At 43.8% G+C, this 115,343-nt stretch carries 82 protein-coding genes and 1 tRNA gene (2 of these 83 running past the window's edge); 66 read left to right on the top strand and 17 right to left on the bottom strand.

The window, feature by feature from the left end; all coding sequences use genetic code 11:
- The 11 genes from ACSBL2_RS08395 to ACSBL2_RS08445 form a co-directional block, all read left to right on the top strand.
- Positions 1-82, top strand: partial view of a redoxin domain-containing protein gene (locus ACSBL2_RS08395; RefSeq protein ID WP_442591238.1) — the final stretch only. Its footprint begins 1,004 nt before the window's first position; only the last 82 of its 1,086 coding nucleotides appear in the window; the start codon falls outside the window, past its left edge; the stop codon is at positions 80-82.
- A gap of 25 nt (positions 83-107) precedes the next feature.
- On the top strand, positions 108-1,400 hold the full coding sequence (locus ACSBL2_RS08400; protein ID WP_442591239.1) for a redoxin domain-containing protein: 1,293 nt from the start codon (positions 108-110) through the stop codon (positions 1,398-1,400).
- Positions 1,400-1,849 carry a protein-disulfide reductase DsbD domain-containing protein gene (locus ACSBL2_RS08405; protein WP_442591240.1) on the top strand — a complete coding sequence of 150 codons (450 nt, stop codon included), beginning with the start codon at positions 1,400-1,402 and terminating at the stop codon, positions 1,847-1,849. The genes ACSBL2_RS08400 and ACSBL2_RS08405 overlap by 1 nt, the downstream gene beginning before the upstream one ends.
- Positions 1,846-2,955, top strand: a complete 1,110-nt coding sequence (locus ACSBL2_RS08410; protein ID WP_442591241.1) for a redoxin domain-containing protein — start codon at positions 1,846-1,848, stop codon at positions 2,953-2,955. The genes ACSBL2_RS08405 and ACSBL2_RS08410 overlap by 4 nt, the downstream gene beginning before the upstream one ends.
- Before the next feature lie 11 nt (positions 2,956-2,966).
- Positions 2,967-4,628 (top strand): trypsin-like peptidase domain-containing protein, encoded by a 1,662-nt coding sequence (locus ACSBL2_RS08415; protein WP_442591242.1) that lies wholly within the window; start codon positions 2,967-2,969, stop codon positions 4,626-4,628.
- 38 nt (positions 4,629-4,666) lie between these two features.
- Positions 4,667-6,085, top strand: coding sequence for a redoxin family protein (locus ACSBL2_RS08420; protein WP_442591243.1), 1,419 nt, complete (start codon positions 4,667-4,669; stop codon positions 6,083-6,085).
- A gap of 205 nt (positions 6,086-6,290) precedes the next feature.
- Positions 6,291-6,887 (top strand): RNA polymerase sigma factor, encoded by a 597-nt coding sequence (locus ACSBL2_RS08425; protein WP_442591244.1) that lies wholly within the window; start codon positions 6,291-6,293, stop codon positions 6,885-6,887.
- A 73-nt stretch (positions 6,888-6,960) separates the two neighbouring features.
- Complete coding sequence (locus tag ACSBL2_RS08430) at positions 6,961-7,923, top strand: FecR family protein (protein WP_442591245.1); 963 nt, start codon at positions 6,961-6,963, stop codon at positions 7,921-7,923.
- Between the two features lie 162 nt (positions 7,924-8,085).
- Positions 8,086-11,607 carry a SusC/RagA family TonB-linked outer membrane protein gene (locus ACSBL2_RS08435; protein ID WP_442591246.1) on the top strand — a complete coding sequence of 1,174 codons (3,522 nt, stop codon included), beginning with the start codon at positions 8,086-8,088 and terminating at the stop codon, positions 11,605-11,607.
- A 27-nt stretch (positions 11,608-11,634) separates the two neighbouring features.
- Complete coding sequence (locus ACSBL2_RS08440) at positions 11,635-13,416, top strand: RagB/SusD family nutrient uptake outer membrane protein (protein WP_442591247.1); 1,782 nt, start codon at positions 11,635-11,637, stop codon at positions 13,414-13,416.
- Positions 13,417-13,439: 23 nt separating this feature from the next.
- Entirely contained in the window at positions 13,440-14,282 is an 843-nt protein-coding gene (locus ACSBL2_RS08445) for an endonuclease/exonuclease/phosphatase family protein (RefSeq protein ID WP_442591248.1), read from the top strand.
- A gap of 82 nt (positions 14,283-14,364) precedes the next feature.
- Here ACSBL2_RS08445 and ACSBL2_RS08450 read toward each other — a convergent pair whose 3' ends face one another.
- The 3 genes from ACSBL2_RS08450 to ACSBL2_RS08460 all read right to left on the bottom strand — a co-directional run bounded on the left by ACSBL2_RS08450 (position 14,365) and on the right by ACSBL2_RS08460 (position 16,410).
- Complete coding sequence (locus tag ACSBL2_RS08450; protein ID WP_442591249.1) at positions 14,365-15,327, bottom strand: helix-turn-helix transcriptional regulator; 963 nt, start codon at positions 15,325-15,327, stop codon at positions 14,365-14,367.
- Positions 15,328-15,349: 22 nt separating this feature from the next.
- A complete protein-coding gene (locus ACSBL2_RS08455; protein WP_442591250.1) occupies positions 15,350-15,928 on the bottom strand; it encodes a YdeI/OmpD-associated family protein in 579 nt (192 codons plus the stop codon).
- An 89-nt stretch (positions 15,929-16,017) separates the two neighbouring features.
- On the bottom strand, positions 16,018-16,410 hold the full coding sequence (locus tag ACSBL2_RS08460; protein WP_442591251.1) for a RidA family protein: 393 nt from the start codon (positions 16,408-16,410) through the stop codon (positions 16,018-16,020).
- Positions 16,411-16,757: 347 nt separating this feature from the next.
- Between ACSBL2_RS08460 and ACSBL2_RS08465 the strand changes: the two genes are divergently transcribed.
- Together ACSBL2_RS08465 and ACSBL2_RS08470 are read left to right on the top strand one after the other, a co-directional pair.
- Positions 16,758-18,026 (top strand): AAA family ATPase, encoded by a 1,269-nt coding sequence (locus ACSBL2_RS08465; protein WP_442591252.1) that lies wholly within the window; start codon positions 16,758-16,760, stop codon positions 18,024-18,026.
- Complete coding sequence (locus tag ACSBL2_RS08470) at positions 18,019-18,726, top strand: RloB family protein (protein ID WP_442591253.1); 708 nt, start codon at positions 18,019-18,021, stop codon at positions 18,724-18,726. Before ACSBL2_RS08465 ends, ACSBL2_RS08470 begins: the two co-directional genes overlap by 8 nt.
- Positions 18,727-19,011: 285 nt before the next feature.
- Here ACSBL2_RS08470 and ACSBL2_RS08475 read toward each other — a convergent pair whose 3' ends face one another.
- Together ACSBL2_RS08475 and ACSBL2_RS08480 are read right to left on the bottom strand one after the other, a co-directional pair.
- Positions 19,012-20,136: an ATP-binding protein gene (locus ACSBL2_RS08475; protein WP_442591254.1), complete on the bottom strand. Its 1,125-nt coding sequence runs from the start codon at positions 20,134-20,136 to the stop codon at positions 19,012-19,014.
- Positions 20,111-20,926, bottom strand: coding sequence for an alpha/beta fold hydrolase (locus ACSBL2_RS08480; RefSeq protein ID WP_442591255.1), 816 nt, complete (start codon positions 20,924-20,926; stop codon positions 20,111-20,113). The genes ACSBL2_RS08475 and ACSBL2_RS08480 overlap by 26 nt, the downstream gene beginning before the upstream one ends.
- Positions 20,927-21,396: 470 nt before the next feature.
- On the opposite strand from ACSBL2_RS08480, the gene ACSBL2_RS08485 reads away from it, so the two are divergent.
- The gene (locus tag ACSBL2_RS08485) at positions 21,397-22,185 is read left to right on the top strand and encodes a hypothetical protein (protein ID WP_442591256.1); all 789 of its coding nucleotides are present in this window, start codon (positions 21,397-21,399) and stop codon (positions 22,183-22,185) included.
- 150 nt (positions 22,186-22,335) lie between these two features.
- On the opposite strand, the gene ACSBL2_RS08490 is transcribed toward ACSBL2_RS08485, so the two are convergent.
- The 3 genes from ACSBL2_RS08490 to ACSBL2_RS08500 form a co-directional block, all read right to left on the bottom strand.
- A complete protein-coding gene (locus ACSBL2_RS08490; protein ID WP_442591257.1) occupies positions 22,336-23,199 on the bottom strand; it encodes an SDR family NAD(P)-dependent oxidoreductase in 864 nt (287 codons plus the stop codon).
- Positions 23,200-23,275: 76 nt separating this feature from the next.
- Complete coding sequence (locus ACSBL2_RS08495; RefSeq protein WP_442591258.1) at positions 23,276-23,845, bottom strand: Crp/Fnr family transcriptional regulator; 570 nt, start codon at positions 23,843-23,845, stop codon at positions 23,276-23,278.
- Between the two features lie 197 nt (positions 23,846-24,042).
- On the bottom strand, positions 24,043-24,369 hold the full coding sequence (locus ACSBL2_RS08500; protein WP_442591259.1) for a winged helix-turn-helix transcriptional regulator: 327 nt from the start codon (positions 24,367-24,369) through the stop codon (positions 24,043-24,045).
- A 114-nt stretch (positions 24,370-24,483) separates the two neighbouring features.
- Between ACSBL2_RS08500 and ACSBL2_RS08505 the strand changes: the two genes are divergently transcribed.
- Positions 24,484-25,257 (top strand): SDR family oxidoreductase, encoded by a 774-nt coding sequence (locus tag ACSBL2_RS08505; protein WP_442591260.1) that lies wholly within the window; start codon positions 24,484-24,486, stop codon positions 25,255-25,257.
- Positions 25,258-25,363: 106 nt separating this feature from the next.
- Here ACSBL2_RS08505 and ACSBL2_RS08510 read toward each other — a convergent pair whose 3' ends face one another.
- Positions 25,364-25,762 carry a helix-turn-helix domain-containing protein gene (locus ACSBL2_RS08510; RefSeq protein ID WP_442591261.1) on the bottom strand — a complete coding sequence of 133 codons (399 nt, stop codon included), beginning with the start codon at positions 25,760-25,762 and terminating at the stop codon, positions 25,364-25,366.
- Positions 25,763-26,008: 246 nt separating this feature from the next.
- Between ACSBL2_RS08510 and ACSBL2_RS08515 the strand changes: the two genes are divergently transcribed.
- From ACSBL2_RS08515 to ACSBL2_RS08545, 7 genes are all read left to right on the top strand, one after another.
- The gene (locus tag ACSBL2_RS08515; RefSeq protein ID WP_442591262.1) at positions 26,009-26,212 is read left to right on the top strand and encodes a hypothetical protein; all 204 of its coding nucleotides are present in this window, start codon (positions 26,009-26,011) and stop codon (positions 26,210-26,212) included.
- 315 nt (positions 26,213-26,527) lie between these two features.
- On the top strand, positions 26,528-27,124 hold the full coding sequence (locus ACSBL2_RS08520) for an RNA polymerase sigma factor (protein WP_442591263.1): 597 nt from the start codon (positions 26,528-26,530) through the stop codon (positions 27,122-27,124).
- Between the two features lie 69 nt (positions 27,125-27,193).
- A complete protein-coding gene (locus ACSBL2_RS08525) occupies positions 27,194-28,405 on the top strand; it encodes a FecR family protein (RefSeq protein WP_442591264.1) in 1,212 nt (403 codons plus the stop codon).
- 177 nt (positions 28,406-28,582) lie between these two features.
- Positions 28,583-31,879: a SusC/RagA family TonB-linked outer membrane protein gene (locus tag ACSBL2_RS08530; protein WP_442591265.1), complete on the top strand. Its 3,297-nt coding sequence runs from the start codon at positions 28,583-28,585 to the stop codon at positions 31,877-31,879.
- Between the two features lie 10 nt (positions 31,880-31,889).
- A complete protein-coding gene (locus tag ACSBL2_RS08535; protein WP_442591266.1) occupies positions 31,890-33,320 on the top strand; it encodes a RagB/SusD family nutrient uptake outer membrane protein in 1,431 nt (476 codons plus the stop codon).
- A gap of 8 nt (positions 33,321-33,328) precedes the next feature.
- Entirely contained in the window at positions 33,329-35,905 is a 2,577-nt protein-coding gene (locus ACSBL2_RS08540; protein ID WP_442591267.1) for a zinc-dependent metalloprotease, read from the top strand.
- Between the two features lie 17 nt (positions 35,906-35,922).
- On the top strand, positions 35,923-36,996 hold the full coding sequence (locus ACSBL2_RS08545) for a redoxin domain-containing protein (protein ID WP_442591268.1): 1,074 nt from the start codon (positions 35,923-35,925) through the stop codon (positions 36,994-36,996).
- Positions 36,997-37,126: 130 nt separating this feature from the next.
- On the opposite strand, the gene ACSBL2_RS08550 is transcribed toward ACSBL2_RS08545, so the two are convergent.
- Entirely contained in the window at positions 37,127-37,357 is a 231-nt protein-coding gene (locus ACSBL2_RS08550) for a hypothetical protein (RefSeq protein WP_442591269.1), read from the bottom strand.
- A 344-nt stretch (positions 37,358-37,701) separates the two neighbouring features.
- Between ACSBL2_RS08550 and ACSBL2_RS08555 the strand changes: the two genes are divergently transcribed.
- The 13 genes from ACSBL2_RS08555 (at position 37,702) to ACSBL2_RS08615 (ending at position 56,620) form a co-directional block, all read left to right on the top strand.
- Positions 37,702-39,237 carry an ATP-binding protein gene (locus ACSBL2_RS08555; protein ID WP_442591270.1) on the top strand — a complete coding sequence of 512 codons (1,536 nt, stop codon included), beginning with the start codon at positions 37,702-37,704 and terminating at the stop codon, positions 39,235-39,237.
- A 57-nt stretch (positions 39,238-39,294) separates the two neighbouring features.
- Entirely contained in the window at positions 39,295-40,293 is a 999-nt protein-coding gene (locus ACSBL2_RS08560; RefSeq protein WP_442591271.1) for a phosphotransferase enzyme family protein, read from the top strand.
- Positions 40,294-40,492: 199 nt separating this feature from the next.
- On the top strand, positions 40,493-41,071 hold the full coding sequence (locus tag ACSBL2_RS08565) for an RNA polymerase sigma factor (protein WP_442591272.1): 579 nt from the start codon (positions 40,493-40,495) through the stop codon (positions 41,069-41,071).
- Positions 41,072-41,170: 99 nt separating this feature from the next.
- Entirely contained in the window at positions 41,171-42,304 is a 1,134-nt protein-coding gene (locus ACSBL2_RS08570) for a FecR family protein (protein ID WP_442591273.1), read from the top strand.
- A 223-nt stretch (positions 42,305-42,527) separates the two neighbouring features.
- Entirely contained in the window at positions 42,528-45,713 is a 3,186-nt protein-coding gene (locus tag ACSBL2_RS08575; RefSeq protein WP_442591274.1) for a TonB-dependent receptor domain-containing protein, read from the top strand.
- 11 nt (positions 45,714-45,724) lie between these two features.
- Positions 45,725-46,504 carry a hypothetical protein gene (locus tag ACSBL2_RS08580; protein ID WP_442591275.1) on the top strand — a complete coding sequence of 260 codons (780 nt, stop codon included), beginning with the start codon at positions 45,725-45,727 and terminating at the stop codon, positions 46,502-46,504.
- A gap of 251 nt (positions 46,505-46,755) precedes the next feature.
- A complete protein-coding gene (locus ACSBL2_RS08585) occupies positions 46,756-47,343 on the top strand; it encodes an RNA polymerase sigma factor (protein ID WP_442591276.1) in 588 nt (195 codons plus the stop codon).
- Between the two features lie 130 nt (positions 47,344-47,473).
- Positions 47,474-48,433, top strand: a complete 960-nt coding sequence (locus ACSBL2_RS08590) for a FecR family protein (RefSeq protein ID WP_442591277.1) — start codon at positions 47,474-47,476, stop codon at positions 48,431-48,433.
- Positions 48,434-48,712: 279 nt separating this feature from the next.
- Entirely contained in the window at positions 48,713-51,904 is a 3,192-nt protein-coding gene (locus ACSBL2_RS08595) for a TonB-dependent receptor domain-containing protein (RefSeq protein WP_442591278.1), read from the top strand.
- 4 nt (positions 51,905-51,908) lie between these two features.
- Positions 51,909-52,712, top strand: coding sequence for a hypothetical protein (locus ACSBL2_RS08600; RefSeq protein ID WP_442591279.1), 804 nt, complete (start codon positions 51,909-51,911; stop codon positions 52,710-52,712).
- 273 nt (positions 52,713-52,985) lie between these two features.
- A complete protein-coding gene (locus ACSBL2_RS08605) occupies positions 52,986-54,311 on the top strand; it encodes an APC family permease (protein ID WP_442591280.1) in 1,326 nt (441 codons plus the stop codon).
- An 11-nt stretch (positions 54,312-54,322) separates the two neighbouring features.
- Positions 54,323-55,483, top strand: coding sequence for a trans-sulfuration enzyme family protein (locus ACSBL2_RS08610; protein WP_442591281.1), 1,161 nt, complete (start codon positions 54,323-54,325; stop codon positions 55,481-55,483).
- Between the two features lie 348 nt (positions 55,484-55,831).
- Entirely contained in the window at positions 55,832-56,620 is a 789-nt protein-coding gene (locus ACSBL2_RS08615; RefSeq protein WP_442591282.1) for a phosphatase PAP2 family protein, read from the top strand.
- Between the two features lie 216 nt (positions 56,621-56,836).
- Here ACSBL2_RS08615 and ACSBL2_RS08620 read toward each other — a convergent pair whose 3' ends face one another.
- Complete coding sequence (locus ACSBL2_RS08620) at positions 56,837-57,226, bottom strand: hypothetical protein (protein WP_442591283.1); 390 nt, start codon at positions 57,224-57,226, stop codon at positions 56,837-56,839.
- A gap of 510 nt (positions 57,227-57,736) precedes the next feature.
- Here ACSBL2_RS08620 and ACSBL2_RS08625 point away from each other — a divergent pair.
- The 14 genes from ACSBL2_RS08625 to ccsA all read left to right on the top strand — a co-directional run bounded on the left by ACSBL2_RS08625 (position 57,737) and on the right by ccsA (position 79,173).
- A complete protein-coding gene (locus tag ACSBL2_RS08625; RefSeq protein ID WP_442591284.1) occupies positions 57,737-58,336 on the top strand; it encodes an RNA polymerase sigma factor in 600 nt (199 codons plus the stop codon).
- 79 nt (positions 58,337-58,415) lie between these two features.
- Complete coding sequence (locus tag ACSBL2_RS08630) at positions 58,416-59,618, top strand: FecR family protein (protein ID WP_442591285.1); 1,203 nt, start codon at positions 58,416-58,418, stop codon at positions 59,616-59,618.
- 359 nt (positions 59,619-59,977) lie between these two features.
- Entirely contained in the window at positions 59,978-64,063 is a 4,086-nt protein-coding gene (locus ACSBL2_RS08635; protein ID WP_442591286.1) for a secretin and TonB N-terminal domain-containing protein, read from the top strand.
- 11 nt (positions 64,064-64,074) lie between these two features.
- Positions 64,075-65,469 (top strand): RagB/SusD family nutrient uptake outer membrane protein, encoded by a 1,395-nt coding sequence (locus ACSBL2_RS08640; RefSeq protein WP_442591287.1) that lies wholly within the window; start codon positions 64,075-64,077, stop codon positions 65,467-65,469.
- A gap of 34 nt (positions 65,470-65,503) precedes the next feature.
- Positions 65,504-66,520 carry a DUF1735 domain-containing protein gene (locus ACSBL2_RS08645; RefSeq protein WP_442591288.1) on the top strand — a complete coding sequence of 339 codons (1,017 nt, stop codon included), beginning with the start codon at positions 65,504-65,506 and terminating at the stop codon, positions 66,518-66,520.
- Positions 66,521-66,540: 20 nt separating this feature from the next.
- Complete coding sequence (locus ACSBL2_RS08650) at positions 66,541-67,083, top strand: TlpA family protein disulfide reductase (RefSeq protein ID WP_442591289.1); 543 nt, start codon at positions 66,541-66,543, stop codon at positions 67,081-67,083.
- A gap of 196 nt (positions 67,084-67,279) precedes the next feature.
- The gene (locus ACSBL2_RS08655; RefSeq protein ID WP_442591290.1) at positions 67,280-68,398 is read left to right on the top strand and encodes a redoxin domain-containing protein; all 1,119 of its coding nucleotides are present in this window, start codon (positions 67,280-67,282) and stop codon (positions 68,396-68,398) included.
- A 76-nt stretch (positions 68,399-68,474) separates the two neighbouring features.
- Positions 68,475-69,593, top strand: a complete 1,119-nt coding sequence (locus ACSBL2_RS08660; protein ID WP_442591291.1) for a redoxin domain-containing protein — start codon at positions 68,475-68,477, stop codon at positions 69,591-69,593.
- 5 nt (positions 69,594-69,598) lie between these two features.
- A complete protein-coding gene (locus tag ACSBL2_RS08665) occupies positions 69,599-70,531 on the top strand; it encodes a S1 family peptidase (protein WP_442591292.1) in 933 nt (310 codons plus the stop codon).
- Positions 70,532-70,575: 44 nt separating this feature from the next.
- On the top strand, positions 70,576-71,652 hold the full coding sequence (locus tag ACSBL2_RS08670) for a redoxin domain-containing protein (protein WP_442591293.1): 1,077 nt from the start codon (positions 70,576-70,578) through the stop codon (positions 71,650-71,652).
- Between the two features lie 68 nt (positions 71,653-71,720).
- The gene (locus tag ACSBL2_RS08675; RefSeq protein ID WP_442591294.1) at positions 71,721-72,839 is read left to right on the top strand and encodes a redoxin domain-containing protein; all 1,119 of its coding nucleotides are present in this window, start codon (positions 71,721-71,723) and stop codon (positions 72,837-72,839) included.
- A 90-nt stretch (positions 72,840-72,929) separates the two neighbouring features.
- Positions 72,930-75,002: a carboxy terminal-processing peptidase gene (locus tag ACSBL2_RS08680; protein WP_442591295.1), complete on the top strand. Its 2,073-nt coding sequence runs from the start codon at positions 72,930-72,932 to the stop codon at positions 75,000-75,002.
- Positions 75,003-75,208: 206 nt separating this feature from the next.
- A complete protein-coding gene (locus tag ACSBL2_RS08685) occupies positions 75,209-75,634 on the top strand; it encodes a DUF1801 domain-containing protein (RefSeq protein WP_442591296.1) in 426 nt (141 codons plus the stop codon).
- 227 nt (positions 75,635-75,861) lie between these two features.
- Positions 75,862-79,173, top strand: coding sequence for a cytochrome c biogenesis protein CcsA (gene ccsA / locus ACSBL2_RS08690; protein ID WP_442591297.1), 3,312 nt, complete (start codon positions 75,862-75,864; stop codon positions 79,171-79,173).
- 58 nt (positions 79,174-79,231) lie between these two features.
- On the opposite strand, the gene ACSBL2_RS08695 is transcribed toward ccsA, so the two are convergent.
- Positions 79,232-79,813, bottom strand: coding sequence for a Crp/Fnr family transcriptional regulator (locus ACSBL2_RS08695; protein WP_442591298.1), 582 nt, complete (start codon positions 79,811-79,813; stop codon positions 79,232-79,234).
- A gap of 169 nt (positions 79,814-79,982) precedes the next feature.
- Between ACSBL2_RS08695 and ACSBL2_RS08700 the strand changes: the two genes are divergently transcribed.
- From ACSBL2_RS08700 to ACSBL2_RS08775, 16 genes are all read left to right on the top strand, one after another.
- Complete coding sequence (locus tag ACSBL2_RS08700; protein WP_442591299.1) at positions 79,983-81,053, top strand: SDR family oxidoreductase; 1,071 nt, start codon at positions 79,983-79,985, stop codon at positions 81,051-81,053.
- Positions 81,054-81,150: 97 nt separating this feature from the next.
- Positions 81,151-81,735 carry a helix-turn-helix domain-containing protein gene (locus tag ACSBL2_RS08705; protein ID WP_442591300.1) on the top strand — a complete coding sequence of 195 codons (585 nt, stop codon included), beginning with the start codon at positions 81,151-81,153 and terminating at the stop codon, positions 81,733-81,735.
- A gap of 452 nt (positions 81,736-82,187) precedes the next feature.
- A complete protein-coding gene (locus tag ACSBL2_RS08710; protein ID WP_442591301.1) occupies positions 82,188-84,599 on the top strand; it encodes a TonB-dependent receptor plug domain-containing protein in 2,412 nt (803 codons plus the stop codon).
- A 28-nt stretch (positions 84,600-84,627) separates the two neighbouring features.
- Entirely contained in the window at positions 84,628-85,929 is a 1,302-nt protein-coding gene (locus ACSBL2_RS08715) for a RagB/SusD family nutrient uptake outer membrane protein (RefSeq protein WP_442591302.1), read from the top strand.
- A complete protein-coding gene (locus tag ACSBL2_RS08720) occupies positions 85,929-88,997 on the top strand; it encodes a SusC/RagA family TonB-linked outer membrane protein (RefSeq protein ID WP_442591303.1) in 3,069 nt (1,022 codons plus the stop codon). Before ACSBL2_RS08715 ends, ACSBL2_RS08720 begins: the two co-directional genes overlap by 1 nt.
- Before the next feature lie 136 nt (positions 88,998-89,133).
- Complete coding sequence (locus ACSBL2_RS08725; RefSeq protein ID WP_442591304.1) at positions 89,134-90,660, top strand: RagB/SusD family nutrient uptake outer membrane protein; 1,527 nt, start codon at positions 89,134-89,136, stop codon at positions 90,658-90,660.
- 19 nt (positions 90,661-90,679) lie between these two features.
- The gene (locus ACSBL2_RS08730) at positions 90,680-91,318 is read left to right on the top strand and encodes a fasciclin domain-containing protein (protein WP_442591305.1); all 639 of its coding nucleotides are present in this window, start codon (positions 90,680-90,682) and stop codon (positions 91,316-91,318) included.
- A gap of 13 nt (positions 91,319-91,331) precedes the next feature.
- On the top strand, positions 91,332-92,168 hold the full coding sequence (locus tag ACSBL2_RS08735; RefSeq protein WP_442591306.1) for a hypothetical protein: 837 nt from the start codon (positions 91,332-91,334) through the stop codon (positions 92,166-92,168).
- 6 nt (positions 92,169-92,174) lie between these two features.
- Positions 92,175-93,809 carry a LamG-like jellyroll fold domain-containing protein gene (locus tag ACSBL2_RS08740; protein WP_442591307.1) on the top strand — a complete coding sequence of 545 codons (1,635 nt, stop codon included), beginning with the start codon at positions 92,175-92,177 and terminating at the stop codon, positions 93,807-93,809.
- Positions 93,810-93,821: 12 nt separating this feature from the next.
- Positions 93,822-94,307 carry a hypothetical protein gene (locus ACSBL2_RS08745; RefSeq protein WP_442591308.1) on the top strand — a complete coding sequence of 162 codons (486 nt, stop codon included), beginning with the start codon at positions 93,822-93,824 and terminating at the stop codon, positions 94,305-94,307.
- A gap of 16 nt (positions 94,308-94,323) precedes the next feature.
- Entirely contained in the window at positions 94,324-95,853 is a 1,530-nt protein-coding gene (locus ACSBL2_RS08750) for an Ig-like domain-containing protein (protein WP_442591309.1), read from the top strand.
- Between the two features lie 22 nt (positions 95,854-95,875).
- Positions 95,876-97,249: an aspartate aminotransferase family protein gene (locus ACSBL2_RS08755; protein ID WP_442591310.1), complete on the top strand. Its 1,374-nt coding sequence runs from the start codon at positions 95,876-95,878 to the stop codon at positions 97,247-97,249.
- A gap of 36 nt (positions 97,250-97,285) precedes the next feature.
- The gene (locus ACSBL2_RS08760) at positions 97,286-98,983 is read left to right on the top strand and encodes an alkaline phosphatase family protein (RefSeq protein ID WP_442591311.1); all 1,698 of its coding nucleotides are present in this window, start codon (positions 97,286-97,288) and stop codon (positions 98,981-98,983) included.
- Positions 98,984-98,999: 16 nt separating this feature from the next.
- Positions 99,000-99,686, top strand: a complete 687-nt coding sequence (locus ACSBL2_RS08765; RefSeq protein ID WP_442591312.1) for an HAD hydrolase-like protein — start codon at positions 99,000-99,002, stop codon at positions 99,684-99,686.
- A gap of 1 nt (position 99,687) precedes the next feature.
- Positions 99,688-100,989, top strand: a complete 1,302-nt coding sequence (locus ACSBL2_RS08770) for a DUF5690 family protein (protein ID WP_442591313.1) — start codon at positions 99,688-99,690, stop codon at positions 100,987-100,989.
- Positions 100,986-102,116 carry a TIGR03364 family FAD-dependent oxidoreductase gene (locus tag ACSBL2_RS08775; protein ID WP_442591314.1) on the top strand — a complete coding sequence of 377 codons (1,131 nt, stop codon included), beginning with the start codon at positions 100,986-100,988 and terminating at the stop codon, positions 102,114-102,116. The genes ACSBL2_RS08770 and ACSBL2_RS08775 overlap by 4 nt, the downstream gene beginning before the upstream one ends.
- A gap of 185 nt (positions 102,117-102,301) precedes the next feature.
- Here ACSBL2_RS08775 and arr read toward each other — a convergent pair whose 3' ends face one another.
- The 5 genes from arr to ACSBL2_RS08800 form a co-directional block, all read right to left on the bottom strand.
- Complete coding sequence (gene arr, locus ACSBL2_RS08780) at positions 102,302-102,748, bottom strand: NAD(+)--rifampin ADP-ribosyltransferase (RefSeq protein WP_442591315.1); 447 nt, start codon at positions 102,746-102,748, stop codon at positions 102,302-102,304.
- A 1,363-nt stretch (positions 102,749-104,111) separates the two neighbouring features.
- Positions 104,112-104,185: transfer RNA gene (locus ACSBL2_RS08785), tRNA-Pro, on the bottom strand.
- Between the two features lie 203 nt (positions 104,186-104,388).
- A complete protein-coding gene (locus ACSBL2_RS08790; protein ID WP_442591316.1) occupies positions 104,389-105,825 on the bottom strand; it encodes a RagB/SusD family nutrient uptake outer membrane protein in 1,437 nt (478 codons plus the stop codon).
- A gap of 31 nt (positions 105,826-105,856) precedes the next feature.
- Complete coding sequence (locus ACSBL2_RS08795) at positions 105,857-108,940, bottom strand: SusC/RagA family TonB-linked outer membrane protein (RefSeq protein ID WP_442591317.1); 3,084 nt, start codon at positions 108,938-108,940, stop codon at positions 105,857-105,859.
- 528 nt (positions 108,941-109,468) lie between these two features.
- Positions 109,469-111,913 carry an outer membrane beta-barrel protein gene (locus ACSBL2_RS08800; RefSeq protein ID WP_442591318.1) on the bottom strand — a complete coding sequence of 815 codons (2,445 nt, stop codon included), beginning with the start codon at positions 111,911-111,913 and terminating at the stop codon, positions 109,469-109,471.
- Positions 111,914-112,419: 506 nt separating this feature from the next.
- Here ACSBL2_RS08800 and ACSBL2_RS08805 point away from each other — a divergent pair.
- Positions 112,420-115,343 carry the 5' portion of a SusC/RagA family TonB-linked outer membrane protein gene (locus ACSBL2_RS08805; RefSeq protein ID WP_442591319.1) on the top strand. 49 nt of this gene lie beyond the right edge of the window, so the window shows 2,924 of its 2,973 coding nt (coding positions 1-2,924); it begins with the start codon at positions 112,420-112,422; its stop codon lies off the right edge, out of view.

A 115,343-nucleotide genomic window follows, 5' to 3' on the forward strand; every position in this document is an offset into this window, starting at 1 on the left:
CATTGATCCCAATGGTAAGATTGTCGCTAAAGATTTAAGGGGTAAGGATTTACATGATAAGCTTGCCGAATTGATCAGGTAACAGATAACTATAAAAACATATTGCAATGAAGAAGATAATTTTATTCCTGCTGATCTCGAGTTCAGCATGGGCTCAGCAGGTTATGCCCGAAAAATATAACTATAATGATTTTAACCTGATTGTTAAGGTCGAAGATAAAGAGAAATACTACAATCAAATGCTTCAGGAAAAGCCTGAAGATAAGTCCAAACCTGCCCAATATAATGATTACCGTGGCTCCCTGGCAACCGCTTGGCTTGCAAAGGGAAACCTGGAAAGATATAAATACTATACCAAAAATAATCTCGAATTCTCATTCATCAATTTGGTTGATTTCACTTATGCGCTGGAATACCTGGTAGAGGACAGCAAGAACCTGAAGATAGTTGAACAAGTTTCAGGCGAATATTTGGATATGCTGGATAAGGCTAAAACCACCGACGAGCTGACCAAGGATAGAATGCAGGTCTTATTGGAAGTCAATGCAATGGCCAACGCTAAATTGGGTAATGTGGAGCTGGCTATGAAAAATATAGAGCGGTCTTCAACAATCAAAGGCATGAGGGAGGGAAAGTATTTTAAAGACTCGAAATCCAATTATCTGAACCGTTATGGAATTGTCCTGGCTGCCGCTGGTCAGGATAAGAAAGCTTTGGATTTACTCATGGAAGCAGTGAGAACTGCTGATTCCAATCCTAAATTGGTGGCAACCCTGAGGGAAGTTTACAAAAAAGTGAAAGACAATGAAGAGGGGCTGGATCAGCTCGTCAAATCTTTGCAGGATGAAGCTTATCAAAAGTATTATAAAGAAGTTGAAAAATTATATATCGCTGATAGTAAAATCCCTTTTCAGGGATCTATACCCGACCCAAATACAGATGGTAAAGGGGAAATGATTACCATTTTGACTGCTAAACAGCACGCCAAAAATGTATCCTTGCCAAACATGAATGGCAAAACCGTAAACTTTGCCGACTATAAAGGAAAGATCCTGGTGATTGATTTCTGGACGACAGGATGTACGCCATGCGTTGCGGCATTTGCCGGATTTGAAAAGGTTGTCGCAGATTATAAAAATGATCCTTTCCAACTCTTTGTCATCAACCTGTTTGAAGAGCAGAAAACCGTTAAAAGTTTCGTAGCGAAAAAAGGCATTAGCCTGGATGTTTTACAGGACGAGCCAAACGAGGCTTATGATATTCAGGCAACCCCTACTAAGATTGTCTTTGATCCGATGGGTAACATCAGATTCTACGGTGTGGGGTATGCAGGTTCTACAGACAGAGAATACTACAAGCTGAAAGCCATGGTTGAAATCATAAAAGCGCGTAATATATAATGAGAAAGATCATATTCTTATGCTGTATTGCTGTGCTTTTCACTGTAAGCGCCTACAGCCAAATATTAGAACCGGTTAAATGGAGTTATTCAGTAAAAAGAACCAGTGCTTCTACCGCAACTGTTTTCATTAAGGCGACCATCGACAAAGGCTGGCATTTGTATTCGCAGGTTGCCCGGACAGGAGGGCCAACGCCAACAGCATTCTCTTTTCAATCATCAAAAGTTTTTGATCTGATAGGTAAAACTATTGAACCGAAACCGATTACGATGTTTGAGCCTGTGTTTTTTATGGAAATAGGTTATTTCGAAAGCACTGCGATCTTCCGGCAAAAGGTGAAACTGAAAGGGAAAAATGTTACGGTTAAAGGTAAAGTGGAGTACATGGCCTGTAATGATAAGATGTGTCTTCCACCGACAGAAAGAGAATTCAGTATCCATATAAAATGAAAAAAATAATCACACTATCGCTATGCTGCCTGTATCTAACGGGAGCTGTAGCACAAGACAAAACATTTCAAGTTCAGGGCAAGTTAAATGGTTCCCTGGAGAACGGACGTTTGGTGTACAGCTATTATATTAAAGACGCAGACATTGTAATGGATTCTACGAAGGTGATGAATGGAACCTATACGTTGAAAGGCAATGTAGACAAGCAGGTGATGCTGAATATTGGCACAAGACCTTACGGTGGGGATGTCAAGATTTTTATCGCCCCCGCAGCCAGGCTGACTGTTACCCACAACAAATCTATGAGCGACGTGATGGCTGCAGGATCAGCGGCAAACCTGGAATACAATAAAGTCAGGACCTCCTTAAGGTCATACTATCTGAAAATGGATGAAGTGGACAGAAAACATGCTGCTGCCATCAAAGCAAAAGATGAGGCGGCCCAGGAAGCACTGATTGCTGAGGGAGACTCCATTTTTGCAAGGATGATGAGCGATGTTTATCCCAATTACATTTATAAAAACCCAAATTCTCCCATTGTTTTGGCCATGCTCGATGAATATATGGGCGGCAGTGCTGATGACAGAAAACTGGAACCTCTTTTTAATGCTTTGTCGAATCAGGTAAAGAACAGTCCCGAGGGAAAACGATGGGCAAAAATACTTGCCACGTCTAAGCTGACCAGTATTGGTAAGCCAGCTCCGGATTTCATTCAGAATGATACCACCGGAAATCCTGTGAAGTTGTCTTCCCTGAGGGGAAAATATGTTCTGGTCGATTTTTGGGCGAGCTGGTGCGGTCCCTGTCGCGCAGAAAATCCAAATGTCCTGAAGGCTTACCAGAAGCTTAAAGACAAGGGATTTGAGGTGATTGGTGTTTCGATTGATGGCGACAGGAAGGCATGGATGAAAGCAATCAAAGAAGATGGGATGCCATGGACACAGGTGAGTGATCTTAAAGCAGATAAGAATGGGGCTGCAATCTTATACGGTGTTGACGCTATTCCGCAAAACTGGCTGCTGGATCCAAATGGAGTAGTGCTGGAAAGAAATCTTAGGGGGGAGGACCTGGCAGAACAGATCGAACGGTTGATGACAGCCAAATAGAAGATAAAAGAATGAATAATTTAAAACTGAGTATACTTGGCTTGTTTTTCTTTGCCTCTGTAAATGGCTACAGCCAGCATAAATCCGCAGCTAAATCTATTGAAAAGATGATTGCCGGTTGCGTTGAGAAGGCCATGTTAACCAGTGTTTATATCATTGAATGGGATACACTGAAGAATAAGGTGCAGGAGGGGGTGGATGAAGCGAATGGGTTTACGGGTGTGGTGGTGTCAGCAGAAGGACACATCCTGACGGTATCTCATGCGGCTATGCCAGGCCAGGTTTACCAAATTTCCTTTCCGGATGGCAACAAACACATTGCTGTAGGCTTAGGTCACATCGGTATTCAGGATAGAGGGACTGATTATGATATGGCAATGGTTAAAATCCTGAAGCCCGGCAGATGGCCGTTCGCCAAGATGGCACCCAGTACTGAATTAAAGCTGAATCAACCGGTGATTAGCATTTCTTATCCCGGAGCCTTCTTTAAGCAAATACCAAATGTGCGTTTTGGTAGGATCGCTGATGTCGATTTGACGGATGGGTTCATAGAATCATCGGCCAAAATGGAACCCGGCGATTCGGGAGGTCCCTTATTTGATGTGCTTGGTAGAGTCGTTGGCGTTCATAGTTGGATCAGGGAAAAAGAAAATCAGAATTATGATGTTCCGGCTGATCACTTTTTAAAATACTGGACCGCACTTAACCTGGCGAAAGATTATACAGAACTTCCGCCAGCAGATAATTTGCCCGCTCTGGCCTCTCCAATAGCAATGGAAACTGTTCCTGCGCTGGAAGAGCTGGTCGGAAAATCAGCTACCTATAAAAAGAGTGTGGTGGTGCTGAAAAGTTCTCATGGTCTGCAGCAGCTGTCTATCCTTGGTACTTTAATCAATTTTGGCGGTGCTGTATTTGTCATCAGTAAAAGTTCGATGGTTGGAAACAATGCAACCCTTAAAATGGGTGATGATACGGTTCCTGTCCAGGTGATGAAGAGAGACAGGGATAATGATCTTGTTTTGTTAAAAGTTGCCGGGGAATTAGGGGGGGGGATCAGGCTAAAAGCTACCGCAGAAAATCCGGCTCTCCAACAAAAGGACCTGGGTACCATCCTGGTTTCCACCTTGCCGGAAGATTCGATTAAAGTTGGTGTATTAAGCGCGACTTATACCGATATGCCATTGAACACGAGTAGAGGGTATCTGGGAGCAAGTGCTGTTGAACAGGATGGGAAAATAACGCTCAGCAGGATTGGCAAGGGCAGCGAAGCAGCTTCATTTCTTAAAGTGAAGGACCGGGTAACCAAAATCAATGGGATTGAAGTGAATACGGCAGCGGAATATAACCATGAATTTGAGAAGTATATCGCAGGTGATTCGATTGCTGTAGATATCCTCAGAGAGGCGAGCCCGATGCAATTTAACTTGTTTCTTGAAGCACAACCTACGGTCAGGCATGTTTCATTTGAATATGCCGGAGGACGAAGCGCACGTTCTGATGGTTTTAAAAATGTACTTGTTCATGATGCAGCGATTAGGGCGGATGAATGCGGAGGTCCGGTATTTGACAGCGCAGGCAAGTTTTATGGGATTAACATCGCCAGGCGAAGCAGGACAGCTACTGTTGTCGTTCCTGTAGCCATGCTTGCAAAATTTATTAAGGATGAGGTATAAATAAGTTTTTCTAAAAAAGGTATTAAAATCAACATTAAATGAAAAAAATAATTCTGGCCATTTTGATGCTTACTTCTTTAAGTATCATGGCACAACAAAGAGAAGAGGAGGCCACTAACCCAAAGTTAGACGCGTTAAAAAATGAAAAGAACCAGGCGGTTCTTCAACAGAAGATAAGCACCCTGAAAAGCGGGACGGTAGATGACCTGGAATTGTTAATTCAGTACTACCATAAAAATGCAGTGAAAAAGGAAGCCGTGGCTAAAATTCTGCTTAAAAAATATCCGCAGAGTCAGAACGCAAGAATGCTGAGAATGACTTCCTTTCTTAAGGTACAAGAGATTCCGGAAATGGAAGCCCTGCTCGGATCTATGATTAAAGAATATCCGAATGTAAACCTGGATATGGAGAAAAGTCTGTTGTCCAGTGCGTATGCTGAAGTTCCTGATGCGGCTAAAGTCCTGAAGTATACCAATTCGATGAAAGATCCTGTATTTAAGGTAAGGGCACTGACCATGGCAATTGACCTTATGGCAGCAATTGACAATGCCGCAGCCCTGGAGCTTGCTACCGGTAAATTGGACGAGGCAAAGAAAATAAAAGGCCAGACCACTTTGATCAAACCCTTGAAGGTGGATCCAAAAGCTGCTTATGACGATTATATCAATACCTATGGTAAGTTACTTTTCAAGGCAGGTAAAAATGAGGAGGCCTATACATACACCAAAGAAGCCTATGACAATATCGAAGATAGGGATGGGGAGCTCATAGAAAATTATGCGTTCCTGTCAAGCTTAAATGGTAAATATGAGGAAGCTTTGCCTGTTTTATCCAATGCGGTAAAGGAGGGTAAGTTCGAACAGAAATATATTGACCAGGTAAAAATTGGTTATGAAAAATTAAATCCGGGTAAGGATGTTGACGCTTATGTGGCCGGATTGCAAAACGTTTTCATTGAAAAGATCAAAACACATGCTTCAAAACTAATCATCAACGAAGCTGCACCAGAATTTACCTTGACAGATGTGAATGGCAAAAAAGTTTCTCTGGCAGATTTTAAAGGCAAGACGTTGGTATTGGATTTCTGGGCTACCTGGTGTGGCCCTTGCGTAGAATCGTTCCCGGCAATGCAAATGGCTGTCAATAGATACGCGAATAATCCTGACGTTAAGTTCCTTTTTATCGATTGCTGGGAAAGTGTTAAAGATCCGCTGTCCGCTGCTAAAAATTTTCTAAGCAAAAGGAATTATAAGTTCGATTTATATATGGATCCTGTAGATCCATCTACCAAACGGAGTCTGGCGTCTGATGCATTTAAAGTAGATGGAATACCTGCGAAATTTATTATCGATGGGAATGGCAACATTCGTTTTAAGATATCAGGTTTTGAGGGGAAAAATGAGGCTGCTGCTGAAGAAGTGGTACAGATGGTTGAATTGGCCAGGAAAGGTGCGTAACTCCATATCAAACTGGTAAGTTATCACCTGCAAACGGAAGAGTGGAAGCTCTTCCGATAGTCAACAAAATAGAGGGCTTTAGGGTAATCGGTGACTGATTAGTCCAGTACCGGTTATCCTAAAGCCTCGTTTTTATTGAGCTAAAACGTATAAGCAATTTATAGTTTCTTAATCATTTGTTTACATCAGCACCCTACTTTTGGGCATGCTTCACTTAGGGATCAACGACACAACACTGGTAACCCGTCTAAAACTTGGTGATGCCGAAGCCTATTCCCAATTGTACGACATTTACTGGGAAGACCTCTACATCCAGGCCTATAAGCGTATCAATGACGAAGACCTGGCTAAAGATATGGTGCAAAACGTATTTATCGATATCTGGCAAAGGCGTGAGACACTGACTATCGAAACGGCATTTTCCCATTACCTCCGTGCGGCAGTAAAATTCCAGATATTCAGCTATTTCCGCTCAGAAAAGGCCAAAAGCAATCTCATGGAGCAAACACTACTGCGTTTCAGCTCAAGTTCCACGATCAATGACCTGGAAGGTTATTATGAGCTGGAGCAACTGATTGCCGCTGAAATTGAATTGCTGCCCGATAAGATGAAAGAAGCTTACCTGTTAAAAGCCGCCAAACATTCTACCTCAGAAATTGCCCGGCAACTCAACCTCAAAGAACAAACAGTATCCAACCACCTTTCCGAAGCTTTAAGGAGAATCAGGATAAAATTAGGTGCCAAATATCCGGATTGGGTAGTCTCTGTCCTGATTTTGCTGTTTAAAATACTTCACGATTAGTTAACAAACACTTAACAATTTCTATAAGTAAATACAGCCCCCAGCTGCTACTTGTTTAAAAAGGTTAAGCATTTTGGAAGCAGATCAGTTCAAAGATTTATTAAAACGTTACGAAGAAAATACGCTCTCCCCTCAGGAGAAGCTCTTGCTGGAAAGATGGTATGAGAGCTATGAAGAGGATGAGTTTACCGGATTTTCCTCCGCTGCCCACGCAGAAAGAATTAAGCAGGACATCAAAACGGTAGTGATGCCTGTGGAGAGGGAGGAACAAAAAACAACAGGAATACACTGGCGCCGCATTTATCGGTATGCTGCCATCCTTACCTTGCTGGTTCCCGCCTTTTTCTTTTTCAAAAAGGAACAGAAGCCTGCAGGTCTGACGGAAAAAACAGAACAGTTTACCACCTATACCACTACTGCTGCCGAAAGCAAGAGGCTGACGCTGCAGGACCATTCCATTGTCCACCTTAATCCTTCCAGTAGCCTGAGGATCTCCAGCCGTTTTGGCACTTTACCCAACCGTGATGTTTTCCTGGAAAAAGGGAATGCTTTTTTTGAGGTGGCAAAAGACCGTCGCCATCCTTTTATCGTGCATGCACAATCCCTATCCACCCGGGTGCTGGGTACTAAGTTTAAAGTGAGCAATACCGCTAATGATAAGGTGGAGGTGAGTGTGAGTGAAGGAAAGGTGCAGGTTTCCCAGGCCAAAAAGGTACTGGCCTTATTGCTTCCCGGCAAAAAACTGGTTCTGGACCAGAAAGAAAAGCGCTGGGAGAAAACCGATTTCGGGATCAATGAAAATAACAACTGGTACAAGGCCGTCGCGAATCTGAATGATGCCGATTTTGAAGAGGTGGCCAGGACAGTTAAAATATATTATGGCGTAACGCTCAGCAGCGAAAATCCATCATCGCTCAATTACAGGTACAATTTACAAATCCGCTCTGAAAGGACGTTAGATCAGACCATAAAAATGATCTGTTCGGTGAGGGGCAACAATTACAGGAGGACGGCAGATGGTATAGTGATTTACTAAAGAAGCCGGCCCTGAAGCAGGGCCGGCCCGATAATTTCAACAGTGTAGCTTGAGACCCTTAACTGTTGTGTGAAACAAATTATTTATTGTTCAATGTCAAAGATAGGGAACCTGCGCCAATTTTCAGCCAGGTTGCCACATCCTTTGCAAACCAAATACAGAATGAAAAAATATTTACTGCTAGTGCAGAAAATTATGCGTTATACCCTCCTTATTTATACCCTGATGATGACCAGTACGCAGCTCCTGCTGGCCGGTAATACCAGTGGACAAGTGCTAAATAAACGTGTTAAAGTAACCTTTGAGGAAGAAAACCTGTTGTCGGCCATTAAAAGGCTGGAGAAGTCCAGCGGCGTGGACTTTGCGTACGACCCGGCTTTTTTACGCCTGAAATCTTTTAAAGTGATCCCTTCAAACCATAGCGATGAAAAGATCGAGAGTATCTTATCGGCATTGCTCAAAGATACGCAGCTTACCTTTACTGAAGATGTGCCAGGGGTGATCACCCTGATGAAAAACCAGGAACCGGGAAAAATAAGCGGTAAAGTGGTAGATGAAAAAGGGGAGCCATTGCCGGGCGCAAGTATCCGCGTGGTGGAACTCAATAAAGTCATACAAAGTCATACAGACGGTACCTATAGCATTTCTGCTGCTCCGGGTTCGTATACCCTGCAGGTGAGTTTTATCTCTTATACCAGCAATACCCAAAGCAAGATTGTGGTTAAACCAGGGGAGACTACCCGTTTGAATATTGCCTTAACAGCTGAAACAGGAACACTGAATGAGGTGCTGGTCGTAGGTTATGGTACGCAAAAAAGAGAAAATGCCACCGGTTCGGTAGACCAGGTAACGTCAAAGGTGTTTGAAAACAGACCGATCTCTAACCTGTCACAGGGACTGCAGGGCGTAATTCCCAATTTGAATATCACGATTGCCGATGGCCGCCCTAACCAGGCACCTTCTTATAACCTGAGGGGAACAACCTCTATCGGACAGGGCGGTTCAGCGCTGATCCTGATCGATGGGGTGGAAGGTGATCCGTCCAGGATTAACCCGAATGATGTGGCCACGGTTACGGTGCTGAAGGATGCGGCTTCCGCAGCAATCTACGGGGCGAGGGCAGCATTTGGTGTGGTGTTAATTACCACCAAAAATCCGGTTAAGGACCGTACGACGATCAATTATTCAATGGCACAGTCGATTAAGAAGCCTACTGCGGTACCCGACCTGGTGACAAACGGTTATCAATATGCCAGTATGTTCAATGAAGCCTGGTCGGCCTGGAACGATTATTCACAAACTCCGCAGAATGTGAACAAGACGCTGAAATTCTCTCCTGCTTATCTGGAAGCACTGAAATTACATGATGCTGATCCAAGTTTGCCAAAAACAGAGCTGAATGCGGCGGGTGAATATGTGTATTATGGCAATACCGACTGGTATAAAGAATTGTATAAAGACAATAACAGCTCGATTGAACATAACCTTTCCCTTTCGGGTGGCAGTGGGAAATCTGATTTCTATATTTCAGGAAGATCATTCAAACAAACCGGAATCTTCAGGTATAATTCCGATGATTATCAGATGTACAACATGCGTGCAAAGGGATCGGCGCAGCTGTACCCCTGGTTGAAAGTATACAACAATATGGATTATTCGTCCATTAAATATTATAGTCCCCTGAATGTAGGTGAAGGTGGCGGGATCTGGAGAAACATCAATGATGAGGGCCATACGCTGGCGCCAATGTTTAATCCGGATGGTACGCTGACGTTTTCTGCAGCCTATACGGTTGGTGATATGTACAATGCAAAAAACGGGGCTACACAGGATAAGAAAGTCTTAAGGAATACCTCAGGATTTATTACCCAGTTTTTTGATGACAAGTTCCGTGTGAAAGGGGATCTTACTTTCCAGCAGACCACCAGTGACAGTACCCGGGTGCGTGTTCCGGTGGCTTACAGCAGAAAACCAGGGGTGATTGAATATGTGGGTAGCAATACCAATGATTTTCAGCAGATCGACCTGACGACCCAATATCTGGCGACTAACATTTACGGTGAATTTGAGCCGCGCTGGAGTAAGGACCATTATGTGAAATTCCTGGCGGGATATAACTATGAGCAAAGTAAGTATAAAAGGTTACTGGCTTCCCGTAACGGATTGATCTTTGATGATGCAACGGATATTAACCTTGCTTTGGGACAGTCCATTGTTACCGCCGGTGGCTATGACGAATGGGCTGTGCTGGGCGGTTTTTACAGAATTAATTATGCCTATAAAGACCGTTACCTGCTGGAAGCGAATGGCCGTTATGATGGCTCTTCAAAATTCCCTTCCAATCAGCGCTATGATTTTTTTCCTTCTTTTTCTGCAGGCTGGAGATTGAGTCAGGAACCTTTCTGGAAAATCAGTAAAAATATAATTACTGACGTGAAGATCAGGGCTTCTTATGGTTCATTGGGGAATGGTAGCATCGCTTCTTATGCTTTTCAGGAGAAATTCAGGATCCAGCAGTCGAACCGGGTGCTGAATGGGGTAAGGCCGCAGTACACTGGCCAGCCAGGCGTATTACCCGATGGCTTAACCTGGGAAACTTCACAAACCAGGAACATTGGTCTGGATATTGCCTTCCTGAATAACCGGTTGAACTTTAGTGGTGATGCGTATATCAGGGATACCAAAGATATGTTTACCACCGGTATGCCATTACCGGCAGTTTTTGGTACCGATGTGCCCAAAGGTAACTATGCAGACCTGAGGACCAAAGGCTGGGAAGCTACACTTTCCTGGAGAGACCAGTTTGAAGTCGGCGCGAAACCATTTTCTTATGATATCAGGCTGACCTTGTCTAACTATTCAGCCAAAGTGACCAAGTTTAACAATCCGCTAAAAACAATAATCGACTACAGCACAGGCAAAACAATCAATTATGAAGGCCAGCAGATCGGGGAGATCTGGGGTTATGAGACCGACCGTTATTTTACTTCTGCTGAGGATATTGCGAATTCTCCTGTACAAACGCTGACTAAAGCATCCAACAGTGGCAAATTACTGCCTGGGGATATCAAGTTTAAGGACCTGAACGGCGATGGGGTGATTAATGATGGTGGCAATACAATCGACAATCCGGGTGACAAAAAGGTGATCGGTAACTCTTTGCCAAAATATACTTATGGCATTTCCCTGGGTGCGCAATGGAAAGGTTTCTTCTTCAGCAGCTTTTTCCAGGGGGTAGGTAAAATGGACTGGTATCCGGGACAGGATAATGCTTTGTTCTGGGGACAGTATAACCGTCCGTACAATAAAATCCCGGTATCGCAATTGGGAAACATGTGGAGTCCGGAGAATCCTGATGCTTACTTCCCAAGGTTACGTGGTTATACGGCACAAAATGGGGCGGGAGAATTGCAATCGCAGTCGAAATATATCCAGAATGTGGCCTATATCCGTTTAAAGAACCTTCAGATCGGCTATAACGTATCGCCGCTGATGATCAAAAAACTGGGCCTGAGTAATTTACGTGTCTACCTTTCCGGTGAGAACATCTGGACCTATTCTCCACTCTATAAGATTACCAAAGATATTGATGTAGAGAGTATCGGTAATGTTGAACAGGGGGGGAACGGAAATAACTATCCACAATTAAAAAGCTATAGTGTAGGCTTGTCCGCTACATTCTAATTTAAAATTATAAAATAAGATAACGATATGAAAAGATTCTGTTTATGGTTTACTTTCTGTGCAGTACTATTGGCCGGATGTAAGAAACTTGACCAGGTACCTCAGGATAGCGCAACGAAGGACGCCGTATTTGGCGGTGAAAAGGGATTGGAATTGTATGCGAACTCTTTTTATGATGTTTTGCCTACTGCAGGGGATACCCACCGCGGGGATGAAATGTCTGACTATGGTGCCAGAAGTCAGGCGCCCGATTTTTTAGTGGCTGGTGTGTACAGCTCCCGGATAGACCAGGGAACAAACGGCTGGAAATGGGATAAGCTGAGAAACATCAACTTCTTCCTGGAAAACAATATCAATCCTAAAGTTCCCGCCTCGGTACGTTTACAATACCAGGGACTGGCCCGCTTTTTCAGGGCTTTCTTTTACTTTCAGAAGGTAAAAAGATATGGGGATGTGCCATGGATTAACCATACGTTTAAAGTGGATGATCCGGCATTGTACAGTGCCAGGGATTCCAGGACTTTGGTGATGGATTCAGTGCTGGCCGATCTTGATTATGCCATTGCCAACATCACCCGCACGACAGACAATTCCAAAACACTGATCACCAATGCTGTGGCGCTGGCTTTTAAATCGAGGGTGTGTCTGTATGAAGGAACATACAGAAAATACCATACGGAAAGCAATTTGCAGCAAACTGCCGGTAAATGGTTGGAAGAAGCCGCAAATGCTGCGGAAAAAGTAATGACTACCTCGGGATATGCTTTAAACACTTCAGGTGGGACGGAGCAGTCTTACCGCCAGTTGTTTACCAGTACTGCTCCCGTAGCTACGGAAATTATGCTCAGTAATGTTGCTGACGCCAACCTGGCCCTTTACAATGATGCCAACTGGTATTGGACCAGTGCTACCTATGGCAGCCGTCTAAGCTTTACCAGAACGTTTGTCAACACCTACCTGAATATCGATGGTACCCCATTTACCAGCAAGGCAGGTTACCAGACGATGCCATTTGCGGAAGAGGTAAAAGGCAGGGATAAACGTTTGCAACAGACGATTAGGATGGGGGATTATAAAAGAATAAACAGTGGAACGGCAGAAGCTGCCCCGCCAGTATTTTCTTATACCTATACCGGTTATCAGCCAATCAAATGGACGCTTGACGATACGAAATATGATGGGGGTACACTCAATATTAACTCTATTTGTTTGCTCCGGTATGCGGAAGTATTATTGAACTACGCAGAAGCCAAAGCCGAACTGGGTACTTTTACGGATGCTGACTGGGCAAAGACTATCGGTGCATTACGCCAGCGTGCAGGGATTACAGGTGGGTTGAGTACTAAACCTTCAGTGGCAGATGTTTACCTGCAGCAAAACTATTTCCCCGGAATCAGTGACCCTTCGCTGTTGGAGATCCGCCGTGAACGCGGGATTGAACTTTCCCTGGAAGGCCTTCGTTTTGATGATATCGTAAGATGGAAACGCGGAGAGCTGATGACTAAGGTATGGAACGGTTTTTATGTTCCTGCACTGGATGTTCCGATGGACCTGAATGGGGACGGGAAAATGGATGTTTGTTTTTATAAAACCATGCCGGCGACTACCGTAACCGGTGTAACCTATATCAATGTGTCGGCAACGACTTCTGCCGGGGTGAATCCACAGCGACTGAGCAATGATACTTCAGGTGAACTGACCTGGTTAACGACAACGACCCGTGTTTTTGAAGATAAAAATTATCTTTACCCTATTCCTGAAGCTGACCGATCTCTTAACCCTAAACTGGGACAAAACCCAGGTTGGTAATACTCACATTAAATAATAAAATCATGATTAAAAAAAACAGTATCAGTATCCTGCTTCTTCTGTGTGTACAGCTATCGCTATTTGCACAAAAAATGACTATCGGAACTTACAATTTAAGGAATGACAATAAGGGCGATATAGGGAACCTTTGGGTGCAAAGGGCACCTGTAGTTTCCAATCTGATCCGTTTCCACCAATTTGATATTTTTGGTATCCAGGAGGGGTTTAAAAACCAACTGGAGGATATCAGTAAGGCCCTTCCGGAATATAGTTATTATGGCTTAGGACGTGATGATGGTAAAGATGCAGGAGAGCATTCTTCTGTTTTTTACCGTAAGGACAAGTTTAAGCTCTTGAAAAAAGGTGATTTCTGGTTGTCAGAAAAACCTGACCAGCCTGGTTTGGGTTGGGATGCCACCTGCTGCAACAGGATCTGTACCTGGGTGTATCTCCAGGACCTGAGGACCGGTAAGAAATTCTATTTTTTTAACGCCCATTATGACCACGAGGGGAAAGTTGCCCGCGTAGAAAGCAGTAAGCTGATTGTGCGCAAGATGAAAGAGATTGCAGGAAATGAACCTGCGATATTTACAGGCGATTTGAATGGGGACCATCAAAGTGAATGGTACCAGACCCTGGCGAAATCAGGTTTTTTAACAGATACCTATACACAGGTAGAACATCCTTATGAAAACAATTCTTCTTTTAATGCCTTTGGCAAAGATGTGGATGGTTTCGGGATTATCGACCATGTGTTTGTAACTAAAGCGTTTGAAGCTAGCCGTTGGGGTATTTTAACAGATACCTACCATGCTAAATTCCCATCAGACCATTTCCCTGTTCTTGTGGAGGTGACGATGAAATAAGTGACAGCCCTAAGGCCAGAAAACCGTCTCCAGGATAAAAACCGGAGACGGTTTTTTTGTGGATGCAGGGCGACATTGATGATCAGGATGTATGTCCATCAATTCTTTTTAAGCCTTTATGAAGGATTTCCGTTAATTCAGTTTTTAAAGACACGGGTTCTATAATCTCTGCAAAGTCGATAAATCTCAAAAACCAGCGCACGAAGGCAGTGGGATGCATTCCGCAGTTGAAATACATAATAACGGAATTATTGTCTTTTTCTTCTTTACAGAACCCATAGCTATCACGTTCCCAGAACATGAAATGGGCGAATTCCAGGTCTGCCCTGATGGTTACCGGGATAGTGGTTTCAGGGTTGAGACCTTCGCGCAGCTCCTGCATAGCGGGATGTTTGCGTGTGAAGGGAACCGCTGTGATATCCGCTTGCCTGATCCTGTCCAGCCTGAAATTCCGGTAGTCAGACCGAAGCAGGCAGAAAGCCAGTACATACCAGAAATCGCGTTCGAAATACAAACCCACCGGTTCGACTTCCCGAATTTTATAGTCCCTCTCACTACTTTTGTGATAACTGATTTTAATGATTTGGTGACCTGAGATACTGCTGAGCAGGGTATTGATAATGTCCGGCAGATAATCGTCCGACTCAAATTCAGGCTTGATCTGAAGCTTGTCGTAAAGATGCTTTAATGCGATCTTCTGCTGAAGCTGCAGGGAACTTTTCACTTTGATCAGTACAGATTCAAACTGTTCTTTGATAAACTTGGTTTGGTGCTTTTGCATCATTTTTTCTGCAATCAGCAGGCTGAGCACTTCCTCCTGGGTGAATCTGGAAGGCTGGATACGAAAGCCCTCTGAGATGGAATACCCGGAACCATCATGGTAGGAGATCGGTACACCAGCGGTTTCCAGTGCTTTTAAGTCTCTGTAAATCGTCCGCTTGCTGGTTTCAAACCTGGACTGCAGCTCGCTGATCGTCACCATGGCTTTTGACTGTAAGAGAAAGAAGATTTGTAATATGCGATCAAAGCGTTTGCTGATATCCATCTTTTTTAATTATTAAGACATTTTACCGCCTTATGGTCGCCGGTAAGGTTTGCAGTTTAGCCGAATTTACGATTTCTGCAATTCTTTTTTGGCGTGTTTTATCGGTACTGCAAAGTTTTACCCATTGCAAGAGTGACTTTTTAACCGAATTGCTCAGGCGTGTATAATATTCCAGGGCGCCGGGTTGCTGCTCAAATGCTGTCCTAAGATCAGGTGGGACCAGCAGATCTTCGACCTCGTCCAGTATATTCCAGGAACCGTTTTGCCTGGCATGATGGATACAGGTTAAACCTGCAGGCATCATCTGTTGCCTTGCGATCAGGTCGGTCACTTTCTCCTTGTTGATCCTTGACCACGTACTGTTTGCTTTTCGCTGACAGAAAAACTGGATGAATTTTTCATCATCTACAGGTTTTCGCCTGCTATCTACCCAACCAAAACAAAGTGCTTCATCGACTGCTTCAGTCCAGCTAAAGTTGTGCCTCCTGGATTTCTTTTTGTAAAAAACGAGCCAGACAGAAGATGCCGACAGGTGATTCCTGACCAGCCATTCTCTCCATTCTGCCTGGTTTGCAGGGGAGTAGGTTTCAACGTTTTGCATGGTCATTCAGACTTAATTTTTCTTTCTCCATAAATTCCAATTAAAAATGCTCAGGAGAGCAAAAAGAGTGTCTCCTGAGCATTCCTTTCTTACCTGACTACAGTAGCTTCCAACTCTACGGTCAATGTTGCGTACAATCCTTTAACTTCAATAAGGGTTGTCGCTTGCCGGATACCATATTGTTTCAGGAATCCGGCGTAAACCTCCACGCACGACGTAAAGAATTCTGAGGTAGAGGTCGTGAATACATTTAAGCGGACGATATTGTTCATTTCGTAACCGGCTTCTGTCACCAGTTGCTCCAGGTTAGCGATGGTCTGCATGAATTGCGAACGCATATCCTCCGCACTCGGTTGCCCGTTCGCATCGATGGCGGCCTGGCCTGAGCAGTAGAGTGTACCGCTTACATTTTTTACTTCTACGGCCTGGGCTGAATTTGTGTACTCTCCCCATTTCCAGGGATCAATTGTGCGTTTTTCCATTTTACAAAGTGATTTTGATGATTTAAATCAAAGATTACGTTTGTGGTGACAACAGCTTGTCACAGCTTTTGAAGATCTGTTATTAATTGGAGAATCAATTTTAATCTCTAAGCTGAAGAGGAATTTTACAGGCCTCACAGCATTTTTTTTTAAATTTAGCTTAAAGTAACTCGACTCAGGTTCGGTAAGAGAGGATGCTGAAGCGTATTTGAGAAGTCTGATTCCATAGAGAATTTTAATATTAACAGCATATAGAAAACAATCATGAATCACACCTGTTATTACGAATAGCACTTGTTATTAATAGTGAAGTTGCTTATTTTTGAATAATAATCACGAAAATAGATATGTTGATTCAATTTAGTGCCACTAACTACCGTTCAATTGGAGAAAAGCAAGTACTCAGTCTATTGCCTGCGACTAACCAGAAGGATTACCTGGAAAATATTTTTGAAAAAGATGGCCATAAGGCATTGAACCTTGTAGCACTTTATGGTGCAAATGGTAGCGGCAAAAGTAATCTTCTGAAAGCAATGGAAGAGTTTATCTATATCATAGAAGGATCCTCAAACAGAGGATCTAAACAAAGGCTATGGCAGGATCCTTTTTTGCTAAGAGAAGGATGGGATGAATTGCCAACTACTTTTGAGATGGTATTTTGTCTGGCTGAAGTACGCTTTCGATACGGATTTAGCTATAACGATACGCATATACTCACTGAATGGCTTTTTAGTAAAGGTGCAGGAAGGGAAGTAAATGTTTTTCAACGCGAGAAGGATGTTATTGATCCTAGTTCATCGCTTAAGGGGAATACCAGGATAATAGACGCTGCTATTGAAGCGACTAAGGATAACGCTTTATTTTTAGCTGCACTGGATGCTTTAAATGTGGACGTTGCTGGTAAAATCTTGCAGTTTTGCCAACAAATACTAGTGGTGGATGGGATGCGTACCAGCTTTCTAGGGAAAATGGAAAGTGTATGGGGTGGGGATGCGCTTAAAGAGGAGGTCACCAAACATTTGAAGCGTTTGAAGCTGGGATTGATTGATGTAAAGTCTATTAAAGATGAATCTGCCCGCAAAGATGATGGATCTCCAGACTACAAGATATTTGCAGAGCATAGATTATATGATAAAGATGGTAAGCCCACCAAACGTAGTGTTAAGTGGGACTATTTTGAAAAGGAATCTAGTGGTTCGGTAAAAGCGCTGGAAATAAGTGGTCCGACTGTAGCGACTTTAGTATTGGGTGGAATACTTATAATTGATGAGATCGAGGCAAAAATGCATCCCTTACTTACCCTTGACACGATAAACCTATTCCTGAATAAGGAAACAAATCCTAAAAATGCACAGTTGATTTTTTCGACTCATGATACCAATTTGCTTACTTATGCGAAAATGAGAAGAGACCAGATTTACTTTGTTGAAAAAAACCATTGGGAGTCAACAGAAATTTATTCCCTGTCTGATTTTGTTTATGTGAATGAGGTTGACGGATCTGAAACCAAGGAGAGACCAGATACCGATAAAGAAAAACGGTATATAGAAGGAAGGTACGGCGCTGTACCGGTTTTGGGACCTCTCTCTAATTTAATACGTGCAGTAAATGGCTAAGCGTGGTAAAATTCAAGGTTTTGAGATTACTCATGATATCAACAGGCCTCTAAGAATTAAGAAGTACAAATATTTTTATCTTATCGTTTGCGAAGACGAGAATACCGAACGGGTTTACTTCCAGGGATTCGAGATCAGAATTCCGAAAGAAACCCTCTATTTGGATGCCGTAGGTACAGGGCTTGATCCATTAGGGATCGTAACCCGGGCTATTTCAGAAAAGAAGCGTTTAGAGGCATTATGCGAAAGATCGGTCGACGAGGTTTGGGTGGTGTTTGATAAGGATGACGCTGATTTAAATGATACTAGGATTACGCGTTTTCAGGCTGCCTTTAAACTTGCTGCTGAGCAAGGGTTTAAAATTGCTTATAGTAATGAAGTGTTTGAACTCTGGCTGTTACTACACTTGAGTGATGTTGATCCTGAAATTCCAATCGGGCGACAAGAAGTTTACACCAGACTTGAAAGTGAAATTAGGCAACGGGAAGGACATGAAGATTTCCTTTATGAACATGGGGATGAGGCTGTATTGAAAGTCATCGCTGAAATTGGTGATGAGCAGGCTGCTCTGCAAAGAGCTGAACAGCTGATTGCTTTTCATGAAGGTAAAGAACCTATCATTAGTAATCCTGTTACTTTTGTAGGGAAATTGATCTTAGATCTGTATAGTTGGATTGAATATTACAGTTATCAGGAGTGATTCTTTTTTATCTGGTTGAGGGACAGGTATCGGTAAAAGCATGACATTAATTATTGCGCGATTGAAGAAGCCTAGGATATTTTACAATATGACTTAACACTTTGTGGGCGATTCGAAAGACTTTACAACTTAAGGCTGAACTTTCCTGATATTTATTTATTGCAATTCGGAATAAGATTTTCAAAGTAATTGCATTTCAGCGTTACATTCAAGATATATCGATTCAATAAGCGACTGTGCAATCATTTTAACGACAGGGATAATTTTAACGGTTTACTAATTTATTTAAAGTAGGGGCATACGAAATATAAAGCTTGTTTCACGGACATCTGAGGTTGCGGTTAAACTACCCTGGTGTGCACTTGCGATTTGAGATGCAATATATAGCCCCAGTCCTAAGCCTTGCTCGCTCGGTGTAGAGGCCTCCCGTGTAAAAGGTTCAAATAATGTTTTCAATGCGTCTTCAGCGATTGGCTTACCACCGTTAGACACAACAAGTTCGAAATTATCCAAATCAATTTTGGCCATGATTTTCACGGGTTCATGTACCAATCCATGGGTAAATGCATTTGCAACCAGATTTGACAACAATTGTGAAAGACGATCAGCATCGCAGTTGATTGGGTTTTTCACATTGATAGCTAATGTTACTACTCTTTCGGGGAAGATAATTTTTAATTCATCTATCACTTGTTGGATAACAGGTTCTATCAAAACCTCCTGCAAATTCAGGGATATACCCCCGCCTAATCGAACCCTGGCGAAATCCATCACATTAGCGATCAATTCTTCCATACGCAGGCTGCTTTTCTTCATCATCCCTAGAATGGATTGTTCACGGTCAGACACCGCTGAACGCATTAAAAGGGACGTTCCAGATTTGATAGCCCCTAAGGGATTTCTTAAATCATGGCCTAATACCGCTATAAATTGCTCCCTTAATATCGTTTGTTCGCGTTCTGCCCTAATCGTTTCTTCAGCATCAGTAATGGCATGACGCAGATTTTCCTCATAAATTTTCCTTTCTGTAGCACGGTATACATTTAAACGGATAAATTGTGGCTTCATCTGCGCATCATTCCTGACATACCCGTTTAAGAGAACCTGTAACTTCGTACCATCTTTCAATAACAATTCGGCAGAAACCTCTTCAAAAAATCCTTTTAACTGCAGCAATGGAGATAAATGGGTTTCATAAAACATTCTGCTGCCCATTGCCAGCAAGCCGGTGATGCGTTTACCTGTCAATTCTTCTTTCGTGTAACCCAGCCATTCTATGACCCTGGCATTTACGCTAATGATTTCACCACGCGGGTTTGTAGAAATATAACCAGATAATGAATGTTCGAGAAAATCCTCAAAATCTTTCTCGAGGTCTGAATGGTTAGTCTTTTTGGAATCCGGTGACATATGACAAGTAAGCTTTGATGGCTGATATGGTTTCCTCAGGGGCACTTAAATGGGGACAATGGCCGGTAGCCTCCAGGATCGAAAGCTTACTGTGTACCATTTTCTTATGCATATACTCCCCAACTTCAATAGGCGCAATGATGTCATTCGAACATTGTAATATCAATGATGGAATGGTACATGAACTCAGGGTATTTCGGCAATCGCTCAGGAAAGTCGTACGGGCAAATTGCTTTGCAATTGTCGGGTCAGTACGGCAGAAACTAGCTGTTAATTCTTCGGACAGCTCGGTTCGGTCTGGATTGGACATAATTAAGGGCGCCATCGTCATTGACCAGCCCATATGATTTGTATCCAGGGATTCCAGTAATTCATCAATCTCACTTTTACTAAAACCCCCAATATAATCTTCATCATTGATATAAGAAGGGGATGGGGCGACAAGAATTAATGTTTTGAATAGCTGAGGTTGCCGATTGGCGGCAATGATGCCCATCATCGCACTTACGGAGTGGCCTATGAAAATAATATTTTCTAAGTTCAACTCAGTGGCAATCTCATTGATATCCTGAGCATAACCATCCAATTCTTTATATTTTATGGGGTCATATGCCTTTAGGTCAGATTTACCTGCTCCAACATGATCAAATAGGATAATTTTGTGGGTATCTTCAAATGCTGGTGTAATGTAACGCCACATATTCTGATCGCAACCAAAACCGTGCGCAAACATCATTGGAGGTGTACCTTCGCCCTTGATGATTACATTGTTTCTTTTAAGGATACCCATTGAAATTTCCCGTTTTGATTAACCTTGAAAGGTGAGTTATCACTGTTTTTATTAGCTAAATCGTTTTCTATAAAAAGTAAACATACAATTATTGTTTAAACAACTGCGTATGTTTTTTTGGGTATTTTGTAAATATGACAAGAATGAAAAATGCAGTGGTTCATTCATCAGACGGATAAGACATAATTCCTAAAAAAAGCTATACCGTCGTTGGGGTAGCTGCGACCTGGCTGCGTGCTGAGTCCGACCTGAGTCCGACCATTTTAAGCTAGTTGTTTTAGGTCGGACTCAGGTCGGACTCAGGCCGGACTTACTACGGACCTACTCCAATGACGCTCCCTTAAATTTACGGTAAATATAACTAAGGACAAATAATGACAAAATACGACACAATTAAAATAAAATTATTAACTATTTGTTATTGTAATTATTTATTCTATACCTTTGTCTAAATTAAAATTATTCATAAGATGGCTAAGTTAGATGGAAAATTCCTGCGTGGAGTTATCGGTCCCGTGATCATGAAAAAGTCAGGGAACAAGCAATTAGTGGTTGCTAAAAAAAAGCGTGGTTCAATTAAACAGTCGGTGGCTACCAAAAAAGCATCTGATACTTTTGGGATGGCCAGCGGTCTGAGTGGACGGATCAGGACTGCATTAAAAGAAGAATCAATTATCGCCGGGGATAGTTCTGTACATCCGCGGCTGACTTCGACACTCAACCAGATGTTGTCGAAATGCAGGGATCCAATAAGCAGGGAATTTAGTTTCAAGGGCGATAGTTTCCATGGGTTGGTGGCTTTTGATTTCAATGCTACCAAAAGATTGACAGATAAGCTACCGGGACAGTTATTGGTTGATTTAACCGATGGGGTGTTAAAAGTTGGTTTTCCTGATACTGGTGAAGCGCGTGTGTTAAAATTTGTGAAAGGCAGCAGTGCCTGTAAAATGACTTTTAGCCTGGTGCTTTTCCGCCTGGCAGAAGGGCTGGTATCCAGGAAAGTCCAGCGACATTCATTGATGGTGGAAAAGGAGGCATTCAACCTAAACGGATTGTCATTTGTATTCGATGTTCCGAAGGGCTGCCTGGCCGTGCTTTCCGTTACCATGGAATATTACCACCGGAAACATCCTCTTGCCAATAGCAGTTTGAATGTTGGTGGGATTTGTTATGCTGAGCTGTTACCAGGTGAATATGAGGAAGGCAGTAAATTTCTATGGGCAGCACATGAATTGTATTTTGAGATGGCTGGGGGATAATAGGGGTTGAGGATTTCATTTCAGAGGGTGGATCTTACAAATGATCACCCTCTGCTTGGTTAATAACTTCCTTCCTCGGGATTGGTAACTGTCAAATTTGACGTTATGATCTGAGGCACTTGGAATCGTCATTTATAGAACAATGGTGGGTTAATTTAAAAGTTCTTCAATGCCAAATGCTGTCAACACTTTAGCATATTCAACATTTACAGCATCGTTTGCTCTTTCAATAATTTCTCCCGTGGATGGGTCAACTACTGTCCTCAATGGCCTTTGTCCTGTTGGCAAATCGATCAATTTTACCACTGCATCTGCCACATTCTGCGGGTTCGGTTTTGTATTTTCAAACATTTGACCGATGGCTGCGAACATTTTATTTGGAACATCAGCGATTGCTTTGTACCCGTCAACAACAGATGCGTCAGAACCGGGCTGGATTTTTTGGGACATTTCAGTAGGGAAAGCACCTGGTTGAATAATGGCTACATCAACGCCCAAGGGTCTTAATTCATAATGCAAACCTTCGCTTATTCCTTCCAAAGCGAACTTCGAAGCACCATACATTACGGAAAAAGGCGCAGAAAATCTACCCCAGCCGCTAGAAACATTGATGATCAAACCTTCTGATTGCTTACGCATCATTGGTAATACCAGTTTCATCAATCTCCATGGGGCGATAACATTGACAGCTAACATCCGCTGCACATCATCAGTAGTAAAACTTTCAGCCACACCAAATGCCGAAATACCTGCATTGTTTACCAATACATCTATTCTTCCTTCTCGAGCAATAATGGTGTCGATCGCATTTTTTACACTTACCTCTTCAGTTAATGACACATCCAGAACGGTAACATTCTCAACCTGTGAAAGTGCTTTTGCTTTATCAGCATTCTTTCCCTGGGTATCTCTTATCGTCGCATAAACTTTATGTCCTAAGGCCGCAACACTGTTGGCAGTGAGCCATCCAAATCCGCTATTTGTTCCTGTAATTAAAACAACTTTTTTGTTCATTTTCTTATTATTTAGTAATGATGCAAATTTTGGTATCTTAAAAACGAAACCATTTACCATTTGGTAAAAAGTGATCTCAGCGGATGTTTTTTCTTATCCTGCTCAATGATTGCTGGGTGATTCCGAGGTAAGAAGCGATATAAGAAAGTGGAATACGATTGACAAGACGAGGGAAATGTTCAATGAACGATAAATATCGGGTAGTTGCATCTTCCGAAACCAGAGGGCTTCTTCTTTCGATCGTTTTTAATAAACAGTTTTTTACGATCAGACCTGTAATGGCGTCCCAGCCAACAACTGTATTCCCGATCTCGTCCCAGTCTTTCTTTGAAAAAATAAGCAATTTACAATGGGTTACGGCCTGTATATACTCAGAGGCCACCACCTGTGCATCAAATTTTTGCTGATCCGAAACAAAATTATTCTCGTCAATGAAGTGATGAGTGATTTCTTCACCTTTGTTGTTGTAATAGCAGAAACGAACGACACCTTCTAAAACAAACCCCACGTGTCTGGGAATCTTTCCGGCCTCCGAAAAATATTCCTCTTTATTAAGTTCCAGCGTTTTTGCTTTGCTTGTAATAAAATCCGTTTGCTGTTTATTAAGATTGCCAAACTGTAATACGTAATTGATGAACTCTTCCATAGGCTAAATTTCGAATTTTTTAGGGGAAATCCATTTACCATTTGGTAAAAACAGCAACATGGATCAGGGGCATTAATTCAAATCATCCATGTCTCTTTCCAGTAAGAGATACTTTTAGCCAGGATAGTGTGTAGTAGGAGCCGGTTAGAGATGTACTTGCTGTATATGAATGATTAAGCCAACACTAGTTATCATAATCAGCTAACATACTCAAGTCCCCATTTATACAATTCATTAATAATTGGCTCCAATTTTTCGCCTTTTGTAGTTAAGGTATATTCTACGGTAGGCGGTACAGTTGCAAAAACATTTCTAATGACAATTCCATTGGCTTCCATATTTTTCAATTCCTTTACCAGCATTCGGGTGTTAATTTTTGGCACCATTCGCTCTAATTCGCTGAAACGCTTCTTGCCATTAAATAAAGCATAGATAATAGACATGGACCATTTTCCTCCTATTACGCCCAAGATTTCCTGAAGTGCGCATCGTTCATCATTTTTTTTATTTTTATTATTGTCCATAAGTATTTGAATTTGTGTATTCCTTTACTTTCTGTTACTACTGTACAAAAGTGTTCCTACTTTCAAAAGTAAAGTAATGTGTTTTACTTTGCAACTCATTCTTATATAAACGATATGGATACGATATTAAAAGGTCAGGTTGCTTTGGTAACAGGCGGAACGAAAGGTATTGGCAAAGCCATCGCTGATAAATTAAGTAGTAGAGGTGCTCAAGTGGTGATAACTGCACGAACTGCACCTGAAGAAAACACAAGCGGACATCACTTCATTGCTGCTGACCTCACTCAGCCCGAAACTGCAGAAGCTATTGCTCAGGAAATTTTTGAGAAATATGGCAGAATAGATATTATTGTAAATAATGCAGGTGCTAATTTAAGTCCCGGTGGTGGCTTTGATGCACTTCTGGATGAACATTGGTATAATGACTGGCAATTGAATTTCTTGTCGGTGGTGCGTCTTAACAAATCACTATTGCCTATAATGATTAGACAAAAAAGTGGTGTAATCATCAATATTTCTACTGGTGCCGCAAAACAGCCAATCTGGGAAATGACCATGTCTTACTCTTCAGCAAAAGCAGCATTAAATGCTTATAGCAAAGCATTGGCGAATGAATTAGGCGCAAAAGGAATACGTGTAAATGTAGTTTCACCAGGTGTGGTTAAAACACCGTTAATGCAGGATTTCATCGAGAATATAGCAACTTCTTCAAATATTACAGTTGAGGAAGCTTTTAAAGCCGTAATGGACAAAGTAGGTGTTCCGGTAGGCAGGATGGCCGAACCGGAAGAAGTGGCCAATCTTGTCGCCTTTTTGGTGTCTTCGGAAGCAGAGTATATTACCGGAACCAATTATTCGGTAGACGGAGGTGCTTTACCTACGATCTAAAAGAATACTCATGCATACTGATTCTTATCAATCATGATCCGGAAAAAATGATGGCATGATATATGATTTGTCAAAACCGGAATGGTCGGGATGATCATTCCGGTTTTTATTTATCCAATTTTTTCAGGAGTTCAATTTTTTCACGTTCGCTTGCCAGTAAACGCTCGTATAAGTTCTTATTCTCCTCAACGACTTCCATCAATTTATCCAATGGATTGAAGGTACAATGATTATTAAAAGCACTAGTGTCATTAAATGTGTTGAAGAAATTAACAATACTTTCTTCACTGAAATTTTTAATCCCTTCAACTGAAATCCCTAACACCTTTGCAATTTTTTCCAATGTAGGATTTTCCACCTCTTCACTTTGCTCAATATTTGAAATCGTCTGTTGGCTTACACCAAGCTGAACGGCTAAATAATCCTGTTTGATATTGCGAAGTTCACGAATTCCCCTGATCTTTCTTCCGATGTGCATTTTGCCAGATTTTGTCGATGTTTCCATAAGAACAAATATAATTATTTTTACGCTGGTATAGTATCGATAACTTTTGGTAAAACACCAGAACATTTGGTAGAACACAGCGGGTTTAGCTGGCATTTCTGATTCATCATCAAAAACAACCGATATGCAAATAAAAGCCACCACATCCGTTTAAGCCCAGGGAGAACATTTTGCGGCCTTCATCAAAAAGTTGATTTAAAAATTTACCCCTTGCAAGTCTACTGCTTTGGAAAGGGGGGATATAAAATGGAGAACCTAATTAAGCATAAAACTGAAAATATTATACCATTGGCTGATATTTTGGGTTACGCTGGTTTGGTGCTGATCGGTCAGCATTTCAAACTTGCACAGGAGGGTGTTTCTGCAAATTTGAAGGATGTGATGCCTACAAATGATATCACAGATGAGGTTGGTTTAGATGCTTTAACGCCCCATTCAGGTGCCCGGTAAATCTTTTTTCTTTTCTTCTATATAGTCTGTAGAGGCGGTTTGTACCTTTTTGGAAAGGCTGAACGGTATGTAACCATATGAGCAATTTTAACTAAATCTTCCAGAACCTGGTTCGAACTTAGCACGTCAGGGGGGCTTCATTGGAGATAATTACCGTCTCTATTGGGATTAATAGTGAATTAATGTCCATTAAATCTGTTGTCGTTGTCAAAATACAGGTCTAAACTTATCATTTGGCTCTGATTTGATAAAAAATGTTATTTTTGGTTTCTGTTATGCCATACTCAAGCAAAATAACTCCATATTAAATACAGAATGACTGGCGCTGGCATCATTTATGAGAAATTGACCGACGATGATTTGGTATTTCGTTTAAAAAACGATGACCATCTTGCCTTTACTGAGATATTCAACCGGTATAGTCAGCTCCTCTACGCCCATGCATATAATAAACTGCGTGTTGAAAGCGATGTAAGGGATGCGCTACAGGAAATGTTTATGAAATTCTGGGACAAACGCAGCTCTTTAGAGGAGGGAAATAACCTTTCCGGTTATCTTTTCATCGCACTTAGGAATACTATATTTAACCTGATCCGGAATCAGGCCAGGGTAAATGATTATGCAGTAAAATTTACAAAGACAAATGCTGACAGTGGTATATATGCCGATACCCTGATCCGTGAAAAGCAGTTTTCTGCCATGATCGAAGCGGAGATTGGAAGACTTCCGCCAAGAATGAGGGCTGTGTTTGAATTGCGAAGAAAGGAAAACTTATCCAACAGAGAGGTGGCGGCGAGGTTGGGTATCACTGAATCTACCAGTGCAGACCAGATGAAAAAGGCCGTTCGGATACTCAGGAATAAGATTGGCCTGTTGTTGCTTGTACTATATTATTATCTGAATATAAAATAAATATTAAATTCATATCCCCAATCCTTCTTTCCAAATTGTATTACATATATCAACCCTATGTGATAAGTAATGGAAGAAGAAAAATTCAGACAGCTATTGGACCGGTATATAGCAGGTGAAGCTTCGGAAGAAGATCAGGCCTGGCTGGAGTCTGCCTATGTAAACTGGAACAGTGAGGATCAGCTCCAGCAATCAGAATCCTTTTTGCAAAAGGGTGCAGATGAGACTTGGGATGTGGTTTCGAAGCACACCGGAGCCTTAACGAACAGGGAGTTGTCGCATGAAACAGTTCCTGTGCAGGAGCACCTGCAGCTGAATTTAATCACAGACAAACAGTCTAAACGTCAAAGGACACGAAGATTGCTTTCTTGGGTATCTGCTGCTGCTTTGGTTGTGATTTCCCTTTCTGGAATTTTGATTTACAGGCAGAATCATCCTTCTTCTTACCTGACAAAGCTTCCCGCAAGTGCGAACCTTAAACCAGGTAAGGATAAGGCAGTTTTGGTATTGGCCAACGGCAAAAAGATTGATCTTGATCAAACCAGCAGCGGACATCTCGCTGATCAGACCGGTGTTTCTATTTCCAAAACAGAGGATGGACAGATTATTTATTCAGTTCCACCGCAGGAAGATTCAGCTGCGGAAACAGAATACAACACTGTACTTACACCTGCCGGTGGCCAGTATCAGGTACATTTGCCTGATGGTACGAAGGTTTGGTTAAATGCTGCATCTTCACTCACTTTTCCAACATCGGTAACCGCTGTGCGTAAGGTAAAGCTAACAGGTGAAGCGTATTTTGAGGTGAGTAAAATTACCGGCCAAGGTGGAAGAGTGCCTTTCATCGTGGAAAGTAACCATCAGAAAATCGAAGTGCTGGGTACCCATTTCAATGTGAATGCGTATGACAATGAGAAATCTACCAAAACTACCCTGCTGGAAGGTAGTGTGAAAATAAATAATACCACGGTGCTGAAACCCGGTGAGCAGGCCAGGGTAGAAGGGGAATCAGTAAAAGTTATAACGGTAAATGCAGATGACTATACCGACTGGCAGCGAGGGGATTTTATACTGGAGCATAATGATTTCAGGTCCATCATGAGAAAGATTGCCCGCTGGTACGACGTGGAAGTGATTTACGCGGAAGATGCACCGGAAAAACTAAACCTGGGCGGCTGGATATCCAGGTCGAAAAATATATTCTCCATTTTACAGGTGATGGAGAAAACAGGAAAAGTTCACTTTAAAATAGAAGGAAGGAGGATCACGGTAACCAAATAGACAAATTAAATCGTGGTCTTGGAAAAAGACCAGAAGTGGTGGAACACTTCTGGTCAGCAGATTCTAAAGCCACAAATCATTCGTAGACTATTCAACTTTAAACCCAAACAAATGTACAAAATTTACCCAAATAATCTGGGTGGGCCTTCTCGTCCTATCCGACAAATTTTGCTGATCATGCGTATTACTACGTTTCTATTATTGGCCGCAATGATGCAGGTAAGTGCAACCACCCTTGCCCAGCAAATTACTATTCACCGTAAAAATGCAAATCTTACTGAGGTGTTCAAAACGATCAGGTTGCAAACGGGATATGATTTTGTTTATGATCAGGATTTGATATCCAAAGCCTTGCCAATTGATATCAATGTCAATAACGCAGAGCTCCATGATGTTTTAAAAAATTGCCTGGCTAATCAATCGCTAACCTATACTATTGAGAATAAAACCGTTATTATCCAGGAAAAAGGTTTTCTGGATAAAGTTAAAAGCCTTTTTGCTGATATAGTAGTCAATGGTACAGTACTGGACGAAAATGGTCTTCCCTTACCAGGGGTAAGTATCAAGGTGAAAGGTACTAACCGTTATACCATGAGTGGAAATAACGGAAGGTTTTACATTGCAACCACTGATGAAAGCCCTATCCTAACGATTTCTTATCTGGGCTATAAAACAATTGAAGTCACCGGTACCCCAACCCTGACTGTCAATATGGTTCCCGATCCTGCAAAACTGGATGAGGTGCAGGTGATTGGATATGGTACCACCACTCGCCGTTTAAACACGGGCTCGCAGGTGGGGATCTCTGCGAAGCAAATTGCCGACCAGCCCGTTACAAACGTATTGCAGGCTATGGCAGGACGAATGGCAGGTGTTACCATTACACAGTCGAATGGTTTACCGGGTGCTGGAATTACTGTGCAGATCAGGGGTGTAAATTCAATTGGAGAAAATGGGATAAAGCCAAATCGTCCGCTGTACATTGTTGATGGTGTGCCTTTTTTGTCTGAACCTATCAACTCGGCTACTTACAGTGTAACAGCTGCATCAAACGGCAGATTGCCATCTGCAGAAGGAGCAACTAGTCCACTGAATTCGATCAATCCTTCGGATATCGAGAATATTGAGGTTTTAAAAGATGCTGATGCGACTTCGATATACGGTTCCAGGGGTGCCAATGGTGTGGTACTGATTACCACCAAAAAAGGTAAACCGGGAAGGACTAAATTCAATGTCAATGCTTCTTCAGGAATTTCTGAGGTTTCACACTTCGTGGAGATGGTGGGGACTCAGCAATACCTGGCCTTGCGGGCAAAAGCTTTTGCCAATAATACGACCAATCCTGCAACGCCGACAGCTACGTCTGCACCGGATCTTTTGGTTTGGGACCAGAATGGTTATACCGACTTCCAGAGAATGTTCTTAGGCAATACAGCGAAAACCCATGATGTGAATGCCAGCATGTCTGGCGGAGACACGCAAACTAATTTTTTCCTGAGCGGGACCTATCACAAAGAAGGGAATGTTTATCCGGGCGAACAGGGGTATCAGCGCGGTGGCGGTAAGTTTAGCTTAAACCATTCCTCTTTTGACCAGCGTTTTAACCTTGCGTTGTCCGTAATGTATTCAACGGATAAAAATAACATTGCGAATACTGACCTGGCTACCTGGGCTTATATTCTGCCGCCTAATTTCCCGTTGTATACCTCTACAGGTGCATTAAACTGGGAGGGTTCTACCAGTAATCCCCTTGGTTATTTAAACCAAAGCAATGATAACCGTACGTCTAGTCTGCTTACCAACCTGAATTTAAAATATACGCTGTTAAAAGGACTTGATTTCAGGACAAACCTGGGGTACAGCAAGACTGATATGACACAGGTTTTTACCAGGCCCCTTACCTCCTTAAACCCAAGTCTGTTTGCCGGATATACGGCAGGTACAGCAGCATATGTTTATAATTTTACCAATAATTACGTGGTTGAGCCGCAGCTTACTTACACCACAAAAATCTGGAAAGGTACTTTAAATGCGCTCGCAGGCGGATCTTACCAATACAAACAATCCAGGATGCCCTATAATACCTCTGCATCTGGTTTTACTTCTGATGATTTCCTGAGAACAGTTACGGCAGCGACCACTGTCAATACCACCAGCGGATCTGTTGATTATAAATATGCTTCATTATTTGGCCGTGTAAATTATAACCTGCAGGATAAATATGTTGTAAACGTGAATTTCAGAAGAGATGGATCTTCAAGATTTGGCCCTAATAATAAGTTTGGTAATTTCGGATCTGTAGGTGCTGCCTGGATATTCTCGGAAGAGAAACTTTTGAAAGATAAATTCAGCTGGTTTAGCTTTGGTAAACTGCGTGGAAGTTATGGTGTAGTAGGTAGTGATGAAATAGATAATTATGGTTATCTGGATACCTATGCTGCGTCAACCTATGTATATGGGGGATCTACTGGCTTAAATCCTAGCCGTTTGCCCAATCCGGATTATAAATGGGAAGAAACCAAAAAACTGGACGTAGGTTTAGATCTTGCCTTCTTAAAAAACCGCCTTTCCCTTAGTGCCGGTTATTACCGTAACAGAACCAATAATCAGTTGGTTACCTTAACCACAAGTACTCAGGCTGGGTTTCCAGGATATCTGAGCAACCTGCCGGCAACGGTTCAGAACTCGGGATGGGAACTCTCTTTAACGAGTACGAATATGAAGAACAAAAACTTTAGCTGGACTTCTTCTTTCAATATCAGTCAAAACCACAATAAGTTACTGTCATTTCCTAATATCGAGAAATCATCTTATTATACAACTTATGTTGTGGGCAATCCAATCAGTTCTTACTACTTATACCAGTATACAGGTATTAGCCCAACAACCAATTTGCCATCCTTTGCCGACTTAAACAATTCCGGGAGCATCTCCGCAGGTTTTGCAGCAACAGGAAGGGGAGACCGTTATTATGCCGGAACTTCTTACCCTAAGTATTTCGGGGGATTAACCAATACATTGAATTACAAAAATCTTACGCTTGATTTTACTTTTCAGTTTGTTAAACAAATGGGCAGGAGCCTTCTTGCCTCGTCTAATTATCCTCCGGGATGGTTTAGTAACGCGGCGGCAAGCGTAGTCAATGAATATCTTGCTTTGGGTTCTCAGGATTATCTGGTTACTGCGGGTACCCGTGGCGCAGCCGGTTCGAGCTCATATGTGGCTTACTCTAATTATACCGGATCTGATGCCTCCCTGGTCGATGCCTCTTTTATCAGGCTCAAAAATGTGAATTTGTCTTATACCTTGCCTGCGAAGTGGTTAGGCAAAAACGGCGGACAAACGATGAGGATTTATGTGCAGGCACAGAATCTGTTCACGATCACAAATTATGAAGGCTATGATCCGGAATCACAGAGTATAGCTACTCCTCCGTTGCGTACCATAACTGGTGGTTTTCAATTCACTTTTTAACTCTAACAAGATGTCAAGATCGATATATAATATAATGGCCGGCTTACTGGCATTCACCATAATCATTAGCTCAGGGTGTGAGAAAATCGTGGATATTGATCCACCATTGAACCAGGTTACTACTAATCTGGTATTTGCTTCCGATAAACTGGCAACGGCTGCAAGATCAGGAATGTTTAGTGCCCTGGCGCAGAGCTCAACCCAGTCGCAGGGTATTACCGTCAACAGTTCTCTTCAGGCAGATGATTTACTTTATTTAGCTACAACTGCTGCTTACCAGGAGTTCAATAACAATACTTACACTGCGGTGAGTACTTCACAGGCGTCCATATTTTCGGAATGGTATGCAAATATCTATCGTGCAAATGCAATAATAGAGGGTTTGCAAAACACTTCCGGAACAACTGAAGCGATCAGGAAACAATATACGGCAGAAGCTAAATTTGTAAGGGCGTATTGCTATTTCCACCTGGTGAATACTTTCGGGGATGTGCCCCTGGTACTCATTACCGATCCTGCCATCACTGCATTTCTGCCGAAAACGGCTACTGCTGCAATTTATGCGCAGATGATTGCCGATCTGACAGCTGCGAAATCAGATCTGGGAGTCGTGTATCCTGGTGTTACGGCTACCACTACATCGTCTAACGACCGTACACTTGTGAATAAGTTTGTCGCAACAGCTTTGCTTGCCAGGGTATACATGTTTACGGGTAATTACGCGGAGGCAGAGTCTAACGCCTCAGAAGTGATTGCCTCAAGCCTGTATAGCCTGATTCCTGCAGCCACTATGGCCAACGGTGTATTTGCGAAAGACAATGCAGAATCTATCTGGCAGATGTCGCCACCTTCAATCAATACCAACCAGTATACATTGGAGGCGGGAATATTTATTCCTACCGCATTTAACTTAATTAACTTTAACTACCGCCTCGATCCCAGATTCACTGCTTTATTCTCAGATACAGATCTGAGACGTATCAATTGGATGAATAATACAACTTTTTCGGGAGAGATATATACCATACCCTATAAATATAAGTACCGCACACAGGCACTTGCCCTGGCAGCAAATGTTACTGAGTCACTCATTGTGATGCGTCTGGCAGAACAATACCTGATCCGTGCAGAGGCGAGAGCCAGAATAGGGACCAACTTAAGCGGCGCATTGGCAGATTTGAATGCCATACAAACAAGGGCGGAAGCAACACTGACTACTTCCACAGATGCCACTTCACTGATCGCCGATATCGCACTTGAAAACCGTAAGGAATTTTTCTGCGAGCAGGCTTACCGCTGGTATAATTTAAAACGTACCGGACAGGCCGATGCTGTGCTGGGTGCCTTAAAGTCTACTTATACCCCGAAATCCAAACTGTTGCCTATACCACAGGCCGCACTCGACGCTAACTATAATCTAACTCAAAATCCAGGTTATTAAATAAACACATGAATTACAAAAACCAACCTATGGCCAGGTATTTTTACCTGGCCCTTGCCATCGGCTTGCTCGGAATAACTGCACAGTCTTGTAGTGTCTTCAGAGAAGAGAAGAAAGCCCCTGCGAAAACTACCAGTGCTGCGGCAGCACCAAAGCCAAAGTCAGACTCGCTGAAAAGCCCGGTCAAACCCTACAAGGATGTGATTACCGCAAAAGCGGTTACACAAAAAGGATTGTTTACCGTACACAAGGTCGCAGACCGTTATTTCTTTGAAATTGGCGATAGCCTCCTGAAAAAGGAGATCCTTACCGTACTGAGATTGAGCAAATCTACGCCGGGAGCAGGAAACTTTGGTGGCGAGGAAGTGGCAGAACATACTGTTTACTGGGAAAAAGGACCAAATGATAAACTCTTTTTAAAGGTTTCTACCCTGGTTAGCGTAGCAGATTCTACCGATATGATCTCCAGAGCAGTTGCGAGTTCAAATTTGAACCCTATTATTGCAGCCTTTCCTATAAAAGCTAAATCCAAAGATTCGGCAGGTGTGGTCATTGACGTGACTGACTTTCTGCTGGCAGAAAACAACCTCATGTCGTTTGAGCCTGCGGATAAGAAATCTTATTCTTTAGGCGCACAGGCAGCCGACCGGTCCTATATCGAGAGTGTGAAAAGTTTTCCGATCAATACGGAAATTAAAACCATCAGGACCTATAGTGCTACCCCATCAGGAGGTCCTGGAGGTGGTTTGCCGGCAGCCATGGAGGCAGGTACAGTAACTTTAGGGATGAATGCTTCTTTTATCTTATTGCCAGAAAAGCCGATCCGTAAACGTTATTTTGATGCCCGTGTAGGATTTTTCGCGAGCAGCTACAATAAGTTTAGCGATACCCAGCAGAAAGTAGAACAGGAAGCGTTTATCCACCGCTGGAGATTAGAACCAAAGGATGAGGATATCGAGAAATTCAGAAGAGGTGAACTGGTAGAACCTAAAAAGCAGATTGTATATTATATCGATCCTGCAACACCTAAGCAATGGCGTCCCTTCCTGATTGCTGGGGTGAACGACTGGCAGAAGGCTTTTGAACAGGCAGGATTTAAGAATGCGATTGTTGGTAAAGAATGGCCGGAGCAGGATACCACGATGAGTCTTGATGATGCACGCTTTTCGGTAATCCGTTACTTTGCTTCGCCACAACAAAATGCGTACGGACCTAATATTGCCGATCCCCGCACAGGCGAAATTATGGAAAGCCATATCGGCTGGTACCATAACGTGATGAAACTGGTGCACAGGTGGTATATGATCCAGTGCGGTGCAGTTGACCCAAGGGCACGCAAAAATAAATTTGATGACGAACTGATGGGACAGCTGATCAGGTTTGTATCCTCACACGAAATTGGACATACGCTGGGCTTGCGCCATAACATGGGTGCCAGCAGCACAGTTCCGGTGGAGAAGTTAAGAGACAAGGCCTGGGTGGAAGCACATGGGCATACGCCATCAATTATGGATTATGCCAGGTTTAACTACGTGGCGCAACCGGAAGACCATATCTCAGAAAAAGGTTTGTTCCCCCGTATCAATGATTATGATAAATGGGCCATCCAATGGGGGTATGGATTTATATTGGACGCCCCGGATGCTAAAGCTGAGAAAAAGATATTAAACAAGCTGGCTATCGACAGCCTGGCGTCAAACAAAAGACTTTGGTTTGGCGGTGAAGGAAAGGATTACGATCCGCGTTCACAGTCGGAAGACCTGGGTGACGATGCGATAAAGGCAAGTCAGTACGGCATTAAAAACCTGAAACGTATTGTTCCTCAGCTGATCAACTGGACAAGGGAGGATGGCGAGGGCTATTCAGAATTAAAAGACATGTACAATGAGGCCGTAGGCCAATACTCACGCTATGCTTTCCATGTGCTTAAAAACCTTGGTGGTGTAACGGTAACCCCAAAAACCTATGAGCAGTCTGGAGCAGTTTACAAACCGGTAAGCCTGGCGAAGCAGAAAGAGGCAATCAAATATTTCAATGAGGAGATTTTTACTACGCCAAAATGGTTATTGAACCCTCAGGTCCTCAACAAAATTGAGCCAGGTTATGGTTCCAATGCTGTGGAAAGATTACAGCAGGAAGTTGTTGCTTCAGTAACTTCACAAAGCCGCTTGTACCGCATGATGATCAATCAGCGCGACTATGGTAAAGGGGCGTATTCTCCACAACAATGGTTGAATGACCTTAAAGCTGGTATTTTCTCTGAGCTGAAAACAGGTAAACCTATCGATTCATACCGCAGGTCTGTGCAGAAAATGTATGTAGGAAGTATCATTACCATGTACAACAAGCGCTTTGCACTACAGGGCTCACTTGATAATGTGCTGGCAGGGGTTACACCAACGGAAATTCTGTTATACTCCAATGTGAAGCCACTTGCACTTGCACACCTGAAAGATCTGCGTAATGATATCAGCAGTGCCATTGCAAGGACTGCAGATCAGGATAGTAAAATACACCTGATCTATCTGAAGCAGATGCTCACTAAGATTCTGATTGAATCTCCAATCCCGGGATTGAATTATTAAACAAGCATTTATCACCGATGAAGTATAAATTTTTAATTGCTTTTAGTTTTTGGGTGGTCATATTTTCTGATTTATATGGGCAGCACGCTGCCCATATAAATGGAGATATTGCCGGACTCAATGAGGGGAAAATTATCTTTTCCTATGAGTTGGGAGATGTTTTGTACAAAGATTCTGTGCAGGCTGATAAAGGCATGTTTTCAAAGGAATTACGTATCCCGGAACCGGTACTGTGTACATTGTCTAATACGGTCAACCAGCAAATCCGGATATTGGTTTTGGATAAAAACCGTATAACGATCAGCGGACAAGTCACTAAATTCTATGAACTGAAATGTTCCGGTGCGTTGGAGAATGATCTTTTGGTAAAGTACAGGTCTGACTTATATGCCTTGCCGGGTACCAGGCCTAAAGCTACAGGTAATGAAGAGAATGATCAAAAAGCCAGGAGTGTTTTCGCGGCGAAACAGCAATTGGTAAAAGATAGCGTTCTGGCAGATTTCATCCGTGTTCATCCTAATCAGGTGGCTTCTGCAATTGCGATTTACGACCTGTATGTTACCTATCCCGACAGGAGCAAGGCTAGCCGGAGTTTTACTGTACTCTCTGCTCATGTGCAACAGAGTAATTATGGTAAGATGATAAAAACCTTTATTGATGCGAAGGTGAAAACTGACAGTGGCGCTGTTGCAGCAGACTTTTCTCTGGCAGATAAAAACGGAAAGTTTTTCTCCCTGGCTGATTTTAAGGGCAAATATGTGCTGATAGATTTCTGGGCAAGCTGGTGTGTGCCCTGCAGAAAGGAAAATCCCAACCTGATTAAGGCTTATGAGCTTTATAAAGATAAAGGATTTACGATTGTTGGCTTATCTATGGACAGTTCATCGGAAAACTGGTTGACGGCTGTCGACCAGGATAAACTTCCCTGGCTACAGTTAAACGATCCGAAATCTACCACAGGAAAAGTTGCGAATATCTACGGTGTAAAAAGCCTGCCCGCTAATTTTCTGATTGGACCTGATGGTAAGATCATCACCAAAAATCTCCGCGGAGCGGCAGTGCTGGAGAAATTGAAAGAGCTGATTCAGTAGGTATAATAGTTAATAGTGAAAAACGCAGCTGGTGGATGCCTCTGCGTTTTATTTGTTTCTTGGTTTTGATGGCCCTCCACCCGATCACTAATCACTTCTTATGGAATTTCATGCAGTGGCAGCTCAAAGCTCATACGGATCCTTTGCCAAACTCGCTTTCTGCCTGGATCCTTCCGTCATGACGATGAATGATTTCAGCATTTAGGTAAAAGCCTATCATACCACAATTCACGTCAATTGCCATTTCAACGCTGGAATATTTCACCGCATTGGCAATCAGGTAGCGTAACTTTGTTTCACTGAGTGTGAGCTTATCCAGCGCATGGCTTAACAAGGTTACCCGCCCTGTTAAGATCTTCATTACTGGACAGCAGCTCTGTGTTTGTAGCGGCCATTTCTTTTATCCAATTACACAATTGTCATCTAAAACCGTTGGTTGTAAGCATGGAGGTTCCTTGTTTTGGAAAGAATTTCTTTTTATTTTAGCAATTGGATCCTCAATAAGGATGGAACATTTATTTTTTAATCATCTGTTCATACTTGTTTTGCTGATTAAATAATTAATAATGTATTGAGTTTATTTTGGAATCGAAAACCTCATATATACTGGAAGCAGTTGACATCGTTAAGATACTGACTTCTGAACGTCAAGCAACTGTCATCTATACTTCAAGGGAACTACATATCGGCTTCGTAAATGATGCCATGCTTAAACTCTGGAATAAAACCATTGGCATAACTGGAAAAAAGCTGTCCGAAATTGCACCTGAATTCAACAATTTTATTCCTATTCTGGAAGAAGTTTGGGATACCGGAAAACTTTACCTCGCTAAAGAAACTTTCGCTGATATCGAAATGGATGGGAATTTAATCCCAATTAAGTTTGATTTTGCCTACCAGCCAATTTTAGATGAGCAGGGGAATACTTATGCCATAATTAACACCACAAGTGATGTTACCGAACGGGTGCGGCTTAGTGAAAAGTTAAAAGAGAAGGAGGTGGTAGAAATAGATATGAATTCCCGCTTACTTGAAGCGATTGAAGAACTGAATCTATCCAATGAGCAATTGGCTACTTTGAATGAAGAGTATTTATCAACAAACCAAGAGCTAACGGCCACGCTTGAACAGGTAGCATTAGGCAACCGTAATTTTGATAATGCCAATTATAAGCTCATCGAGTTGAATAATGAACTGGAGGTTAACCGTAAGCAGTTAAATAACGCTTTACAGGCTGCAGAACTCGGCAGCTATAATTTGGACTTGAGTACAATGTTAATGGAATGCAGTGATCAATGCAAAATTAACTTTGGTGTTCCTGTTGAGAATCGATTTGATTTTAAAGATCTTATCGATGCAATTATGCCGGAATATAGAGATGTCGTGAATGAAAAAGTAAGCGCTTCAATTGCAGGAAATTTGCCATATAATGTAGAATATCAAGTAAAAAGACCAGACGGTAGTATACACTGGATTCAGGCAAACGGAACACCCCAATACGATATCATGGGGAAACCATTAAAAATGGTCGGGGTAACGCAACTCATAACCGAGAAAAAAAATTACCAGAGCAGGAAGGATGAATTTTTGTCAGTTGCAAGCCATGAATTGAAAACTCCGATAACGGTGTTAAAGGCAAATTTGCAATTGTTGGATCGATTAAAATCAAAAATTCAGGATGAATCTGCAATTAAAATGATCGACTCCTGTAACAGAAGTATGGATAAGATCAATAGTATGCTCAGCGAGCTACTTGATATTGGTAAGTACTCAGACGGCAAGATTGATTTACAGTTTTCTGCTTTTGATATCAATGACCTGCTTTCCAGCTGTATTGAACATCTGGATGCAGACGATTACAAGAAAATACAGATAAAGTCTGTGGGTGCTCAGGTTATTGCTGATCAGAACAGAATTGAACAGGTGCTGGTTAACTTCGTAAATAACGCAATAAAATATGCTCCGTCCACAGCGTATATTATACTTTCAAGTGAATTAATCGTTAATGCCATTAGAGTTTCTGTCAGAGATTTTGGTGCCGGAATTCCCAGCGTCAATATACCTATGTTATTTGATAGATACTGGCAGGGAGATAAAAAACAAATCAGTTCAAATGGTTTAGGTTTAGGACTTTATATCTGTGCGGAAATTATAAAGAAACATGGCGGGCAAATTGGTGTAGACAGTGAAATAGGTAAGGGAAGCACATTTTGGTTCGAATTACCTTTAATAAAATCATAATTCTTTCGAAGTCATAACTAATCGATAATTCCTTATCTATTAAATAATCTCGGTCTCATGGAGAAATTTCCCGTCATCAGTTCAATTCTTTCAGCCGATCACATCGGTTGGTTAGTCGCAAAAAAATATGGCCTGGTTGGTGAGGTTTCCTGTACCTTATTAAAAACAGGCATTAATCATAGCTATTTGATTGAACAGGCGAAAAATAAATTCGTTTTTAGGCTTTATAGCTTAAACTGGCGGAGCGACTTAGAGATAAAGGAAGAAATCCGTTTGCTCAATATCCTTAAGGAAACAGGACTTTCTGTTTCATTTCCTTTAAAGGATATTAATGAGACCTATATCCAATATTTAGAAGCACCTGAAGGAATGCGACAAGGTGTATTGTTCTCCTTTGCTGAAGGAGATAAACTACTCAATTTCTCTGCCGACTTACATTTTAAAGCGGGTGAAACAATGGCTAAAATTCATCAGGTTACGGTCAATTTGGAATTGGAAAGAGTTACTTACACTCCAAAGGTCATTTTAGAAGATTCATTATTAAAGCTCCGAAAGTTTCTTGCTGCCAACTCGGACGAGAGCACCTGGATGGGGGCTGCACAACGATATTTATTGGATGAAATTCATAAGGCAGATACCAGTCGGCTGAGGTCAGGAGCAATTCATCTGGATATCTGGTTTGACAATATGAACATTACCCAGGATGGACAGATCACCATCTTCGATTTTGACTTTTGTGGAAATGGGTGGCTTTGTTATGATATTGCCTACTATATTTTACAGCTGCATAGCACTGAAAAAGATATGAGCCAACGAGATTTGAAAGTGGAGTCCTTTCTGAGGGGGTACCAGTCGGTGGTTAAAATTACTGATGAAGAAAGGAGAATATTGCCTGTGCTTGGCGTAAGTCTTTATTTTTTTTACCTCGGTGTACAAGGCCAGCGATATGACAACTGGTCGAATGTGTTTTTTAATGAAACTTATTTGAAGAGGTTCATCAATCTCCTGGTAAAGAAGTATTTTGAAGAAAATATTTCTACAGAGGTATTGAGTTGACCCAAAAATGTTAATCAACTAACTGCACATAGTTAATGATCAACTGGCAGTAGACGATAGCATCACTCAATAGGAATACCCCCTGAAAAAGATTTACTATCGTGGGAAAATGACCTGGGAAATTTATTAAGTTAATGATTTAATAACATAGATTCCACGGTGCATTGTTAGTAGTTGCCCACCTTTGCCATCGCATAAGATGGCAGATGATCACAACTATACCGACGCGGAACTGGCTGCACTTTTAAGAGGGGGTGACCATCAGGCTTATGCTATCATTTATGACCGGTATAAATTTTTGCTGTATGCCCATGCCTATAAAAAATTGCAGGACCGCGAAGAAGCGCGGGATGTAGTCCAGGAGGTTTTTGTTTCGCTTTGGAACAAGAGAGACCGCATCAATGTGGAATCAAATTTGGCTGGCTACCTGTATACCGCACTTCGCCATACTATCCTGAACCTGTTTGCGCGTAAGGAAGTCCGGACACGCTACACGGACTCGATGGCCGCGCACTATAGCTGTGATTATTCACCTACCGATCACGGGATACGCAGCCAGCAATTAACTGCGCTGATCGACAGGGAAATCGCGGCACTGCCTGCGAAAATGCAGGAAGTATTTGTGCTCAGCCGCAAGGCACACCTTAACAGGAAGGAAATTTCGATGCAACTGGGCATATCTGAAACCACGGTTGACCGCCAGATCGCCAATGCCCTTAAATTATTGCGGGCACGCTTAACGCTGGTTGCCTATCTGCTGGTTTTCTTCAATATCTAAGACCTCTCCATTTTTTTTACTTTTTTTTCATTTTCATCTGCATAGTCGGGCCTACTTACCTGTATTGGTTAGGTATTCAATTGAAAATAAATGGCCGCTATGAAAAAACCTGACTTCGATGCACTGCTTGAAAAATACCACAAAGGCGAATGTACGCCCCTGGAACTGGATTTTATCGAGAGTTGGTATCTGCAGTACCAGAAGGATGCTGTGCCGCTGTCCCAAGCCGAACTGGAAGATGAAGTGACCAGAATGACCGTAAGTATTGCACCGAAGATGCCTGTTGCGGACCATCAGCCTTCGGTATTCCGCCGCTTCCGGTTACCCTTGGGCATTGCTGCTTCTATCCTCCTTATATTGAGCATTGGTTATCTTCTTTTGCCCGGAGGGCAGAAGGAACAGGCTATTGCCAAACACATGCAAAGACCCATCAGCCCGGGCCGAGAGGCAGCCAGCCTTACCTTGGCTAGTGGTAAAAAGATTTTCCTTTCCGATCAGCAGGACGGTAAGGTAGCACAGGAGGCGGGACTGACCATTACCAAAACCAGTAGGGGCGAACTGGTCTATGAGATCAAAGCGTCAAAGGAGAAGACTTCCGGGTTCAATACCCTTGCTACGACCCAGGGGGAAACCTACCGGGTCAGGTTGCCCGATGGCTCCATGGTATGGCTGAATGCGGCATCTTCACTTACCTATCCCGTATCCTTCAGGAATAGTGCGCAGAGGGTAGTTCAGCTTTCTGGGGAGGCTTATTTTGAAATTTCCAAAGACCGCAGGCATCCATTCATCGTCAAGTCCAGGGGCCAAGAGGTGGAAGTATTGGGTACCCATTTCAATGTCAATGCCTATCATGATGAGCCGGGCATACTGACCACATTACTGGAAGGAAGTGTACGCTTAAAGCCGGAACAGGGAGCAGGAAAGGTTTTAAAGCCAGGTCAGCAGGCAGAATTAACGGAGGGTGCCCTCAAAATCCTACCGGCTGATACGCGCGCTGTGACTGCCTGGAAAGACGGGTATTTCCGTTTCAGGAATGAAAGCCTGCCAAGCGTGATGCGGAAGATCTCACGCTGGTACAATGTCGAGGTGGTATTTGAAAAAGGACTGCCGGACGATACCTATAGCGGCGCGGTAACACGATACGGCCATATCAGCCAAGTGCTGGAGATCATGGAAGGATCGAATAATATCCATTTCAAAATTAAAGAAAGGAGGATCATCGTCAGTAAATAAAAACGCTTCCCCGACGGTCATCTAAAAAAAAGCCATCTCAGTTAGCGCTGAGATGGACTTAGAACATGATGACAAATAATTATAAAACTATTTGATAACCCGCGGACACCCCATCTGCTTCGAAACTGAGTGGGTGCACCGCAAATAACATGTATTACAAATGTACGGTTTTTACCAAAACAAACCCGTATGGCCCTGGCGTCATACCACTAAGCTGCTATTGATGATTAAATTGACCACGATCCTCCTCTTTGTCACCATGCTGCAGGTCAGCGCGGCTACTTTTGCGCAAAAGGTCACCCTGAAGGTAACAAACGCGCCATTGGAACGGGTACTTGAGAATATCCGCGACCAGAGCGGCGTTGATTTCTTTTTCTCCGCTTCACTGATTGGCAAGGCAAAACCGGTGAGTATCCGCATCAAAGACCTGGAACTGGATATTGTCCTGGCTGAAATATTCAGGAACCAGCCACTCACCTATGTGATCAGGAACAATTCAGTACAGGTAAAGGCAAAAGAATACAGCCAACAAGCAAAGCCCGGCCGCATCTCCGGAAAGATTGTCGATGAAAAAGGTGAAACCCTGCCCGGCGCATCGGTTAAGGTACTGGAAACCGGAACGGGCGCACAGGCAGGTGCAGATGGCTCGTATATTTTAAACCTGCAGCCAGGCAGTTATACCCTGGAGTTTAGCTATGTGTCTTTCGCAAAGCAACGGGTAACCGGGGTGGTTGTGACCGAAGGCAAAAATACGCCTTTGGATATCTCCCTGAAAACAGATACCAGGGGATTGAAAGAAGTGCTGATCACTTCCGGTTATAAAAAGGCATCCACTGAAGGGCTGTTGGTTAAACAAAAGAATGCCTCCGAGATCAGCAACGGCATCAGTGCTGAGCAAATCGCACGTACGCCGGATAAAAACATCGGAGAAAGCTTAAAGCGCATCAGTGGCGTAAGCTCGGTGGACAACAAGTTCGTCCTGGTACGCGGTATCGGCGAGCGTTACAATTCGGCCATGCTGGATGGGGTAATCTTACCCAGCACAGAAGTACAAGCCAGAAATTTCTCTTTTGACCTGATCCCTTCCAACCTGGTGGATAACGTGGTGGTAAGTAAAACGGTTACCCCGGATATGAATGCCAGCTTTGGCGGCGGACTGATCCAGATCAATACCAAGGATATTCCGATGGAGAATTTTATGAGTTTTAGTATTGGCACATCTATCAACGACCAGACCATAGGCCGGGATTTTTTAAGCCATAAGCGCGGCAAATATGATTACTTTGGTTTTGATGACGGCAGAAGAAAGTTCCCTGCGGGATTGGTGCAAACTGACCGTTCGGCAATTCCCAATAATGGCTTATCCGATGTCGATTATCAGTCGCTGATAGACAACCAGAGTAAGAAGTTCACCAATGATAATTTTACGGTTTATAAGTATAGGCCTATGCCTTCGCAGAATTACCAGTTCACCATGGGTCGTTTGCTCGCGCTGGATACTGTAAGCCAGAATAAGTTGGGCTTTACCGGTTCATTAAGCTATCGCAATACACAAAATATCAATCTCTTCGATCAGCAGCGCAGGAGCGACTGGGAATATACCTCAAATAACCAGGGCGCAACCTATAACTTTAATACCACCCTGGGGGCCTTATTGAATGTTGGTTTGCAACTGGGTAAGAACAGGTTCAGCTTGCGCAATACCTATACGCACCTATACGACAATACCCTGATAAGGACCATTGGTTATAACAATGCAGATGGCCCTAACGATATAGAAGCTGGCCTGCCACCTAATCGCATACAGGAAGTAGATGACCCTACATTTACCAACTTGTTGCAGAACAAATTGAGCGGACAGCACCAGCTGGGTAGGATAAAGGTAGACTGGAGCCTGGCAAGAACAGGCATTGACCGTAAAGAAAAGGACATTTCCATAGCCGCGAGCAGACCTGTGTTAGTTGGGAATGATTACCGCTATTTTTACATCGCTTCACAGGAAAGTGAAGCCAGGATTAACCCGACATCACGCCAGAATTATCAGAATGCAGAAAATCATTATTCCTGGAGCCTCGATGCCTCGGTTCCTTTTTCTATCGGCGGTATCCGCAATTCACTAAAAACGGGCTATTTCGGCATCCATAAAAATGCTTCTTTCGACTGGCAGATCGCTGCGCTGGTATACAGTACAAAGATCGACGAAAGCTTAAGGACCGTCCCTTTGAGTGAAATGATCAACCCGGCGAATTTCGGAGCCAATGGTTACAACTACTTTGTCAATACCTTTTATCTGGATTCCTATGAAGGTAGGAGCCGCAGCCATGCCGGTTACCTGATGATGGATTCCAGGCTGATGGATAAACTGCGTTTAGTTTACGGTCTAAGGGCAGAGTACTTTAAGTATACCGAGATCAAGAACGGTGTTAACAACAAAGTCGCCTCAAAATTTGCGCTCCCGCCCGATAAGACATGGCAATGGCTCCCTTCAGCAAACTTAACTTACAGTCCTGCCGAACAACTCAATATCCGGGCAGCGCTATCCAGTAGTGTGGTGAGGCCTGAACTGATGGACAACAGCCAGTTCTTTAGATATAATCCTTATCTGGGTGCTAGTTTTGGAAACAACGGGCTGACCAGTACACGTATCACCAGTTATGATCTTAAAACAGAGTGGTTCCCGGGTTTGGGCGAGATCATTTCGGCAGGTGCATTCTACAAAAAGTTTGATAAGCCTACAGAGCTTAGCTTTATACTGGTTAACGGCAATATCAGTTATAATCTCCGGAACTCAGACAATGCCAAAGTGTATGGCCTGGAGTTTGAACTCCGGAAAAATTTTGGATTGATCCTCAGCGAAAATACAGTGCTGAAAAACCTGACCGCCTATGGGAATCTGACTCTCCAGAGATCGACTGTAACCGCCACCTATTCTATCCAGAATCCGAAAGACATCAACAGCAGTATTCTGGTTCCGGTTAGGCAGAACAGGCCTATGTACGGACAGTCTCCTTACCTGATCAACGCTGGTGTGCAATATACCGGGGATAAGCTTGGTGTGAATGTGATGTACAATAAATCAGGGGAAAAAACTTATATCGTAAGCTCTCTTATCGATCAGATCGAATATGAGATGCCGCGTGGGCAACTGGACATTCAGATCAGTTGTAAGTTCTTAAAAAAGCACCTGGAGGTAAAGGTTAACGGGGGAAATCTATTGAACACAGCCTCAACATTCTTTATTAACAATGCCAGTTATGAACCCAATCCTGATAATATTGCAGATAACGATTTTAGTGACGCGTCGCGCCTAAAACCTGGGTTCAGCAATAAATATGATGAGGGCGACCAGTTACGTTTCCGTCAGAAATTTGGACGTACATACAGTACCTCTCTTACTTACAACTTTTAATTAGGAACAACATGAAAATGATATTCATAAAAATGAGCCTGGTTCTTTTCTGCTTGATTGCTGTTTTGGGCTGCAAAAAAGAACAACCTTTAATAGACCCAAATGTAGGGGCACCCGTGAAATTAGTGATTAAGGGTTTGATATTAGTTGATACTCTTCAGTTTATATTAGAAGGGAAGATAATTGGACAAGGGATCGAAGGGGATATAAGGATCAGTGATAGATTGTACCAACCGGGGCAAAAGATTCAGATCCGTAAAAAAGGCAATGATAAGCTTATAGACGAGATCATCGTTGCAGAAAGTCCTTTTAATCAGGTGAAGAAAATATTCTATGATGGCACTACCTTTACCGACAAAATAGAACTTACACCTGTGGGCAACCCCGAAAATATGGGCGTGAAATTCAGGTTCATCAGTACATCAGCAGCTTTCTATGGCGGGCCGGTAGATATAGAATTGTTTGACTCCTATATTGATTTTGATTTGTTTGAATTTGTGTATACGCCTATTAAGACTATCCCAAATGTGTCTTCTGGATTTTCTGATTTCATCGAATTAATGCCTTTACAACCAGACCACTCTTATGAGTTTAAAGTTTATAAAGCAGGTACAAAGGAACAGCCTTATAATAACTCTGATATAGTAACTACAGACCCGTCAACCAATTATGGACAATTAAGTTTTGATGCCGGTAAAAGTAAACTGATCGCTATCTCTCCATCAAAGACGGGAAATGGAACAATTTCAAATGGATATAGTGTCCAGGATCTGGCCTATGCTTTTCAATAAGTAATAACTGCAGGGCATTAAACAATCCAGGCAGTGCATCTCATGGATGCGCTGCCTGGATTGAAAAGATCAGTGGCCAGGCAATGCGCTGATGATGAGTAGTTCTTCAAGGACATAATCATCTTGTTTTTGTTACCGCATACCTACAGCTATTAGTAACAGGGTGATATTGACGATCACGATAACTTAATCAGTTAGTAACATATTCATAATCTGCCGGAAGATAACTTTGTGATGTTATTCACAACGGTATGCCATTGCAACACTATAACGATCAGGAACTTCTAGCGCAGTGGAAAACAGGCAGTAAAGCAGCTTTTGATACACTCTTTAACCGGTACTTTAATAAGCTTCTCCAATACACGTTAAAACGCATAAACAATAGGGAACTGGCTGAAGAATTGGTCATGGATGTTTTACTACGTTTATGGCAGCATAAAGATGCACTTAAGGAGGAAAATTCCCTGGATGCCTATCTGTTCCGTTCGGTGATGAATGGTATTATAGATCAGTTAAGAAAAAATGCGATCCAAACCCTATCGATCGAGGGTTTAAACCTGGAAAATTTATCTGTTCCCAGTCATGAGTTACAACTCTATCAGCAAGATTTAAACGATCTTTATCTTAAGACGCTTACTGGCTTAAGTCCAAAGCGTAAACTTACCTTTGAACTGAGCAGGCACGAAGGGAAGAGCCACAAGGAAATTGCCGGGGAAATGGACATATCCGAGAGTACGGTGAAACAACACATCAATGCCACACTCACCGCTTTAAGGAAAACCTTAAAAGAGCATACCGATGTGGCTTTCTCAGTGCTGCTCACAATTCTTTTTTCTTAACTGGAAGTACACCTATAAAAATTTATTTATTTCTTCATGCCGATTAGTACCATGGACCGATCCTTACGTATTAGTTGGTAAGAAGATAGGTATGCAGGAATCGGAGATCATTATTTTACTGAAAAAGTACATGGAACATACATGTTCTCCCGAAGAGCTTGTTTGGGTATTGGATTATATAGCCTTACCTGAAGGAAGGAATGCGCTGGAAAAATTGCTTTTAGAAGATTGGAATGCGTTCGAAACAGGTGATGGCAGGTCTGGTGATGCTGAACGGTGGCATCAACGTCTCCATGAAAAGGTTCCAATCGAAGCTCCGGCCAGGACCACCAGCTACGCTTGGTTAAAGTATGCAGCTGCAATCATCCTGGTGATGGGTTTTGGTACCTCGTTCCTGCTTCGGTGGCCTGGCAGGGATGCTGCTGTAGATATAGCCATGACAGAAAAATACAATCCGCGTGGCCAACACAGCCAGATTACCCTGCAAGACGGCTCAATTGTGTATTTAGGGGCTGATAGTAAACTTCGCTATCCTCAGTTATTAAATGGCAAGACCCGGGAGATCACTTTAGAGGGTGAAGCTTTTTTTGAAATTAAACACGACACCAAACGTCCCTTTATTGTGCATACTGGAAATGTTCAAACCCAGGTGCTGGGGACATCATTTAAGATTAATGCCTTTAAAGGTCAGCAGCTCTCGGTTGCTGTCGCTACAGGTAAAGTCAGTGTAGGATATACAGCCAAGGGAGCTAAATTAAAATCACTTGCTATTTTAACCCCTGGTGAAAAAGTAAGCTGGGATGAAGCTCAACAAAAGTTGAATAAAACAAATTTAGCTGCCGTAGCGGTAAGCGGCTGGAAAGATGGCAATTTAATATTTATGGATGCCAGGCTGGATGATATGTGCCGCGAACTGGAGCGTTGGTATAATACCCGGATTATTATTAAAGACCAGCAAATCAAAGCCTACAATTTAAGTATGACTGTCAATGGCAATACACCCATTACCTCTGCGCTTGATGCGATGACGAGTGCCACAAATTTAAAGTACAGGATCAAACAAAATCAAATTTATATCTCAATCAAATGAAAACCATCGTAGAAAAGCCTATGCACAAATAAGTACTTCTCAAAAATAAATCCGCTCCCGGAAGCCGGGAACGGATCCTATCAGATTAACCTTAAGCCAAAAGTTTTCGACGACGCAGGCTTAAAGCAATCCACCGGCAGTTTTACCCGCCGGCAATTAACCGAATTATGCCTTACAGATACAAAACAGTCAATGTTCAAATTTATGCAAAAATCAGCAGAACCGTATTTTGCTGATAGAATTATATTACAATCATCATATGATAGCTTTTACTTCCTGATGAAATGCTCATTTATTGCCCTGGTGATACAGATCACCTTTGCCGGTGTAATGCTTGCATCAGTCGTTAAAGGCCAAAACCTTAATGAGGTTAAGGTTTCACTTGAACTTAATCACACTTCCGTAAAAGAAAGCCTGCTACAGCTGCAAAAAACAAGCGGTATCAAATTTACGCTATTTAATCAGTTGTTAGCACATGAAAATAAAAGGGTAACGCTGAGTAGCAAGCAAATCTCAGTAAGTGAGGCCTTAAAAAAAATACTGGGAGGTACCCAGTTAACCTATAAACTGGTGGATGAGTTTATTGTGATCAGCCAAAAACCTGCCGCGCCTAAACAGGGACGTATTTATGGCAAAGTGATGGATGTAAACGGAGAGCCGCTTCCGGGAGCCAATGTCCGCCTCATTGAGCTGAATAAGGGAGTCCAGACCAGTGTGGACGGAAGCTACCATTTTAATGCAGAACGCGGCACGTATACCATTGAGGTATCTTATCTATCCTTCCAAACCAAACGTATTGCAGAAGTTATGGTTAAAGAAGATCAGCTAACGAAACTGGATGTTGTACTTCATGCCACAACCAATGCCTTAAAAGCCGTGGTTATCCAATCTTCTTACAAAAAGGAAGCCGTGGCCGGTCTGTATGCTACACAAAAAAATGCTGCCGGTATAACTGACGGTATCAGTGCGGAGCAAATTGCCCGCACGCCTGATAATAACATGGGACAGGTGTTAAAACGGATAAGTGGTATAAGTACTGTGGATAACCGATATGTAATTGTTCGTGGCTTGACCGAGCGTTATAATCAGGGGATGATCGATGGCATAAACCTCCCAAGCACGGACATGAACCGCAGAAACTTCGCCTTTGATGTTATCCCTGTAGAGATGGTGAGCAATGTGGTGGTCAACAAAACCGCCACCCCCGATGTATCCGCTGAATTTGCCGGAGGACAGGTGTCGGTAAACACACTGGATATACCAGTCGATAACTTTACGATATTATCTGCAGGTGCGGGGTATAACAGTAATACTTTAGGAAAAAATTTCGTAGAATCGGGCAAGCGGGGGAAATATGATTTTTTCGGCTTTGATGATGGGCGCCGAAGCTTACCATCCGGGATCAAGTCATGGGGCAATGGTACTGTGCCGGATTATGCTGTAGCGCAAAGCAGGTTATTCAGCACGGATGCCTTCAAACGTTATCACTCTACAGGCGGTGCCAATCAAAATTACCGTTTTTCATTGGGCAGGATTTACAGCCTTAAAGACGATCGAAAAATCGGATTTGTAGCCGGTTTGAGTTTGCGGAATAGTCAGGAGACGAATACTTTTCAGGATGTAAGGGGCTTTGAAGCGAACTTTGGCTATCCAGAGCAGATAGGCCCTAACTATATTGATAGTGCTGCCAGGCGTCGCAATGGCAATATCTATACCTACAATACGACTATTGGCGGGCAGTTAAATGCGGGTATACAAGGAAAAACATTTAAGATAGGGTTGAAAAACCTGTATTCACAAATCTTTAACAATACCCTTAATACTTCACAAGGCATGTACGCCCGGGTAGGATTTGATGCAGATGATGATCGCACGCAACAAAATGTGCAGGATCCGGAGATCACCCGCATTTTACAGCACAAATTGGATGCGGAGCATACGTTGACCAGCCAAGGTCTTAAACTTACCTGGCTCGGTGCACTGACCACGGTAAAGCAGGAAGTCAAGGGCCGTACCAAATTCACCTATAATTTTACCGGCAGAACAGCAGACGGAACCGAATATTACCAGTCACCTGCAGTAATAGACCCCAGTGACGTTGCACCAGAATATGATTACCGCTTATACACTGATACTAAGGAAACCGATTACAACTGGGGGCTTAACCTGAGCCAGCCTTTTGTTTTTTTAGGGGACAAAAGTTTAGTGAAAGGAGGTTATAGTGGCATTTATAAAAAACGTGGCCTGAGTGCGACTACTTTAAAAATAAGATCGGAAGATCGCAATTTTGATCCTTTCGACCGTACTTATGAAGAGATACTTGCGCCTGAAAACATCGGGATTGGTGAAAATTCCAATCAGGCCTATTACCTTGCTGATGGCAATAATGGTTCACAATTTGAAGGTTCCTCCAAATTCCATGCGTTTTACCTGATGCTCGACCAGCGATTCCTGAAAGAGATCAGGATTGTCTATGGGATGCGTGCTGAGAAATATGAACTAAGCAATAAACAACCTTTAATTTCAGAAAATTCGAGCTTGCGTAATGTGACCGGTGAAAGCAATTTTAATTTCCTGCCCTCAGTCAACATGACCTATAGCATCAATTCGGTAATGAACTTCAGGGCATCGTTTGCCAAAACCATTATCCGTCCCGATTTCAGGGAGACCTCATATTTCGGTTTTTATGATCCTTTTTTGAATGCCATTATTGCGGGTGCAGATGTGGTGAGTACGAAGATCAACAACAGTGACCTGCGTTATGAGTGGTATCCTTCAGCAGGAGAGATTGTTTCTGTTTCGGGTTTTTATAAAACATTTGATAAGCCAATTGAGCTGGTTGCCGACCAGGATCCTACAGGCAGTGGAAAGATCACCCAGTACCTGTTTCAAAACCAAAAAAGTGCCGTTAACTATGGCATCGAGGTTGACTTTCGTAAATCGCTTGGCTTTATTGCCGATAAGCAATGGCTGCGAAATATCACGCTTTTTGGCAATGGCACATTCATCAAATCAAAAGTGAATACGGTAACCAAACAGGGGGATGGCACTATTCTCGAAAATAAGACGAACAGGGCCTTGTATGGTCAGTCGCCATATACCGTTAACGCCGGTGTGAATTACAATACCGCTAACTATGGGCTTGCGCTGAGCTATAACCGGTCGGGGCGCCGTACGTATACCGTTCATTTTAATCCGGTTTTAACAGAGTTTGAAAACGGTCGCGACTTGATTGACCTACAGCTATATGGCCGTGTAATGAAGCAGAAAATGGAGATCAAGTTAAATGTGGGTAACCTGCTCAACTCAGCTTCTTTATACTATATCAACTCCAATGGTTACCTCCAAAATCCTGATTTTACCTATACGCCATCGAACGGAAAAGACAAGTATGAAAAGGAGTTTGATGCGGTACGCTACAGAATTAAATACGGCATTACCCCTAACTTATCCATCACCTATAAATTTTAAGGACATGAAAAATATACTATTTAATTTTATGGCTGTATTGTTATTGCTTACAGCTTGTAAAAAAACTGAAGATACCGGTCGTGTTAAATTTGCCAGGATAACTTTTGCCAATGCCACGGAATATGGCTCCAATCCTTTAGTGATGTTTGGAGGCAAAAAGTATGCTACTGATGGCCTTCCTATCGTTACCGACTTAGGGGACAAAAGATTCCAGGTTTTTAAAGCGAGCGGTGAAGAAGTTTTGGATACGGTATTGAATATCACCGGATCGCAGTTATACCATGTTTACCAACTCGACAGTACCATAGCCCCAGTTTTGGTCACTGAGATCCCGGAGCCACCGGGTGAGCCTGGTAACCCATTGAATGGCGAAGCCGGGGCACCTGAAGGATTCATGAAAATAAAGATCGCCTATAAGCCGCAATTTATCTTTCTGGAAGGGATTGATATTGTATTGCATTCTCCTGATAAAAAAGGAAATATAGTTCCTATAGCGACATTTACCCATGTAAATGCAGCATATAATGAAGATTTTTACGTAGTGAAGAGACCGGAAATCTTCGATGGAAGTTTGTCTGTAGTTTACAGAATAACTTACCAGAATAGTATAACTAAGGAGCAAATTATCAATAAGTCCGGAAACGTATATACGAGTGATATTGCCGAAACATTACCCTTGGGAAAAAAGAACCTATTTATGATTGATGTGACTGATGGGAAGCCAAGTAGCCGTTGGTACCCAGGCGCAATATTTATTGATGAAGTACATTACAGCTTAATACCTAAAGTGTTATGGCAGAGACCTTAATTTACTAGTTTTGATTTTCAAGTATGGAGGGTGTATCACCAAGGAGGTGATATGCCCTCTCTTTTTTTGTCATGTATTTTCGACTTGGGTGTATGATCGCATGATGGTTCATGATCTATGGGTAATCACGTTTTTATGAAAATTGGATACGCCAGATAAAGGATAACAGACCTGCATCCGGACTTACAAATCGGTGCATTGAAAAGTCCCGTATATGAGCTCCTCGATGAGGAGAAAATATTATCAAAACCGAAGTTTAGTAATTAGGCTTATATGAGTATTACACCAAAATTAAACCGCTTTGAACTGACGATGATCGTCATCAGCTTGTGCATCGGCATGGGAATCTTTGCCGCGCCCAGTGAAGTTGCTGTAAGGGCAGGCAGTGTGGAGCTGTTTTTCGCGGCCTGGATATTTGGGGGACTGGTGAGTCTGTGTGGTGCACTGACTTTTGCGGAGATAGGGGCGAGGTTTCCCGTAACAGGTGGTTTTTATAAAGTATTCAGTTATTGCTACCATCCGGCTGTGGCTTTTATGATCAACTGGGTGCTGGTCATTAGCAATGCAGCTGCTGTGGCTGCGGTAGCGCTGATCGGCGCGGATTATATCAAACCTTTTTTATTGCCTGCTCACTTGCAAAACGATATGGGCACGAAGCTGATTACAATTACTGCGGTGGCTATTTTATATCTGATCAATTTACGTGGGGTAAAAATGAGCGCCCTGGCGCAAAATGCATTGACCCTTTTTAAAATCGTGATGATCTTGCTGATCTGTACGGCGGTGTTTAAAAGTACCGGCTTACCGGGCCCGGTAGCTGCCGTACCTTATGCCGGCAGCATTGTCAGTGCATTTGGACTAAGCCTGGTGGCGGTGTTCTTTACTTATAGCGGCTACCAGCAAACAATTAATTTTGGTGGCGATATTGTTAATGCTAAATCCAATACTCCTAAAGCCATCGTGTTTGGGATCTTCACCGTGATTTTGCTGTATATGGCGATTAACTTTGCTTATGTCCGTGTCCTGGGAATCGGTGGCCTGCAACAGACGCCGGCCTTGGCTGCCCGGATGATGGGTGTAGTTTTCGGGGAGATCGGTTATAAATTGACTTCGGTCATGATCTTTCTTTCTGTACTGGCCTTTGTCAATGTGAATATGCTATCTAATCCCCGGGTGTATTATGCCATGGCGGAGGATGGAATATTGCCGGGCATATTTAAAAAAGTAAATGCCAGGACCCAGGTGCAGGAATTCGGGATGAGCTTTTTTGTTGGGGTAGTGATCCTGGTCCTGTTTTTTGTAAACACCTTTAGCGGATTGCTTAAATATGTGATGTTCTTTGATACGATTGGTTTAGCAATGGCTTCCTTCGCCATTTTTCCCTTGCGCAAGAAAACGAAACACCTGGACAGCACTGGTATTTATGCGATTAGGTGGTTCCCGCTCGTGCCACTAATCTTTATCATCACTTATTGCTTTGTCACGGTGAATATTTTTATCACTTTTAAAGAAAATCCCTATGCAGCATTTTATTGCCTGGCTGCATATGCCCTTGGACTGTTGATCTATTACATGTGTAAACCGAAGCCAGAAAACTGAAATTCCTTACTATGAATTTATCTTATATATTGAATGAATTGGGCGAAGACCGCGACAACTATTATGGCGCAGTTTCTCCACCTGTGGTGCAGTCCAGTAATTTTGCCTTTAAAACAGTCAGCGACTTGAGGAGAGCGCTGGGTAATGAGTATGATCACCTGCTGTATTCACGGGGTCAGAACCCTACGCTACAAATTCTCCAGCAAAAGCTGGCCGCACTGGATGGCGCTGAAGATGCATTGGTATTCAGTAGTGGTATCGCAGCAATCAGTGTGCCCATCCTGGCTTTACTGGCCCAGGGTGACCATGTGATTGCCGTTGAAAACCCTTATAGCTGGACGGTTAAGTTATTTAAAGAGGTATTACCCAAATTTGGTATCCGTACTACTTTCGTGGATGGTTCTGAACTGGAAAATATCAAAAATGCTATTGAGGGGGAGACCAGGCTGATTTACCTGGAAAGTCCAAATACATTTAGTTATGAGCTGCAGGACCTCAGCACAATAGCTGGGATCGCTAAGGAAAGGGGGATCCTTACGATGATCGACAATACATATTGCGGTCCGCTGTTCCAGCAACCCATTCGGCTTGGGATTGACCTGGTTGCGCAATCCGCAACCAAGTATATAGGCGGGCATTCGGATGTGATGGGAGGGGTGATCACTGGCAGCAGGGAATTGATCAAACGAATCTTTGCACATGAATTTTTAAATATTGGTCCGGCCTTGTCGCCGCATGCTGCCTGGCTGCTGATCCGTGGCTTGCGTACCTTGCCACTACGAATGCAGCGCAGCTTTGAAACCACTCAAATCATCACCGCATGGTTGGCCGGTCATCCGAAAGTAGATCAGGTAATTTGGCCTTTTTTACCGGGTTTCAAGCAAAGTGAACTGGCGCAGCAACAAATGCAGGGATGCGGCGGATTGTTTAGCTTTACATTAAAGGAATCGTCCGCAGAGAAAATCGAGACTTTTTGCAATGGTCTTCAGCATGTGCTGATGGCCGTTTCCTGGGGCGGACATGAGAGCCTGCTCATCCCGATTCTTGCCACTCTGGTAGCGGGGGATTATGATACGAACAACCATCGGCATCAGTTGATCCGGATGTACGTAGGTTTAGAGGATGCGGATTATTTGATCAAAGATTTGGAACAAGCGTTAGGGCTGGATTGAGTTTGATATCAAATATTTTACCCTAACCAGATCTCAAAGATGGAGATTTATGGCAACAGCAAAGCTACTATACGATTCTGTAAAGATGCTATGTTTATTACCTATCAGCGGGCAAAGCCTGAAAATCCAGTTGCTCTACAAATACCCGACTCAACCAAAGTTAGGAATTAGCGCCGTCTGTAAGCCCTAATTTTTGCCGAAGGATATGAATTTGAGTCTGGTCCGTAAACATCAACAAGTTCATTGGCAGTTATTGAGATAGATTTTGGAGTGTCAAATACAGATTTTCTTCAGTTTTCTACTGTTTCTTTATCGATGTAGCGCAAGGCTACCTATAAATAATATCAGATGAAATCTATCAAAGCTTTTACTCTCCTCTTTGCAGCCTTTTTACCGGTAGTAGTCTCGGCACAGATACTACCACCGGCCATACCAGATTCAGTAAATACCAGGCCCGTAGCTGTAATCAAATTGCGCGGACAAGATCCGCCCACAATTAAATCATTTATTGTGCCTGCCGTATTGGTTTCATACGGATTGGTTTCACTGGGCAATAACGCAATAAGGACTTTGGATTATACGACCAAAGCAGAACTGCAGGAAGATCACCCTTTGTTTGCCAATCACCTGGATAACTATATTCAGTATGCGCCCATGGCAACGGTATATGCCTTAAACCTGGCAGGTGTAAAAGGTAAACATGGTATTGTTGACCAAACTGCTTTATATATCTTATCATTTGGGATTATGGGGGGAGCTACAACGGCGGTAAAACGTTTGGCCAACCGTGACCGTCCTGATGGTTCTAACAATTATTCTTTTCCTTCAGGCCATACAGCAAATGCTTTTGCAGCGGCAGAGTTTTTAAACCGGGAGTACCGTGATGTTTCCCCGTGGATAGGTTACGCCGGTTATACAGTAGCTACAGCCACAGGAGTATTGAGGATGTACAATAATAAACATTGGTTAAGTGATGTAGTAGCAGGGGCAGGTGTGGGCATCGCCTCTACAAAGATTGCCTACCTGATTTATCCTCATTTGAAGAAACTGGTGATGGGAAAACAAAGTTTGCATTATTCACTGCTGCCTACCTACCAGCAAAGAGCGGCAGGTATAGCATTTAATGGAACATTTTAAGAAGCATTATCCTGAAATTGTTGAGATATCCTAAAAAATACCTGTTGCCGGGCTTAATTCTATGGCTGGCCGCGGGCCGGTTACTGGCACAGCAACCGGTAAGTTACATGGATTCCTTTTTATTGAAAAAGTATTGAAACACGTAGCCCCCTTAATGAAAGACTACGTAAACCGGCAACAAACGACTTGTTGTCAGCTGTAAATAGCTGCTTTATTTTAAGGTTTGATGGGACCCGTATGCAAAGAACGCCGGAATGCCTCTGTATAATAAGCTGAAGCAAGTTCAATCCCAATGATCTTTCCATAGGGGATGGTTTGATCCACTTTAACGTATACCATTGCCCTATCCCGGTGTGCTTTAGTAATAATTTTCAAGTTCTTCTTGCTTTTTGGCTCCTTCATATTCAAAAAATAGGGAACCGCAGTCTGAAAGAAAGCAATTCCCACAATGGAATCACTAACGGCTGTTATTCGTGTCGGATAAAATACATTCCTGTTGTCATCATCTTTTTTTTTCCCTACTGTTGATGACGCTGTGCGCCTGCTACAGGCGATTGAACACATGCTGATGATCAGTATTCCAAAGTAAAGCTCTTTTTTTTTCATGATTTTTTATCTTCGTTTTGACAATTTGTTAAAAATTATAAAATGATACTCAAGCAATAGGTGGTGATATTCGATTGATGGGTTACGTGTAATTATCTGTTAAAATGAATATCATAAATGATTGTTGTGGCTTTTTTATCATGATGCCAGCTTTTATGTTGGAACATTTCAATTGTAAAGACACATTTTGTAGTAAAAAGGGGTAATGAGCATTTATTTTTTTTTCTCTGCAAAGTAAAATACTATTTTTCTCATCAGATACTTCATTAGTAATTGCACTATTCTCTGTTATTGCAATTTGAGAAATGAAAAAATAGACGCTATTGAAAAGCGACGATTTGTTTTCTGATGGTGAACGGAATGGTTACTTTGTTTTTCAATGTTGTCCACTATTGAATCTGGTATACCGGTTTAGCACAGGTGAAATTCGTTCTTATCTGAATTTAATATTAGCAGGGAGGCTGATAAAATCACAAAGATTTTACATAACTTTAAAGTTTAATTAAAATAGTGGCCCTTACACCTGTCAAAAACGAAGCTGATTTACTTTCTTTAGTCACCAAAGGAGACCAACGTGCATTTACTGAACTTTTTGATGCTTATTATAAGCCATTAGGTGAGTATGTTTTTAAACTCACGGAATCTATTGAGGTGACGGAAGAAATTGTACAGGATGTTTTCATCAAAATCTGGCTTAAAAAGGAAATCCTCCTCCAACTGGATAACTTTAGCTATTATTTGTTTATCCTTTCCAAAAATCAAACCCTGAATCACCTGCGAAAAAAAGCAAATGATGAAGTAAGGCAGCTGGAATGGCTCAAACAGTTCGAAGAAGAAACGTATACACCCGATCATCTCCCTGTTATTGAAGAATACCGGATATTAATGGATCAGGCGATTGAAAAACTGCCTCCTCAGCAGAAGAAAGTTTATAAGTTAAGCAGGGAAGAGCGTTTGAAGCATGAAGAGATCGCTAAAATCTTAAATATTTCCCCTGAAACAGTTAAAAAACACATTAAGCTGGCTTTGCGTTTTATAAAAAATGAGCTTTCTTCCCAAAATGATGGTGTGATTATCTTAATTTTGTCTACCCCATTACTTTTTTTGTAAAAAAAATAAAATTTCGTTACCCCCTTTTGTCAAGTGATGTGTCTTTATAGTTGAAATGGCATTAATTTAAGATGCCGTAATGAAGACTATGATGCCAACTAACCGTATAGCTGATTTATTTCAAAAGTATTTTGATAAAACAGCGACCGCTGCAGAGCGAAATGAATTGATGTTTTTGATCACTGAAGTGAATTCCGATGAGGAATTACTCCAGCTGATGGAAAACACCTATCAGGACTATGTACCGCAGCACAATCCGTTTATTCTTGGTCAAAGAGAACAAATGCTCCAGCAGATCCAGGTTGGCATTACCGCTGCGGAACAAAAAGGAACATTGACCAAAGTCCTTCGCAAAAATAGCTGGCTTAAATATGCTGTTGCCGCATCGGTATTGATCTTTATGGCAATAGGTACCTATTTCTTTGTCAATAAACAAACGGAGCGCACGCAAATTGCAAAAGCTGACTTCATCCCCGGTGGCAATAAGGCTGTACTGACGCTAAGCAACGGTTCAACAATTATTCTGGATAATGCCAGGAATGGAACATTAGCCAGTCAGGGAGGAACTTCGGTTAACAAAATCCAGGACGGTGAGATCAATTACGAGGCTTCAACCGGCGGACAAGCTGAAGCCGGATCAACTCCTTCCTATAATATGATTAGTACACCAAAAGGAGGGGAATACCATATTGTGCTGGCCGATGGAACTAAGGTATGGTTAAATTCAGTTTCTTCCATCAGTTTCCCTACCGCATTTACGGGTAAGGATCGGCAGGTGGTCATTACCGGAGAGGTTTATTTTGAAGTAGCGAAAAATAAAACCAAGCCTTTCATTGTCAAAGCAGGCAATCAGCTTGTTCAGGTGTTGGGTACACACTTCAATATCAACAGTTATACCGACGAACCGGATATCAAAACAACCTTACTGGAAGGATCTGTTAATATACGGCAATTGAATAACAGCTATTCAGCCCTGCTTGAGCCAGGACAGCAGGCCGTTAACCGGTCGTCGGGCCCCATCCTCGTGCAGGCGGCGGATATGGAACAGGCAGTCGCATGGAAAAATGGCCTGTTCCAGATCAATGACGCCAGTATCTCAACCATTATGCGTCAGGCTTCCAGATGGTATGATGTGGAGGTGGAATATGAAGGAAAGATTCCGCAAAGACAGTTCTCAGGAAAAATCAAGCGGAATGTTAAAGCTTCAGAATTTCTGCAAATGCTTGCTTACTTCGATGTGCATTTCCGTATTGAGGGACGAAAAATCATTGTAAAAAATTAATACACCGCATAAAAACAACCACAACCCAATTCACAGAATCAATCACCTCAACCAACCAAACATGGAAAAAAAACTACTTATCAATTAAGATCAACGGATCATTCCCACACCGGTAACCATAGAAAAACCGGGAAGTGTTGACGCACTTGCCCGGCTAATAGATCTCAGGTTAACCCATCAACAAACAATTTGGCAATCGAGTATTAACGTTTAACCCAAACACTACAAAAATATGTATTTAAATGGTTTATGTAAACCCTTGCAGGAAGTATTGCAAATCCATGCAAAAAAAATAAATTTCAGCTCCTTTTACTTTAGTCAATATATTGTTTATCAGTCGGTTAAAATGGAGGGCTGCAATGCGAATTAATTTACCCCGAATCATAATAACCATACTGGCTCTGTTTTGTACCATCAAAAGCTATAGTCAGATCACTATTCACGAAAAAAGTGTTGAAGTTCAAAAAGTATTTAAATTAATTGAGCAACAATCCAAACTTACCTTTTTGTACGATAGCCAGGACCTCAAAGGGATCCAGAAAGTATCCGTTAATATTGACAACGGATCCATCCAGGATGCATTAAACCAGGTGTTTAAAGGGCTTCCGCTAACGTATAAAATTATAGCTCAGACGATCCTTGTCAAAAAGGAACAGCAAAAGGCTGAAAAAGGAGAGCAAAAAGCAGCAATCCAGCGGAAGACACTCCTGATGCTCAGGGGCACTGTCGTAGATGAAAACCGGTTGCCGGTAAAAAATGTGACCATCAGTGAGCTGAATACAAATCATGTCAGTGTTTCAAATGCCAATGGTGAATTTAAGATACAGGGCAGTAGTCCTGGTGCTATTTTGCTGTCTGCCCCGGGATTTGTGAGACAAACGGTCGATTATTCCGATACGACTTATCTGGATATCACACTGGAAAAGGGGGATAACAAGAGTATTGACCTGACGGAGGTGAAGATCGAATCGACTGATGCAAAAATAAACCCCACCAAATTTATAGATCTGGAAAACCGGAACTATATGAACCTGGCGCAGATCCTGCAGGGAACCATTCCGGGTCTGAGTTTACAGGTGGTGAATACCAGCACCAAAACCATCACCAGTATTGATGTATATGAACATTACTCAAACGGACAAATTAACATGGGATTCGTCCGTTATACCGTGGAAGATTTCCTGAGTGCCTACGGTAAATTGAAAGGGCAGCAGATTCTTGATATTTTGCTGAAAGGCACAAATGTACCAAGCTCAATCAGCACCTTTTATCATATCAATACCACCACCACGATTACTAATGCCCTGGTGCCCGAGATCAGGGGAGCCAATAATTTTAACAGCAATACCTCAAATATGCTCGTGGTGATAGACGGTTTCCCGCAGGATGGTTTTCCTGCCAATTACCCAATGACCAATGTCGAATCTATCGAGGTGATCAAAGATCCCAAAGAATTAATCAAGTGGGGGCCAAGGGCAACTGGCGGGGCAATACTGATCAGGTCTAAATCGGCCAAGGCGGGGAATCTGGTTTTCAATTATTCAAGTAACTTTTATATTTCCCCGGCGCCAACCTTTGACAGGGAAAAATTGAAGCTGGCCAATTCTTCCACCTATCTGGATTACCTGAAGGAGGTGAATACGACGCTGGGTAATACCTACGGCAATACATCATTTAACTTATCGCCGGCGAAGCAATTGCTCAGCCAGTTGACTAACGGTGCAATTACGTCATCGCAATTTGATACGCAATGGGATTCCCTGTCGCGCCTCAATAACGAAGGACAGATGAAACTGCTGCAGCAAACTGCTTTTAATCAAAACCATAGTCTGACGGTAAGCGGAGGAACAAAAGCCTATAAATTTACCGCCATTGGGGGTTATGTAAACGGTCAGACCAATGATGTGGGCAGCAAGACAAACACGTATTCCCTGAATGTCACGAATGATATCAATCTGTTAAAAAATAAGCTGCACATCCGCTGGCTGGTCAATTACTCTGATGCGAATGTGAGAAACGGATATTCCTTTTCTCCGACTAATATCGGAATGGATCCGTACCAGATGCTTGTAGATGACCAGGGAAATTATATTTATGATTATACCCAGCTGTCAGCTGCCGGAAATCGGCTGATTGAATCCCGTGGATATAAGAATTACGGAGTCAATTTGCTTCAGGATGCCAGGGTCAATGAAACCTCTTCCAAAATAATGAGCAAACAAACCAATCTGAACATGAACTGGAATTTGTTACCGGGCCTGTCATGGGCAACATCGGTGATTTATACCCGCAGGAGTACAAGTAACAGAAATTTGTATGGTGCAGAATCAAGTTATGCCAGGCAGTTTGTAGACACCTATGGTCAGTTGACCTCAAATGGCGTAAACTTTTATGTTCCCTACGGTGATATCATGAAGGCGAGTGAAAAGACTTATGATAATGTGAACCTGAGATCCGGACTTACCTATTCGAAGGTACTGGGCCAGCATACCATTACTGTTGGGGTAGGTGCCGGAGCTGCCAGTGTCAACAGCAGTACCCCATCGTACGGCACATTGTATGGTTACAATGATGAGACAAAGACCAGCACCCCAATATATTTACCTACAAACCCTTCAACACAATCTACTATAACGAACTTTTACTCCCTTTTTCCTGGTGCGTCATCCAGTGCCTATCCTTTTGCCCTGACACAAAATATGGCAGGTGATACGGCTATTACGCGTAACCTGAATAGCAATGTATCGCTGAACTATAGTTTTTCGGATCGGATAAAAGCCTCTGGTTTATATTCAGCTGTTTTCAATCCGCTTTATGGGCAGGCCGCTACCTATTCCACACTTTCATCCTATAAAGGTGAGGTGACTGGTCTCGTGGTGAAAAACTGGAGCAGATTTTTAAGGGATGTCCTGGTCTCTGTGGGAACGGATGCGATTCAGATGCCTGATCTTCCGGGTAGTTATACGAACCTGAGGGCATTGCAGAGTTACTGGAATAACTACAGTATTTATGTAAGCGGAGCTACCCCTACACAGCAGCAGGGACAGAGTTCAAAGCTGTTGTACCAAAGATTGACGCTGACATTTGCGGATAGTACGCTTGTTGTCAACGGGGCTTACAACAGGCAAACGATGAGAGGGAACCTGAGTTCTTCCAGTGCGGCAGTGGCCGTTGGTACAACGTCTACCTTATCCACCTACCTTAGCGCTGGTGTCGATATGTTTTTTAGAAAGAAACTATTGAACCTGCATTTCAATTATGGCAAATCGCCTGAAGGGAAAGATCAGTATAATGGTAGTTTCTACTATAATATCAGCAGGGAAAATTATTTCAGATCGGATAAAATAAGTGACCTGTCGTTTAATATGCTCTTACAGGATATCAGCCCTTACCAGGGATTGGGATTGATGCAGAGCACGAATGTTGCCTCAAATGGTTCTTTCAGCCAGGCAACCAGCAGCGATTTTAGTCTGCTTCCTGCAGCAAGTAAAATTTTTGAAGTACATGGTAAGATAGGCTTTACCGATAACAGATATAATATTGATATCCGTTATTATGATCAGATTGCCAGTGGTTTAAGCAATAACCTGGCCGTGTTGACAGATCCAAGTACAGGTTTGTCCAGTCAGGTGAGCTTTAGCAATATCACCAATAGGGGAGTGGAGTTTTTCTTTAATACGGTTGTGCTGAAGACGAACAGCTTCAATTACAATGTAACGCTGAACGGTGCCCACAATACCAATATTGCGAATAATGTACCACTGACCCGTTTTACAGCTACGAGCGATTACAGTGTCGCCCTGAGGGAAGGTTACGACGTGAGCAACATCTGGGCGCCAAGATGGGCAGGTCTGAATTCCAGCGGCGATCCGCAGATCTATGATAAGGATGGAAATGTGACTTCGGTACTGGACAGCGCGACGATAGCCGGAGCCCTGGTGAAACAAGGGGTGACCAAAGCACCATGGACAGGCGGATTTATACAGGAAGTTCGGTATAACCAGTTTTTTGCCCGTGTGGCCCTTACGTTTAACCTGGGTTACGTGATGCGCTATTACCTGCCTTATCCTGGTAGTGATTTGGAAAACAGTAGCCTGGTGGCCGACAGATGGCGCAATCCAGGTGATGAGAACTTTACAGATGTTCCGAGAATCAGCGAGTCTGGGACCAATTCTTATCGGGAATTTGTTAGCCGCTTTTCCAGTAACAGCATCCTGCCGGCCGACAATATTCGCTTGTCGGAAGTGATGGTTGGATTTAATGTACCGGCTAAGAGGCTTAAAAAATATGGCTTAACAGGCTTTTCAATGACTTTCCAGGTGCAAAACCTTGCCTATTGGGCCAGGAACAAATATAAAGTAGATCCGGCAACGATCAGTGCCGATGGAAGGATAGGAATGTCCCTGCCAAGGATTTATTCATGTAACCTTAGTGTGAATTTTTAAAGAATATGACAATGTATAAAAGATTACTAGTTTTTGTTGTGGTCATTTGTGGCCTTTGGTTATTGCCATCCTGCAAAAAGTTCCTGGATGTGTCTCCGCCTTCTGCAAATGTGAATCCGACGACGATTAAGGATTTTCAGGAAATCCTCAACAGCGATTCGTTGAGCAGGGGCCATTTCTTCCTGCTGGATATGATGAGTGACGACCTGACGTTTACCGATGCGCAGGTTGCAGCTTCTACCAATTATTACCTGCGCAGTTTCCTGTGGCAAAACCTCATCTGGAACCCGGCTGACGCTGATGTGCTGTATAATTCGACTTATTCAAGGATATTACAAATGAATGTTATTCTGGACCGGATCAATGCGGCTCCGGCAGACGAATTGAATACCCCACAGAATAAAAATCTGGTGATTTCACAGGCCCTGATTAACAGGGCCTGGTTTTATCTGCAGCTGGTGAATGCGTATGGTCCGGCTTATGATGCCACCACATCGGCTACAGACCTGGGGGTGCCACTGGTGCTTACCGCGGGTACCAATGCTTTGCCGGCAAGGGCTACTGTAGCACAGGTTTATGCACAAATCATTGGCGACCTGAAGACTGCTGTTGGCAATCCAGGTTTACCGGCTAAGGGTTCTGATATTATCCATCCGGGAAAGGCATCCGGTTATGCTTTATTATCCAGGGCATATTTATATCAGGGGAACTATACTGCTGCGGGCAACTATGCAGATTCTACTTTGGCCATGCAAAGCACTTTACAGAATTATAACAGCAGTCTTTATGTAAATCCATCTCAGCTACCTGATCTGACATCCAATCCGGAGATCTTGCTGGGAAAGATAACTATTGATCTTGCTTTTTATTCTTTTTATACGAACACGGTTATGCCGGGTGCGACTTTAACCGCTGCGCTGACCACATCTGACCTGAGGTACAGCAAGAAGTTTCTGGCCGCTTCAAGGTATACGCCTGCGACCTACCGTCTTGCAGGAGGGAATTCCATGGTATTTGACAATAGTGTGGGTGTACCGGAGGTGATGCTGATCAAGGCGGAATGTTTAGCGCGCAGCGGATCTTTTGAAGCTGCAGGAGCATTGCTGGCTAAGCTGAGAATTAACAGGTTACCTACATACGTCGTAGATAGCCGTACCTATACTGCAGATAATATTTTGGGTTATGTGCTGGACGAACGGAGACGTGAATTGTTTTATCACGGCGGTCTGCGCCTGTTCGACCTGAAAAGATTGAATAAGGAAGCGGCCTGGAGACAGGATATCAAGCGGCTCAACAACAGTGGAGTTACCATTGCGACACTTCCAGCGGGTTCCGGACTTTACCTGGTTCCGTTCAGTCCGACAGTTATTGCTGCTAATCCCAATATTCTTCAAAATCCCAGATAACAGGGATAATTTTTAATCCTCAATAAACAAGATCATGTCTGACAAAATATATCAAAACCCCTTCCGTTCCCTTTTTGGCTTTAAAGGAGCATTGCTTGTCTTTTTGCTGTGTATAGGGATCTTCTCCTGCAAAAAAGACCTGAGCGAGGCCGATTCCTTACAGTCCAGATTGGGCAGTGGAATGGTTTCCTATGTACAGGGCAGTAATATGGTGGCATTAAATGGCATCAATTACAATTTTACACCTTATTATATTGGAGTACCGATCCGGTTAAAAGAAGCAGCCAAATCCGGGGAAACGATCACTGCTACTGTTGACCCTTCATTGGTGGCTCAATACAACCAGCTGTACCAGGAAAAAAATCTATCCATCCCGGAGGGAGCCTTCGGTGTCTCGTACGAGGGAACTTTTACGGTGTCTTCCGGTTCAGCACAGGCTAACGATTCTCTTTATGTCGTATTGAATGATGGCAGTCAATTGAAAGACAGTACCATTTACCTGGTTCCTGTTACGCTGACGACCAAGAGTGGTTCGAAATTAAATTATTCACTCTATTTCTTTAAAGTACTGGTGACCAAAGGTGACCTGAAAGCAAAGATGTATGGTGCCACTGTGATTAATGGAAATACCGCTGACAGGAGGGCCAGTGGAGCATTAAATCTTTTTTACAGTACCGTACCGGATTCGGTAAAGTTCAGGTTAACCCTCAATACTGTATTTTCTGCCCACGATGTGAATATCCAGGCTGTTCAGCTTACCGATGATGAGGTATATGCGGCCATCATCAAAGAAAACTACATAGGTTATCCTGCACCTATGCCTGTGCCAGCCAATACGTATAACCTGACCAAGGACCTTGTTACTGTGCCGGCCAGATCATTATTGAGCAGGGATAGTTTAACCCTCAAATTTCCCGATAAGGCAAATTTTCCAAAGTCTCAATGGTATGTCATGGGGCTGAAAGTCATCACCTACACAGGATCTTCTTATGGCGTACCACCGGTAGCGAATGATTCGGCCAGGGTATATATCCGGTTTTTCGTCAACTAATCATAAAAAACAAAATCAACATGATAAAAACAATCGCAATTACTGCTTTATCCCTTTCAGCACTGCTGTTTAGTGGATATACTAAAAATAGCCCTTCTTTGAATCACCATAAGGCCCTGGCGGATACCACCCTGCTGAAGGTAGGGGATAAATGCCCCGATATTGTATTCAGGGACACAACCGGACATGAAGGGCTTGATGTTAAACTGAGTTCCTTGAAGGGCAAATATGTGCTCATTGATGTATGGGCTTCCTGGTGTTATCCCTGCCGTGTGCAACGACCGCATCTGCTGGCCTTAGAAGAGAAGATGAAGAACAAAGCCATCACATTTGTGGGCATTTCTGTGGATACCCAGGAATGGAGATGGAGAGGCCCCATGCTGAAGGAGATGGGCGGCATACAATGGATGGTGAGGGACAAAGTTTTCGAGAAAGCTTTTGGCATCAATACCATTCCCCGTTTTATTTTACTGGATAAAAAAGGCAATGTTTTGAGCCTCAATATGCCTATGCCCTCTCATCCTGAACTCGAGCAGGAGCTGAATAAGCTGAAAGGAATTTAAACATATAAATAGATCTATGAATAACATGAAACCATCATGAGCTTACAAATCACAAACCGTAATGAAAAGCTCATGATCGCTTCATCACCTTTAAAAAACAATATTTACAAATGAAACCATCATGAGCTTACAAATCACAAACAGTAATGAAAAGCTTATGATCGCTTCATCACCTTTAAAAAACAATTATATACCAATGAAAAAATCCGTGGTGACATTGCTGGCTGCATTACCCTTCGCGGCAGCAGCGCAGCAGAATTATACCATCAGGGTCAATGTGAAAAACGTTGCCCCGACGGCGAAAGCCTACCTGAATTACAAGGTAAACCAACAGGTGAAACAGGATTCCGCAGTGCTGACAGGCAAGCAGTTTATTTTTAAAGGGACACAGCAGACGAAGATGAAAGCCTTTGTCCTGCTGAGCCATAGCGGAACTCCGATTAAAGATTTAGAGGGCCAGGACCAGGTTGCAGTGTTTCTTGAAAACGGTGTGGTGACGGTGAACACTTCGGATTCACTGGTACATGCCACTGTAGGTGGCACCAGGCTCAATGATGAACAGCAGCAAATGGTTAACCTGCTGGCACCTTTCAAAAAAACGACCCAGGTGATGATAGCGGATTATGATAAAGCTGAAGGCGATACCGCTGAGCAGGAAAAAATCAAATCTGACTACGCCAAACTTGAAGTTCGTAAAAAAGAGGAAATAGAAAAGTTTGTGAAAAGCCATCCCAACTCCCTGGTGAGCTTAAGCCTGCTTTTTGCACATGTAGATCCGGGAAGGGAGATGACTAAAGCCCGTAGTCTTTTTAATAGTTTATCAGCAGAAGTGCAGAATTCTACCAATGGCCTGACCTACAAGAAAGCAATTGCTGAAGCAGTATCGGTTGAGGTGGGCAGTGTAGCTCCCGACTTTACGCTGAAAAATACGAAAGATGAAGCTATTTCCCTGGCATCGTTCAGGGGTAAATATGTTCTGGTCGATTTTTGGGCGAGCTGGTGTGGGCCATGCCGCCAGGAAAACCCTAACCTGGTCGCGTCGTTCGACAAGTTTAAAAGCAAGAATTTTACGGTTCTGGGCGTATCACTTGATGGAGGGCCGAACGGTAAAAAGCAATGGATAGATGCAATCGCCAAAGATGGGCTAAATTGGGAACAGGTATCTGAATTGCAGGGCTGGCAGAGTGCCGTTGCCCAGCTGTACAAAGTCAATTCCGTACCGGCCAATTTTCTTATCGATCCGACTGGAAAGATCATTGCGCGCGACTTAAGGGGGGATGATCTCAACCAAAAGCTAAAATCTCTTTTCTTATAATATTTTACAGCGTGCCGGTATTGTGGTACAGGCACGCATTTTCAAAAAACCTGACACAACAAACAAAACACAACATATGAACAAAGTAATGATTACGCTGCTTGCAGCATTACCATTTGGCGCATTGGCGCAACAACAATACACCATTAACGGAACGGTGACGAAGGTGAAATTCCCGGCCACGGTATATGTCGTTTACCAGGAAAAGGGAAAAATGAATTTTGACTCTACGATGGTCGCGCCCAATGGCAAATTCACGATTAAAGGTACAGTGGCAAATCCGATGAAAGCCTTTGTGATGTTAGGACAGAATGGTGAAAAGCTAAACTCTAAACCAAATCCGGATCAGGTTGGGATTTACCTGGAAAACGGGACGATTGATATCACCAGTCCGGATTCGTTATTCAGGGCAAACGTAGGTGGTACGCCACTTAACAAAGATCAGCAGGAGATGATTACTTTGCTGGCACCTTTTAAGAAAACAGAAGCGCAATTGAACGCAGATTTCAAGAAAGCAGAAGGCAACAAAGAGGAGCAGGCGCAACTAGAGCAGGTATATGAATCAATGGCAATGGCAAAACTGCAGATCCAGGCTGGTTTTATAGAAAAACATACGAATTCATTGGTGAGTTTAAACATGCTGCGTGCGGCTTTTAATCCGGAGCAATATCTTGAAAAATCAACGGAGCTGTTCAACAGTTTAAGCGCCGACCTTAGAGCCAGTGCCTTCGGAAAAGCTTATGCAGAAAAATTGGAGAAAGCCAAAGGTTTAACGGTTGGAAACATTGCGCCCGATTTCACCCTGAAGAATACCAAAGATCAGGAGGTAAGCCTTACTTCCTTCAAAGGCAAGTATGTCCTGGTAGATTTTTGGGCTAGCTGGTGTGGGCCATGCAGAAGGGAAAACCCTAATGTCGTTAAAGCCTACCAAAAGTATAAAACTAAAAACTTCACCGTGCTTGGTGTTTCATTAGACGGAGGGGAAAATGCAAAACAAAAATGGACTGATGCAATCACTAAAGATGGCCTGGCCTGGGAACAGGTATCTGACCTGATGGGTTGGGAAAGTGCTATTGTTCAACTTTACCATATCAATGCCGTACCCGCTAACTTTTTGTTAGATCCTACCGGAAAAATTATTGGAAGGGACCTGCGTGGCGAAGAACTTGAAGCAAAACTTGCAGCTATACTTTAATATTGATGATGAATTTATTGAAATTACGAATAAAAATAAAGGGGGCCTTAATGGTTTCCCTTTTTATTTTGCTGATGGTTTCTCAATTTTCCGTGTATGCACAGGCGGAAAAAGAAGATATTTATGTGGATTACAATGAGCTTCTGGGCAACATCCTGACCAACCTTAAAGCGGCACAGGCCAAAACACCTCTTTTAGGGTCAGCGCAGCTGAGGAAACAAACCCTTACACTGCCCTCAGATGCAAAGGCACGTATCTCTCCACTGACCAAACCGGGCAGGAAGGAACTGACGGGAGCGCAGATCATACAAGCACGGAAAGACGGGGTGCTGATGGTCTGTAAATACTTTAAGGCTGCCGAGGGGAAACCTGAAAGAATTCAGCTGCATGCTACTGCTACCGCAATTACTGAGGATGGTTTCTGTGCTTCCAACTGGCATGTATTTATGAATTTTATACAACGCGATGCCGAGTTGCCAACGACGGATAGCATCACTTTTGTGGTGAGCTTAAAAGGTGATATTTATCCGATTGAACGGGTTTTAGCTTACAATGAAAATGCCGATGCGGCGATATTCAAGATCAATACAGGAAATAACCGGCTTAGCCCTGTACCACTGGGAGCAGCGCTTGCCGTGGGTGAAACGGTACACGCCTTGACCAATCCGGGCGATTATTTATATTATTACAGCAAGGGCGTGGTGGCACGTAATACCGCCGATCACAAAACCGGACCGATGGGTGACCGCATGGAGATCACCGCCGATTATGCAAAGGGATCGAGCGGAGGCCCCATTTTAGATGACAGGGGTAACATGGTGGGTATGGTATCCACTACTCATTCTATCTATGCACAGGAACGTCCGCAGGCCAATTTGCAAATGGTCATCAAAACAACTATTCCGGTACGGTCTATCCGCAGTTTAATCCAATTTTAACAGCTAATTAATGCTATACTTTACTTAACACCATTTGAAACGACATGAGATATTTTTTAATCATCACCTTAATGGCATTAACCAGCCTTACGGAGAGCCTGTTTGGTCAGGTCAAGATAAACGGCAACCTTAAAGCACTGGGCAATTCAAGCGTGCTTATCCAGTATTACGAGGGTAATATTTCCAAATCTGTCAACCTGAAGGTGACGGATGGCAAATTCAGCTGGGAAGCTCCGGTAACCGAAGCACAGAAAATAACCATGATCTTTCCCGGCAGGGCCATCTATCTATTCATAGAACCCGGGAATATCAATATAACGGGAAGCAGGGATTCATTAGAGCAGCTTAAAATAACCGGCTCTAAAATAAACGATGAGGCTTTGGCTTATGCGAAAACAATGAAAGTTTTTGAGGAAGAGCAAAAGCCACTGTTACTTCAGTACGGTAAACTCGCAGGGGAGGAGAAAACCGCACTGGAAGAAAAACTTGCTGATATTGTCAGCCGAAAAAACACAGCAGCCAATGACTACATTGCAGCGCATGGTCAAAGTGCTTTCAGTTTAAACCTGGTGACCGAATACAGCAGGCTGGGTAATTATGAAGACGTACTGAGAATGTACGGTCTGTTGAGTAAAAAAATGAAATCAACTGCGGAGGGACAGCGCATTGCGGAACGTCTGGTGATCCTTAAACGTAGTGCTGCAGGGGAAAAGATAATGGACTTTACCAAGAAAGACGATAAGGGCAATCCGGTCAGTATTGCTGCTTTTAAGGGAAAATATGTGTATATCGATTTCTGGGCAAGCTGGTGTGCACCTTGCCGCAGAGAGATTCCGAATCTCATCAAAACCTACAATACTTTCAAAGACCATAATTTTACGGTGGTCAGCGTTTCACTGGATGATCCGACGGACAAAGACCGGTGGCTGGCTGCATTAACATCGCTAAAAATGCCCTGGACCCAATTGGCCGACCTCAAGGGCTGGGATGATGAGATCAGGCTTTATTATGGATTTAATGCAGTTCCAAGCACTTTACTCCTTGATCCCAATGGAACGATCATCGCCAAAGATTTAAGAGGGGTGGCGCTGGATAAAAAACTAAAGGAATTATTTCTGTAATCTTTAGGATGACCGATGTAAAGGCCATGTGTTATACTTCCCGGAAATTTAATGACTAATAAAAAAAGATGAAGAAAATGATATTCACGCTGCTGGCTGCATTGCCTTTTGCAGCAGTGGCACAACAGCAATTTACCATTAACGGTACCATAGGTAAAGTAAAATTACCTGCAACAGTTTATGTAGTTTATCAGGAATCGGGAAGGATGAAGTTTGATTCTGCTGGCCTGCAGTCCGACGGCAAATTTATGATCAAAGGCAGGGTTTCTGTCCCGATGAAAGGATACGTCATGGTGACCCCAACGGGAGAGCCGTTGTTTTCAAAGCCAAGCCCTGACCAGGTTGGTGTTTACCTTGAAAATGGTACCATTGAATTTAGTACCCCGGATGCCATGACAAAGGCAAAGATTGGTGGTACCCCATTAAACCAGGACCAGCAGGAAATGCTGAATACCTTGGCTCCATTCGCGAAAAAAGAAGCCGATCTGGAGGCAGCTTCCAGGAAATTGGCAGGTAAGGCGAAGGAGCAGGCAAAAAATCAACAATTGCTCAATGCGCTGGCGGTGTCAAGAGCCTCGGCCCAGGAGAATTTTATTAAAAATCATCCCGGTTCCCTGGTGAGCCTTGATCTGTTGCGTACTGCTTTCCGTCCGGATAAAAATTCTGAAAAAGCAATGTTGTTGTTTAATGCTTTAAGTCCGGAAATCAGGGCTTCCAAAGCCGGACAATCCTATTTGTCCTCCATTGGAAAGGCCAGCGTGCTGGATATAGGGAGTATGGCGCCCGATTTTACGTTGAAAAACACCAAAGGGGAGGACGTAAGTTTATCTTCTTTCAAAGGAAAATATGTGCTGGTAGATTTCTGGGCAAGCTGGTGTGTGCCCTGCAGACAAGAGAACCCCAATGTAGTCAGGACATTTGAAAAGTTCAGGGGCAAAAATTTTACCATCCTTGGTGTTTCACTTGATGGGGGAGAAGATGCCCAAAAGAACTGGATAGAGGCTATTGCCAAAGATGGCCTGAACTGGGAACAGGTTTCGGATCTGCGGGGATGGGGCAGTTATGCTGTTCAGCTTTTCCATATCAATGCCGTTCCCGCGAACTTTTTGTTGGACCCGACGGGAAAAATCATTGGGAAAAACTTGAGGGGCGAGGAGCTCGGTGCAAAACTTGCCGCAATACTTTAATTTAGAAGTGGCCATTCAAACAAAACAGGAGCCTGTTCTGTGCGGCGGTTGCCACAATTCAATAATACAGTGCAGAAAAATAAATGATATATGTTTAAAAAAATAAGTTCACTGTTGTCACTTACTGCGGTACTGGCTTGCACGGTACCTGTCGCCCTGGCGGCAAAAAGTGATCCCCAGGATTTAAAGCCCGATGAAAATCAAAATAAGGTAAGCAGGATTGTCGTAAAAATGATTACCGAATCCAACTATAAAAAAATAGAGCTGAATGATTCCATTTCCATATTAATTTTTGACCGTTACCTCAAAACCATCGATGGAACGCGCAGTTACCTGATGGCCGCTGATATCGAAGGGTTTAATGCCTTTAAAACCCGCCTTGATGACGATCTGAAAGCCGGTGAATTGAACGATGCTTTTTATATGTTCAATACCTACCAGAAACGGTATCGGGAAAGATGGGAATATGCCCTGTCCCTGTTGAAGACCAATATTGACCTGGTTAAAAAAGAGAGTTACACCTATAACCGTAAGGATCTGCCCTTCGTGAAAACAGATGCGGAAATGAATGCCATCTGGGCAAAGCGTGTTAAATATGATCTGCTGAACCTGAAGCTGGCCAGTGCAGACATGGCAAAAAATAAGGAAACGCTTAAAAAGCGTTACCAGAATTTTCTGGACCAGTCGGCAAAGCTGACCAATCAGGATGTTTTCCAGGTGTTCATGAATGCCTTTACCGGTTCGGTAGATCCGCATACCAATTATTTTACGCCAGCTAAAACGGCGGATTATGAAATTCAAATGGCACGTTCTCTTGAAGGTATAGGGGCAACACTGGCCTCAGAGAACGAGTATGTAACCATCAAGACCATCACCACAGGCGGTCCGGCATATAAGACCAGGCGTTTTAATACGGACGACCGTATCATCGCTGTTGCCCAGGGCAGGGACGGTGAATTTCAGGATATCGTAGGATGGCGCCTGGATAATGCCATTGCACTCATCCGTGGGGCGAAGGGTAGCCTGGTACGGCTTAAAATACTGCCAAAGGGGAAAAGTATATCCGATGCGCCAATCATTATCGATGTGGTACGCGCAAAGATCATCCTCGAAGAGATGTCGGCTAAAAAAGAGGTGAAAACGTATACCTCCAATGGCAGGACAGTGAAAATTGGGGTGATCAATATCCCTTCATTTTATATTGATGTGGCCGATTACCAATCCGGCAATCCGAACTATAAAAGTACCACCCGTGATGTCAAACTCATATTGGATACCTTAAAGGCAATGAAAGTTGATGGTGTGGTGATTGACCTCCGTGAAAATGGTGGCGGCTCCCTGCAGGAGGCGATTTCACTTACAGGACTGTTTATTAAAAATGGCCCGGTTGTACAAGTCCGCGATACCCGTGGCGAGATCAGGGTTGAAAAAGACGAAGATCCTTCAGTAGCCTATGCTGGCCCGATGGCTGTACTGGTAGACAGGTTTAGTGCCTCGGCCTCGGAGATATTTTCCGGAGCGATACAAGACTACGGACGTGGGGTGATCCTGGGTACGCAAACCTATGGAAAGGGAACGGTGCAGACACCGGTTGGCCTTGACAGAATGCTGAACAAGGGAAATAACGATGCATCGGCTGGCGTATTGGGACAGCTGAACCTGACCATCGGTAAATTTTACCGTATCAATGGCAGCTCCACCCAGCACATGGGCGTAAGCCCGGATATTGTGCTGCCTTCGTTGATACCTATTTCCAAATACGGCGAAGATACTGAACCTGCGGCCTTGCCATGGGATACCATTGGCAGGAGCAATTATGTACCCATTGGAAGTTTTGCGGAAGCCATTCCCCTGCTCAGCCAATTGCACAAGGAGCGCGCGAAGAATAATTCTGCCTATGGCTATTTTTCTGCATTTGAAGCAGAGCTGAATAGAAATGAAGCCCTGACTACTTTGGTATTAGGGGAGCAGGAATTGAAGAAACAACGGGAAAGTGATGAGCTGAAGACGCTGCAGCGTGATAACTTATTGCGGAAAGCCATGGGATTGCCCGCCTTAAAAAAGGGACAGCTGAAAGGTAAAACAGATGAGCTGGATTTTGCAAAAAAAGAGGCTGGACAGATCCTGGCGGATTATATCCTGATGACCAATATCATAAAATAAATGTAAAACATCCCTGGTCCGGGTCTAATATTTCATATTGGCCCGGACGATATGTTTTCCGCCTTACTTCGCTACAAGCTACGCAAAGAGAAAGAAGGGTTAAAATTTCAGCGAAGAAATGATGGATAGGCAACATCCTTTTTAAGGAAATTCTCACTAAATTTATCTCCAGCAGGAAAAGTATTCATTTATAATTACCTATAGTTATGTCTACTATCAAAACATTAGTAAATGATTCCAGTGTGGCTGATTTTATCAGCAGCTTCGCTGATACGGAGCAAAAGCGCAGCGACAGCTTCGAATTGCTGAAAATCATGGAAAGTTATACCGGGCATCAGCCGAAGATGTGGGGGCCAAGTATCATTGGTTTCGGTTCCTACCATTACAAATCTGAAAGGAGCAGGCAGGAGGGGGACTGGCCATTGGTAGGTTTTTCACCGCGAAAAGCTGCCATTTCCCTTTATGTGTATATGGCAACACCGGTCAATGATGCTTTGCTGGAGGAATTGGGGAAATTTAAAATGGGCAAAGGATGTATCTATGTTAAAAAACTATCCGACATCAATATGGAGGTATTCAGGAAAATGATGGGGGAAACCATTCAAAGGCTACAGGAGAAATTTCCCGCCTAACGTTATCGGATAATAGAATATCTCCTTTTTTATCACCTATTCCAATCTTAGCTGTGTTTTTCCGGCAATTTTGTGCTGTTGCAACAGTCCGGTAGGCAGCAATTGCTGCCTTTCCTGCACTGAGGTATATCATCTTATTATCTTTTTTTCGAAAATTTTCCTGCCACCACATAAAAAATATCTAATATGTGGCGGTCTGGAATAATAAGGCACAATAAACACATCAAATGATTTCACAATTCAGTAAGATTCTCTTCTCTACCCGAACCATGGGTACGCTATTACTCTTTTATGCATTCTCCATGGCACTGGCCACTTTCGTAGAAAACGATTATGGAACAGCGGTTGCCAAAGCGCTGATTTACAATTGCTGGTGGTTTGAGCTGGTGATGTTTTTCCTGATTTTAAACTTTATCGGTAACATCAAAAGATACCAGTTGATCTCGTTGAAAAAACTGCCGCTCCTGGTCTTCCACCTGGCTTTTATTGTGATTTTCATTGGTGGTTATGTCACCCGTTACATCAGCTTTGAAGGTTCTATGCATATCAGGGAAGGAGAGTCGAGTAATGATGTCGTGTCTGATGCGACTTTTTTCAAAGTACAGATCGGTCAGGATGACCAGGCCCTTGCCTATGATGATGTACCGGCAATACTGATTTCTAACAATGTACCCTGGTACCTTAAGCCTTTCAAGAAAACATTTTTTTCGCAGTATGACTATAAGGGGCAAAGGGTAAGGATGAAGGTAGTTGACTTTTATGCCCGTGCGCAGGACTCGCTGGTCTTACATCCGGCAGGAAAGCCTGTTTTACACCTGGTGGTATTGGAAAATGGCAAACGTGTCAATAAATATATCCAAACCGGCAATGTACAGCTGATCCAGAACATGATCATCAGCTATAACAAACAAACCGCTGGTGCAATCAATATTACAGATGGCTTTGGTGGGTATAAGATTTCCTCACCCTATGAAGCCAATTATATGATCATGGCGACCCAGGAAAAAAAAGGGGTAAAGGGTAACAATGAGGAGCAGGAATTCCACCTGAGAAGCCTTTATACGTATGGCGGACTTACCTTTGTTGTTCCAGAACCTGCCCGCCCTGGCCATATCATCTATTACGAAGGCGATAAACGTACGCATGAACATGACCTGGATTTGGTGAAGGTGGAAGTGACAACGGCCAATAATGTAGATACCGTCTCTTTTTACGGCGGTAAGGGAATGACCAATTTTCAGTTTCAGAGTGAGATTGGTGGTTTGCCGATTGCTATGGCCTATGGCTCAAAAATTTATAAAGCTCCATTCTCCCTGAAGCTGGTTGACTTTAAAATGGAGAAGTATCCGGGCAGCAATAGTCCGGCCGCCTATTCTTCTGATGTGATGATCCAGAACGGTCCCGATGAGCGTCCTTACAAAATATTTATGAACCATGTTCTCGACGAGGATGGTTACCGCTTTTTTCAGTCGAGTTTTGACCAGGATGAACTGGGGACAGTACTTTCGGTGAACCACGATTACTGGGGTACAAATATTACCTATATCGGCTATACCCTATTATTTGCCGGCCTGTTTGTGACACTGTTCTGGAAGGGAACGCATTTCTCCAAACTCAACGAACAGCTAAAAACCATTTCACGCTCCAAAACCTTATTGTTGCTGCTGGTTTTTCTGCCGGGAGCCACAGCATTTGGTCAGGAGATAGACATGCATGGCAGGGATGGAAAAACACCGATGCCCCAAATGGCAGCTCCTGTGCAGGAAGCACCACACGATCATAGTCAGCATGACCATCTACATGCGGCCGATAGTACGGCAACAGCTGCTCCGGACCATAACCATGTGGCAGACATGCAGCGTTTGCTCGCCGGACAGGCAGTAGATGCGGCAAGTTTTGCCGGAACGATCCGTACGGACCGCGACCATGCCGACAGTTTTGGCCGCTTGCTGGTCCAGAATTTTGATGGCCGTATCGAGCCGGTCAATACGCTGGCCCTGGAAATTCTGCGCAAACTGTACCACAAGGATAAATTCTATACGCTTAATGCGAATCAGTTTTTCCTCTCTGTATCTACGCTGCCATTCGACTGGGTGAATGTTCCTTTGATTAAGGTAGGCAGTAAGGGAGGCCCTGGTTTACTCAGCGCTGTAAAGGCCAATGGAGAAGGATACACGACCATGGTGAACCTGCTGAGTTTAAGTCAGGATGGCACAATTGATTTCCGTCTGAAAGATGATTACCTGAAAGCATTTGCGAAAAAGGCATCTGAACAAAATGGTTATGATAAAGATGTGATTGAGCTCAATGACAAATTGCAGGTGATGCAACAATTGCTTAATGGACAATACCTGAGGATATTCCCTGTGGAAGGGGATGCCAATAATACCTGGGTAACGCCACCTGCTCCTGCGGCAGACGGCGCGGCGGCTTTGCAAAATCCCGCGACAAGTTATCTGATGAGTATCTTTCAGGCTACACAATCGGGAAACTGGGCCATTCCTAACCAGAAACTGGATAGCCTGAAACAAATACAGTTTCAATTGGGTAAGAAAGTAGTGCCATCGCTTTCCAAAATTGATATGGAAGTGCGTTACAATTCCTGGAATATTTTCCTCAACCTGATGATTACCTATGCTTTATTGGGTACCGTTATCCTGGCATTGGCTTTTGGCAGTTTGTTCCGCCATTCCGGTGTCTTGTCAAAAACAGTGAATTTTGTCCTGGTGCTCATCAGCATGGCTGCACTTTTACAGCTGTTCGGCCTGGCGGTGCGCTGGTATATTTCGGGCCATGAACCCTGGAGCAATGGCTATGAGGCGGTCATGTTCATCAGCTGGATCGGTGTGATGTCGGGATTGTTGTTGTACAGGAACAGTAATGCCTTTATCCCTGCCGCCGGTTGTCTCATTGCCGTCATCCTGATGGGATTTGCACATGGGGGCTCACAGATGAACCCGCAGATTACCCCGCTGGTGCCGGTGCTTAAATCTTACTGGCTGATGGTACATGTGGCCATTATTACTTCGAGTTACGGTTTCTTCGGTTTAAGTGCCCTCCTGGGGATGGTGGTATTGCTCTTGTACATCATCGACCATAAAAAAATCAGTGCAAAAGTGAAAGCTTCTGTGGTAGAACTGACCCTTGTCAATGAGATGTCGCTCACTGTAGGTATCTTCTTACTTACTGTTGGGACTTTCCTCGGTGGGATCTGGGCGAATGAAAGCTGGGGCCGTTACTGGAGCTGGGATCCTAAAGAAACCTGGGCCTTTATTTCGGTTATAGTATATGCATTTGTGCTGCACGTAAGGCTAATTCCTAATTTAAGAGGGAAATATCTTTTTAACCTATTGTCGCTGCTTGCTTTTTCAGTAATCATCATGACCTATTTTGGCGTGAATTATTACCTGACCGGCCTCCATTCTTATGCACAGGGTGATCCTGTTCCTATCCCTGCATGGGTGTATGTAACGGTGACCATTGTTGCCTTACTGGCGATTGTTTCTTACCGCAGGTATAAAGTGAGGTCCTGGAAATAACTTGCGCTGAAAACACGAGGGGATGACTTGCCGGGCTTTCAAAAGCCTTTGGCAAAGTTTACCTGCGCAGCGCGAGGTTCTTCTTGATGCGGCTCAGTGTTTCCGGTGCAATACCCAGGTAGGATGCAATAAGGTTTTGGGGAATGCGGTTGATGATCTCGGGATTGGAGCAGATGAGCTGCAGGTATTTTTCCTCAGCCGTATGGGTAATTGAACTCATCAGCCTTTTTTCCTTGGTGGCAAGGCTGTTTTGGTAAAGGATCCGGAAATAGCGATCCATTACCGGAACAGCAAGAGTCAGCGCCTCATAATTTGCCCTGGAAATCAGCAGCAGTTCCGAGTCTTCTATGGCGTCTATATGGAACACAGCGGGTTCTCCCGACAGGAAGCTATTGAAATCCGACAGCCACCAGCCTTCCCAACCAAAAATACTCATGTGTTCGACGCCTTTTTCATCTACATTATACGTGCGCAGGAGTCCTTTCGCAACGAATGTCAGGTACTTGCAAACCTCTCCCTCCTGAAGCAGGTATTGCTTCTTCCTTAAGCGTTTCGCAGAAAAAAAGGTGCTGAGCATTTCCCTGTCGGCATTGCTGAGGGAAACTTTTTCTTCTATGTGCTTGAAAAGTATATCGATCATAAGCTGCTGTTATCTCCAGACAAAGATAAATTTTAGATTCGTAAACCATTCAGCAAGTCTTCAGCACTTGCTTGATCTGGATCAATCGAATTACTTGACGCAGGTCAAGTGTAGGGGGATAATGGGAGGCTAGATTTGTATAAGAAGTTTTTAAGTCTAAAAATAAGGTATGATGAATAAAGTAGCATTAATAGTAGGTGCCAGTGGCATTACGGGAAGCAACCTGGCGGAAAGCCTGATTTCCGAAGGCTGGGAAACCTACGGGCTTGCCCGAAACCCGAATACGGAGAACAAAGAGCTTAAACCGATAGCTGCAGACCTGCTGGATCCCGAAGGGTTAAGGTCTGCACTGGCAGCAATCAGGCCAACACATGTATACATTACCACCTGGATGCGCAACGAAACAGAAGCGGAGAATATTCGGGTAAACGGATTGATGGTCCGCAATATATTGAATGTTTTATCGGACAAAAAATCGGTTGAACATGTGGCGCTGGTTACAGGTTTAAAACACTATCTCGGTCCATTTGAAGCTTACGCAGTGGAAGGGTTCCTGCCGGAAACCCCATTGAGGGAAGAACATCCCCGGCTTGACCTGGAGAATTTTTACTATGCCCAGGAAGATGAGGTATTTGCTGCCGCTGAACGGGATGGATTTACCTGGAGCATCCACAGGCCACATACGGTGATTGGCAAGGCCGTCGGAAATGCGATGAACCTTGGAACGACCCTGGCAGTATACGCTAGCATTTGTAAGGAAACAGGGAGGAAATTTATCTGGCCGGGATCTTCGGCGCAATGGAATGGCCTTTCAGATGTGACCGATGCCAGGGTATTGGCCGGGCACCTGATTTGGGCATCAACTACAGCTGCGGCAAGGAATCAGGCCTTCAATGTAGTCAATGGTGATGTGTTTCGCTGGAGCCGCTTATGGAACCGTATAGCCGCCTACTTTGGTGTGGAGCCAGTGGGTTTCAGCGGTGAAATTCAACCGCTGGAAGATGAAATGGCCAATGATGCCGCTGTATGGAGGCAGATAGCGCAAAAACACGGACTAAAAGAAGCGGAAATCCTTCGTCTGGCTTCAGCATGGCATACCGATCTTGATCTGGGCAGGCCGATAGAGGTCATGACCGACATGTCAAAAAGCCGGAAAATGGGCTTCAAAGTTTTTCAGGATACAGAAGACACCTTTTATGATTTGTTTGAGCAATTGCGTACCTCCGGATTAATTCCTTAAGGCGTAGGGATAAATACCTGATTGATGGGGTGGGAATCTCCTCTTTTTTTCTTTGCTTTGGATAATACGGGGAAATAGGTACATTCGCAAAATTGATATGAGAGAAGATATTCTGATCCAGATAGGAACCCAAATTAAAGAACGCAGAAAGAATAAAGGAATTACTGTTCAGGAGCTTGCAGATAAAGCCTCTGTGAGTAAAGGCCTTATTTCTCAGATCGAAAACAGCAGGGTGGTTCCCTCCCTGATGGTTCTGATTGATGTGATCAGAGCCCTGGATGTAGATTTAAATGTATTCTTTAAAGACATAGACAGGGAAAACTCCGTCAAGACCATTTTGGTGAAGCGGAGGGATGAGTATTACTACTTTGAAAAGGAGCAGGCGCTGGGATTCCGGTATCACCGGATATTCACCAGGAACATGGAAAAGTCTACGCTGGATATTGTCTTGCTCGAACTGGAGCCCAATGCCAAGAGGCCCCTGGTTGAAACACAGGCTTTCGAATATAAATATATACTGTCTGGTGAGATCGAATACCAGTTTGAAGAGGAAACCATACGCCTGAGTGCCGGTGACTCCATGTTATTCGATGGCCGCATCCCGCATACCCCAAGAAATATCGGGGCATATAATGCAATTATGCTGGTGGTGTATTTTTTTGAAGAACAACCTGTTCGTTAAGAAAATACCTCCATACCTATATGACCAGATCTGGTAAATATCATGATCATCTTAAAACCTCATTTGTTAAGTGTCACTTAACAAATGAGGTTTTTTTGTTTTTCCTTAACGCCTGTTCATCTCCTGGGGATATGGAGGTGTACTAAGTATCTGACTCCGGTAACTGACTGGACGGCTTTCATTAGAGGGCTGCGGATCTGATCGGTTTGCTGTCTATTTATTTGCTTAAGTGCTTGTTTTTCTGACATACTATCTCTATGTTCTTCTTCTTTATTAGAATTCAGCATCTTCCCTCTATTTATTGTATCCAAAACCAAAGTTCACAATTCTTTAATTTTCACATCTTATTATCTTAATAAACATTGTTTAGTATTGCTTAACAATTAGCACGGAGGTGTACGCTGCTTCCTGACGATTCGGACAAGGGGATAAAAACAAACTTTATAGATAATATGGAATTACTGCCCAAATGTATTTGGAAAACTGTGTTTCTTTTTCTCGTGCCCTTCGGAATGACGAAGCAGGTGGCTGCCCAGGATTCCCTGGTAGCAGACAGTGCCCTTCGGTCCAACAGGACGGGAATAGAGAACCTGCTACAGGGGAATGTAGCCGGACTAAGAATTAAAAGCTGGTCGGGTGCAGCTGGTGCCCAATCTTTAATCAACCTCCGCGGACTGAGCCTGGATCCTTCCGACCAATCTGCCATGCCACTTATCCTGGTCAACGGGGTGCAAATTATCGGGAGTCCCTCTAACATTACCGGTATTAACCCCCTGAGCTATTATTCTGCTGACCAGGTGGAGCGGATTGAAGTGATTAAAGACATCGACCAGCTGGCTGCTTTTGGTGTCCAGGCTCCGAATGGTGCCATTAATATCATTATGAAAGAGGGTAAACCCGGAGCAATCCATATTCGTGCAAGCGGATTTGCCGGACCGAACTTTCTGCAGGATATGGATTACCGCAAAGATGCTTTTTACAATTTCAACACTACCGGCCGCAGGGCAGTGTATCAACAGGGAACAATGATCCATGAACAGAATGTAACGGTAGACGGCGCGGGAACATATGGCTCTTACCTGTTCGGCTTAACCAATCACCAGGACAACGGAATAACAAGAGGAACCAGTTTTGGCAGGCAATCCCTGTTCCTGAATGCGCGTTACCAGATCTCCAAACAATTTTCTGCACATTTCTATAATAACCTGGCACTGACCAGCCGTAAAGGCCGGTATGCCGGTGATGTGGACAGAAGTCTGCTGTTACCAGTGATCAATGACGAAAGCTTTTTTATGGACAAGAACCGGAATGTTGGCCTGACTTCATCCATAGGCCTGAACTACCAGTTCAATCCTGAATTTAAGCTCAGTTCGGTAGCCGGTTTATCTTATGAAGGTGCCGACCGCGATCTGTATGTTCCATCTGCTGTGTTGGATGGCAATATCTATGCTTCCAGCGCAACTTATAAAAGGCAGCTGATTACCCTGAACACCTCTGCAAACTATCTGCATGATTTTTCTAAAAAGCTGAGGTTGGATATGACGCTGGGAAATGAGATCAGGACCATTGACAACAGGCTGACTTCCGTGAATGGCTCACGCAGCTTAGAGAGTGGCGGATCAGATTTCGTGAAGGTGGTCAATGGATACAATGCTTCGCAAATCAATGCTTTATCTGACCGGGAGATGGAAAAGCTTCTCTCTTTCTACGGGATATGGAAATTAAAGTATGCGGAAGACCTGGTGTTAAACCTGGTGCTTCGTGCAGACGGCAGTACATTTTATGATAAGAAATGGGCGCTTTACCCGGCAGCAGGGTTGAATTACGACCTGAAGAATAAGCTCAGGCTGCCGTTGAGTATCCATGCTGCATTTGGGAAGACCGGGATGCTGAGTGGCCCTGAAGTTTACCGCGGACAGCTGGAGGCTTATGGGGAATATTATGGAGGGACTGAACTTGGTATAGGTACAGCTTACCGTGCTTTCCCTGATGCGCAGAGTGTGTCTGTATATCAGGCCGATGCAGGGATAACGGTAAGCATCCTTCCTTCCCTGGATGTATCGGCCGGTTACTTCAGTAAAACTTATCAGGATTTCACTTACCAAAGATTCCTTCCGAACATCAGTGGGATAGATTACCAGTATGAAACCGGTGGCTCCCTGGGACTGTCGGGACTGGAGTTTAACCTCGAAGGACGCTGGCTGAACACCCCAAATTTTAGCTGGTCTACCGCACTGAACTTTGCCTCCTACAGGAATAAAGTAAAAAAACTGCCGGCTGCTGTGGAAGAAACCAGTCTTGCCTACCTGGCTGCACTGTCGAATGGTGATGCCCTCAGCTCCCTGGTTGCCTACGAAGGAAACCAGCAGAAAATTATTGGGAACAGTGAACCAAAAGCATTTGGTGGCATCAGCAATACACTGAGGTATAAAAATATCTCTGCGAGTATGACTGTCACCTATTCCTGGGGGGCGGATGTGGCTGCAGAATCCTTCAGCAGCAGGTATGATACCGATGTTACAGGAACTACCTTCCCTTTAAAGAATTCAGAGACTCCATACTATACCACCAGCACAGGTGCTGAGGGACAGACGATTTATCAGGGAATCCGATCCATCGAAGATGCAAGTTTCATCCGGCTCAACAGGGCTGCCATTACCTACCATTTTGGCCCCATGCGCAATGGGCTGAAGTCACTGAGTGACCTCCAGGTATTTGTCCGCGGGGAAAACCTGCTGACACTTTCAAAATACAGCGGCATCAATCCTGAAGAGAATATAGCCGGAATACGCAGGTATGACCTGGGAACTACAGGTACGCCCTTGCCTTCCTCCGTAGTACTGGGATTAAAAGTGGTTTTTTAAGAAAGATGATACAAAAAAAATAAGCGATATGAAATTTTGGAAGTTCATTCCGGTCGTAGTGCTGACCATCCTTACTTCGTGTGAGGACTCCCTAACGATCGATGATGTAGAAAACAGGACGGTGGTGCGGGGTTATTACAACTCTGCCGAACGTATAGAACAAGCTGTCATTGGAAGTTATGTCAACCTGAGGAGGGCACTGCTGGCCAACCATGCCTGGATGATGTACGGGGAAGCCCGGACAGGGGACCTTACGGTTATAGCGGAATATAACCAGGCGGTACTGAGCCAGAACCTTGGTTCAAATAACCGCCAGCTGATACAGCTTTCTGACTGGGGTTATTTTTATGATGCCATTAAGGATGCCAATGACGTACTGGAAATTGTCGAAACAGCCAGCCCCGGTTTACTGAGTGCTTATCAGCGCCGTCTGTTTAAGGGAGAAGCACTGGCATTGAAATCGATGGCCTATTTTTATGTGGCCCGGATCTGGGGGGATGTACCTTCTGCCGAGAAGAACAATTTCGGGCTGCGCCTGAGCAATCAGGATGCGGTGGGCATGGCTGCAGCATGGGCAGCAGAGGCCAGGGGACTTCTCCCATGGATGCTCCTTAATGAAAGCGGGATTGAAAGTACGGCATTGACAGCAGTCAGGTTTAACCGAACCGCTATTACTTCGCTGCTGGTACAGGAAGAACTCTGGTTAAAGAAAGATGTGGATGCGCTCAGCACATTGCGCAATACCTTTACGGAGCTTACGCAGGACAGCCTGTCAAATTTTGGCCTTTCAACGGGAACTGACAGAAGGTTTGAAATTCCGGAGAACCCTCTTGCAGCAACAGTGCTTTACATGCCATTAAGCAAGCTGAACGAGATCTATCCGCAGGGTGATACACGCCGTACCGCGTTATTTACCATTTCCACTACCCAAAACCGGGCTACCTTAATTGCCAGGGAGCAAAATATCCTGCAACTGTTACCGGTAACGGAAATACCATTGCTCTTTGCTGAAGCCGCATGGCGTGCAGGGAACCTGGAAGAGGCCAAGACAAAGTTGATTGCCGCTGCGGCAGGAGCCAGGGAAGATTACTCTACCCTAAACGAAGCTACCTTCGGAAATGCACTGCTGAAGGAAAGGCAACGCCTGTTGCCAGGAACCGGACAACGCATGTTCGACCTGATCAGGTTTGCTGAGGTCAGTACCCATATCCCGGCATTCACGGCAAGTGATGTGCAAAACGGGGCAGCATACTGGCCGCTCTCGGCCAGCAGCATGAAAGGCATTTCATGGAGTCAAAACAATTACTGGTTATCGAAAAATAAATTATAATGAAGGCATTTATACAAGGAGCTTGTTTTCTTTTTGCGGCACTATTGTTTCCAATGTGCGTGATCGCTCAATCAGTAGTCACGGGCAAGGTCATTGACCTGCGCGGACAGACCATACCCGGGGCGACCGTCAAGGTCAAAGGAAAAAATACGGGAGCGGTTACAGACGGATCCGGCGTTTTTCGCCTGCAGCTCCGCACAGGAGAGGTGCTGGTCTGTTCGTATATCGGTTACCATCCACGGGAAGTGGTGTACAGGAATGCCGCCGACCTGACCATCACACTGACGGAAGACAGTAAAACGTTAGGGGATGTATTGGTGGTAGGGTATAAAACGCAGTCCAGGCAGGAAATTACCGGTGCTTTAACGTCCATTAAGATGGATAAGGTGACAGAGGGACAGGTTGCCGAGTCTTTTGAATCACTGCTCCAGGGGCGTGTTGCCGGAGTAAACATTCAACTGAATTCTGGCGAACCCGGGGCTACACCGGCAATTATTATCCGTGGTCTGGCCGCAGTAAGCCGTGATGATGCTTCGGCTGTGTCCGAACCATTATATGTGGTGGATGGTATTCCTATTATCTCAAAAACGAGCGGTGAGTTTGCCATTACAAGCACCAATGTGATGGCGGATTTAAATCCGAGTGATATTGAAGATGTCGTTGTCCTTAAAGATGCTTCTGCCGCAGCGATCTACGGATCGAGGGCGGCGAACGGAGTGATCCTGATTACAACTAAAAAAGGGAAGACGGGTAAGCCCCAGATCAACCTGAATATCCGTACAGGAATTAACTTCGTGCCGCAGCTGCGGGATGTTGCAGGTGGAAACCTTGAACGCCAGCAGGTGAGTCGCTTATATGACCTTTATGCTCCTTACGGCACATTTATGCCGGCGGTTTATACCGATGTCACCAACCCGTTCTACCACAATTCATCAGACTGGCAGGGGTATTTGTACAATACCTCAGTGACGCAGGATTATAATGCCTCCATCCGCGGTGCGGGAGATTTTGGCCAGTACAGTATCAGTATGGGCTATATGGATAATGAGGGGATCCTGTTCAATACCGGCTTCAAGCGCTACAGCACCATGGCCGGAACAACCTTTAATGCCTTTGATAAAAAGCTGATTATTAACAATACGCTTGCGGTGTCGAGAACAGACCAGCAAAGGAGTCCGGATGCATTGTCCACCAATTATTCCACGTTGATGCCCCTGCCCAACAATCCGCTGGTACAAGGTGCAGAAGTGTACAAGGATGGCCGGTTTTCGAATGTGAATGACCGGGTGCGTTTCAGTACGGATGCCTCCTTTAACTTTGTTAAGGACCTCAGTTATAAAGCGAGTGTGAGTGTGGAATACCTGCGTACCATGGTCGATTCAGCGTCCACCTCGCGTCGTACTTTGCTGACAGACAATAAAAGTGGTTCCGGAGAAAACAGGAACCTGCTTTTCCAGCATACGCTAACCTACGCACCGAAATTTGGTGATGGCCATAGCCTGAGTTTGCTGCTGGGACAGAGTGCTGAAAAAACAGAAGCGAAGGTGACCACCGTAGGCAGCGTGGCCAGTGCAGCTACACTTTCCCAGACGGTCAACTGGCCAAAAGGAGAAGCCATCGGTAAAAGCGATTATACGGCCAGCAGCCTGATGTCTTATTTCAGTCGCTTCGACTATTCCTTCAAACAAAAATACCTGTTTGGTGCATCGATCCGTACCGACGGTTCATCTAAGTTTGGACAGTCCAATCGCTGGGGGATTTTTCCTTCTGTGTCTGCAGGATGGAACTTCAGCAAGGAAAACTTACTTTCCAGGCTGAGCTGGCTAAGCAGCGGTAAGATACGCGGTAGTTATGGTTTGTCAGGAACCACCTGGAGCAACGATTACCTGGCGCTGGGAATCATGAATGGCGGGTCACTGGATCGTTATAACTCCCTCCTTGAAATTACCTACGGTGGGATAGGAGGGTTTACCCCCACCTGGCAGGATGGTTTCAAAAATGAGGACCTTACCTGGGTAAAAACAAGGATGGGGAATATTGGTGTGGACCTTTCCCTGTTCAATAACAAGATAGAATTTATTTTTGATGCCTACGAGAAGGTCACCAAGGGATTGCTGCTGACCACCTCATTGCCTACTACTTCCGGATATAACGAGGTGTACCGTAATGCCGCCGATGTATTGAACCGCGGACTGGAATTTACGGTAAACACCAATATTGGGATCAGCAAAAACTTTAGCTGGAACACAGGGCTCAACTTCGCTTACAACAAAAACCGTGTCATTGGTCTCCCGGATGGAAATGCTGACATCGTCAGGATCAGTAAGTCGGGCCAGGACTTTGGCTCTGTTGTACGGTCGGGAGCCCCGTTAAACGGTTTCTTTTTTTACCAATCGCAAGGCATTTATCAGACAGAAAGCCAGATTCCTATAGATCCCAAAACCGGCCGAAAACTGGTGGGACTGCAGAACAAAGCGCTGACCGTTGGTGACCGTAACTTCAAGGACCAGAACTGTGATTACCGCATAGATGCTGCCGACAGGGTTTTTGCGGGTGATCCCAATCCAAAATGGACCGGAGGATGGACAAATGATTTCAGCTATAAAGGGTTCAACCTGAACGTGGTTTCGACCTTTATCATCGGCAGGGATATTGTCAATACGGAATTACTGAAGAGGCTCAGGTACGGCAAAGACTTTGCCGGAGGTACCTCCCTGCCCGACTTCAGCAAATATTCGATCTGGGAAAAAAGTGGTGATGATGCGAAGTATCCAACCCTGAATCCCTGGGGTGGTGTTTCACAGATCTTTGACTATGACTCTGAATACATTGAAGACGGTTCGTACTTCAAAATCAAGTCTGCCACACTTTCCTACACCTTCAGCAAGAAAACAACACCACGACTTCCCTTCGAAAGGGCAAGGGTGTATTGTACGGTCGACAACCTCGTCACTTTTCAGAAATACAGCGGGCCGGATGCCGAACTGGTAACCCTGGAAGGTTTCGACAATTCGGGAGGATATCCTATGCGCAGAATGTTGCTGTTCGGAATTTCATTAGGGTTATGATGTGTCATCACCTTGAAACCGGGCCGTGTTGAGCTCAGGCATACAAATAAAACTGAACACTGGTGAATAAACCGCAGAAAACAGCCTGAAGGCAAAAAAATATAATAAAAAACCACTGAAAATTAATTATACGCAGATGAACAATAAGATAATTTCACTAGGACTGCTCCTGGTTCTCCTCACCGGCGCGGGTTGTAAAAAATGGTTGGACGAGCTTCCCATCAATACCGTCACAGAAGACCAGGCCTGGCGTACAGGAAGTGACGCTGAAGGTGCTGTGGCAGCTGCTTTTGCTATTTTTCGCAGGGGATTGTCCGGACTAACCAAGGAAGACACCCCGGCTACTACCCGGAACGGATCATGGGGCGATTACTATTTCTGGGGGGATGCGCGTTCCGGTGACTGGATTACACCGAGCAATGATGGTGACTGGAATGCCTGTTTTCAAAACCACCTGTTGCAGCGTACAGAACTGGAGCCGCTCACCAACTGGCGCCTTTTCTACCGTGCCATAGAGCAATGCAACCTGATCCTGGAAAAAATGCCGGAGATTACCACCGGTCTTACCCAGGAAAGGAAGGTCCAATTGCTGGCGGAAGCACGTTTCCTGAGGGCAATGTCGCATTTCTATGCAGCAAGGATCTGGGGAGATGTTCCTATCAACATGAAAGCCCGCAATGTGGAGCCACTGGGCAGGGAACCGCTGAATACGGTGATGCAAATGGTCGTGTCTGAAGTTGATAAGGCATTGCCTGATCTTCCATGGCAATACAAAGGGACACGCAAAGAATCCATGTCAAGAGGAACAAAAGGTGCAGCATTAGCGCTGAAAGCGCATGCCAGCATGTGGCTGAAAGACTATCAGGGTGCTGCTGATGCCATCCAGGAAATTATGAATTCCAACACTTTCAAGCTGGTGACTATGGAGGAACTGCGTTCCCTGTTTGATGCCGGCGAATCGGAGGAAATTATTTTTGAGATGTACTATGACCGGAATAAGGGGGAGTACTCAGATTATTACGGTCATATCATGACCTATTACCTGACCAATCCCTATACCTCCAGGGGCGACCTGTCACTGGCTGTACCAAGATCAAAAATCCTGGAAATTTATCCGGACTATGCAAGGGATAAATCTGATAAAAGGGTTGCTGCATTTTTTCAAAGCATTGATAATTCTGTGGGCAACAATGAGCTGCGGCCGGTATTTGCCGATCCTCTCCAAAATGGAGAGCGGGCAATCATGTTTGCCAAATTCAGAAAAGTTAAAGACAGGAGTTACAGCCTGATGGATGCGCCGGTTCCCATATTTCGTTATGCGGACATGCTGCTCTTAAAAGCAGAGGCCGATGCACGGTTGGGCAAGGTAACCGAGGCATTGGGATACCTGAATGAAGTGCGTGTACGTGCAGGCATCCCACGTTTTGAACGTAATGATGTGCCGGTGGTGCTGGACGAAGTGCTGGCAGAACGCCGCCGGGAATTGATTGGTGAATACCACCGGGTATATGACCTGGTTCGCCTGGGGCGCCTGCATGAATTCAATAGCTATGTAACCGTCCAGGGTGAAAAAGATGGGGCAGGATTTTGTCCGGTAAGTGACGAAGCTTTTGCCAACAATCCCCGGATGCAACAAACCTACTACTGGCAGTTTAACCAATAATCTCAAATACGCAGACGAAATGACCAAACTAATTAAAGCAATCGTATTCATCGGCATGATCTTCAGCATGGGCTGCAGTGATAGCTATTTTGCTGATGGTGGTAATATTCCTGAAAATCAGTCGGGTGTCTTAGGGGTGTCCACCATGGATTACCTGAAAAACAATCCCGTGCAATTTGATACCCTCGCTACCCTGATCCGCATGACCAACCTGGAAACGGCGGTCAATGCAAAGGGGAATACCTTTTTTGCGCCAAGGGATTATTCCATCTTCAACTATTTCCAGCTTATTTTTCCCGATCCGGAAAAAAGACCTGCCTCACTGGCGGAGATTCCCCAGGAGGAACTGGATAAAATTAAGGTGATGCTGGAAAATTACATTGTACCCAACCAGGAAATCCTAAGGGGTAACCTGGCCAGTACCTACAGTTATGCCACTACTGCCGGAGGCAGAAAGTCGCGCTTTAATGTGGTAAAAGAAGACTATCTGGGCAATGTAAACATGGGTGCACAATTTGTGGTCTTCTCCCTCAATATGAGCCCTGAAGGGGTGCGGGAGGTGTACCAATCTGTTCAGGTTACTGCGGCAGACCTGCGGTCGACCAATGGCATTGTGCACATACTTACCTCTGAAACACACATTTTAGGATTTAACTAATTAAAGTAAACGCATGAAAAAATCAGCTAGTTTTTTAATGATGGTGGCTTTTGCAGGTGGTTTGCTACTGCTCAATGCCTGCACTAAAATTCCTATGGAGGGAAGCATCGCTCCGGATATCATTTACAAAAACAGGAAACAATATGCCATATCCGGTCTTCAGCAGAATATCGGGGAATTTCAGTCTTCTACTTCTACTTTACCCCTCCGGTTTGAAATCATGGAGGTCAGGGAGCTGAATGGTAAAAGCATTGCCAACCTGAATGAGGAAGTCGCCGTTGTGCGGTACATCGCCCCAATTGTTGGCAATGAAAGTCCTGCCGAACTCCTGTTAAAGACCGATACGGTAATGACGCCTGCCATCAGCATCAATCCCAATACCGGTCAGCTGGAAATACTGGAAGGTAACCATATCCCGGCCGGGGAATACCATTTTGACATCCAGGTATCCAATCAGTCGGGCAGCAGGCTTCTCCGCGATGCGCTGGTGATCGAATTCAAGGAATTCGAGCTGCGTACATGGGATGCCGGGATGGGCCGGCAGCCGGAAATTGAGCGCATTGGCGACACGCCCAACCAGATCCGTTTTATCGGGTACCTGGATGATGCCCCTTTGAGTGGCGAGCAGATCGATTTTACAAGGAACCGTTCCGCAGGGTTTAAGGGAACCTTTGTAAATGATACCAATGATGGGGAGATCTGGAATGTGAACTTCCCTGTAAAAGAATCGGACACCTGGTGTACCTGGAAAATGACAGATCCCATCAGCAATGCCATTACGTATCAGGGACACAACTTCAATTTCGTGATCGGCCTTCCCGGCAATTATGTCATTCGATTATACAAATAGAAAAATATGAAATGCTTTTTTAAATACTCCTGGTTAATGCTGACCGCCATGCTGATGGCCAGTCAATATTCTTTAGCACAAACCACTAAAACCAAAAAAATCCTGGTAATTGGTGTAGATGGCATTATCAACACCGCCATAGATTATGCCGCTACCCCGGCAATTGATAAACTGACCGCCGATGCGTCCTACAGTATGAATGGTTATGGCGGTGTCCCTGCCTATGCAAGCTCAGGCTGGGCTTCACTGCTCACCGGGGTATCGTCTGACAAGCATGGGGTATCGGTGAATCAATCCTTCAGCGGGAACCGGTTCAGCCAATATCCTTCGGTAGTCAGCCGCATCAAATCCGGCGTAGCTTCCATCGTTGTGGCCTCTGTAGTCCGCACGGCAGAAATCAACACCCTTCTAAACCAGAGTGCTGACCATAAATTTCAATATGGGTCGGATGATGAAGTCTATACGAAATCGCTGGAACTGGTGAAGCAAGCGGACATGGGCGCCGTTTTTGTCCAGTTCAGCAGTCCTTCCGAAGTTGGACAAAGCGTAGGTTTTCAGCTTCGTCAGGCACGTTATGTGCTGGCTATCCAAAAGATAGATGAATATGTTGCAGGCCTCCATGCTGCGATTGAGGCACGTTCAACCTATGCCAGTGAAGACTGGAATATTTTCCTGGTCTCCACCCATGGTGGAACAGAATCCGGGCAGCCACAAAGTACAAGTCCGGAAGAAATCAATGTCCCGATCATCCTTTCCGGAGCAGAACTGGACAACAAGGAGCTGGTGGGGTCTGCAATGGCAGCAAAAGAAAATGCAGACAACATCCTGACCCTGAACAAGGCGGCTTCAGGCGACCGCACCTATGTCCGCGTACCGATTAAGGGAACACCTTTGAGGGGAATGGACAAATTTACGATTGAATTTTGGGTAAAGGCGGGCAGCAATGAAAGTGATCCGTCGATCATAGGTGATAAAGACTGGGATTCGGGCGGCAGGCCGGGATTCACCATCTGCAGAAGCGGAACAAGCTGGAAGATAAACTTTGCGAACGATAAAGAAGGGCGTTATGATATCAATGCCGGTAAGGTGCTGGAAGATGGCAACTGGCATCACCTGGCCGTTACGTTCGACAAAACCAAAATATGTATGTTATACCAGGATGGGGAGAAGGTTGCAGAGTCCGCACTGGCCTATAAAGCAGAAGACAGTATGGCTTCCCCCTTCGATTTCCTGTGTCTTGCACAGGATGGCACGCAGACTTACAGCGGCGGGGCACCCAACTGGGCGGGTTCATTCAACGAGGTGCGGATCTGGACTGAAGTGCTTCCGGCGGCTACCATCCGCGAATACATGTACCTGAGAAATATAGAAAGCAGCAACCATCCCAATAAAACTGCACTGAACCTCTACCTGAAAATGGACGATGTAAGGGGTTCCGTAGTGCGCGATTACAGTGGAAAGGGCAATAACGGAGAATTGATCGGTCTGGCCAATGAACGTCATCCTTACTATCCGATTGGTCTCACGGACGTTGCCGTGAACATATTGAGCCATATGGGGATGCGTCCCGACGGCAGCTGGGGACTGGAAGGAACCATCCTGAAATCGAACGTTCCCTTCCGACTATTTAAAGTTAACTAATCACTATTTGATATGGCAAAGAGATTGAATTTAAAAACAGCTTTCACAGTGCTTACTGCATTTCTGGTATTGGCATCCGGCAGTTCCTGTACAAAAGATGTATTGCGCCCGGATGAACTGAGCAGCAACCAACTGATCGCAGGCAGGGTAGGTGGTACCTGGGCCATGCCGCGGCAGATTATCACCCCGGAAAACGTACCGGCAGATGTATTTGGATCCATGCGTCTGGTATTCACCACCGATGAGGCAGGTAATCCGGTCAAATTTATGGCACAGGACTGCCCTATAATTTTTGGAAATGCCATGGAAGGCACTTGGGGTGTGACCGAGCTGCAGGACAGCGCAAGGGTAAACCTGAAAAATGCGGGTCCGGTGGATGACTTTAAAATTAAAGTCAACGCCACCTCAATGACCATTTCCTTCCACATGGGTTGGGAAAATACCGATACAAAAGCAACAGGCAGGGGGACTTTCAGTGCCACATTAACCCGTCAATAAAAATATAAACAGAGACATGAAGAATTTTGACAATAAAGCATTTCTACCATTCGCATCACTCGTATTGGGCCTGGCCCTGTTCAGTGCTTGTAAAGAAGAATTTGACCATACGATAGACACGGCAAACCCGGTCATTGTAAGTTATAACCCCAGTGCTACTGCAGAAGGGATTGCTGTGAGCAGCAACCTGGTTCTCACTTTTGATGAAGTGATCAAAAAAGGAACCGGAACAATCCTCATCAGCAGTGAAAAAGGCAGTCAGACCATAGAGGTGACTTCTGATGCTGTCGTGATTAGCGCTGATAAACGTATCCTGATCATCAATCCCCCGAATGACCTGGAACCAGATGAGCATTATACGGTGAAGATTGACCAGGGAATTGTAACCGATTTACTGGGCAACAAATACATTGGTACGCCGGGAGGTTTTTCATGGACTTTCAAAACTGTAGGTACAAGTGGACTGGCGCTTACAGCATTGAATCCTATTCCGGGGAGCAATGATGCTTCCCTCTTCAAGCTCGAATTGAATTTTGCGGCAGACATCGTCAAGGGTTCAGGAAATATCACCGTATTCGAAACCATGGGTAACGTTAAGGTCGCTGAACTATCTGTAGCGGGTCAGGCTGTTCAGTTAAATGGTAAGCGAATGACCGTCAGGTTAAACACGCCGCTGAAATTTGCCACAAGTTATTACGTCCTTGCCGATGCCGGTGCAGTGCTGGACGCTCAGGGCAAAAGTTTTGAAGGATTCTTAAGCCCTGAATCCTGGAGTTTCAGTACCATCAGTGGAAGTGGCAATAGCCTGGTGGCTTATCTGCCAATGGACAACGATTTATCTGATGCCAGCGGAAACCGCTTTGATGCCATGTCTGGCGACAATGCTTCGGCCCAGGTGAGTTTCATCAACGACCCGGAGCGTGGCAGGGTCGCTTCATTTGTCGCGGGATCTTATGCCGTATTGCCGAAACATGATTTATTGAGACCTGCGCTTACACAAAGCTTTAGCTTTAGTATTTGGGTTAAAATGAAAGGTATTGGCTCAGATCCGGCTATATTTTCTAACTCCAACTGGGACAGCGGGGGTCTGCCCGGCTTTGTGCTCGCTACCGATGATGCCAATAACTATACCGCCGGTCCGGGATCATCCGGAAGAGGCTGGCTGCTTAAACTTGCGGGTGATGCCGGAGGGGTAGCCAACAGGATGGACTGGAGGGCAAGTGAAATGTCGCCCCAGGCTCCTGCCGTTGGAGACGATAAATGGCACATGCTCACTGTAGTGGTCAACCAGGCCACCAAACGCCTCCATGTTTACCTGGATGCCAAAGAATATTCCAAAGCAACACCTTTCGATCTCAATAACATCAAAGGGCCGCTGTGGCATGCGGCGCAGGACTACCCATTTACCATATGGGAAGATGGTTCCGGAGTATATAACAGTGGGGATGACACACGAAAAACCCTGAGCGGACTGGTGGATGACGTGCGGATTTACAACAAAGCCCTCAGTCCGGAAGAGGTAACCGGCATCTTTTTAACGGACTAATCTATTGCTAAAGGAAACAGAAATGGAAAGAAAATATTTGAATACCGAAGGAGATCTCAACCTGAGCGGACGCCGTAAGGAATGGAACGAGGGGCTGGAGGACGAGCACACGAAAGACTTATTGCAAAGGGATTCGCAGCATTTTCTGCACCAGGCACTTTCTACACCCTGCCTGGATGTAATTGTATCTGCTGAAGGAATCAGGCTAAAAAGTCAGTCGGGAAAAACATACATCGACTTCCATGGCAATAGCGTCCACCAGCTCGGATACAACAATCAATACATCATCAACAGGGTAAAGGCGCAGCTGGACCAGCTGCCCTTCTGTCCGCGAAGATATACCAATGAACCGGCCATAGCACTCGCTGAGCGGCTGTCTGCACTAACAGGCCATGCCCTTAGTCGCGTACTTTTTGCTCCCGGAGGGACTTCTGCTGTTGGAATGGCCCTGAAACTGGCGCGGATCTATACCGGCAAATACAAAACCATAGCCATGTACGACTCCTTCCACGGGGCATCCATGGATAGCATCTCCCTTGGCGGGGAATATGTTTTCCAGCAGGACCTGGGGCCATTAATGGCGGGCAGTGTACATGTTCCTCCGGTAGATACCTACAGGGGAATGTGGTTCAATCCCAACAGCCAGCCTGGTGAAGACATTGGTTATGCCGATTATCTGGAATACGTCATTGAAAAAGAGGGAGATGTTGGTGTGCTGGTTGCGGAAACTATCCGCAGCACCACCATTCATGTCCCTTCCGCAGCTTACTGGAAACGGGTGCGCGAGATCTGTGATAAACACGGGGTATTGCTGGTCTTCGATGAAATCCCTATTGGGCTGGGGCGTACCGGAAGCATGTTTGCCTATCAGGATTACGGCATAGTGCCGGACATCCTGGTTTTGGGGAAGGGATTGGGTGCAGGGCTTGTGCCCATGGCGGCAATAGTTTGCAAAGAGGAACTGAATGTAGCTTCCCATGTCTCATTGGGTCATTTCACGCATGAAAAAAGTCCTTTGGGTGCCGCTGCGGCGCTGGCTGCATTCGATTACATGGAAGAACACCAGGTTCTGGCGCATGTAGCGCTGTTAGGCGAATTGATGGGGCAACGCTTGTACAAGATGCAGGAACGGTTTGACTTCATAGGTGATATCCGTGGAAAAGGACTGCTGTGGGGGGTAGAAATAGTAGCAGACCGCGTGACCAAGCAGAAAGACAGCAATTCTGCGGAATGTATCCTTTACAGGTGCCTGGAGCTTGGGCTAAGCATGAAAGTATCTGATGGAAACGTGCTCTCGCTTTATCCTCCCCTGATCATGTCCACCGCGGAGCTCGTCGAGGCCCTTGACCTGCTGGAAGAGGCCATCGCCTATGCGGATGAAAAATGCGCGAAATAAAAAAATTAAATCACACTGTTGAAAAAAAATATAAAGATGAAATACAATCAAATCCTGTGGACTACTCTGTTGCTCCTTAATGCAGCAACTGGCTGGTCTCAAGACAATAAAACTGCTCCGAAGGACATCCGGCATGTGGTGGTCATTGGTATAGATGGCTTAAGCCCCGATGGGATACGGAAGGCCCCGACTCCGGTAATGGATAAGATGATCGCCGAAGGCTCCGTGAAATGGAATGTCAGGACGGTACTGCCTTCCAGCAGCAGCCCAAACTGGGCTTCCATGATTATGGGTGCCGGACTGGAAGCACATGGAATCCTGGATAACGACTGGGAAATGAAAGATGCCTCCCTGCCGCCTATTGCTGCCGGGCCATCGGGTCTGTTTCCTACTATTTTTTCTGTAGTAAAAAAAGCAAAGCCGGAGGCTGAGATCGGTGCAGTATATCATTGGGATGGTTTTGGCCGTCTGGTGGAAAAAGAAAGCCTGTCGTACGACAAACACTTTGACTCTGAAGATGAATCCACCAACGACTTTGTTGCTTACCTGCAACGTAAGAAGCCCACGCTCGCCTTCCTTCAGCTCGACCATGTTGACGGTGCGGGCCATGGTGCAGGCCATGGAACAATACCCTATTTTGAATCGATTGCCAAAGCAGACTCCCTGGTCGGTGTCATCCTCAGGGGACTGGAAAAATCGGGCATGATGAAACATACGTTGGTTATCATCACCTCAGACCATGGCGGTGTTGGTTACGGTCACGGTGGTGCAACTCCTGCGGAAGCAGAAATTGCCATGATATTTTATGGTCAGGGGGTGAAGCAGGGATACAAGGTAAAACAACAGGTCTATACCTATGACCTGGCGGCCAGCATTGCTTTTGCGCTGAAGGTTACTCCTCCATATGTATGGACCGGACGACCGGTGAAGAGTGCCTTTGCCGGATTTGGGGAACCGGAAAACTTATGGTTAGGCAAGGAGCTGATTCCATCGCCTGTAATCTATCCTGACAAATATCTTTTCGCACAGGCGGGCGGACTGTATAAAGATAAACAGCCGACAGTTAAAATAGAGGCAGTTATGCCTGATACGGAAATCCGGTATACGCTCGATGGAAGTCAGCCAGGGCCAGGTGCCCAGCGCTATAGCGGGCCATTTGCACTCGACAAAACAACAGTCGTAAAAGCACAGGCATTCGACAAGTCCGGTAATGAGAGCCTGGTCAGCAATGCCTATTTCAGGCTGGTCAAATCCAATCAGGGCAATGGGTTAAAAGTCAGTTTTTTCCTGGGAAAGAATTGGGCTGCGCTTCCCGATTTCAAGAAACTGACAGCCAACAAGCAATGGGAGAGTGATGAGTTCAACCTCGACCGTGGGTTTCTGCTTCCCCTGATGGGAAAAGGCAGCAATTTCGCACTCTCGTTCGATGGATACCTGGACATCCAAACTGATGGGGAATATACCTTCTACACCCAATCTGATGATGGCAGCGAACTCTACATTAACGATCAAAAAGTAGTCGATAATAATGGTTCGCATGGTGTAATTGAACGTTCGGGAAAAATTAACCTCAAAAAAGGAAGGCATGCTATAAAAGCACTTTATTTCAATGAAATGGGTGGTTTTTGGCTCGAAGTATTCTATGCCGGGCCGGGACTTGCCAGGCAGATTGTACCGGCAGACCGGCTGTTCCTTAAGCCGGCTGAAAAACAGATGGAAAAATATAATTATTAAAACAGAGATATAGAAAATGGGAATCAAATTAGTCGTATTTGACATCGCGGGAACAACCGTAAAAGATAATTTTGAAGTAAGTAAGACATTCCAGGCTGCGCTGGACAAGCATGGTTACCAGATGGCACTGGATGTCATCAACCCTTTAATGGGCTATGAAAAGAAACTGGCCATCCGCAAACTTCTTGCACTGGATGGGGTAGAAGAGGCGGAAATCACACCGGCACTGGTGGACAGTATCCATGCTGAATTTGTGAGAAAAATGATCGAATTCTATGAGACCAACGAAGACGTTGTTCCGCTTCCCCATGTAGAGGAAACCTTTTTAAAGCTTCGCGGACAAGGCATTGCGGTCGCCATCAATACCGGTTTTTCAAGGGATATTGCAGATGTCATCATGGAACGATTGCAATGGAAACAAAAAGGACTTGTTGACCATGTCATCGGTTCTGACGAAGTGGAACTGGGCAGGCCGCATCCATTCATGATCCAGCGCCTGATGGACTACAGCGGAATCACTGACGCCCAGGAAGTCGCCAAGGTTGGTGATACCGAGGTGGATGTAAGGGAAGGCCAAAATGCAGGCTGTAAGTATGTCATTGGCGTTACGACGGGTATTTTTTCCCGTGAGGAACTGAATTTTCACCAGCCTACGCACATCATAGACGATGTTTCCGAGCTTTTAGATATTATCAAATCATAACATGAGACTACTCCATCAATTCAGACAAAAAGTTGCCACATGGCCATATCCAGTCGTAACTATCCTGGCAGCAGTCTCGGCCTTCGGTGCCTATACCAGTATGTATGCCTTCCGTAAATCTTTTTCTGCGGGCTTTTATGGTGAACATGAATATATGGGCATCGACTATAAAGTCTGGTTGGTGGTTGTCCAGTTAATCGGCTACACCCTCAGTAAATTTTACGGGATCCGTTTCATTGCGGAAGTCACCGCCCGGAAGCGGGCATTTTATGTCTTGCTTTTGATCGGGATAGCCTGGCTGGCGCTCTTTTGTTTTGCGGTGGTACCGGCTCCCTGGAACATCGTTTTTCTGCTGATCAACGGTTTTCCGCTTGGAATGATCTGGGGATTAATTTTTGGCTACCTGGAAGGGAGAAAGTCGACTGAATTTATGGCGGCAGTAATGTCGGTAAGCCTTATTTTCGCTTCAGGGTTTGTGAAGACAGTAGGGCGGACGCTGGTCACCAATTTCGGGGTAAATGAGTTTTTCATGCCATTCCTCACAGGAGCGCTATTCGTTATTCCGTTGTTATTGTTCGTCTGTTACCTGGAAGTGATGCCGCCACCAAGTAAAGAAGACAGGCAAATGCGGGCTGAACGTATTCCCATGAATGCTGCGCAGCGGACGCAATTCTTCCTGCGTTTTATTCCCGGAATCATACTGATTATCATCATCTATGTCATGCTAACCGTTATGCGGGATGTACGTGACAACTTTGAGGTGGAGATCTGGGCAGATCTGGGGGTAAAGGGAAACAGCATCTTTACCCATGTAGACACCATCATTTCCATCATCATCCTGGCGATGATGGGCCTGTTGATCCTGGTAAAGAACAATCTTCAGGCTTTTAAGTACATTCACCTGTTCATTTTTCTGGGGTTTATGGCTATTGGTGTATCCACCTGGATGTTCGACCGGCAGCTCATAGATCCTGTGCTCTGGATGACCTTCACCGGAATAGGATTATATATGGGTTATGTACCTTTTAATGCAATCTTTTTCGAGCGGATGATCGCTACCTTTAAATACAAAAGTAATGTGGGCTTTGTCATGTATGTGGCTGATTCTGTGGGGTACCTGGGTACCATCAGTATCATGATGTTTAAAGAATTCGGGCACCAGGACATCAGCTGGAGCAGTTTTTTCAAAGACGGGATGATCTATGTAGCAATCATAGGTGGTGTTGGTACACTGCTGTCCCTGATTTACTTTGTTCAGAGTGAGCAAAATTCTAAAATGACCTATAAATACAAAACGATATGAAAGAAAGATCAGCTATAGTAATTGGTGCCGGTATTGTCGGCCTTGCCACGGCCAGGGCTTTGGCGGCCAGGGGCTTTAAGGTAACTGTTTTCGAGCGTAATGAATACGCAATGGGTGCGTCTGTCCGCAATTTCGGGATGGTTTGGCCTATTGGGCAGCCGACAGGCCATATGTATGAGCGTGCCATGTTATCCAGGAAGATCTGGAAGGAGGTTTGTACAGAAGCGGATATCTGGCATGATGAAGTAGGGTCACTGCATCTGGCTTACCATGATGATGAGGCTCAGGTTATGAAAGAATATGTAGATGCCAATGAAAACAGTCGCGACTGTGCCCTGTTAAGTGCATCTGAAGCATTGAAACGATCAGGAGCGATCAATCCTGAAAACTTAAAAGCGGCACTCTGGAGCGCTGAGGAAATGATTATTGAATCCAGGGTTGCTGTAGGGCAGGTCGCCAAATACCTTCGGGAAAAATATGATGTCCGGTTTCATTTCAATACAGCCATTTCGGTAGTTGATGGTGGCAGTGTCTATTCCGGAAAAAGGAAATGGAGTGCTGATGAGGTCTTTGTTTGCTCCGGAGCAGATTTTGAGACCCTGTATCCCGAACTTTTTGCTGAAACTTCCATTACCAAATGCAAACTGCAAATGCTGAGAATAGTGGGGCAGCCTGAACAATGGCGCATTGGTCCTTCACTATGTGGCGGTTTATCCCTCATTCATTATCCGGGGTTTAAATCGGCAGCGACACTGCCGGCCTTAAAGGAGCGGTATGAGCGGGAGTATGCGGAGGAACTGAAGTGGGGGATACATGTAATGGTGTCGCAAAATGGGGCAGGGGAGCTGACCATTGGTGATTCCCATGAATATGGGTTGACACATGATCCTTTCGACAAGGCTTTTATCAATGATATGATCCTGTCTTACCTAAAGACATTTACACAGTTCAGGGACAACCGGATAATACAGACCTGGCAGGGAATCTATCCCAAAATGACCAATGGAGCCAGTTCTTTTCTTGCAGCCCCTGAAGAACAGGTGACCATTATCAATGGCCTGGGTGGGAACGGAATGACGCTTTCATTTGGCTTCTGTGAACAATTCATTGCTGGGAAGTTTGATTGATCAATAAGCGCAATGATGCCATTTGAGCTTTGAACGCAAAGGGGATGGGCGGGATGGCATCATTGCAATTAGACCATAAGTTTTTAACTGAGGCAACCACCATCACTTTTACTACGGTCGAAGACAGTTGTGAATGCCTCGGAACTGTTACCTCCACGATCACATCTTTTTCAAGATCTATTGGATCAGTCGTTTAATGAATTTATCCCCTGTGCTTTTAATCGTTCGAGATGGTCTTTCATTGTCTTCACTTGTTCAGTGGGGTGTCCTTGCCAAATGGTGATTTCAGCTACAACCCTGAATGGGTGTGTTGAACGGTAAGACTTTGTTGGATTTCCCGGAAATTTTTGGTCTGTCAGGTCAGGGTCGTCTTCGATCACTCCTGTTGGCTCTACCAAATAAATTCTTTCCCTTCCTTCACCAATGGCCAGTTCGGCAGCCCAAATTGAGGCATCTAATGTCGCAGTCAGGAAAATATATTTTGCATTTTTCTTATGTCCATAATTAGAGTTGAAACCAATTGTAATAAGGTCGCCTATCTTTAAATCGGCTCTTGTTCCGTGAAAATAGGTCTGTGCAAAAGGTGATGCACATTTTAAGCTTAATTTCTGTTCATCTTTGTTTTGTTCCATTATTCAAGTGTTTGCAGTTAGAACAGGCCAAATTCTAGGTAATAGTGGAAGATCGGTATGGTGCCCCTCCATGTCGTAAATCTACTGTAATTTACCATATTTCATATTAAAACTATGGATGCTGGGAAAAAGTTGATGACAAAAAAATTTAAAGAAATAACGAATCAAAACCAAAAGTTGTAGGGAGCATGTTAAACTAGGTATAAATCGGTGTACACGTATATAATAAGAATTTGATCTTTCTCCTCCACCTGAATTGTACTTCTAATTGCTTTGAGTTTTAGCATTAGAGTTTCTATAGAAATAGCATCAAAGCAGTTTGAGAATTGATCACCATTTTTTACTCTTCCACATTCATCTTGCTCAAAAATATCAATGATGCTCTCCCAATACCAGGAAGCAAATAAGAAGCCTTCAGAAAAGTAGATTGATTTTAAACCGGGAACCAGTGTAGATTTTGTATGCTTATCACAATTTCTAATAACAAACAGATAGTATATTATTAATTATTTTAATATCATATGATGATCATAAATTTAAATCAGACGTGCACGGATTTTAAGTAATTGTACTCGCTCTCTGTTCGGTAGGTGTTCGGTCAGAGAGCGACTCAGGTGTATATTATTTCCGTGAAAAGTCCGTGTAAAAATCACTAGTTGTTTTTACTCCCTCAAAAGTCGCAGTCAACTCGCAGTTGACACGCAGCTTGCCCGAGGACGTGTAGAACAATTTTAAAACCATTACCAAGTTCTAAATATACCCAATCCTAAACTATTGCTAATTTTACACAAAATGAAAATACTTCATATAATGACCTCTGAGTGAATTAATAATTCAGCGCATGATATGATATAAATCCTTGCATTTAAGCGCACAGCAAAGCTTTAAATAGCCTAAAAACGTAAATTATCAATTCTTACACAGAGCCCCGGCACAACAGTCGAGATATATCGCCGGATTGAGGTGGTTTCTGATCAATTCTAATCCGGTTACCCTCCATATTTCCACGGTCAGAGATCGAGAAAATTTCAGTCTGATTTGTATTTTTTTATACAGATGTCCTCTGTTGATTTATCATTAACCAATAGTTAAAAAATAGATATCATATCTTCAGGATCAAAATTTGTATATCTTCCTCTTTCTGGACGGACTTTGATTCAGTTTATTTGATACAGGATCATTAAGTATAAAACATAACAGGTCTTCATATCGTGATCACGTTGGGAAAGTTCCACACTTTCAAGCTGAACATTTTGCCTATGCCCACAACTTTTGATCTTGATCCGCTTTGATTCTTGATCCAAAATTCTGCGAATTTTTGGGCATAAAAAAAGAGATCATTTGATCTCTTTTTTTATTTAAGTCGGGGTGGCAGGATTCGAACCTACGACCTCCTGCTCCCAAAGCAGGCGCGATACCGGGCTACGCTACACCCCGAACTTGACCAACGTTTTAAATTAAAAATTAATCTATCCCGTTGTTGGGATTGCAAAAGTAGGATAAATAATTAGATGTGCAAATTTATTTTATGATTTATCCTGTGGTTTTTTGATGTTTTTTATGTTGCTTCTTGTAAGCTATTGATATAAAGTGTAATCCGATTTCGGATTACACTTTATCTTTGTGGCTAATAGAACATATCAGGGAGTATATATCCCTTCATAAGGATTCTGATCACCCGGATTAAGGTTGGTATTACTTGTGAATTCACCTATAGGCAGCTGTAAAATGAATTTCCAGGATCTTGCAGCGATTTCCGGCTTCAGTGGATGGTCGCCTTCTCTGTGTACGGGTTTTTGATTTCTGATTAAATCAAACCAGGCAAATCCTTCAGCATACAGCTCTTTACGTCTTTCCGTCAGAATATCTTCAATCAGTTGTGGGCCTGTGGAAGTTGTTCTGCTGGTATTACGCTGATCCTGTAATTGCCATAATACTTCTTTTGCATTCGCTTCATTTCCCATTCTGGCATGAGACTCTGCTTCAATTAAATACATTTCTGAGGCACGCATCAATACCACGTCACCATAGTAATCGGCAGCATCACGAAATTTATCAGAGGTCCATAGTCCGACGTCTGTCCTTAACCGGAATTGATTTCTTACATCATCAGTTTCAAACAAATCTTTGAATTTGTCATTCACAAACATAAAATCGAAAGTCCAGCGGTCACCTCGTGTCTGGTTTGCCCATAAGGTGAAAGGGGAGGCATTACCAAAATTGGCATCCACAGTCTGCGGGGCCGCCCACATCCATTCTTCTTTGCTCCAGTCGTTAAACCCTGAACGGTAATCGTCGGCATTCATCAGCGGGAAACCAGTTTTTGCGGACTTCGCCAGTTCTGCTGCCTTTGTCCAGTCTTCCATAACCAGGTAAACTTCCGCAAGAAAACCTTGTGCTACGCGCTGATTAATCTGGCTTTTAAAACTCCTGCTCATCGGTGCAAGAAGTTCAATTGAAGATTGCAGGTCATTTACGATATTGGTATATACTGTAGATACTTTCTCTCTGGGCATACCAACTGTAGTGGCACCTTTGCTGTAATAAGGTATTCCGGGCATCTCTTTAGCAATAGCATAGGTCTGCTGATAAAATCTGACCAGGTAAAAATAGGCCCAGCCTCGGATGGCCAAAGCCTGACCTTTAATGAGGTCCTTCTGACTTTGCTCTCCCGCACTTTCATCGATATTGTCAAGAATGATATTCGCATTGTTTATAATCGTATAAAAATATTCCCATACATTTCGGGTCAAGAGCGCATCTGCTCTGGTTTCTGCAAGGTTATGGGCGTAGTAAACCTGTAGCTGGCCCATGGAATTTCGAACAATTAAATCATTCCCAGCGGCATCAAAGCCATTGCTGAATTGAATAACAGTGCCATATTCAACATCCTGATTTCTGAGTCGGATATAGGAATAGATGCCGTTAAGAAGGGTTTGGGCACCATTGGCATTTTTGAACAATACCTGGTCTGATACCTGAGTTGATGGATTCGCTTCCAGATAGTCTTTGCAACCTGTTCCTTCTGTGCAAAGTACTGCAGTGATCAGGAAAAGTATAATTTTTTGATATTTCATAATTCTGATATTTTGAATGTCTATACAAATGTTAAAATGCAGCCTGCAGGCCAACTGACCAGCTTTTACGAACTGAACCTGTAGCTGTGCCGTTAGGACCATTACTCACAATTCCATTTACTGTGGTCTCAGGGTCGGTGCCGCGATTTGCTGCATTTCCCCAGGTAAGCAGGTTTGTTCCCTGTGCATAAATCTTAACGGAATTCAATCCGTATTTCTTGGAAATAGCAGATGGGAGTGTATACCCCAGTGACAGGTTTCTGAGTCTCAGGAAGGTGTTATCAAATAAATATTGAGAAGAGTATACAGAGATATTATTTTGGGTGTATTCCGATAGTCTTGGAATGTCAGTTTCCCTGTTTTCAGGTGTCCAGCGGTCCAGTGCATCCACGCTCATATTGAAACCTCTTCTCCATCTTACGCCTTCTGCGTAGTCTCCGTCATACATTTTTCCACCAATACTGTAATACATCATGATGGATAAGTCAAATCCTTTATAAGAGAAGTTGTTCGTTAAAGCGCCAAATAGATCAGGGATGGAAGATCCCAGGTACCTCATTTGTGAAGTAGTATTTACACTGGTATAATCTTCAGTTCTTTCCTGTCCATTCTCTGTAAACTTCCACCAGGTATTGTTTCCGTTTTCAGGATTTACACCTGCCCATACAGGTCCAAAAAATTCGTAGCGCGATACCCCTTCAGTAAGCTTAAATCGTCCCTCGTAGATTTCGTTTTGCGGCAGCCTGGTGATTTTGTTTTTATAGCGGGAGGCATTCAGATCTACGGACCAGTTTAAGCCGCTACCCTGAATCAGTTTTGCGCCCAATTCCAGTTCCAGTCCTGTGTTTTTAACATCCCCGACATTCTCGGCTATAGTGGGAATCCCTACAGAAGGAGCAAGCGGCCTGTTAAAGATGAGGTCTTTTGTAGTCCGGTTAAACCAATCCAGTGTACCATGAATGCGGTGTCCAAAAAGGCTAAAGTCTATACCAACATCTGTCTGTACGTTGCTTTCCCAGATTAAATTAGGGGTAGGAAGCGAGGATAACAATACTCCGGGATTTCCGTTGTCATTCCATCCTGAGCTATACAGCCCCTGATAGGCGTAATAACCTACTGCTACCTTGTCATTACCCACAGTTCCATAACTTGCTCTTAATTTCAGGCTATTGATCCATTTCGTGTCTTTAAGGAAGTTTTCCTCGTTTAATAACCAGGAGGCACCAACTGACCAGAAATTACCCCATCGGTTATCAGGGTGAAAACGGGAAGAACCGTCTTTCCTGAAACTGGCCGATAAGTAATAGCGCCTGTCAAAATCATATTCTGCCCTGGAGAGGTAACTCTGCAATCGGTAGTTGTCTTCATAAGAGGATGTACTTCCTCTCACCGCAGTTGCATCCAGTTCATAAAGTCCGCCGGAGGTGAATCCCTCTCCAGAGGTATAAACATTGTTATATTTTAATTTGTAGTTTTCCTGTCCGGCGAGGATATTGATATGGTGTTTATCCCAGGCATGTTCATAGGTTAACAGGTTATTAAAAGTGTAGGAAAAATTGCGTGAAGCATTGCGACCCGCCCATCCTCCATAGCCTGCTGAACTGGTCAGCGTAGCCGACTGATAGTCAAGGCTGTTGTTTTGCTGCAGGTCGGTGCTGATGCCTGACCTTAATTTGAGTCCGGGAATAAACGTGATTTCTGCGAAACTCCTCGTGCTCAGGTTGTCCTTCTGGATGCCTCCGAAATTCCAGTCATAAGCATTTTTGTATTCGCCCATGAATCCGGGATTCCATCCTCTCCATTCTGTGCGTGAACTGTTTCCGAAATCGGGCATCAGGTTTCCATAGGGATCCGTTTGATATTGATTGTTCTCGTAATCCCATTCATATACCGGGTAAACTGTAGGTATTACCCTGGTAAAACGGGCTTCTACACCTGGATTTTGCTGAAAGGAGTGACTGTAGGAAATATTTGTCCCTACAGTCAGCCATTTTTTGAGTTGTGAGGTCAGATTCAGTCTGCCGGAATATCTTTCGAATTCCTGTACATTAAAACTCCCTTTATCATTCAGGTATGATCCGGAAATGAAATATTGCGTTTTGTAATCCTGACCAGCCGAGCCGCTTATGTCAAGCGTATGTTCCTGACGTAAACGTCTGCTGAATAATTCTCCAAACCAATCTCCATTATAAAGCTGTACGGCATCTGATTTTAGTTTGCCATCCAGTCCGATAGGGGTTGGGGTGTTGAATACATTTTGTGCAGGGTTTTGGAAATAGTATCCGACCAACCGGTCTGTGGCGTACTGAGCCGCTTCTGCAGCACTTTTACCCTGATCCGTTTGTCCGTTGCGGATGGCCTCCCAGGCCAGTTCGAAAAGGTTTCCCGGATTGAGTTTCTCCGGATACTGTACGGCCATATCAGAAAACCCGAAGTTTGTACGCAGATTGATCAGGGGAACGGTAGATGTTCCTTTTTTGGAGGTAATGACAATTACTCCGTTTGCAGCTCTGGATCCATAAAGGGAAGTAGCGGAAGCATCTTTCAACACTGTCATTGACTCTACATCATTTGGATTGATTGCACTAAGGTCTCCATTATAGGGCATTCCATCCAGCACATATAAGGGTGAATTATTTCCGCCTACAGAGCTGAGTCCCCTGATGGTAATTTCGCCATTACTGCCCGGAGCACCATTCGTATTCAGTACCTGAACACCGGGGCTCATTCCCTGTAGTGCCTGACTAATATTTGTCGGCTGTGTAGATTGGATTTTAGCGGCGCTGACAACCGTTGCGGAACCGGTATAAGTACTTTTATTTGCTGTACCATAAGCTCCATTGATGACAATTTCCTGAAGTGTTTCATTGTTGTCTGCCAGTTTAACTTCAATGTATTTCCTGTTGTTAACAGCAATCTCCTGTGTGATATACCCTATTGCTGAGATGGTTAGCGTAGCTGTTCCAGCTGCGTTAATCGTAAATAGTCCCTGGTTTGAAGTTAAGATGCCATTTGTGGTTCCTTTTTCTTTGATAGATGCTCCTGGTAATGGTGCGCCTGAACTATCTGTGATTTTTCCCTTTACAGGAGAATTCTGAGCGTAAGCTGACTCCATAAATAGGAGTATGCTTAATAATGGAATTAATAAGATTTTTATCATAGCTGATTGTTTAGGTTAATGGGGCTCGTTGAGGTGTGGTTCTGAATCCCGGAGTAAACTTAATCTGCATGAGAGGCTTAAACATCTCTAATTTTATCTTATTATTGACTTATTTTGTTTAAAAATTTTTTATTGTATCTTTTTTGTTAATAATTAGGTTATTTTATTTGTGTTTTTGTATGTTATGTGATTTTTATATTGTTTGTTTGTGTATTTTGTGTAGTTTAATTTGTGTGTTTGAGAGTTTTTGTGTTAGTATTGATTTTTTGTTGGTGTAATTTGTGTTTTTATTTTTGTTTATACATTTTTTATTGTTGAATGGTTGTTTTTTTAAGGTTTGTGAGTTGGGATGTTAGTTTTTTTTAGATTTTCTTCTGGTGCAGATAGAAAGTGTACATGTTTTTCCTCTAATTGCATCTGTCTTCAGCTATAGATGGGGAACTGGGTGGCTTAGATTATCCTCAAAGCAGTGGATTAATTAGTTTACAATCTTTGTGATTCGTTTTCCAGTCCTGATTTCCGGCTGTCATTTGTTTTGATCTTATGGTTACCAAAGCGGTAACTGAAATTTAACCTCAGCTGGCGGGTTTCCCCTCTATAGGTGGTATGCAGCAATAAATTATTCAGCTGCGTGTCTGTATTGATTCTGTTTGTCCAGAATATATCGGAAGCTGCAAGCCTAAGGGTTGCTTTATTCTGCATTAAATTCTTCTGTAAACCCAGGTCGACCTGTGAACTGCTTTTTATAAATGTATTTAAGCCGCTTATGTTTTTTGAGTTCATGACCCCTGAGATCTCGGCTGTCAATTGACCAGGAAGGTTAAAATTCTGCTGGAGATTAATTGTACCTGCAAAACGGCTGCGTCTGTAATTTCCATACGCCTCGGTTCCAACTTTATTCTCCAGGCGGTATCCTATTCCGGTCAGGCTCATGTTCCACCATTTTGATAAACTGAGCTGTTGCGTGATGGTTAAATTCAGGTTATTTTGAAAACCGATATTTCTGGGTACCATATGTATGATATCCCCCTCTGAAACTTCTGTTATGGTGTGGCTGATGTCACTGGTGTGGGTGTAACTGGTGGACACTGTTGTTTTTTTGTAACTATACTGGAGAGCCAGCGTGTTTGCATATTGCGGCTGCAGAAATGGATTGCCTGTCCAATAGGAAAGCTCATCTATAGGGTATGAAAATGGATTCAGGTTATTATAGGCAGGGCGGTCAATGCGACGGGCGAAACTTAAATTATAGGTGCCGGATTGTTTGGTTTTATAGGTAATCGCAGCTGTAGGAAATACATTCAGGTAATTTCTTACCACTGAAGTTGCCGACTGGCTGCTGCCTTCCCTGGGTTGTAAATCCCCCTGAGAATGTGTGTTTTCCAGTCTTGCGCCGAGCTCCAGGCTCAGTTCATCATTTATAGGTGTTTCGTATTTCAGGTATCCGGCAGTTATTTGTTCTTTATAGTGGAACGTATTGGATCGATTCACATCGATGATATTGACGCTGGTATTCGCATCATATTGATCAAATGTATTCTCGGCACTGACCTCTGAAAATTTTGCGCCTGCCAGTATCCTTGCCTTCCGAATTGGAAAACCATAGTCTGCCTTGACCGCGTATAATTTAATGTCCCTGCTGTTGGCTACCAGGAAATTGTTGGCGGATTGAAATACCCCGTTGGGATCATAAAAAGTATTTGTACTCAGATTTTTTGTAGCAGCATCAAAGATTCCATAGTCTGCATCTATATCCAGACTGGTGCGGTTGCTGCCTTTGTACCTGTAATTTACATTGGCATTATATCTCCTGGCCATCTGGTCAGGGTAGCTGCTCTGACTCTTCAGTAGCTGCAGAAGATCGCCTGTTGCCTGATCGTAAATATGTGTGGTCGGGGTGATCAGTCCACCACCACTTGAAAAATTGGCATTCATTACCATTCCAATAGTTTTTGTGGTGTCTATGGCATAGTCCAGCCCCAGGCTTGATCCTATGTTATGGCGTTTATCCACATCGTGATTGGAGTTTAAATAAACCTTTCCGTTTGTGCTGCGGTCATAGTCATAGTCCATTGCAAAATGTCCGAAATTATGATTGTAACTGCCAAACAGATTAACTTTCCCTTTACGGAAGTTGAGGTTCATATTGGTGTTTTGTTTCAGGGTTTTGCCATAGGCAAGTCCATTGTTGATACTGCCGTTAAAACCTTCTGCAATGGATTTTTGGAGGATTAGATTAACAATTCCTCCGGTACCGGCAGCATCGTACTCTGCTGATGGATTTTTGATGACTTCAATCGATTTTAAATCGGACGAGGACATTGATTTTAACAGCTGTGCAAGTTCCTCTGCCTGCAAATAAGTTTGTCTGCCATTGATCATCACCAGCGCAGCACTGGTTCCGTTCAGTGTAATGGAATTATCCTGATTCACGATGATCCCCGGAGTCTTTTTCAGGGCTTCCAGGGCGTTCATTCCTTGTGCAGTAGTGCTATTCTCGATATTATAAATCATTTTTCTGCCTTCAATCCTGATGAGGGGTTTACTGGCCGAGCTTTGAATGATGACTTCCTTTAAGCTGCGCTCGGTACTTTCAATCTCAATCACGCCCAGATCCATAGGGCCTGATAATTTCAAGAGTTCACTCTGATAGGATAATTTGCCCAGATAGCTGACCGATAAAACATAATTTCCTGCAGGTGCAGAAAATAAAAAGGCTCCGTTTGTATCACTGACCCGTTGTTGAGCCACCTGACCATTATCCCCATTTTTTAAAAATAGCGTTGCACCCTCAATAACTTCCTTATTTGTGTTTTTGACAATCCCTTTTAAAATGACATTGACACTGTTTTGGGCGTAAACTTTTGGTATAAAGCAGCTGAGCAGGAAGAGAAGGAGGATACGTATTCCAGGAAAAGGTTGTTGCATCAATAAAATGTTTATAGCAGGTTGCTATAAAGTAACCATAAAGAATAGGCATTTGCAACATTAAAATTGATTTTTAGCTATGAGGTAAGGTGTTATTGGAAGGGATTTCTGGAATATATTATTCATGAGGCTTGTTTTTCAGGATTAGCAGTGATCAGCGGCAAAATGTTTTGTTTAACAGCATGTTATTGACCATCAATCTGGTGATGAAGAACAGAATCTCAAACTTAAAGGATAAATAATACCATCTGGGAAATAATCTCCTTTTTTCTGCAAAATAAAAGGAATACAGCTATCCAGGTTAAAGGATTAGTGTATTTAAGTGGTTAAAAACCGTATTGTAACGGGTAAAATACAGTTAATAGCCGATAGGTTTTGGGCATATATTAGACTATGATAAATGTTTCATTGACATTTATGAGCAAACCTCTTCCTATTCCGCTATAACCAACCCATAGGAAGTCGTTTGAATCAATCTCAACCAAACCAAAACTTAATGTAATTCTATGAAGAAAAATCAACTAAACCACAGGAAATGTTTAAGCTTGACATTCCTGTTTCTTCTGTTACTCTCGGTCATGGGTGCCCAGGCCCAGGAAAAAGTAACAGGAACCGTAAAAGATGTGAAGGGAATTCCCCTGCCTGGCGTCAGCATATTGGAGAAAGGTAAAAAAAATGGTTCCCGAACGGATGAGAAGGGTAACTTCTCCATCCAGTTAACTGCTCCCAATGCTGTTTTAGTTTTCAGTTATTTGGGGTATAAAACAATTGAAACGAGTGCTGTTACAACGGGCGGGATGGGGATTGTTTTGCAGGATGATATCGCCGGACTGGACGAGGTGGTGGTCATTGGTTATGGTACGCAGCGTAAAGGTGATGTGACCAGTGCCGTGGTGAGTGTTAAAGCAGCAGATTTCCTGGGCGGTAATGTTCAGGATGCATCTGATCTGATCCGCAGTAAAGTGGCGGGGTTAAACATTACAAAAGGATCGGGAGATCCGAATGCGTCCTCCAGAATTCTGTTACGTGGTATTTCTACGCTGGAGGGCAGTACTTCCCCTCTGATTCTGGTAGATGGTGTAGTGGGGGATATGGCTACGGTTGCCCCTGAAAGCATCGAATCTGTTGATGTACTGAAGGATGCTTCCGCAGCAGCAATTTATGGTACCAGGGGTGCAAATGGGGTGATCCTCATCACCACAAAAAAGGGCAGCAGGGGAGAGCAATCCCAGGTAACCTATCACAGTTATGCATCGGTATCCAATTACTATAAACTGCCGGAATTCATGAGTGCCCAGGATGTCAGAGAAGGGTTGACAAGTTTTACCGATCAGGGTACGGAAACCGATTGGATCAAAGAGGTGACCCGTACAGGAATAACACAGAACCATAGTTTGAATCTTTCCGGCGGAATGAAAAATACGACGTATTCAGCAAACGTGACCTACCGCGATGAAAATGGGGTGATCAACGGAACAAATGCCAATACATTGAAAAGTACTTTTGATATCAATCATTATATGCTGAATGATATCGTCAAACTGAACTTCAATGTTATTGTAGGAGAAAAGAAGAATAATGCGACAGTAGCTTCCGATCTGGGAGTGGTAAATGTTTACCGCCAGGCACTGATCAGGAATCCGACAGCTCCGGTTTATAATACTGATGGAAGTTACTATGAGGATTATAATGTCTTTCAATATTATAATCCGGTAGCGATGGTGAATGAATTTAATGGGGAACGCAAGGAAAGGTGGTCGAGACTGACCGGTAACCTGACTATCGAACCGGTTAAAGGGTGGAAAACCAATATCATGTTGTCAAGAAACACAGAAACCGGTCTTTATGGTTATTATGCAACGAAAAAATACTTCTCCTCAACCATAAATGGATATAACGGATCTGCTTACCGTTCCGATGCAGATAGTCGTTCAGATAATATGGAATTAACTTCTTCCTATAATAAAACGATTGGTAAACATTCTTTCACGGCGCTTGCAGGATACAGTTATCTGTATAATGTTTTTGAATCGGGCAGTATGTTTAACTTTAACTTCCCTACAGATGTGTACAGTTACCACAATATCAATCAGGGAGTCGCGCTAAAAGATGGAAGGGCCTCTATAGGAAGCTCCAAATCAGATGATAAGCTAATCGGTTTTTTTGGCCGTTTGAGTTATAATTATGACAACCGGTTTAACTTACTGGCCAGTTTCCGTCGTGAGGGATCTACGAAGTTTGGGGATAACAATAAATGGGGAAGTTTCCCTGCGGTATCTGCCGGATGGACACTGAGCAATGAAGCATTCATGAAAGACCTGACCTGGCTGAGCAGCCTGAAACTTCGTGCCGGTTATGGGGTAACAGGGGTTATTCCAGGGTCATCATATCTCTCGCTCACGAAATATAATTATGGAACAAATTACTTTGTAGATGGGAAATGGGTAAGCGGATTAGGTCCAACGGAATATAATCCAAATCCGGATCTTCATTGGGAGAAATCCAAAGAATTAAATATCGGGGTTGATTTCAGTCTATTCAAAGAACGCCTCAGTGGATCGGTGGATGTGTATAACAAAAAGACATCGGATATGCTGTGGGATTATAATGTGCCATTGCCACCGAACCTGTCTACACTTACCAAGGCAAATGTTGGAAAAATGCAGAATAAAGGGATAGAGGTAATGCTTGCAGGAGTACCGGTAAGAGGAGAAGCCTTTGAATGGCGTTCCAATTTAACCTTCTCTCATAACAAGAATAAGTTGGTTAGTCTTTCCAACGACCTCTACCAGACGGTGAACTTCCTGAATACCGGATATGCCGGTGATCCTATATCTGTACCCACACACCGCTTGGAAGTGGGTCAGTCTTTTGGAAATTATTGGGGACTTAAATCTGTAGGTTTATCTGAAAATGGATTGTGGATGATTGAAAATCCGCAGACAGGTGAGGCAGAGGAGTTTCAGACCAGCATGCTGACCGACAATTATCGTCAGTACCTGGGTAACGGTCTGCCTAAAGTGTTTTTAGGATGGGGTAATACTTTCAAATATAAAAGGTTCGACTTAAATGTTCAGATGAGTGCACAGCTTGGATTCGAAATTCTTAACGAGCAGCGTATGTTTTATGAAAATAACTCCATCGCTTACAATAGGCTGGCCTCAGCAAAGGATCTTGTTTATGGGGTGTCAACTTTATCGACTGCACAATCACAGACTTTTGTGAGTTATTATCTGGAAAAAGGCGATTTCCTTAAGATGGACAATGTTGCCCTGGGATATACTTTTGACCTGTCTAAAAGCAAAGCGGTCAAAAACCTCAGGCTTTATGTAACCGGCGAAAACCTATTCTGTATAACAAAGTATTCAGGTCTTGATCCGGAATTAACTAATACTGACCTGCAGGGTGCAGGTAATGATCCAAGGGATAA

Source organism: Pedobacter sp. AW31-3R (genome assembly GCF_052180285.1).
In the GTDB taxonomy this organism is placed as follows: Bacteria; Bacteroidota; Bacteroidia; order Sphingobacteriales; family Sphingobacteriaceae; genus Pedobacter.

Excerpts from the sequence above, each read along its gene's own strand:
- ACSBL2_RS08400 (WP_442591239.1), top strand. The coding sequence starts at position 108 with ATGAAGAAGATAATTTTATTCCTGCTGATCTCGAGTTCAGCATGGGCT.
- ACSBL2_RS08405 (WP_442591240.1), top strand. The coding sequence starts at position 1,400 with ATGAGAAAGATCATATTCTTATGCTGTATTGCTGTGCTTTTCACTGTA.
- ACSBL2_RS08410 (WP_442591241.1), top strand. The coding sequence starts at position 1,846 with ATGAAAAAAATAATCACACTATCGCTATGCTGCCTGTATCTAACGGGA.
- ACSBL2_RS08415 (WP_442591242.1), top strand. The coding sequence starts at position 2,967 with ATGAATAATTTAAAACTGAGTATACTTGGCTTGTTTTTCTTTGCCTCT.
- ACSBL2_RS08420 (WP_442591243.1), top strand. The coding sequence starts at position 4,667 with ATGAAAAAAATAATTCTGGCCATTTTGATGCTTACTTCTTTAAGTATC.
- ACSBL2_RS08425 (WP_442591244.1), top strand. The coding sequence starts at position 6,291 with ATGCTTCACTTAGGGATCAACGACACAACACTGGTAACCCGTCTAAAA.
- ACSBL2_RS08435 (WP_442591246.1), top strand. The coding sequence starts at position 8,086 with ATGAAAAAATATTTACTGCTAGTGCAGAAAATTATGCGTTATACCCTC.
- ACSBL2_RS08440 (WP_442591247.1), top strand. The coding sequence starts at position 11,635 with ATGAAAAGATTCTGTTTATGGTTTACTTTCTGTGCAGTACTATTGGCC.
- ACSBL2_RS08445 (WP_442591248.1), top strand. The coding sequence starts at position 13,440 with ATGATTAAAAAAAACAGTATCAGTATCCTGCTTCTTCTGTGTGTACAG.
- ACSBL2_RS08450 (WP_442591249.1), bottom strand. The coding sequence starts at position 15,327 with ATGGATATCAGCAAACGCTTTGATCGCATATTACAAATCTTCTTTCTC.
- ACSBL2_RS08455 (WP_442591250.1), bottom strand. The coding sequence starts at position 15,928 with ATGCAAAACGTTGAAACCTACTCCCCTGCAAACCAGGCAGAATGGAGA.
- ACSBL2_RS08460 (WP_442591251.1), bottom strand. The coding sequence starts at position 16,410 with ATGGAAAAACGCACAATTGATCCCTGGAAATGGGGAGAGTACACAAAT.
- ACSBL2_RS08465 (WP_442591252.1), top strand. The coding sequence starts at position 16,758 with ATGTTGATTCAATTTAGTGCCACTAACTACCGTTCAATTGGAGAAAAG.
- ACSBL2_RS08470 (WP_442591253.1), top strand. The coding sequence starts at position 18,019 with ATGGCTAAGCGTGGTAAAATTCAAGGTTTTGAGATTACTCATGATATC.
- ACSBL2_RS08475 (WP_442591254.1), bottom strand. The coding sequence starts at position 20,136 with ATGTCACCGGATTCCAAAAAGACTAACCATTCAGACCTCGAGAAAGAT.
- ACSBL2_RS08480 (WP_442591255.1), bottom strand. The coding sequence starts at position 20,926 with ATGGGTATCCTTAAAAGAAACAATGTAATCATCAAGGGCGAAGGTACA.
- ACSBL2_RS08485 (WP_442591256.1), top strand. The coding sequence starts at position 21,397 with ATGGCTAAGTTAGATGGAAAATTCCTGCGTGGAGTTATCGGTCCCGTG.
- ACSBL2_RS08490 (WP_442591257.1), bottom strand. The coding sequence starts at position 23,199 with ATGAACAAAAAAGTTGTTTTAATTACAGGAACAAATAGCGGATTTGGA.
- ACSBL2_RS08495 (WP_442591258.1), bottom strand. The coding sequence starts at position 23,845 with ATGGAAGAGTTCATCAATTACGTATTACAGTTTGGCAATCTTAATAAA.
- ACSBL2_RS08500 (WP_442591259.1), bottom strand. The coding sequence starts at position 24,369 with ATGGACAATAATAAAAATAAAAAAAATGATGAACGATGCGCACTTCAG.
- ACSBL2_RS08505 (WP_442591260.1), top strand. The coding sequence starts at position 24,484 with ATGGATACGATATTAAAAGGTCAGGTTGCTTTGGTAACAGGCGGAACG.
- ACSBL2_RS08510 (WP_442591261.1), bottom strand. The coding sequence starts at position 25,762 with ATGGAAACATCGACAAAATCTGGCAAAATGCACATCGGAAGAAAGATC.
- ACSBL2_RS08515 (WP_442591262.1), top strand. The coding sequence starts at position 26,009 with ATGGAGAACCTAATTAAGCATAAAACTGAAAATATTATACCATTGGCT.
- ACSBL2_RS08520 (WP_442591263.1), top strand. The coding sequence starts at position 26,528 with ATGACTGGCGCTGGCATCATTTATGAGAAATTGACCGACGATGATTTG.
- ACSBL2_RS08525 (WP_442591264.1), top strand. The coding sequence starts at position 27,194 with ATGGAAGAAGAAAAATTCAGACAGCTATTGGACCGGTATATAGCAGGT.
- ACSBL2_RS08530 (WP_442591265.1), top strand. The coding sequence starts at position 28,583 with ATGCGTATTACTACGTTTCTATTATTGGCCGCAATGATGCAGGTAAGT.
- ACSBL2_RS08535 (WP_442591266.1), top strand. The coding sequence starts at position 31,890 with ATGTCAAGATCGATATATAATATAATGGCCGGCTTACTGGCATTCACC.
- ACSBL2_RS08540 (WP_442591267.1), top strand. The coding sequence starts at position 33,329 with ATGAATTACAAAAACCAACCTATGGCCAGGTATTTTTACCTGGCCCTT.
- ACSBL2_RS08545 (WP_442591268.1), top strand. The coding sequence starts at position 35,923 with ATGAAGTATAAATTTTTAATTGCTTTTAGTTTTTGGGTGGTCATATTT.
- ACSBL2_RS08550 (WP_442591269.1), bottom strand. The coding sequence starts at position 37,357 with ATGAAGATCTTAACAGGGCGGGTAACCTTGTTAAGCCATGCGCTGGAT.
- ACSBL2_RS08555 (WP_442591270.1), top strand. The coding sequence starts at position 37,702 with ATGCTTAAACTCTGGAATAAAACCATTGGCATAACTGGAAAAAAGCTG.
- ACSBL2_RS08560 (WP_442591271.1), top strand. The coding sequence starts at position 39,295 with ATGGAGAAATTTCCCGTCATCAGTTCAATTCTTTCAGCCGATCACATC.
- ACSBL2_RS08565 (WP_442591272.1), top strand. The coding sequence starts at position 40,493 with ATGGCAGATGATCACAACTATACCGACGCGGAACTGGCTGCACTTTTA.
- ACSBL2_RS08570 (WP_442591273.1), top strand. The coding sequence starts at position 41,171 with ATGAAAAAACCTGACTTCGATGCACTGCTTGAAAAATACCACAAAGGC.
- ACSBL2_RS08575 (WP_442591274.1), top strand. The coding sequence starts at position 42,528 with ATGATTAAATTGACCACGATCCTCCTCTTTGTCACCATGCTGCAGGTC.
- ACSBL2_RS08580 (WP_442591275.1), top strand. The coding sequence starts at position 45,725 with ATGAAAATGATATTCATAAAAATGAGCCTGGTTCTTTTCTGCTTGATT.
- ACSBL2_RS08585 (WP_442591276.1), top strand. The coding sequence starts at position 46,756 with ATGCCATTGCAACACTATAACGATCAGGAACTTCTAGCGCAGTGGAAA.
- ACSBL2_RS08590 (WP_442591277.1), top strand. The coding sequence starts at position 47,474 with ATGGAACATACATGTTCTCCCGAAGAGCTTGTTTGGGTATTGGATTAT.
- ACSBL2_RS08595 (WP_442591278.1), top strand. The coding sequence starts at position 48,713 with ATGAAATGCTCATTTATTGCCCTGGTGATACAGATCACCTTTGCCGGT.
- ACSBL2_RS08600 (WP_442591279.1), top strand. The coding sequence starts at position 51,909 with ATGAAAAATATACTATTTAATTTTATGGCTGTATTGTTATTGCTTACA.
- ACSBL2_RS08605 (WP_442591280.1), top strand. The coding sequence starts at position 52,986 with ATGAGTATTACACCAAAATTAAACCGCTTTGAACTGACGATGATCGTC.
- ACSBL2_RS08610 (WP_442591281.1), top strand. The coding sequence starts at position 54,323 with ATGAATTTATCTTATATATTGAATGAATTGGGCGAAGACCGCGACAAC.
- ACSBL2_RS08615 (WP_442591282.1), top strand. The coding sequence starts at position 55,832 with ATGAAATCTATCAAAGCTTTTACTCTCCTCTTTGCAGCCTTTTTACCG.
- ACSBL2_RS08620 (WP_442591283.1), bottom strand. The coding sequence starts at position 57,226 with ATGAAAAAAAAAGAGCTTTACTTTGGAATACTGATCATCAGCATGTGT.
- ACSBL2_RS08630 (WP_442591285.1), top strand. The coding sequence starts at position 58,416 with ATGAAGACTATGATGCCAACTAACCGTATAGCTGATTTATTTCAAAAG.
- ACSBL2_RS08635 (WP_442591286.1), top strand. The coding sequence starts at position 59,978 with ATGCGAATTAATTTACCCCGAATCATAATAACCATACTGGCTCTGTTT.
- ACSBL2_RS08640 (WP_442591287.1), top strand. The coding sequence starts at position 64,075 with ATGTATAAAAGATTACTAGTTTTTGTTGTGGTCATTTGTGGCCTTTGG.
- ACSBL2_RS08645 (WP_442591288.1), top strand. The coding sequence starts at position 65,504 with ATGTCTGACAAAATATATCAAAACCCCTTCCGTTCCCTTTTTGGCTTT.
- ACSBL2_RS08650 (WP_442591289.1), top strand. The coding sequence starts at position 66,541 with ATGATAAAAACAATCGCAATTACTGCTTTATCCCTTTCAGCACTGCTG.
- ACSBL2_RS08655 (WP_442591290.1), top strand. The coding sequence starts at position 67,280 with ATGAAAAAATCCGTGGTGACATTGCTGGCTGCATTACCCTTCGCGGCA.
- ACSBL2_RS08660 (WP_442591291.1), top strand. The coding sequence starts at position 68,475 with ATGAACAAAGTAATGATTACGCTGCTTGCAGCATTACCATTTGGCGCA.
- ACSBL2_RS08665 (WP_442591292.1), top strand. The coding sequence starts at position 69,599 with ATGATGAATTTATTGAAATTACGAATAAAAATAAAGGGGGCCTTAATG.
- ACSBL2_RS08670 (WP_442591293.1), top strand. The coding sequence starts at position 70,576 with ATGAGATATTTTTTAATCATCACCTTAATGGCATTAACCAGCCTTACG.
- ACSBL2_RS08675 (WP_442591294.1), top strand. The coding sequence starts at position 71,721 with ATGAAGAAAATGATATTCACGCTGCTGGCTGCATTGCCTTTTGCAGCA.
- ACSBL2_RS08680 (WP_442591295.1), top strand. The coding sequence starts at position 72,930 with ATGTTTAAAAAAATAAGTTCACTGTTGTCACTTACTGCGGTACTGGCT.
- ACSBL2_RS08685 (WP_442591296.1), top strand. The coding sequence starts at position 75,209 with ATGTCTACTATCAAAACATTAGTAAATGATTCCAGTGTGGCTGATTTT.
- ccsA (WP_442591297.1), top strand. The coding sequence starts at position 75,862 with ATGATTTCACAATTCAGTAAGATTCTCTTCTCTACCCGAACCATGGGT.
- ACSBL2_RS08695 (WP_442591298.1), bottom strand. The coding sequence starts at position 79,813 with ATGATCGATATACTTTTCAAGCACATAGAAGAAAAAGTTTCCCTCAGC.
- ACSBL2_RS08700 (WP_442591299.1), top strand. The coding sequence starts at position 79,983 with ATGATGAATAAAGTAGCATTAATAGTAGGTGCCAGTGGCATTACGGGA.
- ACSBL2_RS08705 (WP_442591300.1), top strand. The coding sequence starts at position 81,151 with ATGAGAGAAGATATTCTGATCCAGATAGGAACCCAAATTAAAGAACGC.
- ACSBL2_RS08710 (WP_442591301.1), top strand. The coding sequence starts at position 82,188 with ATGGAATTACTGCCCAAATGTATTTGGAAAACTGTGTTTCTTTTTCTC.
- ACSBL2_RS08715 (WP_442591302.1), top strand. The coding sequence starts at position 84,628 with ATGAAATTTTGGAAGTTCATTCCGGTCGTAGTGCTGACCATCCTTACT.
- ACSBL2_RS08720 (WP_442591303.1), top strand. The coding sequence starts at position 85,929 with ATGAAGGCATTTATACAAGGAGCTTGTTTTCTTTTTGCGGCACTATTG.
- ACSBL2_RS08725 (WP_442591304.1), top strand. The coding sequence starts at position 89,134 with ATGAACAATAAGATAATTTCACTAGGACTGCTCCTGGTTCTCCTCACC.
- ACSBL2_RS08730 (WP_442591305.1), top strand. The coding sequence starts at position 90,680 with ATGACCAAACTAATTAAAGCAATCGTATTCATCGGCATGATCTTCAGC.
- ACSBL2_RS08735 (WP_442591306.1), top strand. The coding sequence starts at position 91,332 with ATGAAAAAATCAGCTAGTTTTTTAATGATGGTGGCTTTTGCAGGTGGT.
- ACSBL2_RS08740 (WP_442591307.1), top strand. The coding sequence starts at position 92,175 with ATGAAATGCTTTTTTAAATACTCCTGGTTAATGCTGACCGCCATGCTG.
- ACSBL2_RS08745 (WP_442591308.1), top strand. The coding sequence starts at position 93,822 with ATGGCAAAGAGATTGAATTTAAAAACAGCTTTCACAGTGCTTACTGCA.
- ACSBL2_RS08750 (WP_442591309.1), top strand. The coding sequence starts at position 94,324 with ATGAAGAATTTTGACAATAAAGCATTTCTACCATTCGCATCACTCGTA.
- ACSBL2_RS08755 (WP_442591310.1), top strand. The coding sequence starts at position 95,876 with ATGGAAAGAAAATATTTGAATACCGAAGGAGATCTCAACCTGAGCGGA.
- ACSBL2_RS08760 (WP_442591311.1), top strand. The coding sequence starts at position 97,286 with ATGAAATACAATCAAATCCTGTGGACTACTCTGTTGCTCCTTAATGCA.
- ACSBL2_RS08765 (WP_442591312.1), top strand. The coding sequence starts at position 99,000 with ATGGGAATCAAATTAGTCGTATTTGACATCGCGGGAACAACCGTAAAA.
- ACSBL2_RS08770 (WP_442591313.1), top strand. The coding sequence starts at position 99,688 with ATGAGACTACTCCATCAATTCAGACAAAAAGTTGCCACATGGCCATAT.
- ACSBL2_RS08775 (WP_442591314.1), top strand. The coding sequence starts at position 100,986 with ATGAAAGAAAGATCAGCTATAGTAATTGGTGCCGGTATTGTCGGCCTT.
- arr (WP_442591315.1), bottom strand. The coding sequence starts at position 102,748 with ATGGAACAAAACAAAGATGAACAGAAATTAAGCTTAAAATGTGCATCA.
- ACSBL2_RS08790 (WP_442591316.1), bottom strand. The coding sequence starts at position 105,825 with ATGAAATATCAAAAAATTATACTTTTCCTGATCACTGCAGTACTTTGC.
- ACSBL2_RS08795 (WP_442591317.1), bottom strand. The coding sequence starts at position 108,940 with ATGGAGTCAGCTTACGCTCAGAATTCTCCTGTAAAGGGAAAAATCACA.
- ACSBL2_RS08800 (WP_442591318.1), bottom strand. The coding sequence starts at position 111,913 with ATGCAACAACCTTTTCCTGGAATACGTATCCTCCTTCTCTTCCTGCTC.